Annotated in this window: 108 protein-coding genes, 3 tRNA genes, 1 other RNA gene, 1 pseudogene and 1 riboswitch (1 of these 114 only partly in view); of the genes and pseudogenes, 52 read left to right on the top strand and 61 right to left on the bottom strand. The window is 70.5% G+C overall.

Annotated elements, in window-relative coordinates; translation table 11 throughout:
* The 4 genes from VM938_14015 to VM938_14000 form a co-directional block, all read left to right on the top strand.
* Positions 1-602, top strand: the 3' portion of a protein-coding gene (locus VM938_14015) for a hemolysin family protein (GenBank protein ID HVF76148.1). Its footprint begins 196 nt before the window's first position; 602 of the gene's 798 nt are visible here — the last part of the coding sequence; the start codon falls outside the window, past its left edge; its stop codon occupies positions 600-602.
* Positions 593-667: transfer RNA gene (locus tag VM938_14010), tRNA-Pro, on the top strand. The genes VM938_14015 and VM938_14010 overlap by 10 nt, the downstream gene beginning before the upstream one ends.
* A gap of 652 nt (positions 668-1,319) precedes the next feature.
* Positions 1,320-2,315 (top strand): matrixin family metalloprotease, encoded by a 996-nt coding sequence (locus VM938_14005; GenBank protein ID HVF76147.1) that lies wholly within the window; start codon positions 1,320-1,322, stop codon positions 2,313-2,315.
* A 9-nt stretch (positions 2,316-2,324) separates the two neighbouring features.
* Positions 2,325-3,116 carry a hypothetical protein gene (locus VM938_14000; GenBank protein HVF76146.1) on the top strand — a complete coding sequence of 264 codons (792 nt, stop codon included), beginning with the start codon at positions 2,325-2,327 and terminating at the stop codon, positions 3,114-3,116.
* A gap of 908 nt (positions 3,117-4,024) precedes the next feature.
* Here VM938_14000 and VM938_13995 read toward each other — a convergent pair.
* Positions 4,025-4,411: an ATP-binding protein gene (locus VM938_13995; GenBank protein ID HVF76145.1), complete on the bottom strand. Its 387-nt coding sequence runs from the start codon at positions 4,409-4,411 to the stop codon at positions 4,025-4,027.
* A gap of 81 nt (positions 4,412-4,492) precedes the next feature.
* Here VM938_13995 and VM938_13990 point away from each other — a divergent pair, with 81 nt between their 5' ends.
* The 9 genes from VM938_13990 to VM938_13950 all read left to right on the top strand — a co-directional run bounded on the left by VM938_13990 (position 4,493) and on the right by VM938_13950 (position 13,968).
* Entirely contained in the window at positions 4,493-4,864 is a 372-nt protein-coding gene (locus tag VM938_13990) for a hypothetical protein (GenBank protein HVF76144.1), read from the top strand.
* Positions 4,861-5,205, top strand: a complete 345-nt coding sequence (locus tag VM938_13985) for a DUF1801 domain-containing protein (GenBank protein ID HVF76143.1) — start codon at positions 4,861-4,863, stop codon at positions 5,203-5,205. Before VM938_13990 ends, VM938_13985 begins: the two co-directional genes overlap by 4 nt.
* A gap of 37 nt (positions 5,206-5,242) precedes the next feature.
* Complete coding sequence (locus tag VM938_13980; protein HVF76142.1) at positions 5,243-5,662, top strand: VOC family protein; 420 nt, start codon at positions 5,243-5,245, stop codon at positions 5,660-5,662.
* Between the two features lie 82 nt (positions 5,663-5,744).
* Complete coding sequence (locus tag VM938_13975) at positions 5,745-7,550, top strand: hypothetical protein (GenBank protein HVF76141.1); 1,806 nt, start codon at positions 5,745-5,747, stop codon at positions 7,548-7,550.
* A gap of 150 nt (positions 7,551-7,700) precedes the next feature.
* Positions 7,701-9,386 (top strand): S8 family peptidase, encoded by a 1,686-nt coding sequence (locus tag VM938_13970; GenBank protein HVF76140.1) that lies wholly within the window; start codon positions 7,701-7,703, stop codon positions 9,384-9,386.
* 10 nt (positions 9,387-9,396) lie between these two features.
* Positions 9,397-12,114, top strand: a complete 2,718-nt coding sequence (locus VM938_13965; GenBank protein ID HVF76139.1) for a SpoIIE family protein phosphatase — start codon at positions 9,397-9,399, stop codon at positions 12,112-12,114.
* A 156-nt stretch (positions 12,115-12,270) separates the two neighbouring features.
* Positions 12,271-12,474 carry a helix-turn-helix transcriptional regulator gene (locus VM938_13960; protein ID HVF76138.1) on the top strand — a complete coding sequence of 68 codons (204 nt, stop codon included), beginning with the start codon at positions 12,271-12,273 and terminating at the stop codon, positions 12,472-12,474.
* A 25-nt stretch (positions 12,475-12,499) separates the two neighbouring features.
* The gene (locus VM938_13955; GenBank protein HVF76137.1) at positions 12,500-13,666 is read left to right on the top strand and encodes a hypothetical protein; all 1,167 of its coding nucleotides are present in this window, start codon (positions 12,500-12,502) and stop codon (positions 13,664-13,666) included.
* Complete coding sequence (locus VM938_13950; GenBank protein HVF76136.1) at positions 13,666-13,968, top strand: MazG nucleotide pyrophosphohydrolase domain-containing protein; 303 nt, start codon at positions 13,666-13,668, stop codon at positions 13,966-13,968. Before VM938_13955 ends, VM938_13950 begins: the two co-directional genes overlap by 1 nt.
* Here VM938_13950 and VM938_13945 read toward each other — a convergent pair.
* The 4 genes from VM938_13945 to VM938_13930 all read right to left on the bottom strand — a co-directional run bounded on the left by VM938_13945 (position 13,952) and on the right by VM938_13930 (position 18,585).
* Positions 13,952-14,971: an aspartate-semialdehyde dehydrogenase gene (locus VM938_13945; protein HVF76135.1), complete on the bottom strand. Its 1,020-nt coding sequence runs from the start codon at positions 14,969-14,971 to the stop codon at positions 13,952-13,954. The genes VM938_13950 and VM938_13945 overlap by 17 nt on opposite strands.
* Positions 14,968-17,064, bottom strand: coding sequence for a glycosyltransferase (locus tag VM938_13940; GenBank protein ID HVF76134.1), 2,097 nt, complete (start codon positions 17,062-17,064; stop codon positions 14,968-14,970). Before VM938_13940 ends, VM938_13945 begins: the two co-directional genes overlap by 4 nt.
* A gap of 67 nt (positions 17,065-17,131) precedes the next feature.
* Positions 17,132-17,836 carry a polysaccharide deacetylase family protein gene (locus VM938_13935; protein HVF76133.1) on the bottom strand — a complete coding sequence of 235 codons (705 nt, stop codon included), beginning with the start codon at positions 17,834-17,836 and terminating at the stop codon, positions 17,132-17,134.
* Positions 17,833-18,585, bottom strand: a complete 753-nt coding sequence (locus tag VM938_13930) for a polysaccharide deacetylase family protein (protein HVF76132.1) — start codon at positions 18,583-18,585, stop codon at positions 17,833-17,835. The genes VM938_13935 and VM938_13930 overlap by 4 nt, the downstream gene beginning before the upstream one ends.
* 42 nt (positions 18,586-18,627) lie before the next feature.
* Between VM938_13930 and VM938_13925 the strand changes: the two genes are divergently transcribed.
* Positions 18,628-20,085, top strand: coding sequence for a flippase (locus tag VM938_13925; protein ID HVF76131.1), 1,458 nt, complete (start codon positions 18,628-18,630; stop codon positions 20,083-20,085).
* Here the strand turns inward: VM938_13925 and VM938_13920 are convergent.
* Genes VM938_13920 through VM938_13910 form a run of 3 tightly spaced genes read right to left on the bottom strand, consistent with a single transcriptional unit; the run spans position 20,072 to position 23,644 of the window.
* A complete protein-coding gene (locus VM938_13920) occupies positions 20,072-20,890 on the bottom strand; it encodes a phosphotransferase (GenBank protein ID HVF76130.1) in 819 nt (272 codons plus the stop codon). The two genes, VM938_13925 and VM938_13920, sit on opposite strands and share 14 nt — an antisense overlap.
* Positions 20,887-22,287 carry an O-antigen ligase family protein gene (locus VM938_13915; protein ID HVF76129.1) on the bottom strand — a complete coding sequence of 467 codons (1,401 nt, stop codon included), beginning with the start codon at positions 22,285-22,287 and terminating at the stop codon, positions 20,887-20,889. Before VM938_13915 ends, VM938_13920 begins: the two co-directional genes overlap by 4 nt.
* Before the next feature lie 4 nt (positions 22,288-22,291).
* Positions 22,292-23,644: a polysaccharide biosynthesis tyrosine autokinase gene (locus tag VM938_13910; protein HVF76128.1), complete on the bottom strand. Its 1,353-nt coding sequence runs from the start codon at positions 23,642-23,644 to the stop codon at positions 22,292-22,294.
* Between the two features lie 78 nt (positions 23,645-23,722).
* A riboswitch (cyclic di-GMP riboswitch) is annotated at positions 23,723-23,810 on the top strand.
* 61 nt (positions 23,811-23,871) lie between these two features.
* On the opposite strand from VM938_13910, the gene VM938_13905 reads away from it, so the two are divergent.
* Entirely contained in the window at positions 23,872-25,824 is a 1,953-nt protein-coding gene (locus VM938_13905; protein HVF76127.1) for a cellulase family glycosylhydrolase, read from the top strand.
* Between the two features lie 4 nt (positions 25,825-25,828).
* On the opposite strand, the gene VM938_13900 is transcribed toward VM938_13905, so the two are convergent.
* The 3 genes from VM938_13900 to VM938_13890 are packed head-to-tail and all read right to left on the bottom strand — an operon-like array spanning position 25,829 to position 29,822.
* On the bottom strand, positions 25,829-26,902 hold the full coding sequence (locus tag VM938_13900; GenBank protein HVF76126.1) for a glycosyltransferase: 1,074 nt from the start codon (positions 26,900-26,902) through the stop codon (positions 25,829-25,831).
* Positions 26,902-28,614 (bottom strand): DUF4012 domain-containing protein, encoded by a 1,713-nt coding sequence (locus tag VM938_13895; protein ID HVF76125.1) that lies wholly within the window; start codon positions 28,612-28,614, stop codon positions 26,902-26,904. Before VM938_13895 ends, VM938_13900 begins: the two co-directional genes overlap by 1 nt.
* Positions 28,611-29,822, bottom strand: coding sequence for an aspartate kinase (locus tag VM938_13890; protein HVF76124.1), 1,212 nt, complete (start codon positions 29,820-29,822; stop codon positions 28,611-28,613). The genes VM938_13895 and VM938_13890 overlap by 4 nt, the downstream gene beginning before the upstream one ends.
* A gap of 118 nt (positions 29,823-29,940) precedes the next feature.
* Here VM938_13890 and VM938_13885 point away from each other — a divergent pair, with 118 nt between their 5' ends.
* The 4 genes from VM938_13885 to VM938_13870 are packed head-to-tail and all read left to right on the top strand — an operon-like array spanning position 29,941 to position 33,654.
* The gene (locus VM938_13885; protein ID HVF76123.1) at positions 29,941-30,786 is read left to right on the top strand and encodes a peptidylprolyl isomerase; all 846 of its coding nucleotides are present in this window, start codon (positions 29,941-29,943) and stop codon (positions 30,784-30,786) included.
* Positions 30,787-31,305, top strand: a complete 519-nt coding sequence (locus VM938_13880) for a peptidylprolyl isomerase (protein ID HVF76122.1) — start codon at positions 30,787-30,789, stop codon at positions 31,303-31,305.
* 16 nt (positions 31,306-31,321) lie between these two features.
* Entirely contained in the window at positions 31,322-32,122 is an 801-nt protein-coding gene (locus VM938_13875) for an ABC transporter ATP-binding protein (protein ID HVF76121.1), read from the top strand.
* Positions 32,098-33,654 (top strand): hypothetical protein, encoded by a 1,557-nt coding sequence (locus VM938_13870; GenBank protein ID HVF76120.1) that lies wholly within the window; start codon positions 32,098-32,100, stop codon positions 33,652-33,654. The genes VM938_13875 and VM938_13870 overlap by 25 nt, the downstream gene beginning before the upstream one ends.
* On the opposite strand, the gene VM938_13865 is transcribed toward VM938_13870, so the two are convergent.
* Positions 33,539-34,339 (bottom strand): hypothetical protein, encoded by an 801-nt coding sequence (locus VM938_13865; GenBank protein ID HVF76119.1) that lies wholly within the window; start codon positions 34,337-34,339, stop codon positions 33,539-33,541. The genes VM938_13870 and VM938_13865 overlap by 116 nt on opposite strands.
* Positions 34,336-35,001 carry a Type 1 glutamine amidotransferase-like domain-containing protein gene (locus VM938_13860; GenBank protein ID HVF76118.1) on the bottom strand — a complete coding sequence of 222 codons (666 nt, stop codon included), beginning with the start codon at positions 34,999-35,001 and terminating at the stop codon, positions 34,336-34,338. The genes VM938_13865 and VM938_13860 overlap by 4 nt, the downstream gene beginning before the upstream one ends.
* A gap of 27 nt (positions 35,002-35,028) precedes the next feature.
* Here VM938_13860 and VM938_13855 point away from each other — a divergent pair, with 27 nt between their 5' ends.
* From VM938_13855 to VM938_13845, 3 genes are all read left to right on the top strand, one after another.
* Positions 35,029-35,922, top strand: a complete 894-nt coding sequence (locus VM938_13855; GenBank protein ID HVF76117.1) for a 3-hydroxybutyryl-CoA dehydrogenase — start codon at positions 35,029-35,031, stop codon at positions 35,920-35,922.
* Between the two features lie 10 nt (positions 35,923-35,932).
* Positions 35,933-37,876 carry a protein meaA gene (locus VM938_13850; protein ID HVF76116.1) on the top strand — a complete coding sequence of 648 codons (1,944 nt, stop codon included), beginning with the start codon at positions 35,933-35,935 and terminating at the stop codon, positions 37,874-37,876.
* Positions 37,877-38,042: 166 nt separating this feature from the next.
* Positions 38,043-38,774 carry a diguanylate cyclase gene (locus tag VM938_13845; GenBank protein ID HVF76115.1) on the top strand — a complete coding sequence of 244 codons (732 nt, stop codon included), beginning with the start codon at positions 38,043-38,045 and terminating at the stop codon, positions 38,772-38,774.
* Positions 38,775-38,831: 57 nt separating this feature from the next.
* On the opposite strand, the gene VM938_13840 is transcribed toward VM938_13845, so the two are convergent.
* The 3 genes from VM938_13840 to VM938_13830 are packed head-to-tail and all read right to left on the bottom strand — an operon-like array spanning position 38,832 to position 41,566.
* On the bottom strand, positions 38,832-39,833 hold the full coding sequence (locus VM938_13840; GenBank protein ID HVF76114.1) for a metallophosphoesterase: 1,002 nt from the start codon (positions 39,831-39,833) through the stop codon (positions 38,832-38,834).
* Between the two features lie 10 nt (positions 39,834-39,843).
* Complete coding sequence (locus VM938_13835) at positions 39,844-40,026, bottom strand: hypothetical protein (GenBank protein HVF76113.1); 183 nt, start codon at positions 40,024-40,026, stop codon at positions 39,844-39,846.
* The gene (locus VM938_13830; GenBank protein ID HVF76112.1) at positions 40,013-41,566 is read right to left on the bottom strand and encodes an acyl-CoA carboxylase subunit beta; all 1,554 of its coding nucleotides are present in this window, start codon (positions 41,564-41,566) and stop codon (positions 40,013-40,015) included. Before VM938_13830 ends, VM938_13835 begins: the two co-directional genes overlap by 14 nt.
* Positions 41,567-41,733: 167 nt before the next feature.
* Between VM938_13830 and VM938_13825 the strand changes: the two genes are divergently transcribed.
* Genes VM938_13825 through VM938_13810 form a run of 4 tightly spaced genes read left to right on the top strand, consistent with a single transcriptional unit; the run spans position 41,734 to position 45,831 of the window.
* Positions 41,734-43,371, top strand: a complete 1,638-nt coding sequence (locus tag VM938_13825) for an ABC transporter ATP-binding protein (GenBank protein ID HVF76111.1) — start codon at positions 41,734-41,736, stop codon at positions 43,369-43,371.
* 29 nt (positions 43,372-43,400) lie between these two features.
* Positions 43,401-45,158 (top strand): ABC transporter ATP-binding protein, encoded by a 1,758-nt coding sequence (locus tag VM938_13820; GenBank protein ID HVF76110.1) that lies wholly within the window; start codon positions 43,401-43,403, stop codon positions 45,156-45,158.
* A 12-nt stretch (positions 45,159-45,170) separates the two neighbouring features.
* Positions 45,171-45,623 carry a hypothetical protein gene (locus VM938_13815; GenBank protein HVF76109.1) on the top strand — a complete coding sequence of 151 codons (453 nt, stop codon included), beginning with the start codon at positions 45,171-45,173 and terminating at the stop codon, positions 45,621-45,623.
* On the top strand, positions 45,595-45,831 hold the full coding sequence (locus tag VM938_13810; GenBank protein HVF76108.1) for a hypothetical protein: 237 nt from the start codon (positions 45,595-45,597) through the stop codon (positions 45,829-45,831). The genes VM938_13815 and VM938_13810 overlap by 29 nt, the downstream gene beginning before the upstream one ends.
* Here VM938_13810 and VM938_13805 read toward each other — a convergent pair.
* Entirely contained in the window at positions 45,800-46,690 is an 891-nt protein-coding gene (locus tag VM938_13805; protein HVF76107.1) for a 5'-3' exonuclease H3TH domain-containing protein, read from the bottom strand. The genes VM938_13810 and VM938_13805 overlap by 32 nt on opposite strands.
* Positions 46,691-46,758: 68 nt before the next feature.
* Here VM938_13805 and VM938_13800 point away from each other — a divergent pair, with 68 nt between their 5' ends.
* Complete coding sequence (locus VM938_13800) at positions 46,759-47,886, top strand: Fic family protein (GenBank protein ID HVF76106.1); 1,128 nt, start codon at positions 46,759-46,761, stop codon at positions 47,884-47,886.
* On the opposite strand, the gene VM938_13795 is transcribed toward VM938_13800, so the two are convergent.
* From VM938_13795 to ccrA, 3 genes are read right to left on the bottom strand one after another with little or no spacing between them, the layout of a single operon-like run.
* Positions 47,887-50,658, bottom strand: coding sequence for an ATP-dependent DNA helicase UvrD2 (locus VM938_13795; protein ID HVF76105.1), 2,772 nt, complete (start codon positions 50,656-50,658; stop codon positions 47,887-47,889). It abuts the gene before it with no gap.
* A 57-nt stretch (positions 50,659-50,715) separates the two neighbouring features.
* Complete coding sequence (mce, locus tag VM938_13790; GenBank protein HVF76104.1) at positions 50,716-51,144, bottom strand: methylmalonyl-CoA epimerase; 429 nt, start codon at positions 51,142-51,144, stop codon at positions 50,716-50,718.
* Positions 51,141-52,484: a crotonyl-CoA carboxylase/reductase gene (ccrA, locus tag VM938_13785; protein ID HVF76103.1), complete on the bottom strand. Its 1,344-nt coding sequence runs from the start codon at positions 52,482-52,484 to the stop codon at positions 51,141-51,143. The genes mce and ccrA overlap by 4 nt, the downstream gene beginning before the upstream one ends.
* A gap of 103 nt (positions 52,485-52,587) precedes the next feature.
* Between ccrA and VM938_13780 the strand changes: the two genes are divergently transcribed.
* Together VM938_13780 and VM938_13775 are read left to right on the top strand one after the other, a co-directional pair.
* On the top strand, positions 52,588-53,772 hold the full coding sequence (locus VM938_13780; GenBank protein ID HVF76102.1) for an acetyl-CoA C-acetyltransferase: 1,185 nt from the start codon (positions 52,588-52,590) through the stop codon (positions 53,770-53,772).
* Positions 53,773-53,886: 114 nt separating this feature from the next.
* Entirely contained in the window at positions 53,887-55,296 is a 1,410-nt protein-coding gene (locus VM938_13775) for an ATP-binding protein (GenBank protein ID HVF76101.1), read from the top strand.
* Positions 55,297-55,383: 87 nt separating this feature from the next.
* Here the strand turns inward: VM938_13775 and recR are convergent, their stop codons facing one another.
* The 4 genes from recR to ffs all read right to left on the bottom strand — a co-directional run bounded on the left by recR (position 55,384) and on the right by ffs (position 58,747).
* Positions 55,384-55,983 (bottom strand): recombination mediator RecR, encoded by a 600-nt coding sequence (recR, locus tag VM938_13770; GenBank protein HVF76100.1) that lies wholly within the window; start codon positions 55,981-55,983, stop codon positions 55,384-55,386.
* Positions 55,984-55,990: 7 nt separating this feature from the next.
* Positions 55,991-56,335, bottom strand: coding sequence for a YbaB/EbfC family nucleoid-associated protein (locus VM938_13765; GenBank protein HVF76099.1), 345 nt, complete (start codon positions 56,333-56,335; stop codon positions 55,991-55,993).
* The gene (gene dnaX / locus VM938_13760; GenBank protein HVF76098.1) at positions 56,332-58,116 is read right to left on the bottom strand and encodes a DNA polymerase III subunit gamma/tau; all 1,785 of its coding nucleotides are present in this window, start codon (positions 58,114-58,116) and stop codon (positions 56,332-56,334) included. The genes VM938_13765 and dnaX overlap by 4 nt, the downstream gene beginning before the upstream one ends.
* A gap of 531 nt (positions 58,117-58,647) precedes the next feature.
* Positions 58,648-58,747: signal recognition particle sRNA small type (gene ffs, locus VM938_13755), an RNA gene on the bottom strand.
* Positions 58,748-58,803: 56 nt separating this feature from the next.
* On the opposite strand from ffs, the gene VM938_13750 reads away from it, so the two are divergent.
* A tRNA-Ser gene (locus VM938_13750) sits at positions 58,804-58,888 on the top strand.
* Between the two features lie 55 nt (positions 58,889-58,943).
* Here the strand turns inward: VM938_13750 and VM938_13745 are convergent.
* Both VM938_13745 and VM938_13740 read right to left on the bottom strand, forming a co-directional pair.
* On the bottom strand, positions 58,944-59,711 hold the full coding sequence (locus tag VM938_13745; GenBank protein HVF76097.1) for a CAP domain-containing protein: 768 nt from the start codon (positions 59,709-59,711) through the stop codon (positions 58,944-58,946).
* A gap of 87 nt (positions 59,712-59,798) precedes the next feature.
* Complete coding sequence (locus VM938_13740; protein HVF76096.1) at positions 59,799-60,833, bottom strand: caspase family protein; 1,035 nt, start codon at positions 60,831-60,833, stop codon at positions 59,799-59,801.
* A 195-nt stretch (positions 60,834-61,028) separates the two neighbouring features.
* On the opposite strand from VM938_13740, the gene VM938_13735 reads away from it, so the two are divergent.
* The 3 genes from VM938_13735 to VM938_13725 all read left to right on the top strand — a co-directional run bounded on the left by VM938_13735 (position 61,029) and on the right by VM938_13725 (position 63,534).
* A complete protein-coding gene (locus VM938_13735; GenBank protein HVF76095.1) occupies positions 61,029-61,478 on the top strand; it encodes a nucleoside deaminase in 450 nt (149 codons plus the stop codon).
* A gap of 18 nt (positions 61,479-61,496) precedes the next feature.
* Positions 61,497-61,583, top strand: a tRNA-Ser gene (locus VM938_13730).
* An 85-nt stretch (positions 61,584-61,668) separates the two neighbouring features.
* Positions 61,669-63,534: an ABC transporter ATP-binding protein gene (locus VM938_13725; protein ID HVF76094.1), complete on the top strand. Its 1,866-nt coding sequence runs from the start codon at positions 61,669-61,671 to the stop codon at positions 63,532-63,534.
* On the opposite strand, the gene VM938_13720 is transcribed toward VM938_13725, so the two are convergent.
* The gene (locus VM938_13720; protein HVF76093.1) at positions 63,509-64,366 is read right to left on the bottom strand and encodes an enoyl-CoA hydratase-related protein; all 858 of its coding nucleotides are present in this window, start codon (positions 64,364-64,366) and stop codon (positions 63,509-63,511) included. The two genes, VM938_13725 and VM938_13720, sit on opposite strands and share 26 nt — an antisense overlap.
* Before the next feature lie 10 nt (positions 64,367-64,376).
* Positions 64,377-64,625 (bottom strand): GlsB/YeaQ/YmgE family stress response membrane protein, encoded by a 249-nt coding sequence (locus VM938_13715; GenBank protein HVF76092.1) that lies wholly within the window; start codon positions 64,623-64,625, stop codon positions 64,377-64,379.
* Between the two features lie 80 nt (positions 64,626-64,705).
* On the opposite strand from VM938_13715, the gene VM938_13710 reads away from it, so the two are divergent.
* Positions 64,706-65,290, top strand: coding sequence for a hypothetical protein (locus VM938_13710; GenBank protein HVF76091.1), 585 nt, complete (start codon positions 64,706-64,708; stop codon positions 65,288-65,290).
* Between the two features lie 4 nt (positions 65,291-65,294).
* Here the strand turns inward: VM938_13710 and VM938_13705 are convergent, their stop codons facing one another.
* Positions 65,295-66,008, bottom strand: a complete 714-nt coding sequence (locus VM938_13705) for an HAD family hydrolase (GenBank protein HVF76090.1) — start codon at positions 66,006-66,008, stop codon at positions 65,295-65,297.
* Positions 65,998-66,921: an MBL fold metallo-hydrolase gene (locus tag VM938_13700; GenBank protein ID HVF76089.1), complete on the bottom strand. Its 924-nt coding sequence runs from the start codon at positions 66,919-66,921 to the stop codon at positions 65,998-66,000. The genes VM938_13705 and VM938_13700 overlap by 11 nt, the downstream gene beginning before the upstream one ends.
* 20 nt (positions 66,922-66,941) lie before the next feature.
* Between VM938_13700 and VM938_13695 the strand changes: the two genes are divergently transcribed.
* Together VM938_13695 and VM938_13690 are read left to right on the top strand one after the other, a co-directional pair.
* Positions 66,942-67,400, top strand: coding sequence for a hypothetical protein (locus VM938_13695; protein HVF76088.1), 459 nt, complete (start codon positions 66,942-66,944; stop codon positions 67,398-67,400).
* 59 nt (positions 67,401-67,459) lie between these two features.
* On the top strand, positions 67,460-68,314 hold the full coding sequence (locus VM938_13690; protein HVF76087.1) for a TIGR04086 family membrane protein: 855 nt from the start codon (positions 67,460-67,462) through the stop codon (positions 68,312-68,314).
* Positions 68,315-68,366: 52 nt separating this feature from the next.
* On the opposite strand, the gene VM938_13685 is transcribed toward VM938_13690, so the two are convergent.
* Both VM938_13685 and VM938_13680 read right to left on the bottom strand, forming a co-directional pair.
* Entirely contained in the window at positions 68,367-69,956 is a 1,590-nt protein-coding gene (locus tag VM938_13685; GenBank protein ID HVF76086.1) for an ABC-F family ATP-binding cassette domain-containing protein, read from the bottom strand.
* Positions 69,957-69,975: 19 nt separating this feature from the next.
* Positions 69,976-70,644 carry a hypothetical protein gene (locus tag VM938_13680; GenBank protein ID HVF76085.1) on the bottom strand — a complete coding sequence of 223 codons (669 nt, stop codon included), beginning with the start codon at positions 70,642-70,644 and terminating at the stop codon, positions 69,976-69,978.
* A 122-nt stretch (positions 70,645-70,766) separates the two neighbouring features.
* On the opposite strand from VM938_13680, the gene VM938_13675 reads away from it, so the two are divergent.
* Positions 70,767-71,720 (top strand): ATP-binding protein, encoded by a 954-nt coding sequence (locus VM938_13675; GenBank protein HVF76084.1) that lies wholly within the window; start codon positions 70,767-70,769, stop codon positions 71,718-71,720.
* On the opposite strand, the gene VM938_13670 is transcribed toward VM938_13675, so the two are convergent.
* On the bottom strand, positions 71,717-74,224 hold the full coding sequence (locus VM938_13670) for a bifunctional diguanylate cyclase/phosphodiesterase (GenBank protein HVF76083.1): 2,508 nt from the start codon (positions 74,222-74,224) through the stop codon (positions 71,717-71,719). The two genes, VM938_13675 and VM938_13670, sit on opposite strands and share 4 nt — an antisense overlap.
* Entirely contained in the window at positions 74,221-75,771 is a 1,551-nt protein-coding gene (locus tag VM938_13665; protein HVF76082.1) for a S8 family serine peptidase, read from the bottom strand. The genes VM938_13670 and VM938_13665 overlap by 4 nt, the downstream gene beginning before the upstream one ends.
* Before the next feature lie 116 nt (positions 75,772-75,887).
* Between VM938_13665 and VM938_13660 the strand changes: the two genes are divergently transcribed.
* On the top strand, positions 75,888-76,904 hold the full coding sequence (locus VM938_13660; GenBank protein ID HVF76081.1) for a pirin family protein: 1,017 nt from the start codon (positions 75,888-75,890) through the stop codon (positions 76,902-76,904).
* On the opposite strand, the pseudogene VM938_13655 reads toward VM938_13660, so the two are convergent.
* From VM938_13655 to VM938_13645, 3 genes and pseudogenes are all read right to left on the bottom strand, one after another.
* A pseudogene (locus VM938_13655) lies at positions 76,904-77,251 on the bottom strand (DUF4383 domain-containing protein). The gene VM938_13660 and the pseudogene VM938_13655 sit on opposite strands and share 1 nt — an antisense overlap.
* A 17-nt stretch (positions 77,252-77,268) precedes the next feature.
* Positions 77,269-78,132, bottom strand: a complete 864-nt coding sequence (locus tag VM938_13650; protein HVF76080.1) for a hypothetical protein — start codon at positions 78,130-78,132, stop codon at positions 77,269-77,271.
* A gap of 74 nt (positions 78,133-78,206) precedes the next feature.
* Positions 78,207-79,901 carry an N-6 DNA methylase gene (locus VM938_13645; GenBank protein ID HVF76079.1) on the bottom strand — a complete coding sequence of 565 codons (1,695 nt, stop codon included), beginning with the start codon at positions 79,899-79,901 and terminating at the stop codon, positions 78,207-78,209.
* A 101-nt stretch (positions 79,902-80,002) separates the two neighbouring features.
* On the opposite strand from VM938_13645, the gene VM938_13640 reads away from it, so the two are divergent.
* The 3 genes from VM938_13640 to VM938_13630 all read left to right on the top strand — a co-directional run bounded on the left by VM938_13640 (position 80,003) and on the right by VM938_13630 (position 82,211).
* Positions 80,003-80,416, top strand: a complete 414-nt coding sequence (locus VM938_13640; protein ID HVF76078.1) for a PaaI family thioesterase — start codon at positions 80,003-80,005, stop codon at positions 80,414-80,416.
* 130 nt (positions 80,417-80,546) lie between these two features.
* The gene (locus VM938_13635; protein HVF76077.1) at positions 80,547-81,686 is read left to right on the top strand and encodes a hypothetical protein; all 1,140 of its coding nucleotides are present in this window, start codon (positions 80,547-80,549) and stop codon (positions 81,684-81,686) included.
* A gap of 69 nt (positions 81,687-81,755) precedes the next feature.
* A complete protein-coding gene (locus VM938_13630; protein HVF76076.1) occupies positions 81,756-82,211 on the top strand; it encodes a VOC family protein in 456 nt (151 codons plus the stop codon).
* Here VM938_13630 and VM938_13625 read toward each other — a convergent pair.
* Positions 82,204-83,616, bottom strand: a complete 1,413-nt coding sequence (locus VM938_13625) for a peptide ligase PGM1-related protein (protein HVF76075.1) — start codon at positions 83,614-83,616, stop codon at positions 82,204-82,206. The genes VM938_13630 and VM938_13625 overlap by 8 nt on opposite strands.
* 133 nt (positions 83,617-83,749) lie before the next feature.
* On the opposite strand from VM938_13625, the gene VM938_13620 reads away from it, so the two are divergent.
* Positions 83,750-85,096, top strand: coding sequence for a DUF4041 domain-containing protein (locus tag VM938_13620; GenBank protein HVF76074.1), 1,347 nt, complete (start codon positions 83,750-83,752; stop codon positions 85,094-85,096).
* 259 nt (positions 85,097-85,355) lie between these two features.
* Here VM938_13620 and VM938_13615 read toward each other — a convergent pair whose 3' ends face one another.
* From VM938_13615 to VM938_13590, 6 genes are all read right to left on the bottom strand, one after another.
* Positions 85,356-85,595 carry a helix-turn-helix transcriptional regulator gene (locus VM938_13615; GenBank protein ID HVF76073.1) on the bottom strand — a complete coding sequence of 80 codons (240 nt, stop codon included), beginning with the start codon at positions 85,593-85,595 and terminating at the stop codon, positions 85,356-85,358.
* A 309-nt stretch (positions 85,596-85,904) separates the two neighbouring features.
* On the bottom strand, positions 85,905-86,297 hold the full coding sequence (locus VM938_13610; GenBank protein ID HVF76072.1) for a hypothetical protein: 393 nt from the start codon (positions 86,295-86,297) through the stop codon (positions 85,905-85,907).
* A 365-nt stretch (positions 86,298-86,662) separates the two neighbouring features.
* Positions 86,663-87,115, bottom strand: a complete 453-nt coding sequence (locus tag VM938_13605) for a hypothetical protein (protein ID HVF76071.1) — start codon at positions 87,113-87,115, stop codon at positions 86,663-86,665.
* A 215-nt stretch (positions 87,116-87,330) separates the two neighbouring features.
* Positions 87,331-88,548 (bottom strand): hypothetical protein, encoded by a 1,218-nt coding sequence (locus tag VM938_13600; protein ID HVF76070.1) that lies wholly within the window; start codon positions 88,546-88,548, stop codon positions 87,331-87,333.
* Positions 88,549-88,678: 130 nt separating this feature from the next.
* Positions 88,679-89,878 (bottom strand): helix-turn-helix domain-containing protein, encoded by a 1,200-nt coding sequence (locus tag VM938_13595; GenBank protein ID HVF76069.1) that lies wholly within the window; start codon positions 89,876-89,878, stop codon positions 88,679-88,681.
* Positions 89,879-90,051: 173 nt separating this feature from the next.
* Entirely contained in the window at positions 90,052-90,255 is a 204-nt protein-coding gene (locus VM938_13590; protein ID HVF76068.1) for a helix-turn-helix transcriptional regulator, read from the bottom strand.
* A 101-nt stretch (positions 90,256-90,356) separates the two neighbouring features.
* Here VM938_13590 and VM938_13585 point away from each other — a divergent pair, with 101 nt between their 5' ends.
* Entirely contained in the window at positions 90,357-90,710 is a 354-nt protein-coding gene (locus VM938_13585; protein ID HVF76067.1) for a helix-turn-helix transcriptional regulator, read from the top strand.
* Between the two features lie 120 nt (positions 90,711-90,830).
* Here the strand turns inward: VM938_13585 and VM938_13580 are convergent, their stop codons facing one another.
* Positions 90,831-91,913, bottom strand: a complete 1,083-nt coding sequence (locus tag VM938_13580) for a hypothetical protein (protein HVF76066.1) — start codon at positions 91,911-91,913, stop codon at positions 90,831-90,833.
* A gap of 698 nt (positions 91,914-92,611) precedes the next feature.
* On the opposite strand from VM938_13580, the gene VM938_13575 reads away from it, so the two are divergent.
* From VM938_13575 to VM938_13560, 4 genes are read left to right on the top strand one after another with little or no spacing between them, the layout of a single operon-like run.
* Positions 92,612-93,901, top strand: a complete 1,290-nt coding sequence (locus VM938_13575) for a M20/M25/M40 family metallo-hydrolase (protein ID HVF76065.1) — start codon at positions 92,612-92,614, stop codon at positions 93,899-93,901.
* A gap of 39 nt (positions 93,902-93,940) precedes the next feature.
* Positions 93,941-94,363, top strand: coding sequence for a cyclic nucleotide-binding domain-containing protein (locus VM938_13570; GenBank protein HVF76064.1), 423 nt, complete (start codon positions 93,941-93,943; stop codon positions 94,361-94,363).
* A complete protein-coding gene (locus VM938_13565) occupies positions 94,356-95,861 on the top strand; it encodes an NAD(P)-binding domain-containing protein (GenBank protein HVF76063.1) in 1,506 nt (501 codons plus the stop codon). Before VM938_13570 ends, VM938_13565 begins: the two co-directional genes overlap by 8 nt.
* Positions 95,858-96,562, top strand: a complete 705-nt coding sequence (locus VM938_13560) for a PIG-L deacetylase family protein (protein HVF76062.1) — start codon at positions 95,858-95,860, stop codon at positions 96,560-96,562. The genes VM938_13565 and VM938_13560 overlap by 4 nt, the downstream gene beginning before the upstream one ends.
* On the opposite strand, the gene VM938_13555 is transcribed toward VM938_13560, so the two are convergent.
* The 6 genes from VM938_13555 to VM938_13530 all read right to left on the bottom strand — a co-directional run bounded on the left by VM938_13555 (position 96,548) and on the right by VM938_13530 (position 101,431).
* Positions 96,548-97,132, bottom strand: coding sequence for a pyridoxamine 5'-phosphate oxidase family protein (locus VM938_13555; GenBank protein HVF76061.1), 585 nt, complete (start codon positions 97,130-97,132; stop codon positions 96,548-96,550). The two genes, VM938_13560 and VM938_13555, sit on opposite strands and share 15 nt — an antisense overlap.
* Positions 97,133-97,274: 142 nt before the next feature.
* Entirely contained in the window at positions 97,275-97,910 is a 636-nt protein-coding gene (locus tag VM938_13550) for a YcnI family protein (protein HVF76060.1), read from the bottom strand.
* 19 nt (positions 97,911-97,929) lie between these two features.
* Positions 97,930-99,414: a copper resistance protein CopC gene (locus VM938_13545; protein ID HVF76059.1), complete on the bottom strand. Its 1,485-nt coding sequence runs from the start codon at positions 99,412-99,414 to the stop codon at positions 97,930-97,932.
* Between the two features lie 87 nt (positions 99,415-99,501).
* The gene (locus VM938_13540) at positions 99,502-100,071 is read right to left on the bottom strand and encodes a hypothetical protein (protein HVF76058.1); all 570 of its coding nucleotides are present in this window, start codon (positions 100,069-100,071) and stop codon (positions 99,502-99,504) included.
* Between the two features lie 80 nt (positions 100,072-100,151).
* Entirely contained in the window at positions 100,152-100,856 is a 705-nt protein-coding gene (locus VM938_13535; protein HVF76057.1) for a molybdopterin-dependent oxidoreductase, read from the bottom strand.
* Entirely contained in the window at positions 100,853-101,431 is a 579-nt protein-coding gene (locus VM938_13530; GenBank protein HVF76056.1) for a DUF2867 domain-containing protein, read from the bottom strand. The genes VM938_13535 and VM938_13530 overlap by 4 nt, the downstream gene beginning before the upstream one ends.
* A gap of 80 nt (positions 101,432-101,511) precedes the next feature.
* Here VM938_13530 and VM938_13525 point away from each other — a divergent pair, with 80 nt between their 5' ends.
* Entirely contained in the window at positions 101,512-102,060 is a 549-nt protein-coding gene (locus tag VM938_13525; protein HVF76055.1) for a TetR/AcrR family transcriptional regulator, read from the top strand.
* Positions 102,061-102,064: 4 nt separating this feature from the next.
* On the opposite strand, the gene VM938_13520 is transcribed toward VM938_13525, so the two are convergent.
* The 7 genes from VM938_13520 to VM938_13490 all read right to left on the bottom strand — a co-directional run bounded on the left by VM938_13520 (position 102,065) and on the right by VM938_13490 (position 107,013).
* Positions 102,065-102,556, bottom strand: coding sequence for an SRPBCC domain-containing protein (locus VM938_13520; protein ID HVF76054.1), 492 nt, complete (start codon positions 102,554-102,556; stop codon positions 102,065-102,067).
* On the bottom strand, positions 102,553-102,876 hold the full coding sequence (locus VM938_13515; GenBank protein ID HVF76053.1) for a metalloregulator ArsR/SmtB family transcription factor: 324 nt from the start codon (positions 102,874-102,876) through the stop codon (positions 102,553-102,555). The genes VM938_13520 and VM938_13515 overlap by 4 nt, the downstream gene beginning before the upstream one ends.
* 91 nt (positions 102,877-102,967) lie before the next feature.
* A complete protein-coding gene (locus VM938_13510) occupies positions 102,968-103,696 on the bottom strand; it encodes a maleylpyruvate isomerase N-terminal domain-containing protein (GenBank protein ID HVF76052.1) in 729 nt (242 codons plus the stop codon).
* A gap of 4 nt (positions 103,697-103,700) precedes the next feature.
* Positions 103,701-104,738 (bottom strand): DUF664 domain-containing protein, encoded by a 1,038-nt coding sequence (locus VM938_13505; GenBank protein ID HVF76051.1) that lies wholly within the window; start codon positions 104,736-104,738, stop codon positions 103,701-103,703.
* Positions 104,739-104,786: 48 nt separating this feature from the next.
* Positions 104,787-105,878, bottom strand: a complete 1,092-nt coding sequence (locus tag VM938_13500) for a hypothetical protein (GenBank protein ID HVF76050.1) — start codon at positions 105,876-105,878, stop codon at positions 104,787-104,789.
* Positions 105,878-106,720 carry an RNA polymerase sigma factor gene (locus VM938_13495; protein HVF76049.1) on the bottom strand — a complete coding sequence of 281 codons (843 nt, stop codon included), beginning with the start codon at positions 106,718-106,720 and terminating at the stop codon, positions 105,878-105,880. The genes VM938_13500 and VM938_13495 overlap by 1 nt, the downstream gene beginning before the upstream one ends.
* A complete protein-coding gene (locus VM938_13490; protein ID HVF76048.1) occupies positions 106,717-107,013 on the bottom strand; it encodes a hypothetical protein in 297 nt (98 codons plus the stop codon). The genes VM938_13495 and VM938_13490 overlap by 4 nt, the downstream gene beginning before the upstream one ends.
* Positions 107,014-107,230: 217 nt before the next feature.
* Between VM938_13490 and VM938_13485 the strand changes: the two genes are divergently transcribed.
* The 4 genes from VM938_13485 to VM938_13470 all read left to right on the top strand — a co-directional run bounded on the left by VM938_13485 (position 107,231) and on the right by VM938_13470 (position 110,089).
* Positions 107,231-108,091: an MOSC N-terminal beta barrel domain-containing protein gene (locus VM938_13485; protein ID HVF76047.1), complete on the top strand. Its 861-nt coding sequence runs from the start codon at positions 107,231-107,233 to the stop codon at positions 108,089-108,091.
* Positions 108,092-108,175: 84 nt separating this feature from the next.
* Complete coding sequence (locus VM938_13480) at positions 108,176-108,529, top strand: ANTAR domain-containing protein (GenBank protein HVF76046.1); 354 nt, start codon at positions 108,176-108,178, stop codon at positions 108,527-108,529.
* Positions 108,530-108,574: 45 nt separating this feature from the next.
* On the top strand, positions 108,575-108,808 hold the full coding sequence (locus VM938_13475; protein ID HVF76045.1) for a hypothetical protein: 234 nt from the start codon (positions 108,575-108,577) through the stop codon (positions 108,806-108,808).
* 45 nt (positions 108,809-108,853) lie between these two features.
* Positions 108,854-110,089: a PP2C family protein-serine/threonine phosphatase gene (locus VM938_13470; GenBank protein HVF76044.1), complete on the top strand. Its 1,236-nt coding sequence runs from the start codon at positions 108,854-108,856 to the stop codon at positions 110,087-110,089.
* A gap of 129 nt (positions 110,090-110,218) precedes the next feature.
* Here VM938_13470 and VM938_13465 read toward each other — a convergent pair whose 3' ends face one another.
* The 3 genes from VM938_13465 to VM938_13455 form a co-directional block, all read right to left on the bottom strand.
* Positions 110,219-110,998 (bottom strand): trypsin-like serine protease, encoded by a 780-nt coding sequence (locus VM938_13465; GenBank protein HVF76043.1) that lies wholly within the window; start codon positions 110,996-110,998, stop codon positions 110,219-110,221.
* Positions 110,999-111,145: 147 nt separating this feature from the next.
* Positions 111,146-112,843: a PEP-utilizing enzyme gene (locus tag VM938_13460; GenBank protein ID HVF76042.1), complete on the bottom strand. Its 1,698-nt coding sequence runs from the start codon at positions 112,841-112,843 to the stop codon at positions 111,146-111,148.
* A complete protein-coding gene (locus VM938_13455; GenBank protein HVF76041.1) occupies positions 112,840-113,472 on the bottom strand; it encodes a TetR/AcrR family transcriptional regulator in 633 nt (210 codons plus the stop codon). The genes VM938_13460 and VM938_13455 overlap by 4 nt, the downstream gene beginning before the upstream one ends.
* Positions 113,473-113,515: the final 43 nt, after the last annotated feature.

Raw genomic sequence — 113,515 nt, 5'->3', positions numbered from 1 at the left:
CGGGGCACTCTCGGTTCCCGGTCTACGGCGACGACCTCGACTCGTTGGAGGGGGTGCTGTTCGTGAAGGACCTGTTCCGCATCAACGAGGAGATGACGCCCGCGGTGATCGGACGGCGGCTGCGGGCGCCGTTCGTGGTGCCGGAGCACTCGCGGGTGCTCGACGTGCTGTCGGAGATGCGGCGGCGGCGCAACGCCTTTGCCGTGGTGATCGACGAGCACGGCGGGGTCGAGGGGGTCGTCACCGTCAAAGACTTGGTGTCGGAGCTGGTGGGCGAGCTGCCCGACGAGTTCGACCGGGAGCCCGAGGCCGAGTTGGTGCGGGTCGACGCCCGGCGCTGGCTGGCCGACGGGGGGTGCGCGGTAGACCGGTTGCGGGACGAGCTGGGCGTGCCGGTGCCCGAGGGCGACTACGTGACGGTGGGCGGGTTCCTGTTCGACCGGTTCGGCCGAATCCCCGGCGAAGGCGACACGCTGGAGCACGAGGGCTGGCAGTTCAAGGTCACCGAGATGGACCGCCGCCGGATTGCCCAAGTCGTGCTCCGGGCGCCGTCGGATACCATCGGGCCCGGCCCGGATGGTGAAGGGGCCATCGGGAAGTAGCGCAGCTTGGTTAGCGCGCAGCGTTCGGGACGCTGAGGTCGCGGGTTCGAATCCCGCCTTCCCGACTCAGAAAGGTGCCGTTCAGAGGCGGTCACTCGCCCTTGACGTGGCGGATGACTGCCTCGAGGTCCCGGCGGTCGGTGAGAAGTCTTGGTCCGGGCTCCGCCACGGTCCCCGCAACCCGATCAGCTCGCGCTTGCAGAGAGGCCTCTCGGCCAGCGCGTTGTCGTAGGAGTCGCCGTAACTCCTGCAGCTCTGCCTGAGCCGGGCCGAGCGAGCGTGCGTCATGAGGTGCTCCGCCGAGTCGACGCGCTCGAGCCGAAGGATGCAGCGGCCCATCACGGCGCCATGGCGTGCTCCGTGCAGCACGGGTTCCGCGCGAGGGCCACAGCAAGGGCTACTCTTGCAACCGCGCGGGAACGGGGGGCTTGGGCTTCCGTGGCTGGTGTCGGCAGTGTACGGAGGACCTGGGACCGAACGGGGGGTACGGTTGATGCAGCTTTCGCGCGCCTGCACCTGCCACTAGGCCCGACGCCTCTCTCAACCCTCGCGCCCAGAACCAGCTACGAGGGAGAAGACATGGCAGCACGAAGGGTACGAGCACGGGCCAGGGCACCGACATCAGCGCCCGCGCCACGAAGCCGACATCGGCGCAAGGCGGCAACTTGGGTCGCCCGGACGGTCGCCGCGACCCTGATCGCAGTACTCGGGTCCTTCATGCTGCCTCCGGTGGCGCCGCCAGCGTCGGCACACACAGTCAATGGCAGATGGCCATCGGAGCAGTGGGCATACAACGAGTCAGGCATCGCAAACGTCATTGGCCCGGTGGGCGTCGAAAGTCTCTACACCGCCGACTGGTCATGGGAGACGACAGAACTCTGGAAGTGGGTCAATCCCTATGCCAACAATACGACAAACTCTCGGAATATTTACTTCGATTCGATCGACGGCAGGATGGGCGGTGTATGGGGACGCGCTGCGACGCCGTGCCGCGCTGGGTACACCTGTTACATGTACTTCGACATCGCCGAGCGGTGGAACTCGACCAGCGAACTCCGTGACAATAACTGGATGGACTTCCGCTCGGCGGCGACACACGAGTTCGGCCACTGGATGGGAGGATCCCACTCCTGGGACTATCCATCGACCCAGGAGTTCCCGGGGCAGAAAGCTGCGCTCTATGAGCACGTCAACTACGGCGAGTACCGCAGGGCGATCTTTCAAGATGACATCAATGCCGTAAAGGCAGCGCGCGCCTACCTCGACATCGTCACCGCTAACGACAGCTTCGAGTACGGAACCAGAGGATTTCTGCTCAGGCGTGCCTTTGGCCAAGGCTCGTGGACGCGCTACTGCGACGGCGGTGGTTACGCGGGCACCAGTTGTTACGTCCAGTGGAACGGCACCAGTAACTCGATCTACCAGGACGTCCACCTTCGCGGGACCGGCTACAACCAGAACGGCGCGCGCAACATGTGGGGCCAAGGCCGCTTCCGCAACCGCAGCGGGCTGGCAGGACGGCAGGTGCAGGTCGTCGTCTGGAACATCGACAGCGGCACCATCCTGGCGAATCAGATATGCAACCTTCCGATAGACGCGTCGTGGGTTCACTGCACAACGCCATCCTTCCGGACGGGGCCAGCCGGGCTGAGGGTGGAGTACTACAACAACACCGGGTCGAACACCGACCTCGACATCGCGATTCTCGGTTAGGGGAAAAAGATGAAATCTCGGAAGTTCACTTCATTGTTAATCGCGACGCTCGTGTGCGCGCTCGCAGTCGGCGGATGCTCTCGTTCCGACACCGGCGTTTCAGCCGTTGGGGCCGATCCTTCCGAACGAGCGCCCGGCGACCCGCATGGCCCTGCCCCGGAGACAACCCCGGGACCTGAGTACGACGGAAACCACCCAGACCCTCAACACGTCCACGACGAGCCGGGAGTCGGCGTATACGACTGGGCCCCGCCGCCGAACTTCGCCAAGTTCGTGCAGTGGAGCCACGCCGCGGTCATCGGTCGTGTCACGGCGATTGCACCTCCTCGATGGAACACGACTGACAACCAGCCCGACGAGCACGGCGTCATGTTCCGTGACGCGCAACTCGCCGTCGAGGAGGTCATCTACAACGCACCCGAACTGCCTGCGACAGTCGGGACAACCGTGACTGTCCGGCTGACGGGTGACGGCTCGGAGACCGGCCCCGCCACCCACGGCGCGGAGCCCATCAGGCATCTGAATGCGATCGCAGGCCCGGTTGCAGCCGGCGACAAGGTGCTTTGGGTGCTCGGCATGGACGACTTCCCTTTCAGAGGCGGCACGACGGAGAAGACACCGAGGCTCGTCTATGACTACTTCGGCGCATGGCGCATCACGTCGGAACTTCTCGCACTCAACCCACAGCCGCTGAGGACGGTCCCGCTGGCCCCCTTGGTAGCGAAGCTGAAGGCGGTGCGCGCCGCGCCACCTTCGACCGGGAACACAGGGACGCAGGGGAAGCTGAATCCGATCGAGTAGCTCCTCAAGGAACCAGCACCACATCACGTCCGCCGCCGCCCTCTGCACTGAGGGCGGCGGCGGTGGTCAAAGGGGAAGGACAGCACGATTCCTGCACGGGGAAGACGCATAGCCAGGGCTCGTTACTTCGCGGCCCAATTCGTCGTAGCCGCAATCGGCATCGGATGTACGGGGGATCGCGAGCTGACCGCTCCCGGTCCGCCGCCGAGCGGTGACCGCGGGCTTGGCCCACGTCGGGCGGATGTCCCGAGTCGACCACCCACCCACGAGTACGCGCTTACTGGTGTGGACTGCGGGAACGTGGTCGCTGACCACACGGGAACAGTCCCTCAAGGGCCGGTTGACTGCCTCCTGAACGCTGTCGCGGCCGGCCAGCCGGCATATCTGGTGGTAACCACCTCGACCATCGAAGGCGACCCGGTGTTCTCGGCGTACCAGGTTGTCGGCGCCGGGGAAGTTCAACAGGCCTTGGACGCTCGATGGGACAGTTACGGGTCCGGAGAACTCACACGCCAGCGGTGCTCTGTGGCTGCCAGTGGCGGCACAGAGTTGGTCCGCGGCAGCGATGGCAGGTCGATCTTCCTCGCCGAATGCCGACGGCAGTGACGGCGGAAGGATCGACTCGCCCGGCGCCGTTCCTCCATGGACACGAACGAGGCGTATCACCCTGGGCTCAGATCAGCGCGAGGGAACCCCCCTACGTTCGATACGCCGAAGATGCAGCCCAGCTCGCTCAGCCCTTCCCGACATCGGAACCGCGCCGCCGGGCGCCTGGCCTTGCTGGCCGCCCGATGCCGGTCAGTCTTGAGGCAGGGTGGGGAACCTAGCGCGCCCACCTGTGTGCCGACACACCCAACGGGTGCAGCCAGGGCGGCTCGGAGACGCCCCCCACGTGGGCTCCGTCGCCGTCAGGCCAGTTCGAACCACACGGACTTGCCGAGCACGCCGGGGGTGACGCCCCAGGCTTCGGTCAGGTGGTCGAGGATCAACAGGCCCCGGCCGCCTTCGGCCAGCTCGTCGTCGCCGCGGCGGACGGGACGGCCGACCACGTCGTCGTCACGCACCTCGACGCGGAGGCGGCCGTTCGCCAGGGTCGCCCGCACGAACACCTCCCTCCGGCAGTGGCGCAGCGCGTTGGTGACCAACTCGCTCACGCACAGCTCAGCCGCCTCCACCAACGCCGGGCAGCCCCAGTCGAGCAGGCCGGCGCGCAACCAGCGCCGAGCCGCGGCAGCAGCCATCGCGTCAGCGGCGAAGGTCGTCGCTGCGCTCGTCGTCGATTGCATCACGTTCATCCCTGCCCCTCCAGCATTCGCAACACCTCTTTCGGCAAGGGGGGTTGCGTACTGAGGGAAACGGGGGAAGAGTGTCGGCACATGCCCAAGCCGACGCCCAATGATCCGGTGATGGACGCCCTCGACGCCTTGGTCGAGACCCTCACCACCACCCAGGAGCTCACCAGCAAGGCACTCGCCCGCGCCGAGCAGCTCCGGGAGAACCGGGCGGCCGGGCTCACCTACTCCGAAGCCGTCGTCGGCGGCGACCGCCCCCTTGTGGTCGAGGTCATGCGCCAGGTCATGGCCGACCTCAGCGCGGCGGCGGGGCGCTTCCAACGAGCCGAGGCCAAGGCGCTCTGGGAAGAGGGCCTGACTATGGAACGCATCGCCGCCACCTTCGGCATCACCCGCCAGCGCGTCTCCGGCCTCCTCGGCGCCCCCGGTCGTCGGCCCCGCACGCGACCCGAATGACCGACCCCGCCGTGGCGGCCTACATCGAGGCCGTCCCCGCCGAGCACCGCCCCTTGTTCGACCGGGTGCACAACCTGATCCTCGAGGCCCGCCCCGACGCCGAGGTCGTGCTCTCCTACGGCATCCCCACCTACAAGGCCGGTCGCCGCCGCCTCTACCTCGGGGCCTGGAAGCACGGGGTGTCGATCTACGGCTGGGGCGCAGGCGCGGACGCCGGCTTCACCACCCGCCACCCCCACCTCAAGGCGGGCAAGGGCACCATCCGCCTCCGCGCCGACGACGCCGCCGCCATCGACGACGACGAACTACGGGCACTGGCGCAGGCGGCCCTCGCCGAATGACAGACTGCGGCCGATCAGTCTCATGGGGAGGAATCGAATGGCCTTTCACCCGTACCTGAACTTCGGCGGCAACTGCCGTGAGGCGTTCACCCGCTACCAGGAGATCTTCGGCGGCGAGCTCACACTGCTGCCCATGTCGGACATGCCGTCGGACCAAGCGCCGCCCCCCGAACAAGCCGACCTGATCTTGCACGCCGCCTTGACCTTCGACGGCAACCTCCTGATGGCGTCCGACGACCCCACCGGCGGCTTCCAAGGCGTGCAGGGCATGTTCGTCAACTACTCCTGCGCCGGCGTCGACGAGGCGCAACGCGTCTTCAACGAACTGGCCGACGGCGGCCAGGTGACAATGCCCATCGCACCGACGTTCTGGTCGCCCATGTTCGGCATGTGCGTCGACCGCTTCGGCACGCCGTGGATGGTCAACGCCGAGCCCGAGGGCGGCTACCCCGCCTGACGGCCTTGTAGCGACGGCGACGACCCCGTACCGTTTTGGGTGAGTTGCGCAACACAGCGCACTCGCTCACTGGGGGGAACTCATGCTGCACGCTCGTAGAAAGCTCGCGCTCCTCGGCGCGCTCGCACTGGCGGTGCCGATGGCCGTCACCGACGGGGCCAAGGCCACCGGCCTGTGCGAGGCACCGTCGTACGTCGCCCAAAGCCTGGGCACCACCACGGGCAGCCTCGCCGGGCTCACGCCCATGCTGCGCTTCGTGAACCTGAGCGACTCGCACATCATCGACGACGAGGCGTCGCCCGTCATCACCGGCAACTACCTCGACCCGGCGCTGGAGCCGCCCATCGCCAACAACAGCGCCCAGCGGCTGCAGGAGGAGTACACCGACGAAGTCCTCAACGCCATGGTCAAGACCGTCAACGCCTGTGACAGCGACGACGCCTTGGAACTGATGATCGCCACCGGCGACCTCACCGACAACATGACCCTGAACGAGACCCGTCGCTACATCGACAACCTCGACGGCGTGAAGCACCAGGGCACGGCGTACGAGAAGCACTGCGGCTACACCACCCACGACTCCAACGGGAACCCCAAGCTCGGCGCCCTGCCGTGCACCCCGGCCATGCAGGCGCTCTTCGCCGGCCCCACCGGCAAGCTGGTGGCCGACACCCAGGCCGCCACACCCGACCCCAACGACCCGACCTACCAGCTCATGCCGACCCGCACCCCGCGCCAGATCGCCGAGACCGGCGTGGCCGGTGCCGCGGGCGGATCGCATGTGGCGGCGCCGGGGCTGCCGCCCAGCCTGCGCTGCAACCACCACACACCGAGCTGCGACAACGAGAAGCTGGCCATTCCGCACATGGCCGTGTTCGGCAACCACGACGCCTCCGTGCGCGGCACCGTCACCTTCCAGCAGCCCTTCCAGGCGGGCGCCTTGGCCGACGGCCGCTACTTCCTCGAAAGCCAGCGCGAGTTCATCAACGAGTGGTTCGAGACCAAGCACTCGCCGGGGCCGGTGGGCCACGGCTTCAACTACGCGGGCTCGCGCCTCGACGACGGTGACGACCGCAACGACGGCTACTACGCCTTCTCCGCCAACGGCGTCCGCATGATCGTCATCAACACCATCTACGACGGCGTGCAGGACGCGCTCCACCAGGGCGGCGCCACCAACACCGCCACCGGCGGCGTGGTCACCGGCAACGAGGCCAGCAACCCGGCGGGCGCCGAGATGGGCGTCATGTCGACCTCGCAGTACGGCTGGCTGGCGAACGAGTTGGCCAACGCCAGCGAGCCCGTCCTCGTCTTCAGCCACCATCCCGACCGCTCGTTCAGCGAGCGGCGCCTCGGCTTCGCCGCCGACGGGGGCAAGACGGCCGACCAGCTCAACGAGCTGCTGGGCACCCACGGCAATGTGCTGGCCCACATCGCGGGCCACACCCACGAGAACGTGGTGCGCGCCTGCCGGCCCGGCCCCGGCAACTGCGACATCGGGGGCAGCGGCGGCCAGCCCGACGTGGCCCACGGCTTCTGGCGCATCGAGACGGCGTCGCTGGTCGACTACCCGCAGGAAGGGCGCATCGTCGAGGTGTTCGCGCTGGCAGGCGGCGGCCACGCCCTGCGCCTCACCATGATCGCCCCCGACCCCACAGACCCGGTGGCCACCCTGTCGAAGACACTGTCGGAAGCCGAGGCCACCTGCACCACCTCGGCCATGATGGGCGGCCCCGCCAACAGCGGGCCCTACGACCAGGCCCGCTTGGCCCAGGTCCTGGCCAACGCAGGGGAAGCTGCGGTCATGGGGAACTTCTGCCAAGGCCAGGCCAGCCTGGCCCTCGCAGCAGGGGATCCCACCGACCGCGACACCATCCTGTACCCCTAGGAGAACCAGCCCCTTCGGGTTATTCTGTCCACCACCCGGCGAAGGCGTGTGACCACTCTCCGTCCAGACGACGGGCTCCGCAAGCAGTGCGGAGCCCGTCGGCCTGGCGGCACGCGCTTTCACGAGCGGGCGGCGACCTGGAGGGACAGAGTGGGGCGGACTGCGAAGGCGGCGTTGGCGGGGGCCTTGGTTGCCGCGGCGGCGGTCGTGTCGACGCCGTCGACGGCGGGCGCCACCGAACGGGTCATCGTGCAAGCCGACGCTGGCGGGCTGGCCTCGGCCACCCGGGCAGTCACCGCCGCGGGTGGCCGCGTCACCCTGGCCCTGCCGATCGTCAACGGCTTCGCCGCCGAGGTGCCGGCCGCGGCGGCGGCCCGGCTCCGCAACGCCGAGGGCGTGCGCGCCGTCACGCCCGACGCCGAGGTGACGGTGCAGGCCACCACGTCGAGCACGGTCAACCCCACGAGCATCAACTCCGTCTACGCCCGTGAGACCGGCGCCGACCAACTGTGGGCCGAAGGCATCACCGGCAACGGCGTCACCGTCGCTCTCGTCGACACCGGCGTATCGGCCAGTCCCGACCTGGCGGGCCGCGTCGTCACCGACGTCCCCGATCCCACCAACAGCGCTCGCACCGACGTGTGCGCCAACTTCGCAGGCGACGGCACCTGCGACGACCGGTACGGCCACGGCACCTTCCTGGCCGGCCTCATCGCAGGCAACGGCGCCGGCTCGGCGGGCATGTTCCGCGGCATCGCCCCCGGCGCGCGCATCGTCTCGGTCAAGGTGGCGGGTTACGACGGCTCCTCCGACGTCAGCAAGGTGCTGGCCGCCATCCAGTACGTGGTGTCGTTCCGCGAGCAACTCGGCATCGATGTGCTCAACCTGTCGCTGGGCACCAACAGCACCCAGAGCTACGCCGTCGACCCGCTGAACCACGCGGTCGAGCAGGCCTGGCAGTCGGGCATCACCGTGGTGGTCGCCGCGGGCAACCTCGGCCCGGCACCGGGCACCATCAGCAAGCCGGGCGACGACCCCTTCGTCATCACCGCGGGCTCGGTCGACGACCGCGAGACCCCGGCTCGCGACGACGACCGCGTCCCCAACTTCAGCTCGCGTGGCCCCACCGCGGCCGACGGCCTGGCCAAGCCCGACCTCGTCGCCCCCGGCGCCCGGCTCGTCTCGCTGCGGGCGTCACAGGGCAACTACGTCGACACATTCGTGGGCGGCGGCGTCAACGCCACCTACCGCCGGGGCAGCGGCACCTCGATGTCGGCCGCCGTCGTGTCGGGCATCGCCGCCCTGGTGCTCGACGCCAACGAGACGTGGTCGCCCAACCGGGTCAAGCACGCCCTCACCACCACCGCCTCGCGCACGGGCCTCACCGCGCCCACCGCAGTCGGCGCCGGCCTCGTGCAGGCCTACGCCGCCGCCCGGCGAGCGCCCGCGGGCGAAGCCAACCTCGGCCTGGTGGCGGGCAACGGCACCGGCAGCCTCGACGCCAGCCGCGGCGACGTCGAGGTCAGCGGCCCGTGCCAGCAGCCCTACCGCACGCTCGATCCCACCTGCACCAAGCCCCTCGAAGGCGACGAGACGGCCCAAGGCCGCACCTACGAAGCGGAGCAGTGGGGCACCTCCTGGTACGAAAGCCAGTGGGCCGAGGCGGGACCGCTGGGCACCTCCTGGTACGGCACCTCCTGGTACGGGACCTCGTGGTACGGCACGTCGTGGTACGGGACCTCGTGGTACGGCGCGTCGTGGGAGGGGGGCACCGACACCCAGACCCGCTACGGCAAGCCCGCCGACGGGGGCGCCTGGTACGGCGCCTGGGAATAGTGCGCCGACCATGAACGAGGGGGCGAAGGCGGTCAAGGCCTACGTCGCCGCCTTGGCGGCCGCCGCGGTGGCGGTCACCGTCCTCACCGACGCCACCGCCGGCTCACCCGCGTGGGGGGCGCTGCCTGTGCTCGCCGCCCTGCTGGTGGCGGGCGAGTACCTGTTCGTGCGCTTCCGCTACGGCGGTGAGATCAGCACCATCAACCTGGTGGAGGCGGTGCTCGCCCCCATGCTGTTCGCCTTCTCCGCCCCGGTGGTGGTGGCCACGGTGGCGGCCACGCAGGTGGCGGGCGCCGTGCTGCGGCGCAATGCCGTGGTCAAGAGCGCCTTCAACGTGGCCCAGTGGTCGCTGGCCGCCGCGGTGGGCGCCGCGGTGATGGCCACCGCGGGCGAGCCCGGCGCTTTCACCACCGAACGGGTCGCCGCCCTGATCGTGGCCCTGGCCGTGGTGGGGCTGGTCAACCACGTCGCCTTCGCCGGCGTGCTGGCCATGATCAACCACCGCTCTCCCCTCGCCGTGGCACGCGAACTGGGCACCGTGCTCGTGGTCGGCTGGTTCCTGGGCTGGGCGGTCAACACCTTGATCGGCCTGCTGTTCGCCTTGGCCTATTCCACCCACGCAGCCGCCGTCGTGCTCTTTGCCGTGCCCTTGGCCGTGCTCCACATCGCCTACCGGGGCTACGCAGGCGCCCGCTCCGACCGGCTGCGGCTCACCGGCCTGCACCGGGCGGCGCGCTCGCTGGCCGGGCCGCTCGATCCGGGCCACGCCATCGAGGGGTTCCTGCGCGACGTGGCCGAGGCCTTCGAAGCCACCGCGGCGGCCCTCGTCTTCGACGAACGCCCCGAACGGGTCATCCACCGGGTCGACGCAGGCGGCTACACGGTGGTGACCGAGCCCGCCGAGTCGTCCTCCTTGGAGGGCGTCATGTGCGCCTGCGCGGGCGCCGTGCGCGTCACCGGCAACGGGCACCCGTGGTCGGAGGCGCTGGTGGAGGCCGGCTGGCGCGACTGCCTGACCGCGCCGCTGGTGGAGGACGGCCGCACGCTCGGTGCCCTCGTCGTCTACGACCAAGCGGGCTTGGAGGGTTTCGAAGCGGGCGAGCTCGCCGTGCTCGAAGCCGTCGCCCGCGAGACGGTGGCCACCTTCGCCAAGGGCCGGCTGCTCGCCACCATGTTGGAAGAGCGCCAGAAACTGGCCGAGATCGTGGGCACCACCTCCGACGGCATCCTCACCATCGCCGCCGACGGACGGGTGCGCACGTGGAACCCCGCACTGGAGCGCATCACGGGCATCGCCGCCGCCGATGCCGTCGGCAAGCCCGCCCTGGAGGGGCTCGAGCCCGTCACCGTGAACGGCCAGCCGGTGGGCCTCGACCGGTGGGCCGACGACCTCGTGCTGCCCGCCGAGCTGCGCATCACCGCGGCCGACGGCGAGCAGCGCCGGCTGTCGTGCTCCTACAGCCGGTCGGAGGACGAGACGCTGGTCGTCGTCGCCCGCGACACCACCACCGTGGAGGAGATGGCCCAGCTTCGTGAGGAGTTCGGCCAACTGGTGGCGGCCGAAGAGGCCCAGCGGGAAGTGGTCGAACAGTTGCGCCAGGCGGTCGTGCCGCCCCGTCCCGTCCTGGCCGGCGCCGACCTGGGCGTCGCCTTCCTCGCACCGGACGAGACGGCGCCCACCGGCGGCGACCTGTTCGACTGGCACGTCCTGCCCACCGGTGAACTGCACCTCGCCGTGGTCGACGTGCTGGGCCACGGCGTGGCCGCCACCAAAGACGCCCTCAGCGTGGTGTCGACGTTGCGCATCCTGTCGCTCCAGGGCTGCCCGTTGGAAGACCTGGTGGCCCGGGCCGACGACCTGCTGGCCGCCGACCAGCGCGAGATCGTCGCCACCGTGGTGGTCGCCCGCTTCGACACCCGCACCGGCCGCCTCCTCCTCGTCTCGGGCGGGCACCCGCCCGCGCTGGTCGTCTCCGGCGACGGGTCGGTCCGCCAAGTGGCCGCCACCGGCTCGGCCATCGGGTGGCCGGGAGCAGGCAGCGACGGGGTGGCCGAGGAGTCCCTGCAGCCGTCCGACACGCTCGTGCTCTACACCGACGGCCTGGTCGAGGCCCGCAAGAACATCGTCGAGGGCATCGAGGTGCTCATGCGCCACGCGGCGCTGGCCGCGCACCTCCCGGCCGAGGAACTCGCCACACAGCTCTTGGAGCGGGCCGTGTCGGGCGCCCAGCGGCGCGACGACACCTTGGCCCTCGTCATGCGGGCGACGTCGGTGGGCGAGCACCGGCACGAGCAGGTGTGGCGGGCCTCGCCTGCCGCTGAAGAGGTGGGCGCCGTGCGCAGGCAGGTCACGGAGTGGATGGCCGCTCGCGAGCTCGACGTCGACGACATCGACGACGTGCGCCTGGTGGTGTCGGAGCTGCTGACCAACGCGGTTGTCGCCGCCCGCTCCACCGTCACCGTGCACGTCGCAGTCGACAGCGGCCGCGTGCACGTGTGGGTGTCGGACGACGGCGGCTCGGCCCCCGACCTGTCGACCGCAGGCCACCTCCCGGTGCCGGACAATGCCCAAGCGGGCCGGGGGTTGTTCCTCGTGCGCTCGGTCATGGACGACGTGACGGCGCTGACCAACGAGATCGGCACCACGGTGCGCTGCGTCAAGCGCCTGCGCCGGGTGGCCGTGGACGAGCCGCCGACCGACTCGTTCGCCGCCCACGGACCGGCTTGATCGAAGCCGTTGCTACGAGTGGGCTTCCCTCACCGCTAAGCATCCGCATCAAGACCCAAACTGCTAGTCACTGGCTGTCGACTGGCATGCCCCAGTCCGTCATGAATCGCCGTTGCGGTGCGACGGACGACGCGGGGCCAACCGCATGCCGAGGAATTGGGCCGACGCGTTCGCGCGTCCCGTAAAGCGTCGCGCCTGTCGCAGGAGAAGCTGGGCGAGCTGGCGGGCCTGCACCGCACCTACATCGGGCACCTGGAACGAGGCGAGGTCAACCCCAGCCTCAACAACATCATCCGGGTGGCCGCCGCCCTCGACGTCGACCCCGCCGACTTGGTGAAGGGCCTCCGCCCGAACGAGTAGCGCGCTGTCGGCCAGGATGGAGGCGATGGCGCCCCTCGACACCTCCGTCGGCGCCGTGGTCGCCAACCTGGGCAGCCACGGGGCCTTGGCCGCGGTGCGAACGCTCGGCCGGCTCGGCGTCGCCGTGCACGGCGTGCACCACGAGCGCACCCCGGCGTTCCGGTCGCGGTACCTGGCGGGCACGAGCCTCGTCGCCGTCGACCGGTTGGGCGACGAACTGCTGGCGCTGGGCACGCGGCTGGGAAACCGCCCCGTGCTCTTCTCCGCAGGCGACGCCGAGACGGCGGTGATGATCGACCGCGCCGACGAGTTGAGCGCCGTATACCGGCTGCCGCAGACGCCGCCCGCCGTGTTGCGCGACCTGGTCAACAAGCGGCGGCTTTCGGTCCTGTGTGAGGAGCGCGGCATGCCCGTCGTGCGCAGCCGCTACCCCACGACCCGCGACGAGGCGGCGGCTGTCGCCGACGAGCTCGACTTCCCGTTGCTGGTCAAGGCCGTCGACCCGCAGGTGCTGCGGGCGCAGTCGAACGCCACCGCCGTGGCCATCGTCGACAACGTCGACGAACTGGTGCTGGCGTTCGCGGGCATGGACGGCGACGTGGTCGTGCAGGAGTTCGTGCCCGGCGACGACTGGTTGTTCGACGGCTACTTCCGGCGCGGCGGCGAATGCGTGGCCGCCTTCACCGGCCGCAAGGTGCACCAGTGCCCGCCCCGCATCGGCACCACCAGCCTCGGGGTGCACGAGCCCAACGAGGCGGTGGCGTCGTCGCTGGTGGCCTTCCTGGGTGGCCTGGCCTACGAAGGCGTGGTCGACTGCGACGTGCGCCGCGACGAGCGCGACGGCACGTTCAAGCTGCTCGACGTGAACCCGCGGGTGGGCGAGGCCTTCCGGCTCTTCACCGACGACGGCGACCTCGACGTGGTGCGCATGCAGTACCTCGACCTGACCGGCAACGAGGTGCGCCCCGGCACCGTGCGCGTGGGGCGCAAGTGGGCCGTCGAGCTCAACGAGGCGGTGGCCCTGATGCAGTGGCGGGGCGCCGACGACGCGCCCGCGGCGCGGGCCTACTTGGGCGCGCTGCGGGGGGTCGACGAGGTGGCCTGGTTCGCCACCGACGACCTCGCGCCCGTCGGTGCCGTGGGCGCGGTGGCGGCCCGTCGCCTGGCTCGGTTCGTGCGGAAGGCGTGGTGATGGACCTCGAGCAGTTCCAAGCGCTCATGGAGCACCAGTACGGCGAACGCGACCGCAGCCGCGGGGTGGACGCCACCGTGGCGTGGCTGGCCGAGGAGCTCGGCGAGTTGGCCAAGGCCGTGCGCAAAGGCACGCGGGCCGAACAGCTGCACGAACTGGGCGACGCGCTGGCGTGGCTGGCGTCGCTGGCCAACCAGTTGGGGCTCACGCTCGACGAGGCCGTCGCCCGTTATGCGAACGGCTGCCCCAAGTGCGGGCAGACGCCGTGCGCCTGCGGCGAGGCTGTCAGCGGCCCCGGCTGAGCAGCGCCTCGGCGATCTGCACGGCGTTGAGGGCGGCGCCCTTGCGCAGGTTGTCGCCGGTGACGAAGAGGGCCAGGCCGTTCTCGACGCTGTCGTCGCGGCGCACCCGGCCCACATAGGACGGGTCGGCGCCTGCCGCCAGCAACGGCGTGGGCAGGTCGCTCAGCACCACGGCGGGGCCGGCGGCGGCCAGCAGCTCCCGGGCCCGCTCGGCCGACAGGGGCCGCTCGAACTCCACGTTGAGGCTGACGGAGTGGCCGGTGAAGACAGGCACTCGCACGCACGTGCACGACACGCCGAGGTCGGGGAGGTCGAGGATCTTGCGGCTCTCGTTTCGGAACTTGTGCTCCTCGTCGGTCTCGTCGTCGACCAACGAGCCCGCCAGCGGCAGGACGTTGAAGGCGATGGTGGCGGGGAACTTCGAGGCGGGCGGGAAGTCGACGGCATCGCCGCGCAGGGCCAAGGCCGCGGCCTGTTCGCCCACCTTGCGCACCTGCTCGTCGAGCTCGGCCACGCCCTTCTGCCCGCCGCCGGAGACGGCCTGGTAGGTGGAGGCCACGATGCGGCGCAGGCCGGCCTCGTCGTGCAGCACCTTGAGGGGCGGCATGCACACCATGGTCGTGCAGTTGGGGTTGGCCACGATCCCCTTGGGGATGGCGCCGAGTGCGTCGGCGTTGACCTCGGGCACCACCAGCGGCACGTCGGGGTCCATGCGCCAGGCCGACGAGTTGTCGACCACGATCGCCCCGGCGGCGGCGACCCGAGGGGCCAGCTCGCGGGAGGCGGTGGCGCCCGCCGAGAAGATGGCGATGTCGAGGCCCGAGTAGTCGGCGGTGGCGGAGTCTTCGACCTCGATCTCGCCGCCGCCCCACGGCAGCTTGCGCCCGGCCGAGCGGGCGGAAGCGAAGAAACGGACGGAATCGGCGGGGAAGCGACGCTCGGCGAGGACCGAACGCATCACCTCTCCGACCATCCCGGTGGCGCCGACGATGCCGAGGTTCATGGGCGCGAGTGTAGGAGGAGGCCCTTGAGGCAGCCCACCCCTTTGGCCACGTCCTTGACCGCCATGGCGACGGGCACCGAGGCCAGTGCGGCGGGGCCGAGGCGGCGACGGGCCGCCCGGGCGACCGGCAACGAGACGTAGAAGGCGGCGCCTGCGACGACAGTGGCGCGGGTGGCGCGGCCGCCGCGCAGCAGGGCGACGGGGCCGACGGCGTAGGCGGCCACGCGGGCGAGGTTGCGGCCGATCATGAGGCGATGGCCGGCGGCGGCGTCGCCCAGGCCGTAGCGGTAGTAGGTGCGAGCGGTGCCGCGCAGGTCGGGGCGTTGGTCCCACGTGACGAGGGCGTCGGCCGACAGTTCGCAGCGGCCGCCTGCCCGGTCGACGGCGACGCCGAAGGCCACGTCCTCCGCCGTGCGCAGGTCTTCGGGCATGCCGCCCACCCCCTCCCATGCGGCGCGGTCGAAGGCCATGGACCGGCCGTTGGAGAAGCGGGGGTCGAAGGCCCGGCCGAGCAGCGAGCCGTACAGGCGGGCCAAGGCGCCTGTACGACGGGCTTCTTCCACCACCGGATAGCAGGCCACGGCGGCGGCCTGTTCGAGCGGCGTGGTGGCGGTGACGTCGTAGACGCCGGTGACGAGGGCAGGCGGGCGGGCCTCGTCGAAGGCGGCGCGCAGGGCGTCGAGCCACTGGGGCGCAGGCCTGCACCCGGCGTCGGTGCAGGCCACCACGTCGCACTGGGCCACCGCGGCACCGGCGTTGCGTGCTGCGCCCGGGCCTTGGTTGGGCGACAGGCGCACCAGGCGAGCCCCGGGCGTTCGGGCGGCCAGGGTGGCGAGGCGATCGCCGGTGCCGTCGGTGGAGCAGTCGTCGACGACCACCAATTCGTCGCCGGGCCGCAGCTGCGAGGTGACGGCGGCGAACGACGGCTCGACGTCATCGCCCTCGTTGAAGAAGGGCACGACGACGCTCACCGGGCGGGTGGTGGAAAGGCCCGCGCCGGGACGGCGGGCGGCGGCGGCCAGCACCGACACGAACTCGGCGGCCGACGCCGAAGGATCGGGGCGCGCCGCCACCAAACGCCGGCCCGCCTCCCCCATCGTGCGCCGCAGCATCGGATCGGTGAGCCGGTTCAGGGCGGCGGCGATCTGGCCGGGGGCGCCTTGGTCGACGGGGATGCCTGCGTCGCCCAGCCGTTCGGTGAGGGCGCCGCCGCAGGCAGCGACCACGGGGAGGCCGGCAGCCATGGCTTCGTCGGCCACCATCGACCAGCCCTCGCGGCCGATGCCCGCCTCGTTGGTCTTGGTCGGCACCACCACCACGTCGGCGCCGGCCAGGCGGCGGGCGGCGTCGGGCACGTCGCCCAGGAAGTGCACGCGCTCGGCCACGCTGCATGTCGTGGCCAGCGACTCCAGGCGGGCCCGCTCGCCCGGCTGGGTGGGGTCGTCGCCGCCGATGACCACGAGGTGCCACGGCTCCGCCGCAGGCAGGGCGCGGATCACGTCGTCGACGCCCTTGTAGGCGCTGAGACGGCCGACGAAGGCGGCCACGTGCTCGGCGTCGGCGAGGCGGGGCACGTCGCCGTCGGGCTCGGCGGGCTTGGGTGGGGGGATGACGACCACGTCGGAGCGACCGGTGGCCTCGGCCACCTGCTCGCTGTTGGCGATCACCGCCGTGCAGCGGGCGGCCAGCGGGCGGGCCAGGCGGCGGTCGAAGGAGAAGTCGTGCTTGGCCCACACCACGGGCACGCCGACCAGGCGCGCCGCAGGCACGGCGACCGCCGCGGGCTTCACCCCGTTGGCCCACACCACGTCGACGTTCGAACGTCGCCAGCGCGCCGCCAGGTGCACGGTCGATCGGGCGATGTCGAACGGGCCCTTGCCCGTGGGGACGACGTGCACCGGCCAGCCCCGCTCGCGGGCAGCGTCGGCGAAGGGCGTCTCCCCCAGGGCCACAACGCTGACCTCCAGGCGGTAGGCCTGGTGGTCGAGGACCGACAGCGCCACCCGCTCGGCCCCGCCCAGGCCGCCCACGGCGACCACGACCTCCACCCGCAACGGCGCCGTCGTCATCGGGGCCGCCCCCCGGCGGAACATGCGTCGGAATCGCGCCGTATTACGGCGCGATTCGTACGCAACTTCGGGGCGGTGGGGTGGAGGGGGGTCATCGGGGGCGGCGCACGCCGAGCATCTTCAGGGCCAGCACGGCGGCCCCGTTGCGCGGCGGTGTGGGCAGGCGGGGCACGGCAAAGCGCCGCCACGGGCCTTCGCCCCAGGCGAAGGCGATCTCGTAGCCGGCGGCCGCCACCGCCCGTTCCTCGCGCTCGCCGAATAACCCGTAGGGATAGGCGAACGCGGGGCACGGCCTGCCGGTGAGCGCTTCCACCGCCACCTTGGAACGGGCCAGGTCGTCGGCCAACTCGGCGTCGCCGAGCTTGCGCAGGTCGCGGTGGGCCAGCGAGTGGCTGCCGATCTCGTGGCCGTCGGCCACCAAGGCGGCCACGCCCGCTTCGTCGAGCAGTTGCCCGGCCGCCCCGGCGACCTCGGGGTGCGTGCCGCCGGGCAGCCAGTCGGGGCACACGAAGAACGTGGCCCGCAGCCCGAGCTTGCGCAGGAGGGGCGACACGACGGTGGCGTCGGCCATCCACCCGTCGTCGAACGTGAGGGCAGTGGTGGCCGGCGGCAAGGGCCGGTCGGCGCCCCGCTCGACCAGTTCGGACGCGGTGAGGAACCGGTAACCGGCCCGCTGCAACAAGCGCACCTGTCGCTCGAACAACCCGGCATCGAGCACGAGCTCCTGCGGGTCGTGGCCCGTGCCCACGTCGCCCACGGCGTGGTAGGCGAGCACCGCGGGCGGGCGAACCGTCACCATGCGCGAGCCACCCGTCGGTGCACGGCGCGCACCACGCGCCCCACCGGCTGCTGCACCAGCCGTTCGTAGCGGTCGTCGCGCTTGAGCCGGAGGCCGACCATGGTGGCGCCGTTGGTCATGTCCTGGCGGGGAAGGTGGAGCGGGTCGTCCCAACTGCCGTCGCCGCTGGTGCCGCACGCGGCGCGGTAGCCCGCCTCCCGAGCCAGTTCCTTGACCGCGGGCGCCACCCGTCCGAACGGGTAGGCCAGGGTGTCGACCGCTTGGCCGGTCATGGCCTGGAGGGCCTGGCGCGACTCGGCCAGCTCGCGGGCACAGGCCGTGGCGTCGAGCCCGGTGAGGTCGACGTGGCGCGCGGAGTGCGAACCGATCTCGACGTGGCGAGCCAGTTCCGCCAGCTCCTCGGCGGTGGCGAAGCGGCGGGACGGATGATCGGGATGGGGCTCCCCCAAGCGGTGCGAGACGGCGAAGACGGTGGCCGGTGCAGCAAGGCGTCGGAGCACCGGCACCAGCTCGTGGAGGTTGTCGGCAAAGCCGTCGTCGAAGGTGAGGGCGGCGAGCCCCGAGCCGGCGCCCCGGCCCACGGCGTCGGCCAACTCGCCGAAGGCCACCAGCCGGTAGCCCCATCGCCGCAACCGGGCCACCTGTCGCTCCAACAACACCGGTGCGGTGAACAAGCCGTGAAGGTCGTCGCGCCGGGGCACGCGGCCCACGCCGTGGTAGGCGAGGGCGAGCGGCGGCAGCGACACGACGCCCATTGTCGTCCAAGGCCACCGGTAAGGTGACCCACCGTGCCTCTCTCGGCCTCGCCGACGCCGGAGCCGTCGAGCGGTCGACGGCTGCTCGCCAACACCGGCTTCCGTTCGGTGGCCGAGGTCGGCTCCAAGGTCGCCACCTTCGCCTTGCTCACCGTGCTGGCCCGGGAAGTGGGCGACGACGAGCTCGGCGTGTACCTGTTCGCCGTGTCGTTGGCCATGCTGGCGTCGACTGCGGCGGACTTCGGCCAGGACAAGGTGCTCACCCGCGAGGTGGCCCGCCACCCCGACCAGGCCGAGCACTACTTCGGCAACACGCTGGCCCTGCGCTTGGTGGTGGGGCTGCCCGCCATCGTCGTGCTCCCCCTCGTCGTGAAGCTGTTGGGCTACGGCGGCAAGGCCCCGCTGGTGGCGGCCGTCGTGGGCTTCGCCGTGCTCGCCGAGCTGCTCACCACCACGTGCTTCGCCGTCTACCAGTCGTTCGAGCGGGTGGGGTTCGTGCCCGTCGTGCTGCTGACCGAGCGGTGGTTCATCGCCGTGGGCGGCATCGTGGTGGTGCTGCTCGGCCACTCGATCCTGGCCGTGGCCGTCGTGTTCCTCGTCGGCGCCCTGATCGGCCTCGTGCTCGCCGTCCGCCTGCTGGTCACCCGGGTGGTGCGGGTGCGGCTGCGGGCCGACCGCCGCGCCTGGTGGCCGTTGATGCGGGCGGCACTGCCGCTGGGCATCGCGGGCGTCTTCAGCACGATCCTGTTCCGCGTCGACATGACGATGCTGGCCGCCTACAAAGACGCCGCCGTGGTGGGCAACTACGGCGTGGCCTACCGCCTGTTCGAGACCACGTTGTTCCTGAGCTACTCGGTGGTGGCCGGGGCGTTCCCCGTGTACGCCAAGCTCGACCCCGACGGTGACGAGCCACTGGGCGAGGTGTTCGCCCGCACCCTCAAGCTGGCCACCGGCTTGGTGGTGCCGCTCGCCGTGGGCCTGGCGGTCATGGCGGAGCCGGTGGTGCGCCTGGTGTTCGGCACCGACTTCGACGACACGCCCCGGGCCCTGCTCCTGCTGACGCCCGCCATCGCCGTGTTCCCGGTCGGCTACCTGTCGGGCTACCTGCTCATCGCCAGGAACCGGGAGCGGCGGCTGGTGGTGGTCTACGCCGCCTTGGCCGTCGAGAACATCGCCTCCAACCTCGTGCTGATCCCCCTGTTGTCGTTGCACGGCGCGGCGATCGCCACCTCGATCACCCAGGTCCTGCTGGCCGGGATCCTCCTGCGCATGGCCCGACGAGCGGCGGGCGGCGTCGACTTGGCCGTCGCCTTCGTCACGCCGGTTGCCGCCGCCGCAGCCGCAGGTGCCGTCATGTGGGCCACCCGGTCGTCGCTCGCCGTCGCCGTGGGAGCCGGGGGGATGACGTACGTGGCCGCCTTCTACCTGGTCGACCGCCAGTGGTTCCCCGACGACACGGCATCCCTGCGAGGGCTGCTCAAGCGCGGCTGACGGCCTCGCGCCGGGCGGCCGGCAACAGCGCCGTGAGCCGGTCGGCCAAGGCGGTGTCGCGGTCGAAGGCGGCGCGGTTGGCCCGAGCGCCCGCCAAGGTGCGCACCAGCACGGCGTACCGAAGCTGGAGCAGCGCAGGGCGATGCGCGCGTCCCACCCCCTCCACCAAGCGCTCGAACAACTCCGCCCGGTCGTCGGCATCGGGCATCGAGCACCAGAAGCGCAGGGCATCGACGCCGAGGGGAGCCTGCGTCGCCAACTCCCAGTCGAAGGCCCATACCGAACCTGCGCTCCAGTACACGTTGTTGGGGTGGAAGTCGCCGTGGCTGGTGACCCGCGGCAGGGCCGACGAGCGAAGCAAGCGGCGCATGCGGAGCGCATCGAGCAGGAACGGCGTGAGGAAGACCGAGGGGCGCAACCGCCGGGCATTGCCGCCGGTCGTCGGCGCGTCGGCTCGCGGCGGCAAGACAAGGCCGCTGACTTCGAGCGATGCATCGGCCACCGCCCGCATGGCGGCTGCGCCTTGGCAGGGCTCGCGCTCCACCCACTGCTCCACCATCCAGCCGGGGCCGCGGCGCAGTACGGCGGGCGCTCGCAACAGCCCGTCGCCGCCGATGGCGAGCCGGATACGGGCTTCGAAGTCGAAGCGGGGGTGGTCGGCAAGGTCGTCGCTGTGGCGGAAGAACAAACGTCCGTTCGACCCCACGGCAGCCCCGTAGGCCCGGGAGGCCTCCCGCCATGTTCGCTCCACCGCCACCCCGAGCTCGTCGAGGGTGGCGAGAAGGTCGGGCGGGAGGTCGCTCACGCCGGTGCCGTGCGGGTGATGCGGTCGTAGGCGAACACCGCCCCGACCATGGCGAAGAGCAAGGTGAGCACCACCGCGTTGTGGAGCGTGTAGTCGACGATGCCTTGGCCGAGCACGCCGACGAGGGCGGCGGCCAGGCCGGCCACGACAGCGCGGTCTTCGGCGGCCACCCGCCGGGCCATCCGGCGCATGGCGACGTGGAGGTGGACGGCCAACCCCAGCGCCAGGCCCAGGGCGGGGAGGCCCAGTTCGGCGCCCCACGTCAGCAGCAGGTTGTGGGCGTGCTCGGCCACCACCGTCCGTGCTTTGGAGGTGGCCCGGGCACTCGCCTGGGGAAAGCTGCCCGCGCCGTAGCCGGTCACCGGTTGTTCGACGATCTCGCCTTGCGCCTCGCGCCAGATGGCAGGCCGGTTGTCGTAGGGGTTGCGCTCGCCCGCGATCGACCGCAGCCGCTGTCCGACCACCTCGACCTGCGGGCTGGTGGGGGCGAAGGCGCTCAGCGCAGCGCCCAGCAGGACCACGGGCACGACGGCGAGCATCAACGCACGACGGGCCTCGGGCAGCTTCACCACGAGCACGACGGCGCCGAGCACGAAGCCGATCCAGGAACCACGTGACAGCGACAGCACCAGGCCGAGGACGCCACCCGCCACGCCGATGCCCGCGAACAAACGGCCCCGACGGGTCTGGGCTGCAAAGAACACGCCGATGCCGATGAGGGCGCCGGTGGCGCAGAACGTGCCCAGTTGGTTGGGCTGGGTGAAGATGCCGGTGGCCCGCCCCTGCACCACGGCACCGTCGAAGGCGGCGCGCACCTGCGAGGCGCCGAGCGGCGTCGTCAGGCCCACGGCGGCTACCACGCCGACGACCACGGCGAGTAAGGCGCGCACGTCGCCAGGGCGGCGGGCGACCGCCACCACCGTCGCCGCGAACACCATTCCGATGGCGAACAGCACGATCTCTCGCAGGGCGCGCTGGCGGTTGAGCGCGGTGGGCAAGCCGACGAGCATCCAGGCCACGAAGGCCACGCCCCAGCCCATGCCCCGCACCCACGACAGCGGCGCCAACCCGCTCGCCATGCGGCGGAGGGCGACCAGCGCGGCCACCGCCAGGGTGGCCAGCTGCACCAACTGGAGCTCGATGCCCGGCAGTTCCATGACGCCCACGGGGAAAGCGAGGACCACCAACGCAGGCGCCAGCCGAGGGTCGTTGAGCACGGCCAAGGCGGCCAGCGGGACACCGACCAGAGCGAGGAGGACCAGGGGGCCGTTGTCGCCGCCGAGGCGGGCGGCCACGGCGACGAGGCCGTAGCCGGCCATTAGGGCAGCGACCACCGCCGCGGCGGCAAGCAGCCCGTCGCGCCGGGCCAACGCGCTGCTGCCGGTGGTCAGGGCCACGGCGTCAGACCGCTTCGGCCCCCGGCCGCACGCTCTTGGGCTTCTCGGCCGGGGTGGCGCCGTACGAGCCGTAGGCGCCGTAGGTGCCCATGCCGCTGCGGTCGCGCACGCGGTTGGCGACGGCCCCGAGGATGCGCACGCCCAAGGCGTCGAGGGCGGCGGCGGCCTCGGACAACGACGTGGCCAAGGTGTCGGCGCCGGCCACCAACAAGGTGCCGTCGCACAGGGTGGCCAGGGTGCGGGCGTCGTCGCCGCCGAGGACCGGCGGGGCGTCGACCACGATCACGTCGAAGCGCTCGCGGGCCAGGCGCAACAGGTCGGCGAAGTGGCGGGCCAGCAGGTCGCCCGCGTCGGGGTCGGCAGCGGTGCGCAGGATGAACAGGTTGGGCGCCGGCCCCGGGCGCACGGTCGCCTCCAACTCGGCGGTGCCGTGGAGCAGTTCGGCCACGCCGGGCCGGTCGGGCCCCGGGAACAACCGCACCACGCCGGGCCTGCGCAGGTCGGCGTCGACCAAGAGCACGTTGGCGTCGAGGCGGGCCAACGCCGCGGCCAGCGCGCCCGCCACGGTGGTCTTGCCCTCGCCCGGCAGCGTCGAGGTCACCACGAGGGTGTGTACCGGCTGGTCGCGCGAGCTTCGCTCGAGGTTGGTGCGCAGGGTTCGCACCGCGGCGCCCACGGCCGGGTCGAGCAGGGCTTCGACGGGGGAGTTGCGCAGCGCCCGGGAAGCAGGGATGCGCCCGACCACGGGATAGCCGGTGACGACGGCCACGTCGCGCCACGTGCGCACCCGGGGACGGCCTCGTTCGAGCAGCAGGCCTGCGCCCGCCCCGGCCAGCAGCCCGAGCAGCAGGCCCGCCGCCTGGTAGAGCCGGCGAGGCGGTCCTGACGGCGCGCTGGGCGGCAAGGCCTGGGCGACCACCACGGCGTCGAGCAGGCGGTCGGCGTTGGCGAACGACAGGGTCTCGGCGGCCAAGGCGTTGGCGGCATCGGCCACCCGGCGCGACCCGCCCAGCGTCACCGTGATGGTGAGGTTGGCGCTGTCGGTGGCGACCGTGGCGTCAGTACCGCTGTGCAACGGACCGGGCCGCTCCCCGAGTCGCGGTGCGATGCGTTCGATGGTGGCCCGCGAGGTCACGTAGGCCACGTAGCGCGGCAGCACGACGCGCACGATGTCGGCGCCCGCGTTGCCCTCGGGCTTGGGAGCGAACGAGACCACCACCGAGGCGGTGTACTCGTTGGGCAGCGACTCCGCGTAGGCAGAGGCACCGACGAGGAACGCGACGGTGACCAGCGCAGCCACACGCCAGCGCCGTAACACGTCCTTGAACAGGACCGGGAGCGTGACGTCGTCTGCCACCCCAGCGAGCGTAACCGTCAGAAGACCGCGCAATTGGGACTTCAGCCACGCAGCGCGGTTACCGACACATCTTCAGAACCCACGAAACGGCAACTCCGGGGAAACCCGGGAGACGCAAAGTCACGGGCCTACAGGGAGCAATCCCCAAGGCGGCCGGTCTACCGAATGGGGGCGCAACAACGCCCTCCGTGGGACGGAAGTTTCGTCTTGGAGGAGAGACCAAGTTGTTGCGCAAGCTTGCAGTCACCATCGTCATCGGGCTCGTCGGGACCCTGGGCTTCATGGGCCAGGGCACGGGCTCCGCCGGAGCAGAGACCGCCACCGTGCTCCCCGCTTTCGGCGTGCAGTTCCACGCCACGTGGGGCAGCTACACCGATGCCCAGCGCATCGCCGTGCTCGACAAGCTGGCCGCCGCCAACGTGCGCTGGGTCCGCATCGACATCGGCTGGGCCGCATGGGAAGAGGCGGGCAAGGGCCAGATCAGCCAATGGCAGGCCGACCTTCTCGACCGCGTGGTCGCCGCCGCCGAAGCCCGCAACATCAACGTGCTGGGCACCCTGTGGCGGACCCCGGCGTGGGCCAACGGCGGCAAGGGCGTGTCGACTCCCCCCACCGACCTCAACGAGTACGGCCGTTTCGCCACCTACATCGCCAATCGCTACAAGGGCCGCATCGCCGCCTGGGAAGTGTGGAACGAGCCCAACCTCACCGACTTCTGGGCCAACGCCGACCCGGTGAAGTACGCCGCCCTGGCCCGGGTCGCCTACCCGGCCTTCAAGGCGGGCGACCCCAACACCAAGGTCGTCATCGGCAGCGTCTCGCAGAACGACACCGAGTGGCTGACCCGCATGTACGACGCCGGGGTGAAGGGTGCCTACGACATCCTCTCCACCCACCCGTACCAGGGTCCGTCGGACGCACCGCCCGAGGTCGTCGACAACGGCAACTTCTGGATCATGGACCACATCGGCGCCGTGCGTTCGCTGATGGTCGCCCGGGGCGATTCCGCCAAGCCCATCTGGGCCACCGAGTTCGGCTGGTCGAGCCACGCCAACACCGGCAGCGAGCCTTCGTGGAACCGGGGCGTCAGCGAGTCGGCCCAAGCCGACTACCTGGTGCGGTCGCTCAACTGGTTCGCCACCCGCCACCCCTACGTCACCAACATGTTCTGGTACAACGAGCGCAACAAGGCGACGGGCAACGCCCACCAGGACAACTTCGGGATCCTGCGCAACGACCTCAGCGAGAAGCCCGCCTACGCCTCGGTCAAGAAGCTGCTCGCCACGGTGAGCGCTCCCACGACCACGACGACGGCGCCCGCGCCGACGACGACCAGCACGACGGCCCCGGCGCCCACGACGACGACCACGGCTCCGGCGCTCACCACCAAGACAGCGTCGCCTGCCCCCGCCCCCGCTCCCTCGGTGCTGAGCTACCGGTTGGTGGGACGTGACGGCCGCACCTTCGCCTTCGGCGACACGGGCAGCCTCGGCAACACCGCACCGCTGCCCCTGCAAGCGGGCCGCTCGATCGTCGCTTCGGTGGCCACGCCCAACGGCGGCGCCTGGGCATCGGCCGACGACGGCGCCGTCTACGCCATCGGCAACGCGCCGTTCTTCGGCTCCATGGGCGGCACCCGCCTCAACAAGCCGATCGTGGGCATGGACGGCACGCCCAGCGGCAACGGCTACTGGCTGGTCGCTTCCGACGGCGGCATCTTCTCCTTCGGGGACGCCCGCTTCTTCGGGTCCACCGGCGCCATCAAGCTCAACAAGCCGATCGTGGGCATGGCCGCCACGCCCTCGGGCAACGGCTACTGGCTGGTCGCTTCCGACGGCGGCATCTTCGCCTTCGGCGACGCCCGCTTCTTCGGCTCCACCGGCGGCATCCGCCTGAACCAGCCCATCGTCGGCATGGCGCCCACGGCCAGCGGCAACGGCTACTGGCTGGTTGCCTCCGACGGCGGCATCTTCACCTTCGGCAACGCGGCGTTCCTCGGCTCCACCGGCTCGATCAAGCTGAACAGGCCGATCACCGGCATGGTCCCGACGCCGTCGGGGCTCGGCTACTGGTTCGTGGCCTCCGACGGCGGCGTGTTCTCCTTCGGTGACGCCCGCTTCCTCGGATCGGCCGCCAACTTCGGAGCCACCATCTCCGGCATGGTCGCCCCCGCCCGGTAGTTCGCTAGGGCGTTCGCACCAAGCCGAGCGTCAGCTCGGCCATGCGATCGCCCCACGTACGGAGGTCGTGCGAGTGGGCCGCTCTCTCCCGGCCCGCTCGCCCCTCCGCTGCCGCCAGGTCCGGGTCGCGGAGGCGGTGCACCAACGCCTCGCCCAACGCCCCCACGTCGCCGGGCCGCACGATGGCCCCGCCCCCGCCGATGGCCTCGGCCATGCCCTCCACGTCGGTGGCGACGATGCTGCGGCCCGCGGCCATGGCTTCGAGCACGGTGATGGCCAACCCCTCGTAGCGAGAGGGCTGGGCCACCACGTCGGCGGCGGCCAGCCAGTGCTCCACCGACGGTTGGCGGCCCACGAGCTCGACGCCCTCGCCCGCTCGCGCCGCCAAGGCTTCCCGGTCGGGCCCGTCGCCCACCAGCACCAAGCGGGCCGTCGACACGGCAGCCCGCACCGCGGGCCAGGCGTCGAGCAGCACGTCCTGCCCCTTCTGGTGCGACAGCCTGCCGATGCACGCAACCAGCGGCCCCTCGCCAAGCCCGAGCCGTTCCCGCGCCTCGCGGCGGTCGACCACGGCGAAGCGCTGGAGGTCGACGGCGTTGGGAACCACCCGGTAGCGGCCCCTGATGCCGTGCTCCTCGCCTTGGCGGTACTCCGCCTGGCTGCAGCACACGACCACCTCGGTCCAGCGGATGGCCGCCCGTTCCCACATGACGGCGGCAGCCCGGGTGGCACCGCCCACGGCGAGGAACGACCACGCGTGGGGCTGGAAGATCGTCGGGCGCCTGCCTCGCAGGACGAGGCGGCCCACCAGCCCGGCCTTCGACGAGTGCAGGTGGACGACATCGGGCTGGAAGGCCTCGACGATGCCTGCCAGCCGCCGCGACTCGGCGGGCACGTCGCGGTGCGGCTCGCGCGATGCCGCCCAGGCGATGCGGTCGGCGCCCTCGGGCAGCGGCGCGTCGGCAGGCCCGGCAAAGCCCACCGTCCACCCCCGCTCCACCTGGTCACCCACGAGGTCGAACAGGAAACGGGCCAAGCCGTAGTCAGCCGACTGGGCGACGTGCAGGACGCGGGGCATCACCAGTTGACGCGACGCGACTCGCCCGACTGCCACGACCCGCCCGGCGCCGTCCACGACACCGCAGGCACGCGCCCCGAGGGCTCGACCACGAGGGAGCCCGATGGAGCGCCCATGCGGAAGCGGAAGGTGACTGTCTTGGTCTCGCCCCGCTTCACGGTCATGGGCACCGCGTGCACTCGCGTCGGGCCGTCGGGCCCCGCTGCCGCGGGATCGCCGCCGTCGCTGTCGATGTCGCCTGCGAAGCCGGGCAGGTTCACACTGAGGATGCCGAAGTAGTCGCCCGCGCCGACCGGGCTGCCCGGGTAGGGGCCTGCCACGTAGACGGGTGCGCCGACCGGCGTGGTGTTGGCGACGGTGACGCGCAGCTCCGCTGCAGTGGCGCCCCCGTCGGGCCGCAGCGACAGGTTGGCGTCGACCTCCATAAACCGGTCGAGCTTGTTGGCGCTGCGGTTGAGGAGCGACACCATCAGCGACGCGGACTCCATGCGGCCGTCGATGCCTGCGCTCTCCCACACCCGTTGTTCCTCGGGCCGCGCCGCCCAGGCCATGACGTGACGGCCCCGCGCGGCGCGGGCCAGCGTGGACGCCAACTTGGCCATGTCCCAGCCGCCGCGGTCGACGTTGCCCAGCGCCGACTTGGCCAACAGGCCGAGCAACTCGCGGCGGCCCGCTTGGGCGTTGGCGTCGATGGAGGTGATGCCCGCGTACTGCTCGTAGAGGAGAAAGTCGTCGACGGCCTCGGCTTCCAGCCGGCGGCCCGCCACGTCGACCGGCCCCGTGGCCTCGACGATGGCCTGCACGGTGATGGGGTCGAGGGCGAGCACCCCGTCGACCGGGCGGCCCCACATGCGTGTGGCCAGTTCGGCGGTCACGTCGAAGCGCGGGGAAGCGGCCAGGTTGCGCCACTCCTTGTTGGGGTTGAGCCAGCCCCAGCGGGCGGCGAAGTCGGCGTCGGTGATCGGCGGCGGGTTGTTCCGGTACAGGCCGCCTGCCGGCTGGAACTCGCCGAGCGAGAAGCGTCCGTCGGCGAAGGTCATCTCGCCCACGCTCAGGAACATGCCCGAGCCCGCTCGCATCTCCGAGTTGTTGGCGGCCAGCACGAGGTAGCGGCGGGGGCCTTGGAACAGGTCGGCCAAGCCCGTGGCTGCGGTGCCGCCGTCGCGCAGCGTGCGCCGCAACTCGGCCAACCGCTCGTCGAGCTCGACCCGCTTTTCCGCCAACGTGCCGACGAGGGCCTTCGACGGTCCCAGGTCGATGTCGGTCAGCCGGGCGTCGGCCCGCGACGCGATCTGGCCCAGCTCGCGCAGCACGGCAATGCGTTCGGGGCCCGCCCCGGGCGGACGCTGGAGGACGCCTTGGGCTTCGCCCACTGCGTCGCGGCCCACCTCGGTGATGCGCGCCGACGCTCCCGCCAGGGCGGTGGCCGAGCGCAGTTGGCGGCCGGCCACGGGCAGCAGCTTCAGCGGCGCCACCAAGGGGCTCGACAGGCGGTCGTGGCCGCGGTCGAAGGCGGTGGTGGCGTCGTGCAGGTCAGGGAGCGCTCGGCCCGCCACCAGGTCGGCGGGGGCGGTCAGCTTCTGCGCCCGCTGCACGGAGGCGAGGCCCGCCTCCAGGTCGGAGCGGGCACGCAGGAGCGACGCCCCGGCGGCGGCCGCCCACCCCAGGACGACGAGGACGGCGAGCAGCAGCCACAGCCGCCGTCGCCTCACGACAGCTCGAAGGCCTCGTGGATCGCCTGCACCGCAGGCTCCACCTGGTCGGCGCGGACCACGCAGGTGAGGCGGATGGGCGAGGTGGAGATCATCTCGATGTTCACGCCGACGTCGGCGAGGGTCTCGAACATGCGAGCGCTGACGCCGGGGTTGGTTTTCATGCCCGCCCCCACGATCGAGACCTTGGCGATGTCGCGGTCGGCCAGCACGTCTTGGGCGCCCACGTCGGAGGCGTGGCTGCGGCACACCTCCAAGGCCACGTCGAGGTCGCTCTTGGGCACGGTGAAGGAGATGTCGGTGGTGCCGTGCAACGAGACGTTCTGCACGATCATGTCGACGTTCACGTTCTGGTCGGCCAGGAGCCGGAAGAGTTGGGCGGCGATGCCGGGCTTGTCGGGCACGCCCGCCACCGTCACCTTCGCCTCCGACGTGTCGTGCGTGACGGCAGAGATGATGGGTTGCTCCATCGCGGGATCCTCCTCAGTGACCCAGGTGCCGGGCTCCCAGGTGAAGCTGGAACGGACGTGCATGGGCACGCCGTGGTTGCGGGCGAACTCGACGGCCCGGAAGGCGAGCACGCCGCTGCCCGAGGCGGCGATCTCCAGCATCTCTTCGTAGCTGACGTGCTGGAGGCGCCGGGCGTTCTGCACGATGCGGGGGTCGGCGCTGAACACGCCGGGCACGTCGCTGTACTTCTCCATGGCATCGGCGCCGAGCGCAGCGGCGAGGGCGACAGCGGTGGTGTCGGAACCGCCGCGGCCCAGCGTCGTGACGTCCTTGTCGGTCGACACGCCTTGGAAGCCGGCCACCACGGGCACCTTGCCTGCGCCCAGGCAGCCCTTCAAGCGGTCGGCCTTGACCTCGAGGATCTTGGCCCGCTCGTGGAAGGTGTCGGTGATGATCCCCGCCTGGCTGCCGGTGAAGCTGTCGGCGGGCACGCCGAGGTCGTGCAGGGCCATGCAGAGCAGGGCCATGGCCTTGCGCTCGCCCGCGGTGAGCAGCATGTCCATCTCGCGGCCGGGGCGGGTGCGCGACACCTCGTTGGCCAGGCGGATGAGGTCGTCGGTCTCCTTGCCCATGGCGCTGACGACCACGACGACGTCGTTGCCTTGGCGCCGCGTGCGGGCCACGTGGTCGGCCACGGCGCGGATGCGTTCGGCGTCGGCCACGGAGGTGCCGCCGAACTTCTGGACGAGGAGTGCCACGCCCGCCGAGCGTAGCGGCCACCCCCTCCACCCCCGTTCTGGTCCGGCAATCCCGCGCTGTGGCGCGGGATTCCCGGACCAGAACGGCAGAAAGCGGGCTCGGCTAGGTTCGCGGCCCATGCCGACGCAGAAGCGGGAACGCAAGAGGCAGGGCCGACACGCCCGACAGGAGTACCTGCAGGCGCAGCGCCGGAAGGCCAAGCTGCGCCGCCAGGCCATGATCGTGCTCGTCGTGGTGGGGCTGGTGCTGGGGGCAGCACTGTTCTTCAGCCGCGACGGGGGCGACAACGTGGCCACCAACTCGACCACCACCACGGTGGCGGGCGCCATCCCCAAGGCGGAGCCGGTGGCCAACGACAGCAAGGTCACGGGCGACACGCCGTGCCCGCCTGCCGACGGCAGCGCCAAGCCGACCTACAAGTTCGAGAAGCCGGCGCCCATGTGCATCGACCCGGCCAAGGCCAACGTCGCCGTGATGACGACGAGCGAAGGCGTCATCGAGATCACCCTCGACACCCAGAAGACGCCGAAGACGGCCAACAACTTCGCCGTGCTCTCGCGCTACCACTACTACGACGGCACGGCGCTGTTCCGCACCAACACGGGCATCGACATCATCCAGGGCGGCTCGCCGCACACCCAGTTCAACGACGATCCCGGCCCCGGCTACACCATCGAGGACGAGGGCACAGGGTTCAAGTACGCCGAGGGCGACCTGGTGATGGCCCGTTCGCAGGGCCCGAACTCCGCGAGCGCGCAGTTCTTCTTCGCCTCCGGGCCGAAGACCTCCGCCCTCGACAGCCAAGGCACCTACGTCACCTTCGGCAAGGTCACCAGCGGGCTCGACGTGGTGAAGGCGATCATGGCCCTGCACCGCGACGACCCCACAGCACAGGGCGGCCCGGGCGAAGGCGGCCCCAGCAAGCTCGTCATCATCGAGAAGATCGAGATCGTGGAGAAGTAGATGGCCCAACGTTGGGATGCCCCGCCCGCCATGGAGATCGACCCCTCGCGCCGCTACACGGCCGAGATGGTCACCTCGCACGGCACCATGAAGCTGGCCCTCGACCCGGCCTCTGCACCCAAGACGGTGAACAGCTTCGTCTTCCTGGCCCGCCAAGGCTTTTACGACGGCGTGATCTTCCACCGCATCATCCCGGGCTTCGTGCTCCAGGGTGGCGACCCCACCGGCACCGGCACAGGCGGCCCCGGCTACAAGTTCGAAGACGAACTGCCCGCCCCCGGCCGCTACGAACTGGGCTCGTTGGCCATGGCCAACGCCGGCCCCAACACCAACGGCAGCCAGTTCTTCGTCATCAGCGGCCCCGACGGCATGCGCCTGCCCCCGCAGTACGCACTGTTCGGCAAGGTCGTCTCGGGCATCGACGTGGTGACAACCATCGACGCCCTCGGTACCCGCTCCGGCCAACCCACGGAGCGAGTCGTCATCGAATCGGTGACGATCACCGAGCACGAGGACTGACCGGGGGCGCGGCGGCATGGCCGAGCCACGCCGAAGGCGGCGGCGACCGGTCGGGCCGCCCGCCGTCTCCATCCGGAACCTGCGCAAGGAGTTCGGCGCCAAGGTTGCCGTCGACGACCTGTCGCTCGACGTTCCCACCGGTTCGTTCTTCGGGCTGGTGGGACCGAACGGCGCGGGAAAGAGCACCACGCTCAAGGCCACCACCGGCCTGCTCCGCCCCACCCGTGGCACGGTCGTGGTCGACGGCGTCGACGTGTGGAGCGACCCGCCCGCGGCCAAGGCCCGCATGGGCATCCTGCCCGAAGACCCCAAGCTCTTCGACCGCCTGACCGGCGGCGAGTTGCTGACCTACAACGGCCTGCTGCGGGGCATGCGGCCCGAGGTCGTGGAAGCCCGGGCCGTGGAACTGCTCGAGGTGCTCGGGCTGGCCGATGCCACCCGCACCATGGTCGTCGACTACAGCCAGGGCATGCGCAAGAAGGCCGCCTTGGCCTGTGCGTTGATCCACGCCCCCCGGGTGCTCTTCCTCGACGAGCCCTTCGAGTCGGTCGACCCGGTGTCGGCCCGCACCATCCGCATGGTGCTGCAGCGCTTCACCGACGAAGGCGGCACCGTGGTGTTCTCCAGCCACGTCATGGACACGGTGGAACGCCTGTGCGACCACGTGGCCATCCTCCACCACGGCCGGGTGGTGGCCTCGGGCGCCACCGCCGCAGTGCGAGGAGGACGAGCCCTGGAGGACGTCTTCATCGAGGCAGTGGGCGCGGTCGACGCCCCCGGGGTGGCGCTGTCGTGGCTCGGCACTTCCTCCGACTGAAGCTCGCCCTTCTCCGGGGCGGGCTGGCCAAGTCGGGGATGCAGGGCACCGTCGCCTTCGTCTTCGCCTACCTCCTGGCCGTAGTCACCGGCTTGTTCTTCGGCGGCATGGCCTTGTTCTTCCGCGCTGCCGACGTCGACGAGATGGTGCCGTGGCTGCCCGTGGCCTTCGCCGTCCTGTTCACCTGCTGGGTGCTGTTCCCCGTCATCGGCATGGGGACCGAGGGCACCCTCGACGTCGACCGCCTCGCCCTGTTCCCCCTCGGGCCCCGCCGGCTCATGCCCGGCTTGCTGCTGACGTCGGCCATCGGCTTCGGCGGCGTGATCACCCTGCTGACCCTCGTCGGCACCACCATCGGCCTCATGCCCGTGTCGCCCGCGGCGGTGCTGACGGCGGCGGCGTGCGCGCTGCTCTTTGCCATGTGCGTGGCGTCGTCGCGGCTCGTCGTCACCTTGCTGTCGATGGCGGCGCGCACGCGGCGCTGGCGCGACGTGGCCCTGACGGCAGGGCCGTTGCTGGCCGTCGCCCTGCAGGGCATCCGTTTCGTGGAGTTCGAGGAAGCGCCCACAGTGCCGCAGGCCGTTCGTGTCGTCACCGCGCTCCTCCCCTCAGGGCCACCCGCCTCCGCCGCGGCCGCGGCACGGCAAGGCCGCCCGTTGCTGGCCCTCGCCTTCCTCGTCGTCGGCGTGGCCTATCTGGTCGTCGTCCTGCACCTGTGGTGGGACGTGCTGCAACGGGTGCTGACCACGGCGGAGGGGCGCTCGACGCAGGCGGCCAAGCGGCGCGGCGCCCTGTTCCGCGGCCTGGCTGCGCTGTTCCCCCGCACCAGGGTGGGCGCGGTGGCGGCCAAGGAGTTGCGGGTGGGCTGGCGCGAGCCCCGCCAGCGGGCCGCCCGCCTGGCGCTGGTCTTCCCCATGCTGGCGTCGCTGGTCGTCGTCAGCGGGCCGTCCACGGTGGTGCTGGCCTGCGCCGTGCCCGTCTGGTTCCTGGCCGCAGCGGCCACCAACCAATTCGGCTTCGACGGGGCGCGCCACTGGGCCAACGTGGCCGCGGGCGACGACGTGCGCAGCGACCTCCTGGGCAAGAACCTGGCGGTGGCCACCCAAGCCGTCGTGGTCGTCGTCGTGTTCGGCGCCCTTTCGGCGGCGCTGACCGACGGGTGGGGGCGGCTTCCCGTCGCCGCAGGCTTGGCCGTGGCCGTCGTCGGCCTCTCGCTCGGACTGGGCAACGTCGCCTCCGTGGTGGCCCCCGTCCCCCTGCCCGACGCCGACAGCAACATCTGGTCCCGCGGCAACATGGGCCAAGGCATGGCCGCCTTGGGACCGAACCTGGCCACGCTGGCGGTCAGCGCACTGGTGCTCGGGCCGCTGGCCACGGCGGCCGTCTTGCTCGACCACCCGGCATGGACAGTGAGCCTTACGGTGCTGACGGTCGCCGTCGGCGGGGGGACGTGGCAGTGGGGGCTTCGCTCGGCGGTGCGTCGATCGCAGGACCGACAGCCGGAGTTGTTGGAGGCGCTGGCCGGGGCGTGAACGGCAGCGGTGTGCGCTGGAGCGCCGTCGCCATGCGCCAGGAGACGAGCACGAACAGGGCTTGGGCGGCCAGCAGCAGCGCCACCGGCCGGTCGTCGTCGGCCGTGCCCGTGGCCTCCAAGGGCACCGCTTCCAACGCCGCCCGTTGGGCTTGAGCCACCCCCGCCACCAGTTCGACGGCGGGGAAGGTGACGTGCCCGGCCACCACCACGATGGCCACCACCCGCCCCCGGCGCAGCACGACTTCGCGCTGGCCCGGCGTCGTATATGTCGGTGTGGCCGGGCCGCGCTCGAAGCCCACGGCGTCGGGCAGCCCGGGGACCTCGAAGCGCGTGACGTCCTTGCGGCTCTCGACGATGCGCCGAGTGAAGTCCTCGCCTTGCCCGTCGCTGTGGAACTCGAGCAGCACGTCGAGCAGGACCTCTTGGCTGTCCTTGTTGGTCCATGCCTTGGAGTGGCCGTGGCGGAAGCCCGCGTCGGCCAACAACTGGGGGCTCATCGCACCCGAGCGGTCGAGCACGGCGGCCGCTGCGGGCGTGTCGAGCCGGCCGAGGCGGCCGGGGTCGTCGGGGAGCGGGGCGAACCCCGTGGGCGCGGCGGTGGGGAACAGGGCCGGCAGGTCGAGGGGAGGAGGCGGCGTCACCGGTTGCACCGCGAACACAACCGCCAGCGCCAGGCGGATCACGTCGGAAGCGCGCTGAGGTCGGCCGGGACGCCGTCGAGGTAGACGTCGACGGTCCCCGCGCCGGCGGCGCGCCAGGCGCCGTCGGGGTCGCGGATGAGGGCCGTCTGCTCGTGGATGCCGACGACGGGCAGGCCGCGGGGCGCCAGGTCGAGGGTGCGCTTGGCCTTCTCCGGCGACCAGGCGTCGAAGTGGGGGATCACGGCCAGTTGCTCGACCAGGCCGAGGCCGACGGTGAAGGCGCCGCCCCGTGTGTCGACCATGGGGTCGGTGAGCACCATGGCGCCTGCCGACGACCCGGCGATCACCGCGCCGCCCTGCCACGCTTCCAGCAAGGCCTCCCACACCTTCGACGCCTTGAGCACCGAACGCAGGTGCATGGGCGAGCCGCCCGAGAAGTAGAGGAAGCGGGCGGAGCGCACGACCTCGGCGTTGGCGTCGTCCTCGGCGTCGGGGCGGGTGAGCACGTCAAGCCCTCGCACCTTGGCGCCCAGCGCGGCGAAGTGCTCGGCCGCCGCCTCCGCCGCCCGCTCGGGGTGTTCGTAGGCGGCCGCGGTGGGCAGCACGACGACCTCGGTACCGCCCGACGCCTTCAACAGCTCGGCGTCGAAGGTGCAGCCGTCCTGCCACTCGGCGCCGCCGACCAGTGCGATGGTTCCACTCATTGGCCCGACCGTAGTGGGCCGACGCAAATGGAGCCGTCGTCATACCTGTCGGTAACCTTCGCCCCCATGTCGATCAAGCGGGTGGGAATCGTCGGCTCCGGGATCATGGGTTCCGGCATCGCCGAAGCAGCAGCCAAGCAGGGCCACGAGGTGATCCTGCGGTCGCGCAAGCAGGAGACCGCCGATGCCACCTTGGCCTCGATGGAGAAGTCGCTGAACAAGCAGGTCGAGAAGGGCCGCCTCTCCGAGGAAGACCGCGACGCCACCCTGGGCCGCGTCACCGCCACCTCCGACCTCAGCCTGCTGGCCGAGTGCGACCTGGTGATCGAGTCGGTGGTCGAGGACCTGGCCACCAAAAAGGAGTTGTTCAACGAGCTCGACCGGGTGTGCAAGGAGCACACGATCCTGGCCACCAACACCTCGACCCTCCCCGTCGTGGAGCTGGCCATGGAGACGGGCCGCCCCGACAAGGTGTGCGGCGTCCACTTCTTCAACCCGGCCACCGTCATGTCGCTGGTGGAGATCGTGCGGCCCATCACGGCCAGCGACGAGACCATCGCCGCCGCCCGGGCCTTCGCCGAGGCGTGCGGCAAGAACCCCGTCGAGGTCAAGGACCAGGCGGGCTTCATCGTCAACGCCCTGCTGTTCCCCTACCTCAACAACGCCGTGCGCCTCTTCGAGTCGGGCGTGGCCTCCAAGGAGGACGTCGACGAGGCCATGAAGGGTGGGTGCGGGTTCCCGATGGGCCCCTTCGCCTTGCTCGACCTGGTCGGCCTCGACACCAGCCTGGCCATCCTCGACGCCCTCTACGACGAGTTCCGCGACCCCAACTACGCCGCCGTGCCGCTGCTGCGCCGAATGGTCAGCGCCGAGCTGCTCGGGAGAAAATCGGGTCGAGGCTTCTACGACTACCGGAAGTAGGAGGGGGACGATGCCCGACCGCCCGTGGGTGATGCGGACGTACTCGGGCCACTCCACGGCCCGGGCCTCGAACGCGCTGTACCGCATGAACCTGTCCAAGGGGCAGACGGGGCTGTCGGTCGCCTTCGACCTGCCCACCCAGACCGGCTACGACCCCGATGCCGTCGAGGCCCGGGGCGAGGTCGGCAAGGTCGGCGTGCCGGTGGCCCACCTGGGCCACATGAAGCAGTTGCTCGACGGGATCCCCGTGGGCGACATGAACGCGTCCATGACGATCAACGCCACCGCCATGTGGCTGTTGGGCCTCTACATCGCCAACGCCGAGGACCACGGCGTCGACCCCTCGGTGCTGCAGGGCACCACCCAGAACGACATCGTCAAGGAGTACCTGTCGCGGGGCACCTACATCTTCCCGCCCGCCCCCAGCCGCCGGCTGATCGTCGACATGATCGCCTACACGGTGCGCCACGTCCCCAAGTGGAACCCCATCAACGTGTGCTCGTACCACCTGCAGGAGGCGGGGGCCACGCCGGTGCAGGAGGTGGCCTACGCGCTGGCCACCGCCGTCGGCGTGCTCGACGCCGTGCGGGAGTCGGGGCAGGTGAGCGACGACGAGCTGCCGTCGGTGGTGGGGCGCATCTCGTTCTTCTGCAACGCGGGCATCCGCTTCGTCGAGGAGACGTGCAAGATGCGGGCCTTCACCCGGCTGTGGGACCGCATCTGCGCCGAGCGCTACGGCGTGACCGACCCCAAGCTGCGGCGCTTCCGCTACGGCGTGCAAGTGAACTCGCTGGGCCTGACCGAGTCGCAGCCCGAGAACAACGTGCAGCGCATCGTGCTGGAAGCCCTGGGCGTCACGCTGTCGAAGGACGCCCGGGCCCGGTCGATCCAGTTGCCCGCCTGGAACGAGGCGCTGGGCCTGCCCCGGCCGTGGGACCAGCAGTGGTCGTTGCGCATGCAGCAGGTGCTGGCCTTCGAGACCGACCTGTTGGAGTACGACGACATCTTCGCCGGCTCGCACGTCATCGAGGCCAAGACCACCGAGCTCATGGACGCGGCCATGGCCGAGCTCGACGAGGTGCTCGGCCTGGGCGGCGCCTTCGAGGCCATCGAGGAGCTCAAGGGCAGGCTGGTGCGCTCGCAGGCCGAACGCACCGCTCGCATCGAGGCGGGCGAGCTCAAGGTCGTCGGCGTCAACTGCTTCACCGAGTCGGCCCCGTCGCCGCTCGGCGGCGAGGAGGCCATCCTCAAGGTCGACCCCGCGGTCGAGGCGGAGATGAAGGCCGACGTGGCCGAGTGGCGCGCTGCTCGCGACGGGGCCGCCGTGCAGAAGGCGCTCGACGAGCTGCGCCGGCTGGCCGAGACCTCGGAGAACCTGATGCCGGCCACCATCGCCCTGGCCCATGCGGGCGGCACCACCGGCGAGTGGGCGGGCGCCCTGCGGGAGGTGTTCGGCGAGTACCGGGCGCCCACCGGCGTGGGCACGGCCGTGGGCCAGCGGGGCGGCACCATGGCGGCGGTGGTCGAGAAGGTCAAGGCCATGGCAGGCGGGCCGCCCAAGCTGCTGGTGGCCAAGCCGGGCCTCGACGGCCACTCCAACGGGGCCGAACAGGTGGCCGTGGCCGCCCGCGACGCCGGGTTCGAGGTGGTGTACCAAGGCATCCGGCTGACGCCCGCCCAGATCGCCGCGGCCGCCCGCGACGAGGACGTCGACGTGGTCGGCCTGTCGATCCTGTCGGGCTCGCACCTGGAACTGGTGCCCGAGGTGCTGCGGGAGCTGCGGGAGGCCGGCGTCGAGGCGCCCGTCGTCGTCGGCGGGATCATTCCCGAGGGCGACCAGCCCAAGCTGGCCGAGCTCGGCGTAGCTGCCGTCTACACCCCCAAGGACTTCGAGTTCGTCCGCATCATGGACGACATCGCCGACCTCGTCACCACCACTCGCGCCGCCACCTGAGCCCCTCCTCGGCCGAAGTTGCGTACGTTTCGGTGCGGAAAACGGCGCGATTCGTACGCAACTTCCGGAATGGCCAGTTCTCGCCACGCACAGTCACAAGGAGCCTGGTCCTCCCACCCCGAAAGAACTAGTGAAGGCGCGTACCTCACGCGCCGATGGGACAGGGATGGTTGATCGCCGAGCACTGCTGTGCCTCCTCCCCGGCCTTGCCGGCTTGGCCTTCGGCGTCGGCGCCGCGGTGCTCGACCGGCCCGCCTTGGGCGTGGTTGCCGCCGCTTTTTGCCTGCTCACCATGGTCGCCGGCCTCGTCCTGCTCGACCGGGCGCACGCGGCCGAGCGCCATGCCGCCGGTGCGGCGGCGGCCATCAAGCTGCTCGACATGCCCACTCCCACCCGGGAAGAGGCATCGTCGCTCGTCGACATCGAAACCGGCCTCCCCGACGACCGCTTCTTCGACCTCGCCGTCGAGGGCCGCGTGGCCGCCGCCCGGCGCCACCTGTGGCCCGTCACCGTCGTGCTCTTGGAGATCGGCGTGGCCTCCGACGCCCGCGGCAGCCGCCCGCAAGCCGACGCCGTGGCCGCCTTCAGCGAGTTGGTCAGGGCCACCCTCCGGGAATCCGACATCGCCTGCCGGGTCGGGCCGCTGACATTCGGCCTCGTCCTGGAGGACACCGCCGAAGAGGGCGGGGTGTGGACGGCTGAGCGCCTCCAGATCTCCCTCGCCCAGGACGTGTCGAAGGTGCGACGCCTCGCCGCGGGCGTGGCCAGCTACCCCACCCACGGCCTCACCGCCGACGACGTGCTGGCCCGGGCCCAAGCGGCCCTGACCAGGGCGTGCGCCGCCGAAGCGGGACGGGGCCTCGGCCAGGTCGAGGTCGCCCAGGCCGACTTGGCCTGACGTTTCTCCCCAGGGTTTTCCACACCCGGTGGGTAAGTAGCACTTTCTGGCGGGATGTCAAGCCCCAAATAGGGCAAAGCACCTGTCTTCCAGCCGCCCGAACGAATACTGCGGGTAGTAGCCCCCGAACATGGCCCTGGTGCGGTCGCTCCACCGCAGCGCGTCGGGCGTCGACACCCGGCGCACGACCTGCAGCACGCCACCCTCGAACACCCGGTACTCGGCCCAGGCGCCCGGGAAGTCCTTGACCGAGGAGACCTCGACGAAGGGCACGTCGCCGGTGGCGGCGAAGCGCCGCACCCGGTTGCGGTGGGTGTGCCCTGCGGCGTAGCCGACGATGCGGGGGCGGCGGGCTACCACCTCGATCAGGCGCTCGGAGTCGTCCGGGTTGATCCCGAAGTACGTCTCCTCCCGTGTGCGGCTGGCCGGGTCCCAGCAGTGGTGGTGGCCGAGCACGAGCACCGGCAGGTCGGCTTCCGCGGCCACCGTGTCGAGCCACGCCAACTGGTCGGGCGGCACTCGGCCCGCGGCGCGGCCGGGCACCGCGGTGTCGAGCACGGCCACCGTCAGGCCGGGCAGGTCGACCCGGAACGGCGCCGTGTCGGGCACGGCCGTGCCGTCGTGGTTGCCCCGCACGTAGCGCAGCCGGTCGCCGAAGCGGCCGTAGCAGTCGAGGAACGCCTGGAACTCCTCGGCTCGGGCGTAGGTGGTGAGGTCGCCCTTGGCCACCACCAGGTCGACGTCGGCCGCGGCGATCTCTGCCGCCGCGCCCCGGTTCATGACCTCGGGGTAGGGCTCCTCGCCCGGCTCCACCCGCAGCACCGGGCCGAGCTCCAGTCCGTCGATGTGGCCGCACTCCACCTCGCCGAAGTGGGTGTCGTTGACCGTCGCCACCGTGGCCAGGAGCTCGCCGCCGGGGCGGGGCAGCGTGTGCGCGTCGAGCCCGCCGAATGTGTAGAGCGTGTCGGGCGCCAGCCCCTTGTGGACCACCGCCCGCGGCTCGTGGGGCACGTGCAGGACCACTTCGTCGTCGGCCACCGTGGTGAGCTCGACGACCATGGCGTTGCCCTTACGGCCGACGCCGCTGGGCGGCCACCGGGGTGCCCGACAGCCACCAGCGGCCCGAGAAACGCCACGCCTGCGGGCGTTCCGTGGAGGGCACCGCCACCACGGGGCGGGGCCACGTCATCTCGATGGCCGCCACCACGGCGGCCACCTCCTCGGGCGTGGGCGTCGACTTAGAGGGGCACATTGCCGTGCTTCCGCTTCGGCAGTTCCTCGCGCTTGGAGCGCAGCATGTCGAGCGAGCGCACCAGCACAGCGCGGGTGTCGGCCGGGTCGATCACGTCGTCGACATACCCACGTTCGGCCGCCTGGTACGGGTTGGCGTAGCGCTCGGTGTACTCCTCGACCAGCTCGGCCCGGCGCGCTGCCGGGTCGGCGGCGTCGGCCAGCTCGCGCCGGTAGACGATCTCCACCGCGCCCTGCGGGCCCATGACGGCCAGCTCGGCCGACGGCCAGGCGTAGGCCAGGTCGGCGCCGATCGACTTGGCGTTCATGACCACGTAAGCGCCGCCGTAGGCCTTGCGCGTGATGATCTGCACGCGGGGCACGGTGGCCTCGCAGTAGGCGTAGAGCAGCTTGGCGCCGTGGCGGATGATGCCGCCGTACTCCTGGTCGGTGCCGGGCAGGAAGCCGGGCACGTCGACGAAGGTGACGATGGGGATGTTGAAGGCGTCGCAGGTGCGCACGAAGCGCGCACCCTTCTCCGACGAGTCGATGTCGAGCACGCCGGCCAGGATCTGGGGCTGGTTGCCCATGATGCCGACCACGTGGCCGTTGACCCGGGAGAAGCCGCACACCAGGTTGAGCGCCCAGTGGGGGAAGTACTCGAAGAAGTCGCCGTCGTCGACGACCGAGGTGATGACCTTCTTCATGTCGTAGGGCTGGTTCGACGACGGCGGGATGATGTCGTGCAGCTCGGGGCACTGCCGCGTGGGGTCGTCGGTGGGCACCACGTAGGGCGGGTCCTCCAGGTTGTTGGCCGGGAGGAACGACAGCAGGTAGCGCACGTCGTCGAGGCAGGCCTTCTCGTCGCCCGCCACGAACGTGCACACGCCCGACTTGGTGGCGTGGCTCATGGCGCCGCCCAGTTCTTCGAGGGTCACGTTCTCGCCGGTGACGGTCTTCACCACGTCGGGGCCGGTGATGAACATGTGGCTCGTCTCGCGGACCATGAAGATGAAGTCGGTCATGGCCGGGCTGTAGACGGCGCCGCCCGCGCACGGTCCCATGATCACGCTGATCTGGGGGATGACCCCGGAGGCCCGCACGTTGCGGTGGAAGATCTTGCCGTAGGAGTCGAGGGAGACAACGCCTTCCTGGATGCGGGCGCCTGCGCCGTCGTTGAGGCCGATCATGGGCACGCCCAGCGACGAGGCCAGGTCCATGACCTTGTGGATCTTCTCGGCGAACACCTCGCCCAGGGCGCCGCCGAAGACGGTGAAGTCCTGGCTGAACACGCACACCCGGCGGCCGTCGACGGTGCCGAAGCCGGTGATCACGCCGTCGGTGTAGGGACGGTCGTCGAGGGCGTCGTGGGCCCGGTGGCGGGCAAGCATGTCGAGCTCTTGGAACGAGCCCTCGTCGAGCAGGTACTCGACCCGCTCGCGGGCGGTCATCTTGCCTTTGGCGTGGTGGCGCTCGACGGCCCGCTCGGAGCCGGCGTGCAGCGCCGCTTCCTTGCGCTTGGCCAGCTCTTCGAGGCGTTCCTTCATGGGGTGTTCGGACATCGAGGGTCAGGCTACCGGTGGGCCTCGGCGAAAAACCAAGCCACGTAGGGACCAGAGGCGCGCAATGCTGGACGGCTGTGCCGTCGTCAGCGCCGACCGGACGGCTCCTGCGGCGTGGGCTCACAGTCCTCCGGCGGGAGGTCGCCTACCACCCTCGTTGGTTCGCCATGGGGGTGTTCGGCGCGGTCGTGTATGCCTTCGCCACCGTCGGATCGTCGTGGGTGCTGGGGCGGGTGGTCGACCGGGTCATCCGCCCCCGCTTCGACGTCGGCTCGGTGTCGACGGGCACGGTGGCGCTGGGGGCGGCGGCCATCGTGGCCGTGGGCGTGGTGAAGGCGGCGGGCATCGTGTGCCGCCGGGTCGGAGCGAGTTACGCCAAGTTCGGCACCGAGTCCGACATGCGCACCGAGGTGGTGGAGCGCTACCAGCGGCTGCCGCTGAAGTGGCACCAGGCCCACCCGACGGGGCGGTTGATGGCGCACGTGAACGCCGACGTGGAGGCGGCCACCGAGATCATGTCGCCGCTGCCCTACGCCACCGGCGTGATCACCCTGCTCGCTATCACCGCGGCGTGGATGATCCTCACCGACCCGTTCCTGGCGTTGATCGGGCTGGTGCTGCTGCCCGCTCTGGTGGTGCTGAACCTGCTGTACCAGCGGGTGTTGGAGGAGCCCGCCCGGGGGACGCAGGAGCGCATCGGCGACGTGTCCGCCGTGGCCCACGAGAGCTTCGACGGCGCCATGGTGGTCAAGACGCTGGGCGCCGAGGACGCCGAGACGGCCAGGTTCCGGCGTATGGCCGAGGACTTGCGCGACGCCAAGATCAGAGTGGCGGTGCTGGAATCGCGTTTCGACGCCCTGCTCGACGCCGTGCCCGCGGTGGGCACCATCGCCGTGCTGGTGGTGGGCGCATGGCGGGTGGAGGTGGGGGCCATCTCGGCGGGCACCTTGGTGGCGTTCGTGAACCTGCTGACGCTGCTGGTGTTCCCTTTGCGGCTGATCGGTTACGTGCTGGGCGACCTGCCTCGCACGGTGGCCGGGTGGGACCGGGTGCAGTGGGTGATGGCGCAGTCCGTGCCGCCGCCGGCTGTGCGCGGGTCGTCGGTGTCCGACGGGGTGGCGCTGGACGGCGTGTCGTTCCACTACGGCGACAACCCGCCTGCGCTGGTCGACGTGTCGGTGTCGTTGCGTCCGGGGTCGACGGTGGCGCTGGTGGGGCCGACGGGCTCGGGCAAGTCGACGTTGCTGTTGCTGTTGGCTCGGTTGTTGGAGCCATCGGCCGGGGCGGTGTCGGCGCCCGACGACGTGGCGCTGGCGTTCCAGGAGGCGTTCCTGTTCAGCGAGTCGATCCGGGAGAACATCACCATGGGCCGGCCGCGGTCCGACGACGAGGTGGAGGCCGCGGCGCGCATCGCCCGCATCTCCGACTTCGTCGCTTCGTTGCCCGACGGCTACGACACCGTGGTCGGCGAACGGGGCGCCACCCTGTCAGGCGGGCAGCGCCAGCGGGTGGCGTTGGCCCGGGCGCTGGTGGGGGCGCCCAAGCTGCTCCTGCTCGACGATGCGACCTCGGCCGTCGACCCGTCGACCGAGGCGGTGATCCTGGCCGCGCTGGGCGAACGGTTGCGCGACACGACGACGGTGATGGTGGCCACCCGGCCCAGCACGATCTCGTTGGCCGACGAGGTGCTGTTCCTGGCCGACGGCCACATCGCGGCGCGGGGTTCGCACGAGCAGTTGTTGGCCGAGGCGCCTGCCTACGCCCTCTTGGCCCGCGCCTACGAACAAGCCGGAGTGACTCCGTGAGGGGGCTCCGGCCGCGGGCCGGTTCTGCCATGACTTCGACGGTTGATGTGTTGCGGCGGGGGTGGCGGACGTCGCCTGAGCTGCGGGAGGGCGCGGGGCTCACCGTCCTCCTCGCCCTGGTCGGCGCGGGCGGACGGGTGACGGTGCCGATCCTCGTGCAGCTCACGCTCGACCACGGGCTGAAGGCCGGGGCGGGCAGCCGCACCATGTGGACGCTGACGATCACCGGCTTGGCCATCGTGGTGATCACCGCCTTTGCGGCCCAGGCCACCCGGCGGCGGCTGGCCACCGCGGGCGAGTCGGCGCTGGCGGGCCTGCGGGTGCGGGCCTTCCGCCACATCCACCGGCTGAGCCTGGCCACCCAGACCGACGAGCGCCGGGGCGCCTTGGTCAGCCGGGTCACCTCCGACGTGGAGACCCTGAGCCAGTTCCTGTCGTGGGGCGGCGTGGCGTGGCTGGTGAACGGGGCGGTGATGACGAGCGTGCTGGCGGTGATGTTCGTCTACGACTGGCGGCTGACGCTGGTGACGATCGCCGTGCTGGTCCCCATGGCGCTGGTGCTGCGGGCGGTGCAACGACGGCTGTCCGGCGCGTACGCCTTGGTGCGCGACAAGGTGGGCGCGCTGCTGTCGGCCATCTCCGAGATGCTCATGGGGGCCGCCGCCATACGGGCCTACAAGGCGGAGGACCACGTGACCGCCCGGGTGCGGGGCGCCATCGACGACAGCCGCTCGACGAACATCCGAGCGGCGGTCATCTCGGCCTTCTTGTTCCCGTCGGCCGACGTGTTCTCGGTGCTGACGGTGGCAGGCGTGGTCACCGCCGGCGTCGCCATCGGTCCCGAGGGCGGCCTAACGGCCGGGCGGCTGGTGGCCTTCGTGTTCCTGGTGCTGCTGCTGCTCGAGCCGGTGGCCGAGTTCACCGAGGTGGTCGACCAGACCCAGTTGGCCGTGGCCGGCTGGCGCAAGGTGCTCGACGTGATCGACACGCCCGTCGAGGTGCCCGACCCGGTGCCCGGCCTGGTGCTGCCGCCGGGGCCGCCCGAGGTGGTGGTCACCCGGGTGTCGTTCTCGTACGGCTCGACGCCGGTGCTGCACGACGTCAGTTGCGTCATGCCCGCAGGACGGCGGGTGGCGCTGGTCGGCGCCACGGGCTCGGGCAAGACGACCCTGGCCAAGCTGTTGACCCGGCTGGCCGATCCCACCACGGGCCGCATCCTGGTGTCGGGCATCGACCTGCGCGACATCGCCGCGTCGTCGTTGCGGCACTCGTTCGTGCTGGTGCCCCAGGAGGGTTTCCTGTTCGACACCACGGTGGCGGAGAACGTGCGCTTCGGGCGGCCCGATGCCTCCGACGACGACGTGCGGCTGGGGTTCGTGGAGCTCGGCTTGGAGCCGTGGGTCGACGGGCTGCCGCAGGGCTTGCAGACGCCCGTGGGCCAGCGGGGCGAGCACCTGTCGGTGGGCGAGCGCCAGTTGGTGTCGTTGGCCCGGGCCTACGTGGCCAACCCGACGTGCCTGATCCTCGACGAGGCCACCTCGGCCGTCGACCCCGCCACCGAGGTACGGCTGACGCGGGCCATCGAGAGCCTGGCCCGGGGGCGGACGTCGATCACCATCGCCCACCGGCTGGCGACGGCAGAGCGGGCCGACCTGGTGCTGGTGCTCGACCACGGGCGGCTGGTGGAGGCAGGCACCCACGGGGCGCTGCTGGAGCGAGGCGGGGTGTACGCCCAGTTGCACAGCCGGTGGACGTCGGGCATCGAGGCGGACCCCGTCCGGCGCTGACAGGCTCGGGGGGTGCCGCCCGTCGAGCCGCCGCCCACCCGCTGGGGCTTCCCGTCGTACGACCTCGACAGCGACGACGAGATCGTGGCCGTCGGCGCCGACCTGGGGCCGGGCACGCTGCTGGCCGCCTACCGCACAGGGCTGTTCCCCATGCCGGTGCAGAGCAGGCTGGCGTGGTGGTCGCCTCGGTTGCGGGGCGTGCTGCCGCTCGACGAATTGCGGGTGTCTCGGTCGCTGCGGCGGTCGTGCCGGCGCTTCGAGGTGCGCATCGACACCGCGTTCGACGAGGTGGTGCGGGCGTGTGCGGACCCGGCCCGGCCCTACGGGTGGATCGACGACGACATCGCCGCCGCGTACCAGCGCCTGCACCGGCTGGGGGTGGGCACACTCGGTGGAGACGTGGGCGGGCGACGACTTGGTGGGCGGGTTGTACGGCGTGGCCGTCGGCGGGCTGTTCGCGGGTGAGTCGATGTTCCACCGGCAGACCGACGCCTCCAAGGTGGCGCTGGTGGGCTTGGTCGACGTGTTGCGGGCGGGCGGGGCGTCGTTGGTCGACGTGCAGTGGTCGACGCCGCACCTGGCGTCGCTCGGGGTGATCGAGGTGACGCGGCGGGAGTACCTGCGCCGGCTGGAGGCTGCGCTCAGCCTGCCGCTGCCGCCTGCTTTCGCCTGAGGACGTCGGCGGCACGTTCCACCAGGAATGTGGCGCCGATGCGCTCGCACACCTCGGGGAAGGCGGGCGTCGGGCCGCGCCACAGCCAGTCGTCGACGGTGCCGACGCAGTCGCGGTCGATGCGCAGCGTGGCCAACTCGCGGAAGAGCAAGGCTGTGTCGTACCGGTCGGCCAGCGTGTTGGCGAGGGTGCGGCAGCCCCGCACGTCGAGGTCCCAGCGCTCCCCCAGGCGGGGGATGTCCTCAATGTGGGGGTAGCGGCGTAGGACGGCCGCCGCGGCCTTGGCGCCCCAGCCCTTGAGGCCGGGGAAGCCGTCGGCCGAGTCGCCCACCAGCGCCAGGTAGTCGGGGATCGACGTGGGCAGCACCCCGAACTTGGCGACGATCCCCGCCTCGTCGAACACGACGTTCTTGCGCCGGTCGAGTTGCACGACCCGGTCGCCGACCACGCACTGGCCCAGGTCCTTGTCGGGGGTGCAGATCACCGCTTGCAGCACCCGGTCGTCGGCGGCGGCCACGGCAGCGGCCGACGCCAGGCCGTCGTCGGCTTCGAGCTCGACCATGGGCCACACGGCGACGCCGAGGGCGGCCAGCGCCTCCTCCACGAGGGGGAACTGGACGAGCAGTTCCGGGGGCATGCCCGCGCTGCTCTTGTAGCCCGGCCACAGGTCGTTGCGGAACGACTCGATGACCTGGTCGGTGGCCACGCCGACGTGGGAGGCGCCTTCGGCCAGCAGGGTGAGCACCGAGTTGACGACGCCGCGGGTGGCCGCCGCCGTCGACTTCTCCCGCACTTCAGGCGGGGCGCCGAAGTGGTGGCGGAACAGCTCGTAGGTGCCGTCGATCAAGTGGACACGCATTGCCGCCACGGTAGGCGCCTTCCGAAACTGTGCCATTTACGGAAGACTGTTCTGGTATCCTTCCGTAAATGGGCGGACGCGAAGTGCCGATCCTGTGGAACGGGCGCCGGGCACGAGCTTGGGTCCCCGATCTGTTGGCCGCCCGCGACCTGTCGCTCACCGAGCGCACCACGCGGGGGACCGAACGCGCTGCCGCCCTGGCCCGTCGCAGCAACGACCAGCTCCCGCGCCAGTGGGAGGCGTTAGGACGGCTCCTGCTCCGAACCGAAGGCGTGGCGTCCTCGTTCATCGAAGGCGTCGGGGCGCCGTTGGTCGACGTGGCCGTCGCCGAGCTCGATCCAGCCGTCGGTGAGCACGCCGCCTGGGTGGCCGACAACCTGAAAGCGGTCCAGTCGGCGGTCGGCGAGGCCCAGGAAGGCCCGCTGCGGGTGCGCTCCCTCCATCGCTGGCATGGGCTCATCATGCGGGGCACACGCCACCTGCCCCCCCGCCTGGTGGGGACCCCCCGTAAGGAGCAGGGGTGGATCGGGGGCACGAGCCCACTCGACGCCGCGCTGGTGACGCCGCCGCCCGATGCGGTCGAGCGGTTGCTCACCGACCTGGTCGAGTTCGTGAACCGCACCGATGTGGACCCCGTCACGCAGGCGGCCGTGGCCCATGCGCAGTTCGAGGTGATCCACCCGTACGCCGACGGCAACGGTCGCGTGGGGCGCGTGTTGGTGGGCTGGGTCCTGAGCCGTCGCCTGGGCCTGGTGACCCCGCCGCCCGTGAGCGTCCGCATTGCTACCGACCGAGGGGGGTACCTGGCCGGGCTGACGCACTTCCGCCTCGGGCAGGCGGACCCATGGGTCGCCTGGTTCGCCGATGTCGTCGGAGGCGCGGGCGAGGCGTCGATCAACCTCGTCCACGACGTGCAGGAGCTGCAGGCCCAGTGGACCGATCGACTGACCGACGTGCGCACCGATGCCACCGCCCGGCAGGTGCTTTCCCTTCTCCCACAACATCCTGTGCTGGGGGCGGCGACGGTGGCCGACGCACTGGATGTCAGCGAGCGCGCCGGGCGGGCCGCCCTGGAGACGCTGGCCCGTTATGAGATCGTCGAGCGCTTCGACCGCGTGGCCCAGGGCCGAGGCCGGCCTCGGAAGTGGTGGGTGGCACCCGAATTGATCGCACTGGTCAGTGCGTGGTCTCGCTGATCAGGCGACCACCCCCTCGATGACGGCGAGCAGCTCGTCGCCGTAGCGTTCCAGGCGGGTGGCGCCGATGCCCCGGCAGGCGGCCAGTTCTGCCAGTGAGCGGGGCGCCCGCTCGGCGATGCTCTCGACGTCCTTGTCGCTCAACACGACGTAGGCGGGCACCTTGTCGCGCATCGCCGTCTCCCGCCGCCAGGCCTTGAGCGCCTCGACCAAGCGCTCGTCGCCCGGCCGCACCAGCCGCAGGGCGCGGCCCGCGATGCGCACCTCGCTGCCGTAGGCCGCCGACATGCGGGCGCGTCCCACCGACACCAGCACCCCGGTCTCCCCCACCTCGACGACGACGCCCTCGAAGCCGCCGATCCCGACCTCGAGCCCGACTTCGGCGGCCACGGTCGGCGCCGCTCGGGCCGACGCCGCCGACGCGGCCGTGGCCCGCACCCGCACCGGCCGCACCTCGTCGTGCGACCGGGTGCCCGCCAGCTCGTCGAGGAACGGCGACGGCGCCGCCTGGTCGGCCACCACCACCACCCGGCGGCGCCCCCGGGTGATGGCCACGTGCAGCAAGCGGCGCTCCTCGGCCTCGTCGCTCGCCAGCCGGTGCGGGAGCAAGTCGTCGCGCACCCCGAACACCACCACGTTGTCCCACTCCCGGCCTTTGACCCGATGGATGGTCGACAGCTCCACGCCGGGCTCGTCGGAACGAGGCGTCGACAGCACGCCCCGCAGCCAGCGCTCGAACGTCTCCGGCTCGGGGTGCAGCGCGGCGGCCTGCTCCAAGGCCACCAGGTCGTCGGCGTGGGTGGAGCGGTCGGCCTCGCGGCGCACGCCGTCGAGCACATCCATGGCCGAGCCCAGCCCGATGTCGACGCGGATCGTGCGCAGCACTGCCCGCACGTCGCCCGTCTCCACCGCTCGCACCACCCGGTCGATGTCGGCGGCGTAGGCCTCCAATTTGGCCACGTCGCCCCCCGACAACCGCCCGGCCAGCCGGCGCACGTCGGACACGCTGGTCGTGCGCGACCGGCCGAGCATCTCGACCACCTTGCGGGAGATGCGCCGCGACGGGCGCCGGATGGTCTCGGTCACGTCGGCGATAGCGATGCGACCGGGGTCGAGCCCGATGCGCAGGTAGGCCAATGCCGCCCGGATGCCCGTGCGCGACAGGATGTTGACGTCGATGGGCCGGCGACTGGGGATGGCCCGCTCCACCAAGGTCAGCTGCAGCGGCAACAAGGCCGAGTTCACCCGGGCCAACGCCGCCGTCGACGACCACGGCACCCCCTCGTCGTGCCACCCGCTGAGGACGTCGGCCGTCGTCGCTGCCTCTTCCACGTCGGCCACCCGCTGCACCACCAACTCGCCGTCGACCGGCTCGCGCCCCGGCGCGGGCCGGATCTCCTTGGCGATGCGTCGCGGCGTGTACGACAACAGCGTGGTGGCCGCCCCCACCACCGCAGGCGGGCAGCGGTAGTTGACCTCCAGCGCGTACTTCGAGGCACCAGGGAAGAACCGGTCGAACTCGATGAGGTACTCGGGCGACGCCCCGCTGAAGCCGTAGATGACCTGGTCGTCGTCGCCCACGCCGAACACGTCGTAGGCGGGCGCGGCCAGCAGGCGCAGCAGTAACAGGTGCGCCGGCGTGAGGTCTTGGAACTCGTCGACCAGCAGGTGCTGCGACAGCTTCTGGGCCACCCCCCGAGCGGCGGGGTCGGTGAGCAAGACCCGCAACGCTTCGTACAGCTGGCCGTCGAAGTCGATCAGCGCCTTGTCGTCGAGCAGGCGGCAGTAGCGCTCGAACAGGTCGGCCAAGCCGGGGGCGTCGAGGGCCACCTCGACCTCGGCCGGGTCGCGCAGCCCCATGCGTATGGCCTGCAGCCCTTCCAGGTAGGCCACGTAGGGGTCGGTGTTGGGCGCCCGCCGAAGCTCGATGAGCTGGTCGATCAACTGGCGGACGGCGACCTCTTCGACCACCTCCCGGCGAGCCCGCCCGGCCGGGCGCCGGAAGCCGCCGGTGCCGTTGCACAAGGCCAACCCCAGCGAGTTCAAGGTGCGCACCCGGGCCGGCACGCCGACCACCCGCTCGGCCATCTCGTCGGCCGCCCGCTTGTTGTAGGCCACGGCCGCCACCGTCTCGGGCTCCCACCCGCGGTCGCCAAGGAGGTGGCGCAGGCGCTCGGTCAGCACCCGGGTCTTGCCCGATCCCGCCGGGGCGATGACACGGGCCGGCCCTACCCCGTGCGCCACCGCCGCCTGTTGGTCGGGCGCCAGTTCGGCGGCCGATGCCTGCCACCGGGCGACTGTCAGGCGCCCCAGGTCGACCGACTCCCGATGCACGATGTCGAGCGGCAGGGGCTGGCGAGGCCCGCCGTCAATCCACACCGGGGTGCCGTCGGGCAACACCACGTCGGCAGGCCCGCCCACCGTGGCCCCTAACCGCTCCGCCTTGCGGGCCCACCACCACACCGGCTCGTCGCCCCGGCAGTCCCAGTTGTTCATCCACACCAGGAACTGCAGGCGCTCCCGGCGGAACTCGAAGCCCACGTCGAGCTCCCACGGCTCCCGGTTGTCGACCTCGGGCTCCCGCAGCCACCCGGGGTCGACCGCCAGCACCACGACCACCGGTTCCCGCCGCAGCCAGTGCCCGTGGAGGACGTCGACCGCCTCGACGCCCGCCACCTCGACCACCGGCCACCCCTCGGACCCGGCGGGCGCGGCACGGCTGGGCAGCACGATGGCGCCTCGTCCGAGCTCGGCCGGTGCAGGAAACGGCATGCCCCCGACCCTACAGACGGGGGTGCGACAGCTATGCGGGACCGCCGAAGTTGAGGGTTACTCCTCGACCAGCTCGATCAGCGTCCCGAAGCTTGTCTTGGGGTGGAGGAAGGCCACGGTCGTGCCCCGCGACCCGGTGCGCGGGTGCTCGTCGACCACCCGTGCCCCCTGGGCCTTGACCGACTCCAGCACCTCGTCGCAGTCGTTGACCCGGTAGCCCACGTGGTGGATGCCCTCGCCGTTGCGCTCCATGTACTTGGCCAGCGGCGAGGTGTCGGTATAGGGCTGCAGCAGCTGGATGTAGGAGTCGGCCACCTTGATGAGGGCCTCGTCGACGCCGTCGCTCTCAATGCGCTCGCGGTGGGCGACGGTGGCGCCGAACATCTTCTCGTACCACTCGACGGCGGCGTCGAGGTCGCGCACGGCGATGCCGACGTGGTCGATGTCGGTCAACGACCCCGACGTGTGCGAGTGGTTACCGCTCATGCATGCCTCCGGAACGCAGTGATCTTGTCTTCCCCCACCTTGGCCCGGAACTCCGGGTCGTCGATGCCGAGGCCCTCTTCGGGGGCCAGGCACAGCACGCCGATCTTGCCCTCGTGCAGGTTGTGGTGGATCTGGAAGGCCGCCTCGCCCGTCTGCTCCAAGGGGTACACGGCCGACAGGATCGGCTGGATCATGCCCTTGGCGATGAGCCGGTTGGCCTCCCACGCCTCCTTGTAGTTGGCGAAGTGCGACGACTTGATCGTCTTCAGCTTCATCCAGAGGTGGCGGTTGTCGTACTCGATCATGTAGCCGGAGGTCGCCGCGCAGGTGACGACGGTGCCGCCCCGGGCGCACACGAACACCGAGGCGCCCATGGTCTGGCGGCCCGGGTGCTCGAAGACGATGTGGGGGTCCTCACCGACGAGGGCGCGGATGTCCTTGCCGAGGCGGCGCCACTCCTTCTCGTCCTGGGTGGTGTCGTCCTTCCAGAACCGGTAGCCCTTCTCCTTGCGGTCGATCACGTGCTCGCAGCCCAACTCGTTGAGCAGCTTGACCTTCTCGGGCGACGAGACGATGCCGACGGGGATGCCGCCGCCGTTGAGCACGTACTGCACGGCGTAGCCGCCGAGGCCGCCCGACGCGCCCCAGATGAGGACGACGTCGCCCTGCTTCATGGGGGCGCCGTTCTGGCTGACGATCATGCGGTAGCTGGTCGAGTTGGTCAGTGCGTTGACCGCCGCCTCTTCCCACGTGAGGTGGGCGGGCTTGGGCATGAGCTGGTTGGCCTTGACCAAGCTGATGTCGGCCAGGCCGCCGAAGTTCGTCTCGAAGCCCCAGATGCGCTGGTTGGCGGCGATCATCGAGTCGTCGTGGGCGGTCGGGTCCTGGTCGTCGACGTGGTTGCAGTGGATGGTGACCCGGTCGCCCGGCTTCCAGTTGCGCACGGCCGAGCCCACCCGCAGGACGACGCCCGAGCCGTCGGAACCCAACACGTGGTACGGAAGGTTGTGGCGGGCGCCCCAACTGCTCTCCTTGCCCAGGCGCTCGAGGAACCCGAAGGTCGGCAGGGGCTCGAAGATCGACGTCCACACCGTGTTGAAGTTGATGGCGCTGGCCATGACGGCCACGTAGACCTCGTCGGGCGCCATCTCGGGCAGGGCCACGTCGTCGACGCGGATCGACTTGCGGGGGTCCTTGTCGTTGGAGGCAAGCCCCTCGAACATGCCGACGTCGTCCTTGCGGACGAAGGCGGCGCGGTAGGCGTCGGGCAGGGGGATGGCGGCGATCTCGTCGCCTGACGCTCCCCCGAGAATGGCGTCACGGATGGCCTGGATCGACATGCCCGGAAGCTACCCGCGGGTAGGCAGGGTGCTCCACCCGGGGTGGTCGTTACTCCGGCGGCATCCGTAGACTTGTGCCACTCAGTCCATCGGGAGGGAACACATGGCCGGATCGGTGATCGTCGCAGGGGCTCGCACCCCGATCGGCAAGATGAGCGGTGCACTGGCGTCGTTCTCCGGGGTCGACCTCGGCGGCTTCGCCATCAAGGCGGCGCTGGAGCGGGCGGGCGTGTCGCCGGAGGCGGTCGACTACGTGTTCATGGGCCAGGTGCTCCAGGCCGGGCAGGGCCAGATCACGGCGCGCCAGGCGGCGGTCAAGGCGGGCATCCCCATGACGGTCCCGGCCACCACCGTCAACAAGGTGTGCCTGTCGGGCCTCAACACGATCTTCCTGGCCGACCTGCTCATCAACAGCGGCCAAGCCGACATCGTGGTGGCAGGCGGCATGGAGTCGATGACCAACGCGCCGTACCTGCTGCCGGGCGCCCGGGCGGGCTACCGCATCGGCGACCAGAAGGTCGTCGACGCCATGATGCACGACGGCTTGTTCTGCGCCTTCGACGTGTGCGCCATGGGTGCGGGCACCGAGAAGTACACCAAGGCGGCGGGCACCATCTCCCGTGACCTGCAGGACGCCTTCGCCGCCACCTCCCACGAGCGGGCCTCGGCGGCCATCAAGGAAGGCCGCTTCGCCGACGAGATCGTGCCGGTCGAAGTGCCGCAGCGGAAGGGCGACCCCGTGCTGGTCGACACCGACGAGGGCGTGCGGCCGGGCACGACCACCGATTCGCTGGGTGCGCTGAAGCCCGCGTTCGCAGCCGACGGGTCGATCACCGCGGGCAACGCCTCGCAGATCTCCGACGGCGGGGCCGCCGTTGTGGTGATGTCGAAGGCCAAGGCGGAGTCGCTGGGCGTGCAGCCGCTGGGCGAGGTCGTGTCCTACGGCCAGGTGGCCGGCCCCGACCCGTCGCTGCTCACGCAGCCGTCGCGGTCGACCAAGCAGGCGCTCGACCGGGCGGGCATGTCGGTGGGCGACGTCGACCTGTTCGAGTTCAACGAGGCGTTCGCCGCCGTCGGCATCGCTTCGATGGCCGACCTCGGCGTGTCCGAGGACATCTGCAACGTCAACGGCGGGGCCATCTCGCTGGGCCACCCGATCGGCATGTCGGGCACCCGGCTGGCGCTGACGCTGCTGCACGAACTGCGCCGCCGTGGTGGCGGCACCGGCGCAGCCGCCCTGTGCGGCGGCGGCGGCCAAGGCGACGCCCTCATCCTCCGCACCATCTAGGCCTGACCCGCGCTCCCGAGTACCCGCTGCCTGGTTTCCGGGCAGCGGGTACTCGAGTCAGGAAGCCGGGATCGTCCCTTCTCTAACCTACTATAACAATGTTACAGTAGGTTAGTGTTCAAGTCGACAGCCCTGCACGCCGTCGAACTGCCGCCCGACGAAGTGGGCCTGGCGCTGGTCGCCATAGCGGAAGACCAGTGGTTCGACCGGAAGAGCGCCCGCATCGCGCCGCTCAAGCTCGCCCAGAACCTGGTCGCCTTCGCCAACGCCGAAGGCGGCACGGTCGTCCTCGGCATCGACGACGGCAGGATCGAAGGGACCGACGACTTCCCGGCTCACCGCAACGACCTTGTCCAGGCCGCCATCGACCACTGCGAGCCCCCGGTTCGTTCCCGCCACCGCTTGGTCACGTGCACCAACCATCGGGGCGAGCCCGACCACCTACTGGTGATCGACGTGCCGCCGAGCGACGTCGTGCACTGCACCAAAGCCGACGACTGCTATCTGCGGGTCGGTGACGAGAACAAGCGCCTGCGTTTCCGAGAGCGCCAGGAGCTCACCTTCGACAAGGGGCAGGCGCACTTCGACGGGACACCGGTGGCGGACGCCACGCTGGGCGACCTGAACCCCGATGTCGTGGCCGAGTACCTCAGGCGAGTCGGTGGCACCGACGTGGAGCGGACGCTGCAAGCTCGCATGTTGCTCACGGCCGACGAGCGGCTCTCCGCTGCCGGCTATCTCCTGTTCGGACGCCACCCCCAGGACCACTTCCCCGAGGCCTACGTGCGCGTGCTCCGCTACGAAGGCGTCGAGCGCACGACCGGGCGTCGCCAGAACCTGCAGGTCGACGTGCGCTGCGAAGGCCCCATCCCCGAGGTGATGCGCGACGTCGAACAGGAGGTCGCTCGGCTGGCGCCGTCCCGCCGGGTGCTGGGCCCCGACGGCCGGTTCGTGCGCGAAGGCCTGATCCCGCGCGACGCCTGGCTGGAGGGCGTGGTCAACGCCGTCATCCACCGCTCCTACAGCCTCGGCGGCGACCACATCCGGGTGGAGGTCTACGACAACCGCATCGAGATCGAAAGCCCGGGACGGTTCCCCGGCGTGGTGGAGGACCCCCGGCGCGTGCGCCGCTTCTCCCGAAACCCGCGCATCGCCCGGGTGTGCGCCGACCTCGACTTCGGACAGGAGTTGGGTGAAGGCATCCGGCGCATGTTCGACGAGATGCGCACGGCCGGCCTCGGCGACCCCGTCTACACACAGACGCCTGGCAGCGTGCGGCTCGTGCTGGCAGCCACCCCGTTGAGCCCCGAGTTGGGGGCCCGCCTGCCGAGCCGGTCGCGCGACATCATGGAACTCATCCGCAATGCCGGCGCCATCAGCACGGGTGACATCGCCGACACGATCGGCATGGGACGACCGGCCACGCTGCGACGGCTCTACCAGCTTCGCGACGCCGGGTTGATCGACTGGGTCGGACAGAGCCCGAAGGACCCCCGAGCAGTGTGGCGGCTCCACAGTGAGTAACCCACTGTAACCCGGTGCTGTAACGGTTCGAGAGTCAGGGCATAGCCTCTGACCTGCGGTTTTGTGCACTCTAACGGCGTACTCTAACTATCCCTCGACTTCGCGGCGGCCTTGGAGGGCCCGGCCGAGGGTGAGCTCGTCGGCGTACTCGAGGTCGCCGCCCACGGGGAGGCCGCTGGCGATGCGGGTGGTCTTGAGCCCGAGCGGCGACAGCAGGCGGGCCAGGTACATGGCGGTGGCCTCGCCTTCGATGTTGGGGTTGGTGCACAGGATCACCTCGGTGATGCCCTCCGGCTCCAACCGGGCCAACAGTTCCTTCACCCGCAACTGGTCGGGGCCGATCCCCTCGATCGGCGAGATCGCCCCCTGCAGCACGTGGTAGCGCCCCCGGAACTCCTGGGTCTTCTCGATCGACACGATGTCGCGGGGCTCTTCCACCACGCACAGCACGCCGCTCTCCCGCCGGATGTCGGCGCAGATGCCGCACAGCTCGCCCTCGGCCACGTTCCAGCACCGCCGGCAGAACGAGATGCGCTCCTTCACCTCGCCGATCACCCGGGCCAGCCGCAGGGCATCTTCCTTGGGCAGCTTCAGCAGGTGGAAGGCAATGCGCTGGGCCGACTTGGGGCCGACGCCGGGCAGCCGCCCCAGCTCGTCGATGAGGTCCTGAACCGGGCCTGCGTACACCTCGTGCCTAGTAGGGCGTGGTGCCGGGCAGGCCGAGCCCGCCGAGGTCGAGGCCCCCGAGCGCCTGGGAGGTGGCCGCTTGCGTCGCCTCCTGGGCCTTGGCCACGGCGTCGTTCACCGCCGCCAGCACCAGGTCTTCGAGCATGCCGACGTCGTCGGGATCGACGGCCGACGGGTCGATTGTGACGGCTTCGAACTCCATGCCGCCGGTCATGCGCACCTTGACGACCCCGCCGCCGGACTGCCCCTCCACGACCTGCTCGGCCGCCTGCGCCTGGGCTTCCATGAGCTGCTGCTGCATGGCCTGGGCCTGCTGCAGGAGGGCTCCCATGTCGAACTGCTCGTTGCTCACGGATCGACCTCCAGGGCCCCGGGGAACGCCTGCTTCAGCCGCTCCTCAGGCGAGGTTACCGCCGCCGGTGCGTCACGCAGGTCGTCGATGTCGACCACCTCCTCGACCGGTTCAGGCGCCTCGGGGACGGGCGCCGCGCCTGCCGCTTCCTCGACCACCAGCTTGAGGCGGACAGGCATGCCGAAGTGGGCGCCGAGGACCGCCTCCACCTCGGGGCGGACCTCCTCGCACCGGTCGCGGTGCATCTTGTTGGGCAGGGCGAACACGGCCGCGCCGCCCTCTACCGACACGAACCGGCCGCCCGAGAAGCGGGCCTTGGCCCGCTGCGGCAGCGAGGCGAGGACGGTGTCGCCCCACGCCTTGGTGAGGTCGTCGCGGCTGGGCATGGGGCCGTCGCTCGACGCCGGTGCCGTGGCCGGGGCGGGCGCCGCAGCACGGGGAGTCGGCGGGGGCGGGGCGGGCGCCGACGGTGCCGGAGCTGCGGCCGGACGTTGCCGCAGAGCGCCGAGCGTGGCCCGGGCCGCAGCGGCGGGGCCGGCCGCCGCAGGACTCGCCGGCGTCGCAGCAGGAGCGGCCGGCGTCGCAGCAGGAGCGGCCGGCGTTGCCGCAGGCGCCGGCGGCGCCGCGGGCACAGCCTCCCGGGCCGCCGCCCGTGACGGCTCCGTCACATGGCCTGACAAGCCCCGCTCCAGCCGTTCGATCCGGTCGAGCAGGGCGGCAGGCGACACGTCGGCGTCGGGCCGGGCCACACGCACCAGTGCCACCTCCAACGAGATGCGGGCGTCGAGCGCCTCCTTCATCTCGGCGATGGCCTGGCCCACTTCCTCCATGGCCCGCACCAACCCGGCCGGCCCCAGCCGGCGGGCCTGGTCCTCCACCCGGGCCTTGGCCTCGTCGGGTAGGTCGACCAACCCGGGCGCCATCGTCACCAGGAAGGCGTTGCGCAGGTGCTCGATGAGGTCTTCGGCCAGCCGCCGCGGGTCGCGCCCCGCCGCGCACCCTTCGGCCACCGCCACCAGCGCCCGCCCGGCGTCGCGGTCGCACAGCGCCTCGGCCAAGGCGTCGCTGGTCGACACCTCCTCTTCCACCGAGCCCGCGGCGGCCACCTGGTCGAGCACCGACAGGGCGTCACGGGCCGACCCCCGCCCCCGCCGCACCACCAGGTCGATGGCCTCGGTTGCTACACCCAGGCCCGCGTCGGCGTTCACGTCGCGCAGCAGCGAGGCCAGCACGTCGCCCGCCAGCAGCCGGAACTCGTAGTGCTGGGTGCGCGACCTGATGGTCGGCAGCACCTTCTGCGGGTCGGTGGTGGCGAGCACGAACACCACGTGGGCGGGCGGTTCCTCCAGCGTCTTCAGCAGCGCGTTCGACGCCGCCGTCGTGAGCATGTGGACCTCGTCGACGATGTAGACCTTCCACCGTCCCGGCGTGCCCAGCGCTGCTCGCGACACCAGGTCCTTCATGGCGTCGACGCCGTTGTTGGAGGCGGCGTCGAGCTCGTGGACGTCGAGCGAATGCCCCTGCTGCACGGCCACGCACGAGTCGCACACGCCGCACGGCTCGCCCTCCACCGAAGCGGTGCAGTTGAGCGCCTTAGCCAGAATGCGGGCCGTCGACGTCTTGCCCGTGCCCCGCGGCCCGCTGAAGAGGTAGGCGTGGCTGACCTTGGCGTCGCGAACGGCGTTGCGCAGGGCCAGGGTGACGTGGTCCTGCCCCCGCACCTCGTCGAAGCGCTGGGGCCGGTAGCGACGGTAGAGCGACTGGAAGGTGGGCTCGGCCATCGGCTCGGAGCCTACGGGAACCGGAGCCGCCGCACGCTCGTCGCACCGGCATGAGACGCGTCGCCGTGGTCGCCGGCATGTGGCTGGCCCTGACGGTCGCCTCAACCATGGCGGCCTGGGCCTGCACGTGCGTCGTGGTCGACCCCCGCAAGGGGCTGCGCAACGCCGACGCCGCCTTCGTCGGCGCCCTCCTATCGCAGGACGAGACGGCGCCCGACGCCAACGGCGTGCTCAACGGCGGCCAGCTCGTGGCCTTCCGCTTCACCGTCGAGCGCTCGGTGAAGGGCGACCTCGCAACGGCCGTGACCGTCTACTCGGCCGCTTCGGGCGCAGCATGCGGACTCGAAGTGCAGCCGGGCCGGAGCATCGGGCTGTTGCTGCGCCGCGACGACGACGGGCGCTGGCGCTCCGGGTTGTGCAACCAAGTCGAGCCGAAGCGCCTGCTGGAAGCCGACCGCCCCTTCGCCGCCCCGGCCGCAGTGGCCACGGGCCTCCTGGCCGCAGTCGCGACAGCGGCCCGGCGCTCGGTGCGACGGTCAGGCTGGCCTGCGGCACACGGTGCAATCCGCTGAGAGCTGCTGCCTTCCGGCCCTGACTCGGTTCACGGTGCGCCGTTGCGCAGGACCCGACCGCCGCACGGAACGACGGGCCACGCCTCCGAGGATACCGGATAGCCTCGGGCTGCTCGGAGGGATGCGAGAGCGGCCGAATCGGCACGATTGGAAGTCGTGTGAGGGGCAACCCTCCGTGGGTTCAAATCCCACTCCCTCCGCTCTGCCTCGGCATGCGCCCCACCGGCCGAGATGGCCGGTGGGGACGCCAAGCGTCTAGCGCCGGCCCTTGGCGTTGGCGTTGGCTGAACCCGCACCACGGGGCACGTCGTCGCACCGTCCGTAGGCATGGCCCTGGCCCCGCGCCTGTTCAGGCAGGCAGTCGCCTGCCGCGGGCCGCACCGCTGCTGCTCGCCGCGGCGCCGGGCGGGCGGCCGCCCGCACCTTGGCCGGGCGGGCCTTGGGGGTCGGTGCCGGGGCCACAGCGGCCGGAGTCACCACGGTGGTGTCGACCGGAGCCAGGACGGGCTCGGGCACGAGGGTAGGAGCAGGCTCGACCACGACCGTGGCGGTCTTGGCGAACAGCTCGGTCACCCACAGCCGGCCGTCGGCGCTGCGCACCACGCCGACGCCGAGCACGTTGTAGTCGCCCAGGATGTTGGCCCGGTGCGAACCGGACGCCATGAGGGCGGCGTGCACCTCGGCCACGGTTGCACCCACGCCGACGTTCTCACCGACGGACGTCCAGTTGGGGACGGCGGTGCCGACCGTGCTGCCGAGCGCACCGGAGTGGTAGATGTCGCCGGCCGCAGCCATCGAGGCCGAATGCGACCGAGCGACGTCGGACAGCCCCCCGCTGACGGCGAGGGCGGGCAACCCGGCGGCGGCCCGGGCGCCGTTGACCAATGAGGCGAGGGCGGCCTCGTCGTTGGTCACGGCAGTCCCGGGGGCGGAGAGGGCGAACAGAGAGCCCACCAGAGCGGCGGCGATCACCAATGGAGCAAGGAAGCGGCGGCGGACGGGGGGACGAACGGAAAACGACATGCGGAGAGGAACCTCCCTGATCGTGGAAGCCCACGGACGTGCACACGTGGACCGGAAAACCCTAGCCGGGCAAATGGGACAACTGGTTCAGCAGCCGAAGAGGGTGCCCAACCCGGTGCATTTCTTCTCGTCGTCGCCACCGTCGTCGCCGCTCTTCGGAGGCGCAGCCGTGGTCGGCGTCGTCCGCGTCGACGGCTGTTGGGGGGCAGGCGAAGGCTTGCGCTGCGGCGCAGGCATGCCCGGCTGGCGCAGGTCGAGCGCACCGCCGCCGTGGTCGAACTGCACGGGCTGGCGGTTCGGGTACTTCTGGGCCAGCGCGTCGCGGGCATAGGCAAAAGCCGACTGCACGGTCTCGGGTGCCCGTCCTTCGATCATGGCTTGGCGCACCATGAATTCGACCATGTACGAGCGGGAGAACTCCGAGTTCTCGTAGGCGGGCTCGTCGGCAGGGGCGGCACCGGTGAGCACCCGCCCCGGGGCCAGGACTTCGGTGAAACCGCCGCCGTAACACGCGGCAATGCCGACCCAGGCCCGGCGGGCAGCCAACGGCCGCAGCGACGCGGCCAGTTCGGCGTCGGAGACGGCCCGTCCGTCGGCGCCGATCATGGCTTCGGTGGTCGCTGACAACTTGCGCACGTGGCCGGCGAAGAAGAACACGGCCACCGCGTCGGGACCGGCCCGGGCGGTCAGCCACTCGACGGCGTTGCGGATCGTGCCTCGGGTCACTTGGCCGTCGGTCAGCACCAGGCGGTTCTCGCCGGGCACGCCCATGCCCGCCAGCGCCCGGTCCATGTCGTGGGCGTCGTTGACGGCCGAGCGCAGGTCGTACTTCACGCCCGGGTAGTCGTCGACGCCGATGATGACCGCCCACGTGCCTGCAGCGGTGCCCTGGGGGCGGGCGGCGAGCTTGGCGGGCGGGGGGCGCAGCGCCGTCTCGCCCTCCATGGCCTCGGGGGGCGGCGCAATGGCCACGTCGGCAGGCGCAGCAGGGGCGGCGGCCTCGAGGGTGGCCATCTGGGTGACAGCAGCATCGAGCGGCCCGGCCGCCGAGGCGAGGTCGTCGGGACCCGGCCCACTGGTCAGCGACGCCGTCGCGCAGGAGGTCGAGACCACGGCCGCCATGGCCACGGCAAGACGCCACCTACGACGGACGCTCGAGTTCAGCTTGACCCCCAACTCGGTTCCGCCGACGGAATCGGGTCCACCCGGACGGCCCCAGCGCCGCCCGAACGGTCCCATTGGGGGGTCAAGTTCTTCACTGGTCGTGCGGATACCTTCCTGGGGAGGGCCGAACTTTCCGCGCCTAGCGTCACCCGGGTGACCGACGAAGAAGCCATGGCGCTGGCGCTGGCCGAGGCCGAAGCGGCCGTGGCCCACGGCGACGTGCCGGTAGGGGCGGTGGCCCTGGTCGACGGCCAGGTGGTGGCCGCCCGCCACAACGAACGGGAGCTGCGGGCCGACCCCTTGGCCCACGCCGAATTGCTGGTGCTGGCCGACGTGGCCGCCGGGCGCCCCGACTGGCGCCTGTCCGACGTGACCTTGGTGGTGACGCTGGAGCCGTGCCCCATGTGCGCAGGCGCGCTGGTGGCGGCCCGGGTGGGGCGCTTGGTGTTCGGTGCCGCCGACCCCAAGGCGGGCGCCTGCGGGTCGGTCTACAACGTGTGCGCCGACCCCCGGCTGAACCACGAGGTGCCGATCACCCCCGGCGTGCGGGCGCCCGAGTGCGGAGCGGTTCTGGCGGCCTTCTTCGCCGGTCGTCGCCGCTAGAGTCGCGGGGCCGGTCTTGGAGGGGTGCGAGAGCGGCCGAATCGGACGGTCTCGAAAACCGTTGTGGGGGCAACCTCACCGTGGGTTCAAATCCCACCCCCTCCGCAGCAAGCGGGGCCTCCTCCGGGAGGCCCCGTGCCGCGTCCACTCCCGGAATGTCGTCGCCGCGCCCTAGGTTTGCCTCATCAAGATGCGCTATCTCCGAGGTGCCGACATCGACGTGGACAACGCCCGGCTCGACCGGGCCGTCGTGCGTCGAGCGTGGGCGTTCGTGCGGCCCTACCGGGCCATGTTGTTCGTCTACCTCGGCGTCATCGTGCTGGCCTCGGTGCTGGGCGTGGTGCCGCCGCTGATCTTCAAGCACCTCATCGACCACGCCATCCCCGAGCGCGACATGGGCCTGGTCAACCTGCTGGCCTTCGCCGCCGTGGGCTTGGCCGTGGTCACCACCGGGCTCAGCCTGCTCAACCGGTGGTTCGGCGCCCGCATCGGCGAGGGCGTGATCTACGACCTGCGGGTGGCGCTCTACCACCACGTGCAGTCGATGCCGATCGCCTTCTTCACCCGCACCCAGACGGGCGCCCTGCTGTCGCGGCTGAGCAACGACGTGGTCGGCGCCCAGCAGACCGTGGGCACCGTCGCCACCGTCACCTCCAACGTGCTGCAACTGGTCACCACGCTGGCCGCCATGGTCGTGCTCAGTTGGCAGATCACCGGGTTGGCGCTGATGGTGCTGCCCGCCTTCGTGGTGCTCGACCGGCGCTTGGGCCGGCGGCTCAAGGAACTGGCCCGCCAACGCATGCACCTCAACGCGGGCATGCACACGACGATGACCGAGCGGTTCAACGTGGCGGGCGCCATGCTCGTGAAGCTGTTCGGACGGCCGCAGCAGGAGGGCGACGAGTTCGCCAAGCGAGCGGCCGACGTGCGCGACACCGGGGTGACGCAGGCCTTCACCGGACGCATCCTCTTCGCCGCCTTGGGGCTCGTCGGCGCCGTGGGCACTGCGGGCGTGTACTGGCTGGGCGCCCGGTCCGTCATCCGGGGCACCTTGGAACTGGGGACCGTGGTGGCCCTGGCCGCCTACGTGCAACGGCTGTACTCACCGCTCACCGACTTGGCGGGCGCCCGGGTCGAGCTGTTGACCGCCATGGTGTCGTTCGAGCGGGTCTTCGAGGTGCTCGATGCGCCGCGGGCCATCGAGGAGGCGCCCGACGCCGCGGCCCTGGTGCGGCCGCAGGGGCTCGTGGAAGTCGACGACGTGTGGTTCCGCTACCCGGCGGCGGCCACCGTGTCGATCGCGTCGCTGGAGTCGGAGGGCGCGGCACCGGCCAGCGCCGACGCCACTGCCTGGGTGCTGCGGGGCGTGTCGTTCCGGGCCGAGCCCGGCACCCTGACCGCGCTGGTGGGGCCGTCGGGCGCAGGCAAGACCACCTTGTCGCACCTCGTCCCCCGGCTCTACGACGTGGTCGCCGGCGCCGTGCGCATCGACGGCCACGACGTGCGCACACTCACGTTGCAGAGCATCACCGACGCCATCGGCGTGGTCACCCAGGACGCCCACCTCTTCCACGACTCGGTGGCGGCCAACCTGCGCTACGCCAAGCCCGGCGCCACCGACGAGGAACTGGTGGCGGCGTGCCGGGCGGCGCGCATCCACGACGTCATCGCCGCCCTGCCCGAGGGCTACGACACCTTGGTGGGCGAGCGGGGCTACCGGGTGTCGGGCGGGGAGAAGCAGCGGCTGGCCATCGCCCGGGTGCTGCTCAAGGACCCGGCCATCGTCATCCTCGACGAGGCCACCGCCCACCTCGACTCCGAGACCGAGGTGCTGGTGCAGCAGGCGCTGGCCTCGGCGCTGCAGGGCCGCACCTCGATCGTCATCGCCCACCGGCTGTCGACCATCCAGGCCGCCGACCAGATCCTCGTGGTCGACGGCGGGCGCCTCGTCGAGCGGGGCACGCACGACGAACTGGTAGGGCGCGGCGGGCTGTACGCCGACCTGTACGAGACGCAGTACCTGCGGGGCGTCAGCCCTGGCGCGGCAGAGGCGTGAAGGCGGGCGGGCGCTTCTCCCGGTAGGCGCGCACGCCTTCTTTGAAGTCGTCCTCGGCCAGCATCTTGAGCAGCAGGGCCTCGGCGTCGGAGGCGGCCGAGTCGAGCGAGTCGAGCAGGCCGGTCCACAGCTGGCGCTTCATGGTGAGGAGCGAGGCGGGGGAGCACTCGGCGGCCATCGCCTTGGCGTAGGCCATGGTCTCGTCGAGCAGCGTCTCGGCAGGGAACACCCGGTTCACCAGGCCCATGGTGAAGGCCTCTTCGGCTCGCACGACGCGGGCCGACAGCAACAAGTCGGCGGCGCGGCCCGCGCCCACCAGCCTCGACAGGAGCCACGAGACGGCGTGTTCGGCGGGTAGGCCGAGGCGGGCGAAGGAGGTGGTGAGCTTGGCGCCCTCGGCGGCGAAGCGGATGTCGGTGTGGCACATGAGGACGAAGCCGACGCCCGCCACCGCCCCGTTCACCGCGGCGATCACCGGCTTGCGCAGGCCCAGCAGCCATGAGTAGCCGTGCTCGAAGTCGGGGCGCACGCCTGCGCCCGGCGACACCTCGGGGACCTCGCTGCCTTCGCCGCCGTCGCGTCCGAGGACCTCGCCGTAGCGGGCGCCGTCCTCCAGCCGCTTCAGCGCCGCCATGTCGGCGCCTGCGCAGAATCCGCGGCCTGCACCCGTGAGCACGATGACCCGGACGTCGGGGTCGTTGTCGGCCTCGGAGAAGGACCACCGCACCTCTTGTTCCATGCGGCTGGTCCAGGCGTTGAGCCGGTCGGGGCGATCGAGGGTGACGACGGCCACGCCGTCACCGGTTTCGTAGCGAGTCGCTTTCAGGTCCACTCGCGGGACGTTAGACCGGGCGCCGCTGTGTCACTGCTCGGTAGAGGAGGAGCATCACCACCGAGCCGATCACCGCACTCAGCAGGCCGAGCCCGTCGTTGTCCTCGGAGATCACTGTGGCGGCGACCGCTCCCAGGCAGGCGCCGAGCAGCCCGAGGGCGAGGGTGGCGAAGATGCCCATGGGGTCGGGCCCCGGCACCAAGAAGCGAGCCAGTGCACCCGCGGCCAGCCCGACCAGCAACACCGAGACGATCAACATGGCCACCACATTGCCCCACGAGGGACGGAGAGGCGTACCAAGTGGGGCGAACGGGCAGGCATTGGTGCAGGAATCTCACCATGGCCACCTCCGACCTCCGCGACGGCAAGGCAGCGTTCAAGCGACTGTCGAAGAGCGACCAGAGTTGGGTCTACTGGGCGGTGGAAACAGGGGTGCCGGTGCCGAACCCGGAGTTGGCTGACGTGACCGTCGCCTACGCCCGGTACCGCCTGCGCATCGGCTTGGTACGCGACCTTCCCTTCTACGGCGGGTCCGCCGTGGCGGGCGGGTTCATCGCCTACCTGGTGAGCGACGGGTCGTCGGGTGCGTCCGCCTTCACCTTCGTGCTCGGGCTTGCCGGCTTCGTCGGGCACCTGTGGTGGTGGTCGACGTTCCGTCCCCGGCAACGGGGCCTGGCCGCCAACCTGGCCCTTCTGCAGGGCGAGAAGCCGGCGGCGAAGCCGCGGCCGGCCGAGTCGTCGTGGGGCATCGCCGTGTCCCTCGCCTTGGCCACCACGTGGGCCATCAGCGCCGTCGTGCACGTCGTCTTCGACGTCGGCAACTGGGTGGGCCTGCCCGTGTTCGTGGGCGCCCTCGTGCTCTACCGCCGGCTCGTCCGCCGCACCAACGAGAGCATCGACGACTGGTCGAAGCGCGCCACCTGACCGGTCAGCCGGCTGCCGACCACCCGTCGACCAGCGGAAGGAGCTCGGTCAGCGTGTCGACCACGCCCGCCGGTTCCACGTCGTAGGCGGGCACCAGGTCGTTGCGGCGCCACACGCCGCGCATGCCGATCGACTGGGCGCCCCACACGTCGTCGTAACGGCGGTCGCCCACGAAGACGGCGCAGTCGGGACGGCCCACGCCGAGCGCGTCGAGCACGGCCCGGAAAGCCTCGGGGTGGGGCTTGGTGAACGTCATCTCGCTCGTGTAGCAGCGCACGTCGATGAGTTCGGCCAGCCCGTCGCGTTCGAGGAAGTGCTCGTGGAACGCGGGCGGCCAGTGGGTGTTCGACAGCAGCCCGATGCGCAGCCCCCGCTCCCGCAGCGCGGCCAGCACGGGGGCGGCGTCGGGGTCGTGCTGGATGTGCGGCGTCCACGAGTCGAGGTGATGCGTGGCCGCCTCCTCCAGCACCGCCTCGGTCACGTCGAGGCCCAGCTCGCCCGACGCCAGCGTCAACAGCGACGTCAGCGTGGTGGCCCGCTGGTCGACCTCGATGCGGGCCCACGAGGCCGCTTCGACCGCCACCAGCCGGGCGCACATCTCGTCCTCCTGATCGGGCGCCAGGTGGCGCGCCGCCAGCCGCCACATGTCCTCCATGTCGATCTCGGCAAAACGCGAGAGGGTGCCGCCCCAGTCGAAGACGACGGCCTCAATGGGCATGGGCGGCGGTGCCCTCCCGTGTCTCCAGCCACCGGCGCAGGCCCGCGGCGTTGGAGTGCACGCCGTTGAGGGTCTCCAGCTTCTCCCGATGTTCCTCGCCCACCGCCACCAGGTCGTCGGCAAAGGCCGACTCCAGCGCGGCGGCGATGTCGCGCCCTTCACGCCACGCCTGCTCGGCCACGTTCGCCCACCGGTTCAGGGTGTCGGCCGCCTCGTCGAGCACGGTGGTGTGGTCGGGCACCAACCCGTAGTGCGCCAGCGCGATGCCGGCAGGCGAGCGGGCGGCGAACTTCTGCAACGAGTGCAGCGCCTGGTCGAGGTCGAAGTCGGGCGGGGGTGACGAGGGCCGCAGCACGCCAGCGTCGGGCAGCCGCACGCCCACGGCGTCGCCCACGAAGAGGATGCCGCTTTCCGAGTCGTGCAGCCCCAAGTGGTGCTTGGCGTGGCCCGGCGAATCGACGGTGGTGAGCGCTCGCCCAGGGCCGACCTCGATCTCTTCGCCGTCGTCGAGCACGTGGATGCGCTCGGCGGGCGTGGGGTCGAGGCGGCCGTACAAGGTGTCGAGCAGGTCGCCGTAGACCATGGCGGCCGAGTCGACCAGCCGCGACGGATCGGCGAGGTGGCGGGCGCCTTTCTCGTGCACGTAGACGGTCGCCTTGGGGAAGGCCCGGGCCACGTCGCCCACGCCTCCCGCGTGGTCGAGGTGGATGTGGGTGACCACCACGCCGGCCAAGTCGGACGGCCCCAGCCCGAGCTCGGCCAACTCGGCCAGCAACGTCGGCACCGAGCTCTGGCTCCCCGTCTCCACCAGCACCGGCGCCGGCCCTTCCACCAGGTAACCGGCCGTCACCCGGTCCCAGCCACCGAGCAAGGTGTCGATCTCCACTACGCCCGGTCCGATGCGCGTCGCCATGGTCGGTACCGTACGCGGTGATGACTTGCCCGACATGCGGGTTCGACCCGCGCACCGTCTCCCCGTCCGACGCCGCCGTGGCTGCCCGTTCGTTCCCTCGCCGCTACCGCGCCGTGCTCGTCCGCCCTGAGGACCAGCAGGACCGGGTGACCCGGCGCCCGGCGCCCGACCGGTGGTCGGCGGCGGAGCACGGTGCCTTCGTGGCCGCGGCCCTGTCCGCGGCGGCCGATGCGGTCGACCGCTACGCGGTGAACGACAACCCCATGGTCGGCCTCGACCCCGGCGAACCACCGAGCGAGCCGTCGGTCGAAGCCACCCTCACCCGCTTGGAGAACGCCGCCACCAAGCTGGCCACCGCCGTCGAGCGCTACCCCGCCGACCGGTGGTCGAACGGGGGCCTCGACGCCGCCCGCGAAGGCGTGCACCTCGCCTCGCACCACCTCCGAGAAGCGCAGCGCGCCGTCGACGACGCCCGCTGACGGTTTCCCGTCTCCCTTCCTCGGGCACGGTACGGGCAACCACGAAGGAGGAGTATCCAATGCGCCGAAACCACGTGGAGACGCGATCCGATCGCGCTGAACTAGCCCATGACGCGGGCAAGCGGAAGATCTCGTTCCCCAGCGTGCTGGCCGGGACGTTGGTCGCCTTCGGGGCGTTTGCCGTGCTGCTCGCCATTGCCGCAGCCGTCGCCAACGCCGTCGATGCCGACATCGACCTGACCTCGAACAACTGGGAAGAGATGGGCACGGCGGGCGGCATCGCCGCCGGTGTCGTGCTGCTGCTGTCGTACTTCTACGGCGGGTATGTGGCCGGCCGCATGTCACGCCGCTCGGGCATGTGGAACGGGTTCATGGTCTTCGTGCTCGGCGTGCTCATCGCCGTGGGCGTCGGCGGCTTGGTGAACGCCTTGGCCGACACCGACGAGATCGCCCGCAACCTGCGCAACGTCGGCATCCCCACCACCGCTGACGAATGGGAGCAGGTCGGCACGGTGGCAGGCATCGCCGCACTGGCCGGCATGTTGCTCGGCTCGTTGTGGGGCGGCGCCGTGGGCGAGCGCTACCACGGCCGCTACCTGACCCGGGCCCTCGACCCCGACGTGGGTGCGGGCGTGCCGGAGACGTCGGCCGCGACAGGCCGCTCGCAGGTGGTCGACGACGGCACCTCGGTGCTCGACCGCAGCGACCGGGACCGCGACCGCAGCGACCGGGACCGCGACCGCGACCGCGACGTTCGGGACCGCAACGACCGCGACGTTGACGACCGCGATCGCGACCGCGACGTTGCCGATCGCGATCGGGACGGCGACCGCACAGACCGGGTGGACCGAACCGACACCACGCTCGACGAGGACCGCGAGGCTCGTGAGCGCCGGGAGCGCGCCGAGCACTGACGAGCAGGACACCGGCAGGACGACGAGAGGGTGGGCCGCAAGGCGCACCCTCTTACGCGAGCGAGACCAAGTCGAGGAGGTCGTCGCTCCAGTAGTCGAGCTGGCCCTCGGGCAGCAGCAGGACCCGCTCCGGGGCCAACGCCTCCACGAACCCGGTGTCGTGGCTGACGATCACCATGGTGCCGCCCCACGACCCCAGCGCCTCGGCCACGGCGTCACGCGACGGCGGGTCGAGGTTGTTGGTGGGTTCGTCGAGCAGCAGCAGGTTGTGGCGCCCGGCCACCAACTGCGACAGCGCCAGCTTGGTCTTCTCCCCGCCCGACAAGGTCGAGGCGTCCTGGAAGGAGATCTCCCCCGACAGCCCCATCATGCCGAGGATCGACCGCAGCTCCTGCTCCGGCGCGGGAACCATCTCGCGCATGTGGCCGAGCACGTCGAGCCCGGGGCGGATGCCTTCGTGCTCCTGGGCGTAGTAGCCCACCGATACGCCGACGCCGAAGCCGACCGTGCCCGCGTCCGCAGTGGTGACGCCCGCCAGGATGCGCAGCAGGCTGGTCTTGCCCGCGCCGTTGAGGCCCATGATCAACAGCCGCTCGCCCCGCTCCACCCCGAAGGTCAGGTCGTCGAACACGGGCGGGCCGCCGTAGCCCTTGCGCAAGCCGTTGACGTCGAGCACCAGCCGCCCCGAGTGCGGCGGCTGCGGCAGGCGCATGGCGTAGCGCCGTTCCTTGCGCGGGCCGGTCACCGCGGTGGACGCCAGCCGCTCCACCCGCTTGTCGATCGTCTTGGCCGTGCGAGCGCGTTTCTCGGTCTGGCCCCGCATGGAGTCGGCCAGCGTCGACAGCCGGGCGATCTCGGCCCGCTGGCGTTCGGCCAGCTTGGCCAAGCGCTCCTCGTCGCGCTTCCGCGCCGCCCGGTACTGCGAGTAGGTGCCCTTGTATTCGACGACCTCGCCCTCGTCGAGGTGGAGCACGCGGGTGATGGCCTCGTCGAGCAGGTCGAGGTCGTGGCTGATGACGAGCAGGGCGCCGCGGTAGTTGCGCAGGAAGCCCATGAGCCACGACTTGGCGTCGGTGTCGAGGTGGTTGGTGGGCTCGTCGAGCAGCAACAGGTCGCTGCCCGCGAACAGGATGCGGGCCAACTCCACCCGGCGCCGCTCGCCACCGCTCAACACCGAGATCGGCGCGTCGACCCGGTCGGGCGACAAGCCCAGGCCCGCCACGATGCGGCGCACGTCGGACTCGGCCACGTAGCCGCCCGCTTCCCGGAAGGCGTCTTCGGCCCGGGAGAAGCGGGTGACGTTGCGCTCGGAGGGATCTTCCTCCACGGCGATGCGGAGCTTCTCCACCCGCCGCTGCGCTTCGTCGAGGCCGCGGCCGCTGAGGATGTGCGACAACGCGTTGGCATCGACGCCGACCCCGTGCTTGCGGGGGTCTTGGATCAGGTAGCCGACGGCTCCCCGCCGCAGCGCGGTGCCGCCCGCAGGCTGCACCTCGCCGGCCAGCACCTTGAGCATGCTGGTCTTGCCCGCCCCGTTGCGCCCCACCAGGCCGACCTTGTCGCCGGCGCGCACGGTGAAGGTGGCGCCGTCGACGACGAGCCGCCCGCCCACCTCCACACTGAGATCACGCGCTTGGAGCACCGACCCATCATGACGGGTCTCAGCCTGTGGCTCGAAGCAGGATTTCCTCGTAGACGCCGGGATCGTTGCGCACGACGACCGGGAACCCGCCCTGGCCGGGCTTGCCGTGCCACTCCGCTTCCAGGCCCGGATTGTGAAAGCCGGTGCCGTCGGGGAGGAACACGTGCGGGCTGCCTTTGATGGTGTCGTCGGCCTGGGCTCGCTCGAAGTCGTCCATCACCAGGCGGCGGGCGCGGCCGTCGTCGACCGCCTTGGCCAACGAGGGCACGTCGACGGCCGGGCAACCGGCGGCCACATCCAGGATCACCGAGCGCAGGGCAATGCACCGGCTCTCCCCGAACAGGGCGTTGCGCAAAGCCCGGTCGAGCTGTTCACTCGCCTCCAGGCTCTGCTCCTTGGCGGCCTGCACAGCCTCCAAGGCGGGCATCGTCGTGACCGGCCAGTGCCAGTCCGGCGACCGCCACATCTGCCACCCGGCCTCGGGCTCGACCGCGCCCAGCACCGGTGCCTCGGCGTCGAGCATGAGCTTCGACACGGGGGCCTCGTTGAACAGTTCCAGCGGGAAGGCGTGGTGGTCGATGCGCACCTCACCGTCGAGGCCCATGGCGTGCCTGGTGCGCAAGAGCCGGGAGACGGCGACATGCGCCCACTCGCACCCGATGTCGGACCAGACCGTGATTGTCGGCATGGCCACTTCCTACCCCACCCGACCCCAACGAGGTTGTGGAGGGATCGCGCCGGAAAACGCGCCGTTTCCTACGCAACCTCCGGAGGCGGGCAGCGCACAGGGGCCGCCGGTACCCTGGCTTGGTGGACTGGTACGCGGACACCACCGACACGCAGGCAGTCCGACGCCTCCGCCACTCCGTCGTCGCCCACCTGGAACGGCACGCCGAACCTGAGGCCGACCTCTCCGGCGCCGAGCTGGCGGTGGCCGAACTGCTGGGCAACGCCGCCCGCCACGCCACCGGCCCCGTGTGGGTCTCGTTGTCGTGGGCGGCCAAGCACCCCACCCTCACGGTCTACGACCTCGGCCCTGGCTTCGACGGCGTGCCCGAGCCCGCCGACGACCTCGCCGAAGCGGGACGCGGCCTGCAGATCGTGGGCCACGTGGTGGACGACCTGCGCATTGCGGCGCGCCGGTCGGGCGGGGCCAAGGTGCAAGCGGTGTTGCCCGTGCCCCGCGCCGTCTCCCCCAGCTACGACCCGCCCCGCCACCACGACCACGCCCTGCCCGGCCTCGACGAGGCGGCGCCCGGCGGCGGGTTCGGCAAGGAGTCGTTCCTGCGGGCGCTCGTGGTGCAGATGGCCCAAGCGGTCGAGGAACAGCACGGCCCCTCGGCGGCCGAAGCAGCCGTGGCCCAAGTGGGCATCGACGTGGGCGGCCGCATGGAGGAGGAGTTCCGCGCCGCCACCGACGTGGTCGAGCGCATGACGCCCACACAGTTGGGCGAGTGCTTCGTGCGCCTCAAGCACGCCATCGACGGCGAGTTCGACGTGGTCGAGGCCACCGCCGAGCGCATCGTGCTCGTCAACACCGCCTGCCCGTTCGGCGACGTCGTGCGCATGGCGCCTGCCCTGTGCCGCATGACGTCGAGCGTGTTCGGGGGGATCGCCGCGGCCCAGACGGCCGACGGCGAGGCCTCCGTGCTGCTCGAGGAGCGCATTGCCGTGGGCGACCCCGGTTGCCGCATCGTGGTGTACCTGACGGAGCCGCCCGAAGAGGTGCGCGACGCCGCCCACCGCTACCGCAGCGCGTCCTAGCCGACCACCCGCAGCTCGCCGACGCCGGGCCGCTTGCGCCACTCCTCGACCCAGGCCACGAACGACTCGGCGGGCAGCGCCTTGCTGAACCCGAAGCCCTGGGCGAAGCCGCACCCGGCCCCGCGCAAGCGAGCGGCCAGCGCCATGCTCTCCACGCCTTCGGCCACCACCGGCAGGTCGAGGTTGGCGGCCAGTTGGATGATCGAGCAGACGATGGCTTCGTCGGCCCGGTCCTCCTCCATTGTCATGACGAACGACTTGTCGATCTTGATCTCGCCCACCGGCAACTGCTTGAGGTAGGCGAGTGACGACTGGCCGGTGCCGAAGTCGTCGATGGCGATGGTGATGCCCGTCTGGGCCAGCTGCTGCAGCACGGGCACGGTGCGGCGGGGCTCGACGAGGATGCTGGTCTCGGTCAGCTCCAAGCACAGCGCCTCGGCGGGCACTCCCGTGTCGCGCAACAGGGTGCGCACGTCGTCGGGGAAGGTGGGCTGCAGGAGGCTGCGGGCCGACAGGTTCACCGAGATGCGCTCGGGGCCGTCGCCCTCGCGCCAGCGGGCACACTCTCGCAACGCCGTCTCCAACACGAACGACGTCAACGGGCGCACCAGGCCGGTGCGCTCGGCCACGGCCACGAACTCGTCGGGCGGCAGCCAACCCCGGGTGGGGTGCTGCCAGCGGACCAGCGCTTCGGCGCCCACGACGTCACCCGTGGCCAGCGACATCTGCGGCTGGTAGTGCACCTCGAGGTGGCCTTCGGCAATGGCGTGGCGCAGCTCGCCCACCAAGGCCAGGCGTTCGGGGGTGTGGCCGTCGCGTTCGGCGTCGTAGACCTCGACCCCGGTGTGGTTGGCCTTGGCCAGGTACATGGCGATGTCGGCCCGTTGCAGCAGCCCGTCGGCCTCCATGCCGTGCAATGGCGACAGGGCCACACCCACCGAGCCGCCGATCTCGACGCTGACGTCGGACACGTCGAAGGGCCGCTCCAACGCCGCCACCAAGCCGCGCGCCACGCTCACGGCGGCCTGGCTGCCGACCACGTCGGGCAACAACACGGCGAACTCGTCGCCGCCGAGGCGGGCCAAGGTGTCGCCGTGGCGCAACGCCGTGCGCAACCGCTTGGCCACCTGCTGCAGTAGCAGGTCGCCGTGCTGGTGGCCCAGGGTGTCGTTGACGTCCTTGAAGCCGTCGAGGTCGAGCAGGAGCACGCCGAGCGCGCTGCCCGCCGCCAGCCGTTCTTCCAACCGGCGGGAGAAGTGGGCCCGGTTGGGCAGGTCGGTCAGCGAATCGTGCAGCGACTGGTACTCGCTCTCGTCCGCGTTCATGCGCAGCCGGTCCACGAGCTGGCTGTTGGCCAGGGCCATGCCCGCGTGGTTGGCGAGCATGGCGAACAGGCGCAGGTCTTCGTCGTCGAAGGCACGGACCTCGCCGCTGCGGTCGGCCACCACCAGGGTGCCCACCGCCGTGGTGCCGCTGCGCAGTTCGGCGGCCAGGGCCTCCGCCACCCCGAGGGCAGCCAGCGCGGGCGTGGCCGTCGCCGTGATCAACTCGGGCCGCGACCGGCCCCGCACGCCTTCTTCCACCAGCGCGTCGGGAGAACCCGGGGCCACCTCGGCCAGCGTGAGGGCGCCTTCCACCGTGGTGCCCACGCGATGGGTCTTGCCGCCCCGCTCCACGTACACCCAGGCGGCGTCGGAGTGGAGGAGGTCGCATGCCTGCCGCAGCAGCGCCTCGACGGTGCGCTCGGCCAGCACAGCGTCGCCCATGACTTGGGTGAAGTCGTAGAGGTGCTCGAGCTGGCGGTGCTGGACGCGCAGCGCGGTGTGCGCCCGGTACGACCACACCAAGGCGAAGCCCGCCAGGCCCAGGAGGGCGACGGCCGCCGGTTCGGCCCGCAGCACGCTGACCACGACGAGGGCGACGGCGGTGTCGACCAGGCGGGCGGCGGTGCCCAGCGCCATGGTCTCGGTGAGCGCACCTTCCCACCGGCGTTGGTACAGGCTGATGGCCGTCACCAGCACGGCGCTCTGCACCAGGTCGCTGGCCAGCGCGGCGGCCACGGCTGCGGGCCACGAGGCAGGGCCGAGCTCGCCACCGGGCGCCAAGGCCCGGAACACCAGGATGGCGACGACTGCTTCGAGGCCCATGTGGCCGAGGTTGACGGCCAGCTTGAGCGGCGCCTGCCTGCGGTGCACGACGAGGGCGATGCCCGAGCCGATGACCCGGGCGGCCACCAAGGCGACGGGGTCGACGGTGTAGAGGCCGACGACGAGCGGGATGGTCGAGAGCGACAACGACACCGCCTCGCGGCGGTGCTCGATGTGGATGAGGAAGACCTCACAGGCGGCGAAGGCCACCAGGAGGGCGAGCCACGGCACCGACAACGCGCCGAACGGGCCCATCGAAGAGACGGGCCCGAAGGTTAGCGCCGCCGTCGCCGCCAGCACGGCGAAGGCGAGAATCGCGACCCGTCGCCACGGCGCGGCGGCGGGTGCAGCGGTCACGACGACGTGGCGCTGGTCCAGGACTTGCCCGTCCAGCTCTTGCCCGTCCAGGACTTGCCGGTCCAGCTCTTGCCGGTCCACGACTTGCCCGTCCAGCTCTTGCCCGACCACTCGTCTGCGGTCCACGACTTGCCGGTCCACGACTTGCCGGTCCAGCTCTTGCCTTCCCACGTGGTGGCCGTCCAGCTTTCGCCGCACCAGCAGGTGCCGGCCCACTCAGCGCCGTTCCAGGTGCCGGCCGTCCACGCCGTGCCGGCGGTGGAGGTGGGTGCCCAGGCCGAGCCGTTCCAGGGGTTGCCCATGATGTCGCGCTCGCCGGTGAGCTCGATCCCGTCGGAGGCCACGTGGCTGGTGCCGCGGGCCGCTTCGAGCGAGCCGGTGCCGGTAGAGGGCGCCACGGTCACGCTGGTGGTGGTGGGAACGGCTGCGAGGGCGGCAGCTTCGATGTTGAGGCGACCGCTGCCCTGGCCCGCCAGGTCGCCCTTGACCAACGGGGTGGCGGTGGTGCGCAGGAGCGCCTTCACCATGTCGGGCGACAGCGACGGACGGGCCTGCAGGAGCAGGGCGACCGAGCCGGCGGTGACGGCCGCGGCCTGCGAGGTGCCGCTGCCCCGGAAGAAACGCTCGTTGACCACGGCGTCGGGGTGGGCGTCGTCGATGGTCGAACCGGGGTTGCGGAGGCCGAGCACGGAGACGCCGGGCGCCACCAGGTCGACCCGCCGGGAGCTGTTGCCCCGGCTGGAGAAGGCGGCGACGGTGTCGTCAAGGGCGGACACGGTGCCCTTGAGGTCGCTGGCGCCGACGGCCAGGACCCGGGGGTCGTAGGCGGGGTTGGTCAAGGCGGCACGGCTGGTGCCGTCGTTGCCGCCGGAGGCGACCACCACGATGCCGTTGCGCCACGCCGACTCGACGGCGTGGGTCAGCGGGTCGAGCTGGTAGCTCTGCAGCCCGTCGGTCCCGTAGGCCAACGACAGCACTCGGACGTTGAGGCCCGAATCGTTGCGATGCTGCACAACCCAGTCAATTGCCGCGATCACCTGAGTTACATCGACAGCTCCTTGGTAGTTCCCAACCTTTATGTTGACGATTCGGGCGCCGGGGGCCAGGCCCTTGAAGCCGGCGCTGTCGTGGCCGGCCACGATCGAGGCCATGTGGGTGCCATGGCCGAAGGTGTCGAAGTGCCGGTACTCGGCGGCCTGCGACTCGAACGAGAGGTCGGGGCCGTTGACGACCTTGCCTGCGCCGTCGAGGCCGGCGACGGGGGCGATGCCCGTGTCGATGACGGCCACGTCGATGCCGGTGCCGTCGATGCCCCGCTTCCACAGCTCGTCGGCGCCCACCGCATCGGCCACCGTCGACAGCGACACGGGCGCCGTGGTGGCCCCGTCGTCCCAGCCCGAGGTGACGATGCCGAGCGTGCTGTCCACCAGTCCGACGGTGGAGCTGAGCAGCCCCGCCTCGGCGGGGGCTGCGCTGCCAACGGCCACGGCGACCATCAGCGAGCAGCCGGACAGGAGGCGACGAACGGGGAGGCGGTAACTACGCATGGTGATACAAGACCACGGAGCGTGACGGATGAATAGGCACATTCGGGACGGACTAGTCGCCAATAGTCATTTGCGCGCGTTGGAACATCGGCTGCGAACAGGGCGTTGAACCGGTCGTGCCTGCCATCACCGCCGATACTTTTGCCCTTCCCCGCTTGGCCGAACCGGCGCTCAGCGCCGTCGATCGGCCCGTGCGCTCCGTCTCCACCGCCCCCACCGGCTACGAGGGCGAAGGCTTCCCGGTACGCCGGGCTTTTGCGGGCGTCGACCTGTCCGACCTCGACCCCTTCATCCACATGGACCAGATGGGCTCGGTGGACTACGGGCCGGGCGAGCCCCGGGGCACGTCGTGGCATCCGCACCGGGGCTTCGAGACCGTGACCTACATGCTCGACGGGGTGATGCAGCACCAGGACTCGCACGGCGGTGGGGGCGTGATCGCCGACGGCGCCACCCAGTGGATGACGGCGGGCGGCGGCATCCTCCACATCGAGACCCCGCCCGAGGAGCTGGTGGTGAAGGGCGGGCTGTTCCACGGCGTGCAGCTGTGGGTCAACCTGCCGGCGAAGGACAAGCTGGCGGCGCCCCGCTACCAGAGCCTCGACAGCGGCGACGTGGTGCTGCTCTCGTCGTCCGACGGCGGGGCGTTGGTGCGGTTGATCGCGGGCGATCTCGGTGACCATCGCGGCCCCGGCGCCACCCACACGCCGATCACGGTCGTCCACGCCTCGGTGGCGGCGGGCGCCCGGCTGACGCTGCCGTGGCGGCGCGACTTCAATGCGCTGGCCTACCTGCTCGAGGGCAGCGGCACTGCGGGCGTCGAGCAGCGTCCCGTGCACAGCGGCCAGTTGGCAGTGTTCGGAGCAGGCGACTCGCTCACGGTCACCGGCACCGGTCCGCGGGGCGCCGAGGTGTTCCTGCTGGGTGGCCGCCCGTTGCGGGAGCCGATCGCCGCCTACGGCCCCTTCGTGATGAACACGCGGGCCGAGCTGATCCAGGCGGTGGAGGACTTCCAGTCCGGGCGCTTCGGCGTCATCCCGCCTGACGCGCTGATGCCGCATACCGCATACCGCATAGCCACGGCGAGGCCGAGCAGGCCCGGCACGAGGTGGAGCAGCACAGCGTCGACGTAGTCGACGGGGATGAGCCCGAGGGCGACGTTGCCGTCGCCTGCGAGGAACATGGCGATGGCGGGGAGCACGCCGCCGACGCCGCCGACCAGTGCGGCGACCGTGGGAGCCCAGCGGTCGGAACGGGCGAAGGCAAGCGCGACGAGGCCCGATGTCAGCCCGGCCACGCCGTGCCAGCCGTTGACCTCGAACACACCGAAGAGGTGCTCGTCGGTGACAGCGTCGCCCACTGCGAAGTCGGGGTGGAGCAGCAGGCTCCCCGCTCCGAGCACGACCAAGATGGCGCCCCACACCCAGAGGTAGAGCTGGTCGCCTCGCCACGAAACGCCGGTGCGCACTGCGGTGTCCATAAGTCCCCTGGCCTCCCTCATCCCTCGTCGGCTTCAGCAGTGAGTTCGCCTGCACGTGCACCGGCGCTCGGGGGTACGTCATGTGGGATTGGCGGTGGCGGATCCTCTCTCAGCGCCTGCAACTCCGTGCAGGCTCGGTAAAGCACGCGTTCGAGTTCGTACGCAGTCGGCACGCCCGAGCGCCGCCGGTACGAGGTGAAGGATCCGTCCGCAGGTTCGTAGCAGTACAGGCCCACGGCATCGACGACCTGCGCCGCCGTCTCCGCCCAACGGACAACCGCAGCAAAGTCGGCATCACCGAGCACCCGCACAGCCATGAAGAAGAAGATCCTCGGACGAGTCGCGTGCAGCCATGCCGACAGGTCGCCCCCACCCGCACCTCCAGTCGTCGGCGGCCGGCCAACCATGGTCAGGCGCCGGGCTGCCTCACCCTTGAGGTCGATGGACTTGAACGCGAGTTCTTTCACTCGCTTGCCGGTGTCCGCCGAGCCTGATCGGCCCGCTGGTTTCTCACCCGGGCTGAGGGCGTGCTTCGGCGTGCCCATCATCTTCGCTTCCAGCATGAAGTCGATCTCGCGTGTCGGATCCCCGGGATAGACGCCATCCAGGTTGTGTTCGGGGATGATCAATCCGAGGACGCGTCGACGGACGTACAGCGTCTCGATGCCGGAGCACTTCTCGAGCACTGAGGCGATGACGTTGTTGAACCAGTCACCCTTGCCGTTTTGAAGGGCCGCACTCAGCAGGCTGCTCTGCCCGCCGCTGCCATCGTCCGAGAACGCCGTCGGGAGCCCACTGTCGAAGTCCGACATAGCCTTCAGAAACGCTTCTTCGACCTGGTTCCAGCTTGCCGCTGGGGATGCGACAAGGCGTTCGTACATTGCCCGGAGAGGTTCGCAGTACGGGTTTGTCTGGAGAACGTCCTTGGGCCTGCGGGGTGCAGGGTGCGGAAGCGCTACTTCGGACACCCGTGAAGTATGTCCGACGGCAGTTCGTCGATGCCGTACACGCGGTTCGCAATCGCTGTCGCTGCGTCGACGTCTCGTTCGCGGAAGACGCGAGCCAACTCTCGGCGGTCAGCCGGCGCCACCGATCCCGGGTCTGGAACCCTGATCTTGCGCAAGTACTGCGCCTGGAAGCGGTAACACCCCCCGCGCATCTTCACGCAGTAGGCGCCCACGAACAGATTGGCGATGTCCGACAGCAGGAGCCCTCCCAGCACCTCGAGATCCCAGGTGTCCGAGACCACGTAGTAAAGGTTGTGGTGCGGATAGAAGGCGCCCACGTCGAAGACCGGATGGGCTGCCGCTTTCAGGTCGGGAAGTAACAGCTTCTGCCGTCGAAGCAGCCGTGGATCGACACGGTCGATGGTGCGATACCACTGGGCCGGATTTTTGCGCGCCACATGACGGCGCTCCAAACGAGCACGGTGCGACTCCAGATAGTCCCTGAGGCGTGGGTACGCGTCCAACTGCACCAAGCCTTCCTCGTCCCACGGGTTGACCAGGTAGGCGCCAGAGGACACGGCTGCTCCGGAGGTCGTGTCGGAAGCGAGCAGGAGCGGCAACAGTCGGTCTTCTTCGACCAGCGCCGCGTCCCTCGTGATGAAGACCTCGTCGCAGCCCGTGGCCACCCCGATGCCCACACGCGTCGTCTTGTCGGCGTCCTGTAGCGGGTCGTAGCGGCGTTCCAAGTCGGCAACGAGCGCCAACGTGGTAGGCGACGCCATGGGCCAAAGCTCCCCGCCTTTGAACCAACCTGTCGTGCGAGAGGCCTCGAACGTAGGACCGCAGGCTGCTTGGGAGACGCTCGAGGCCCACGCTGCCAATGCCGGGGCGTCCGCCTCTCCGAAGCTGCGTTTGGCTTCGACGACTGCCACGTCTGCTTGGTCGGCGTTGCGAATCACCACTATGGCGGGATACGCAGACACCTCGTCCTCGAATGCCGGAACGTCGTGCATGGTGACGACCGTTTCAACGGCGTAGTCGGCAGTCACGAGCTCACGGAGCTGTGCGCCGTATTGGTTGTGCATCCAGCGATCGGCACAGATGAAGCCGAGTGCGCCTCCAGGCTTGAGAAGCGACAAGCCAACTTCGACGAAGCCTACGTAGAGGTCACTGCGTCCGCGCATAGCGGTGCAGCGATCTCGATACGCGGCCATGACAGCACGGGGGACGCTCTCCAGCCGGACGTAGGGAGGGTTGCCCACGACGTAGTCGGCGCTACGCAGATCGTGGTCGCGCAGGAGAAAGTCGTCGGCAATGACCCATGCCTGTGCGACTGCTTCGGCATCCTCGGACATGAGCCCGCCGTCGCGGAGCCGTTCGACGACCATCTTCCGTGCTCTATCGGCGTTGGCGTCCAGAACGTCGCAAGCGCGAACTGCACCCGTCAGGGTTGCGGGGTTGCGACCGTGGACCACGCACGATTCGAGAAGACGGTCGACAATCGGGCCCAGGAACGCCCCAGTACCACATGACGGCTCGACGACGACGCACGCGCCGAGGTCGCGAGCAGGCGTGTAGCCGATGAGGTCGAGGATGAACTCAACCACCCACCGACGCGTGAACACTTCGCCGTAGTCGACGCCAGGGTCGGGGTCGCCCTCGGGGGAGAGCCTCGCTGTGCTGACCTCCTCTATATCGAACATGTGTTCGAGTCTACGGAGCAGGCCGCCACACCGCCACGGTATTGGGGCTGACCTACGAAGTGGTGGAAGGCTGGATGCCGGTGATCGCGTACGGTGCCGCGATGACGCCGGACGAGTTGGAGCAGTTCCTTCGCGACGCCTTCCCCGCCAACCCGCCGCCCCTCAAGGTCGAGGCGATCACCGAGGCGGGGGTCCTCCTGCGGCGCACGGTCAGCAGCGCCGAGGAACGGCCCGGGGGCACGGTGTCGGGGCCTGCGCTCATGGGGCTGGCCGACACCGCCGCATGGTTGTCGGTCTTGTCGCGGATCGGCTTGGTGGCGCTCGCCGTCACCACCAGCTTGCACATCGACTTCTTGCGCAAGCCTGCGTTGGTCGACGTCTTCGCCGACGGGCGCGTCCTCAAGCTCGGCAGCAGGCTGGCGGTGGTCGACGTGTCGATGTGGTCAGCCGACGGCAGCCCTGACGAGCTGGTGGCCAAGGCGCAAGTGACCTACTCGATCCCGCCCCGGCGCTGAGCGCCTCTGTCACAAACCGCACATTTCCGGTGTCGCCTGCGAGACGGACGGATGCCCGTCGCGAGGCGCACGATCAACTCACCGCTTGGGCCGCTGGGGCCCCAACGGCGGAACCGGAGGAGATCGGGAAATGAACACCACCAAGGCACGAAGCATTCGGCGGATCGGCATGGCGGCGGCATCGGTCGTCGCCGCCGTCACCATGATCGGCATCAGCAGCGGCTCGGCCCTCGCGGCCCCGCGGGCCGAGGACCGAGGGCGAGGCGCACCACCGTCGAAGGCGGTGTCGCAGGCGGAACAGGCCCGAGGCCGCGAGGTCCCCAACGAGCGGGTCGAGCGGGAGGCCAAGCCCCTGCCCACCCCGGCGCAGCACGCGCAGGCTCGGCGCGACGCCGCTCCCCAGGAGCAGGCCGGTCCGACCGAGCGGGTCGAAGGAGCGGCGCCCGCCAAGGCGCCCAGCGGCAACACGCTGTCGGGCACGGCGTCGGCGGGCAACGACCAGCCCACAAGCTCGAGCGGCGCCTCGCAAAACTCGGCATGGGGCGGCGCCTACTGGACCAACCCCAACCTGCAGGTGGGCCGGTTGTTCTTCGACACCCAGCCGGGCGCAGGCGAGCGCTGGAGCTGGTGCTCGGCCACCGCGGTCAACAGCGAGAACAAGTCGCTGGTGCTCACCGCAGGCCACTGCGTGTTCCGGCCCGACCCCGACGGCGACGGGCGCATCACCGGCAACGGCTTCTGGTACGAGCACTTCCGCTTCTGCCCGGGCTACGAGTACGGCTGCCGCATGGGCACCTGGCACTACCGGCAGGTGTCGACCACGTGGTCGTGGCACGGCGGCGTGGGCGGCTCCTACGACTTCCGTGACGACGTAGCCGTCCTGCTGGTCAGCCCCAACGCCAGCGGCAACCTGGTGAACTACGTCGGCGGCCACGGCATCTCGTTCAACGAGCCGACCAACCTGTACCGCCACAGCTTCGGCTACCCGGCCACCGACTCCCGCTGGCCCGCCTACAGCTACAGCGGCGAGGACCTCATCCACTGCCCGAACTACTCCTACAACGACGGCACCTACGCGGGGACGATGTGGATGTCGTGCACCATGACCGGCGGCTCGAGCGGCGGCCCTTGGCTCACCTACGTCGGGTCGAACTGGCTGGGCTACGTGAACTCGGTCAACAGCCACAAGCCCTACGGCGGCTCGTGGATGAGCGGCCCGTACTTCGACAGCCAAGAGAGCTCGCTCTTCAACTACTGGCGCAACCGCTAGTCACCACGCACGACGGCAAGGAAGCCCCGCTTCGGCGGGGCTTCCTTCGCGCCCGGGCACAATGGCGTCGTGCTGCTCGACGGTTTCAACCACGTGGCCATCCTGACCAACGACACCGACCGGCTGGTGGGCTTCTATCGAGACGTGTTCGAGGCCACCGTCGACGGCGAGCTTCGGCCGGAAGACGGCATGCGCCTGACGTTCCTGAAGGTCGGCCCCACCGCGGAGTTCAACGTGTTCGAGGTGGCGGGCAACCTCGAGGCCACCCGCCAGACGCCGATGTTCGGGCGGGGCCGCCTCGACCACCTGGCCCTGCAAGCCGCCTCGCTCGACGCCTTCACCGAGGTGCGCCGCCGGTTGGTCGAGCGGGGCGCCAGCGACGGTTTCGTGACCGACTTCGGCCCGGTGCTGAGCCTGTTCTTCCGCGACCCCGACGGCCTCGAAGCCGAGGTGTGCGTCCCCAACCCGGACGCCACGCCGGGGGTGACAAACCCTCCGGGCACGCCGGCGGCTCGTTTCAGCTGACGGCGGCGATGAAGCGTTCCTCCAACTCGGCCACCTGGGCCGGGCTGTCACCGAGCGCCGTGTAGCCCATGCGGCCGTCGACCTTGAGGCAGTCGAGCAGGTGGGGGACGACCCCTGTGCCGCTGTCGCGGTCGTAACAGAGGCCGGAGTCGACGGTGATGCGCAGGACCTCCCCGGGGGTACGGCCCACCCAGCTCTCGTCGACCAGGTTGTCGGTGGCGGCGTAGAACTTCGGGCGGCCGTCGCGGTCGACGTAGGTAGCCGCCGCCGGGTCGTAGTGGCCACCGACGAGCAGGCGGGTGACGCCGTAGGGGTGGGTGGTGCCGCCCTTGCGCAGGTTGATCTCGATGCCGAACAGGTCCCAGTCGCCCGAGGGCAGGCGCCGGGCCACGAAGTCGAGGGCGAAGCGGCCGACGGCACCGAGGTCGGCCAAGCGCTCGCCGACCTGCACGGCGTAGCGGCCCAGCAGCGGCGCGTAGACGGGATCGGCGGGGAAGGAGCAGCCTTCGTACACCTGCCCGTCGAGGCGCTGCTCGTGGGTGGCCAGCACTGTCACCTCGCCCAACGGGGTGATGGTGGCCTGGGCGCTGGGGCTGCGGAACTCCACGCCGTCGATGCGTTCTTCGACAACGCCGCCGGAGATCAGCGTCTCCCGGTACCACGGGGGCAACAGCGTCTCCATGGGGGCGCGGTTGTCGACGTCGACCACGATGTTGCCGTCGCCCGCCCCGCTGTCGTCGAGCTTGACCACCACCTCGCGGAGGTCAGGGCAGTGGGCGCTGATGGCGGCCACTGCCGCCGCCACGTCGGCGGGGCTGCGCACGTCCTCGATGCCGTAGGGCACGGGCACGTCCGCGTCGCGGAGCAGCCGCCGCCCGTTGCTCTTGGTGGCCACCTCGCGGTGGCGGGGGTCCGTGCCGTAGATCGGTGCGCCGATGGCAACGGCCAGGTCGGCTTCGGCCTCGGTCACGTTCCACGCCTCGATCAGCGTCAGCTCGTCGGCCACGAACCGCCGCAGCGCATCGACGAGTTCGCCCCGGTCGAGCACCTTCTCGGCCAACGACCGGCTGGTGGTGTCGTCGGGCGAAAGGAGGAGCGTGCGCTGCAGGATCGTGGGCCGGTCGGCGGGCTCGGCCAAGGCCAGGTAGCCGTCGAGCACGTCTTGGCGCACCGGCAACGACGACAGGTACACGACCCGCTTGCCCGGCTGGCGGGCCGACAGGACGCTGTAGAGGTAACGGTTCTCCAGCGCGGGCACGCGGTCGCCGTAGTGGTCCAACAAGCTGCGGTCGACCGAGTACGACGGCAGCCCGATCATCACATGCGGCGTCGTGGAACCAGGCAGGTCGGCGCGCCACGCCGCTTCGAGCTTGTCGCGCTGCAACTGTTCGAACGCCGTACCCACGCCGAGCATCGTCGCGCGCCGTTCGGCGTGCATGTGCCGGCGCCCGAAAAACCGGCGAGACCGCTACATCTCGTCGTCATGCTGCCGATCATGGATCGCAGCGAGCACGCCGGTGCCGCGGGGGGAGAGCGGCATGGAAGACGCAAAGCAGGTACTGGCCCGGCCGGTGCCACAGCCGCCGGTGGGCGGGGGCGGCGGCTTGTTCGGCGGGAAGCGAGCGCTCGAAGCCGAGGTGCGCGAGTTGCGCAGCTTCATCGACGGGTTCGGCTTCCCGGAGTTGGAGGCGCTTCGTAACCAGGTCGACGCCTTGGCCGCCCGCCGAAAGGAGCTCGACGACGAGGTCGGCCTGCTCGGCGCCGAACGCGAGGCGGCCGATGCCGCCCTGGTGAAGGTGCGCGAGGTGCTCATCCTCCAAGAGGTGGGTGTGTACGACTACCACCACCGGCTTGAGGACTCGGTCGCCTACAAGGAGCCGCTCGCCGATGTGCAGAGCCGCATCAAGGCGATGGCCATGAAGGACGGCGGAGCCGTCACCGCAACCAACGACTGGACGGTGAACGGCTCGCAGGCCGAAGGCCGCAAGATGGTGCGCGAGCTGTCGAAGCTGATGCTGCGGGCGTACAACGCCGAAGCCGACCGCCTCGTGCAGACGATGCGCCCGTACAAGCTCGACGCCGCCGTCGACCGCCTGACCAAGGCCCGCGAGACGATCTCGCGGCTGGGCCGGACGATGAACATCAACGTGTCGTCGCGCTACCACCGCCTTCGCATCGACGAGATGCGCCTTACGGCCGACTACCTCGCCAAGGTCGAGGAAGAGAAGGAAGCCGAACGCGAGGAGAAGGCGCGGCTCCGCGAAGAGGCCAAAGCCCGGAAGGAGTTCGAGGCAGAAAAGGCCCGGCTGCTCAAGGAGCAGGCCCACTACCTCAACGCAGTCGCACAAATGCGGGCGAACGGCGACGACGTCGCCGCCGGCGCCGCAGAGGTGAAGCTGGCCGAGATCAACGACGCCATCCACGGCGTGGAAGCGCGCGAAGCCAACATCCGTGCCGGCTACGTCTACGTCATCTCCAACGTGGGCGCCTTCGGCGAGCGCATGGTCAAGATCGGCATGACCCGGCGGCTGGAGCCGATGGACAGGGTTCGTGAGCTCGGTGACGCCTCGGTGCCGTTCCGCTACGACGTGCACGCCATCGTTTTCAGCGACGACGCCGTGGGACTGGAGGCACGGCTGCACGACGCGCTCGCGGCCCGACGCGTCAACCGGGTGAACCTACGACGGGAGTTCTTCTACGCAACCCCCGGCGAAGTGGAGGCCCTGTTGACCTCGTTCGACGGCTCGTTGCTGTCGTTCGTAGAGCACCCCGAGGCCGAGGAGTGGCACCAGTCGGAGAACGTGCGTCGGGCGGCCGAGGATCTCGTTGTGGCCGAGCCGGTGGCCGGACCCCGGCGCACCCGTCAGCGCAGCGCAGCCTCGTAGGCGGGATCGCGCCCTGCGGCCCAGTCAGGCCGACGACAGAAGACTGACGCTGGCGGTCTACGCGCAGGCTACGACCGAGGGCGACGACGCCGCCGCCGACACGCTCGGCAACGTGTTCAGGACCCGCACCGGACCTCCTCACCGTCGTCACCGACAGTGCAATGGCAAACGCGGGCACGAGCCCAACTGTGGCAACGGCGACGCCGGAAGTTAGGACACGCATGGCAGCCCGCTTGCAAGGGGCGCCGTGCGTCCTCGATCATTCGCGATCGGCGTCGTCGGGACGGATGCCCGTCACGAGCGCTCCGGGGTCTACGCCGAGCGCACCTGCGAGCCTCACAAGAACAAACAGCGTCGGCTCCTTCTCGCCCCGCTCCAGTGCACCGATGTACGTGCGATGAACACCGCTCAGTCTTGCGAGCGCGTCCTGCGTGAGCCCAGCGACTTGGCGCGCCGCTCGAAGCCGTTGACCGAGTTTGGTCCTGGGTTCCTTGCTCATTCGTGACCTGTTTTTCCAGGTGAGCACGGTTTTTCTGTTGGCGTCCCGGCCCGAGTCCGGCGGGTAGCTGTGGGCGCACGCAGAGCAATCGAGGCGCTGACCTCCAGACGGCCTGCGTTTGAGCGAGAGCTAGTGGGAGACGCGAGGGAGCGCGCTGCGCCGTCTAGCGCTGCCCACACCACGACGCCACCTGAGACATCCCAACGAGTGGGGTAACGATCAGAGTCCTCGCTGGACTCCAGCACCCACTGCAGACGCGCCCGGGTGTCGCGCGTCGTCGACTGGATCTTCGCCTCTGCGGAGGCTCACTTAACCAGTCGTGTTCAGACGCGACACATCGCGGTAATTCGCGACGACTTCGCCCCGAGCCCCCAGCGCCACGACCCGTTTAAAGGGAGTCGGCCGGACTTCCCCGGCGTAAAACCGTCCCTCGAAGTCGGGCGTCGATTCCGCCCGCAGCACGTCCTTGGCTCCATCCGTATGTTCGAGATGGATCTCCACTGCCTCCGCTGTGACCACCCCGTATGCGAAGCGGCCCGAGACGTTGCGAAAGAGCGACACATCGAGCGGTGGTTTCTGCTCGCAGGTACCGCTGCCGCCGCTTTGCCTTAGATTCCCGTCTCGCACATGGAAGGCAAGGCAGGTGCCGCGCTCGCGCGACAAGTACAGTCGCCATTCCACGGCGTCGCGGTTGCCTTTCACCGCTAGCGTTCCACCGTTCGCCTTTGTCGCCCAGTATTCATCCGTCTCCTCGGAGCCTGACGCTGGCTGCCCTGCCGGTCCCCCCTCAGGCCGCGACCCCGGTGCATTTTTTCCCGGAGTTCCTCCCTCGAGACCCGACGGCCGACCGCTGCCCGACGTCGGTGGAGAAGAAGGGGCTCGCCCCTCAGGAGGCGAGCCCTCCTCCCCGCTGCCAGACGGCAGCTCCAAACCTTCCGTTGAGTGCGGGCTCTCGGACGTCGAGGGCCCGCTACAAGCCCCGAGGCTCAGGATAAGGAGCAGCAATACCGACCCGGTTTTCATTGCTCGAGGCCCCCTCACAGAAAGGACAGTGTAGCTAAGCTGTGTTAGGGCTTGATCTCTCTCAGGAGGTATCCGCAGTCCTCGAACTGGCGGGTCGCGCTCGGCGCGGCCGTCTCGCGCTGACTGGCCCCGAACCCGTACAGAGCGATTGAGTCGCCGCGGGTACGCGTCCACGGCTCTCCATAGCCCTGGCAGTTCCACCAGGCGTCTGCATAGGCCCACGTCACCTGGTGAGCCTCACTTTTGCCTTCGCTGCCCTCGAGCCACATACCGTGGGTTGCGCTCCACACCTCCGCTGTCGAGTTGATTTGGATGAATGTCATGATGTTGTTGCACTCGACGACGGTCGCCGCGCCGACCGTCTTCAGTTTCCAGTCCCACTTGTAAGGCGTCTTCGCCACGGTGTTGCACGGCGTTGCCGCCGACGCAGGTTGCGCAGGAACGACCGCAACCAGGAACGACGCGACGCACGCGATCATCAGTCCGAATCTCTTCATTTAATTCCTTCCACGGAGGATGCTTCGCAACATTCCCCCCAGCGTTGGCTTTTGGACGAGGGGACGTGCTGCGTATCCTCGACGGATGACGTGCTCCCGGCTCCCCTGAGTAGGTTTTAAAGGAGTTCTGAAGCTGAGTCACTGGTCAGAGCTATCCAATTTGGTGGTCAACTCGTACAGCCCATCAAGGAGGGCGTGGGCAGATTCCGGCGTTGTTACGTCTCGAGTTCGTGTAGCAGACGAGCAAGGGCGAGGACGGCTTGGTGCTCCTGCTCGGCGAGGGACATCCCCAGCAAGAGTTCGAGCTGATCGCGTGTCATGTAAACCGTCTTGCGGTTCCTTCCGGTCGCCGACATGACGGCCGTGATGTTGAACTTATGACGAACGAAACACGCCAGCGCTTCCTGCGCCGCGGCGGCCTTAGTTGGCGGCAGCGCATCGAGCCCTCGTAGAACCTCTTGCCGCAGTGCCCTTCGGGTTGCGCCGGGTATCGCTGCAGCGAAACGATGGAGCACGACGTCGCCGGACCGCACCAGTCCGGTCCCACGGGCGATCCGTGGCAGATGGGGAACCAGTTCGACCGCTCCGAGATAGGAAGCGTGCGCGTCTCTGGGACGTTGGAACGTTCCGAGATAGAGGACTGTGGTCGCAGCGTTCGCGGCAGAGTCCTGCACCGCGGCAATGAGCACCTCGGTCGCTGCGGGTATCGGCACCGCCGCGACGACGACCCCATGTGCCAGCGGCGTAGATCGCCCGACGACGTGACAGGCGGCGTCGCTCACTCGCAACTGGTCTGCCAACCGGTTGAGGTCGACGTCTCCTGCACTGAGGAATACGGCCCGCGCGACAGCTGCGTCGCAACCCGCCGCTCTGCTCCGTTCTGCAAACGGCGCCTCGTCAACAAGAGCTCCGTCAAGCACGTCGTGGACGAGCTGGGCGACCGTTAATCCCCCCCTCGCGTTTCGCTCGTTCCGGCGATCCCGGTAGCCTTCGTCGAGGAGATCTTGAACCGCGCTGGAGAACCGATCCAGGAGGTTGAGCACCGCGGTCATTGCGCCGCGGTCCTCGTCGGTGGTGGGGTCGTACTCCTCGATAATCCGATCCCGCGCTACCCGGACGGCGATGCGTACGCTCAACCGTGTAGCCGCTGGCGAGAACCCCTGATCAGCTCGCTGGGCGCCGATGGCACGGATGCCGTGCGTCTCCGCCGGAGTCAACCAACGGTCCTCCGTCGAGAGAGTCAGAAAGAGGTCGAGCAACGATGCCAGTCCTTCGGCCCACTCGGCTTCGTCATCAGGCGATTGAAAGATGCGGTACTCGATCACCTCGTCCTGAATTGCCTCACCCATCGCATAGACGGTGGCATCTCGCCGGTCGAGTAGCGGCCGAAGGTGACGGCCAACCAGCCCGCCACGGCCGCCCTCGGCGCTCACGTCGCCTCCCAACGGTCGAGGGAGCCCCCGAATCTCTGTCGCGCTCGATCGCGGACTACGGGGGCGAGCCTCAGCCGGTGGGGCGTCCCACAAGCCAGCCGCGCTGGTGAACGGAAGCGGATCGGCGCCATCATTGGTCGTGTAGGGCGTGAAGCATTACTGCGAGCTCCAGTAGCAGTCGGCTGTCGTGTTCGAGGATGCTGAGCCCCGTGTGCCGCTCTACATCGCGTAGCCGGAGGGTCACGGTCTTACCGTGAACCCCGATTCGGGCACCAGCGTCAGTCCGCCTGCCCTCACTCCAGAGCGTCGCCGTCAGCGCCTGCAACAGTCGCTCGCGGCGGTTTCGACTCAGAACGAGCACTGGGCCCAGGATTTCGTCGACGAAGTCCCGGGCGGTCTGAGGGTCGATAAGAGTTATCAGACGAGCACTTGCAAGGGACCGCCAAGGGACTAAACCGGGTTCAAAGCCGAGGCGCAGCGCCAGCGAGAGGGTCGCACGCGCGTCGAGATACGCCTGGCGCAGGCCAGCCAGGCTGTCGACAGCGGGAGGCACAGCAACGAGTACTCCCGCCGAGTGAGCGACCGCCGCAGCGTGCTCGACCAAGTTCGGGTCGTGGGCATCGAGCACAATGGTCATGTGAAGGATCGGGTTGCCTCGGAGCGACACCGAAAGGGGCTGCGGACTCGCGGCTAACAATGCTTCACTGGCACTGCGGAGTGGCGCGACTCTGTCGCTCGCGAGCTGCAAGAACAGGTGAGAAGCTTCGAAGTCGAGCCGGAGGGCGGCTCCGAGGCGAACGACGGAATCGTGGTCAACGGATGAGGCGAAGAGCACGTGCTCGATGAGTTCCCCTCTCGCACGCTGCTCTGCATCTAGCCTGTCGATCGCCTCTCCGGACGCGCCTGTGAGTAAGGCGGCGCTGGCCATTTGCGTGTAATCAAAGGCCAAGGGCCCAAGCCACTCAAGGGTTTTCAGCGCGCAAGGACTTGTCGCTAGACCGGTCTCGAAAAGCAGATAGGCCCATCCCCAACGAAGCCCCGCCCTGGTGGCAGCCGCAATGCCGTCGAGAGGGATGCCTTGAGCTCCCCGCACCACGCCAATGGCGGCGATGTCGTCGAACTCGTCCGAGCTGGGGCGCCGCCGCTCCGCAAGCAGCTCGACGAACTTGCGCACCGCGTACGTCACGCCACGCGAGACAACGTCCCACTCGTCCGGGCTCAACGAGCGGTATGCCGGCACCTCGCCCGAGATCCCACTCAGCACCGCATGGACCAACGGGTCCGGCTCGGCCAGTAGGTGGGCTGTCAGCTCGTCGAGCACCGCCGTCACCTCTGGGTCCGTCGGCCATTCCCCCCGCGCGACAGTCGGCGGTACTCCGCTGGCGATGAGCGACCTTTCGACCGAGTCCACGGCACCGGGGTTCCTGCTTCGGCCCACGAGGCCGCGAAGGTCCACACCGTGGAGAGTCGGCCCTTCTGGATGCCCGGGGGAATCACGGCGGCTCATCGGCTTTCGTCCGTGCATTGCGTGGCGTCTGGCCAACCGAAGAGCTCCCCGACGGGACTTTGGAGCGCGGCTGCGATCTTCACCTTCACGTCGTCGCTGACACTCACGAGCCCTCGTTCGATGCGTGAGATCGTCGCCTGGTCGAGGCCGGTGCGAGAGGCCAGTTCGCGCTGCGTCACCGGTCCCCGCTTCTCGCGCACGCGACGCCCCCAGAGTTGTCTCGCCTCTGTCAACATGCGTAACTCACATATGCGTAACAAACATAGGAACTCGCCGCTAGGCGTATGCGTAGCCTGCATACGTGGAACACCGATCCGGCGGCGCGAAGCGGCGGTTGCGCCTCGGAGACGCCATCCGCGAGGCGCGTGGCGCCATGACCCAGGAGACGCTCGCCGACGCCATCGGCGTGGACCAGCCGTCTGTCTCCCGGTGGGAGCGAGACGAGCAGCGTCCCTCCCTGGAACAGATAATCGCCGTCGAAGAGGCAACCGGCCACCGGCGGGGTTTCGTCCTGCTGGTAGCGGGGGTGGTCCACGACGTCCCCTCGGTGGAGGCCGCTGTCGCTCGTGATCCGGCCTTGGATGCCGAACAACGGCGCTTCGTGCTCAACGCCTACCGCGCCGCGATGGCGCAGAGCGCGCAGAAGAGGCGCTGACGTCCGCGCCCACCCGCACCGCCGTCGATCCTCCAAGACGCTTCCCCCCACGCGAGTCTTCGTCGGGTATGAACTACGCCACCTTTACGGGAAATCCTGCGCCGAGGTGAAAGTTGTTCACTAATCGCGCGTAGGCAGAGTAGCGGGCGGTAATCGCCGTAGTGGGTGTTCGATACATTGCGGCTCGATGAGCGGCAGGTTGCCGTGGCACATCAGTTCCCCGCCCCGTCGTGGCGGTTCCCCTACGACGGCCCGTGGTTGGCCGTCGGCTGCGAGTACGACGAGCGTTCGGGTACCGCCGGTGTCTGCACCGGCACGCGAGGCCGCGGGCTCGGCGCTCCGTCGTGCTTGCGGCACGGGACCAAGCTGCACACGCCGCACGTGTGGTGCGCCAACACCTGGGTCGGAAGGCAGCCCCTCTCGCTCGACAAAAGCGTTTGTCGCCGCCAGCTCGTTCGCCGGCTGCGAAGAGACGACAGCGCCACCCACAGCCACGGTGACGGCCACGACGGCACACGCGCCGACCCAGCGTGTGGTCCCTTGGATGACCTCCTGGCTCTGGCGACTAGGCAGCCATGAAATCGGCAGGCCGGCCAGCCAACCGCGCAGGCGGCGAAGGAGACGCCGGCGGGCGCGAAGCACGCGCAGCGAGACGGCATCGCGTTCGCGTCGCGTGCTGCCTCGTGGAGTCGCGTTGGCGGCTGTCACGAGGGCCGTTCGGTCGCTGTCGGACAGGGATCGGAAGGCGTCGAGTAACGCCGGTAGCTGGGACCGAAGCTCCACGCGCTCGGCTACATCGGGCAGGACTTCCTGACCCTCGGCGAAAACCTCGCGCAATCGACGGACCCGGCGACGCTCCTTGCGGGTGGTCTGCACCGCCAGGCGATAGGAGACGAGCGAGAGCCACTTTGCGGTTTCCGCCGCCGTACCAAGGGCGGGGCCGCGCTTAAACAGCCTCAACCATGCTTCTTGGGCGATGTCGTTGACCGACTCGGGCGCTAGCCCTTGTCTCCTCAGTGTCGCTCGCACCTCGCCGTCGACTTTGTGGAAGAAGGACGCGAGCGCCTCGGGATCGCGATAGACCGGAAGGACAACGCCAGAGGGACCGGTGATATGACGAGACGAACGGTCATGCGACGAAGTTGCATCCTCGTTGTGCCCGTCGGCGCCCTGGTCGGCGCCCTCAGCTTCTCGACGATCCATCCGCACTCCATTGCAAACGCCGACACCACGATTCCCGAGTGCGTGGGCGCAACTGTCTACGTCACCCAACCGCCGCCCTACGTTTACGTCTGTCCATTGCCGCCGCCCTAGCCATAGGCACCGCTGCACTTTCCGACTCTCTTGCACAAGGTTCGCCGTGAGGCGGGCTCCTACCTGTCGGTCAGGACGATGCTGCCGACCGCACCCTTTGCGAGCGCGTCGCCGATGGAGTCGACGTGAAGGCCGCCCAGGTTTGGCTCGGGCACGCCGACGTTCGCACCACAGCATCTACGCCAAGGCCTACCGAAGGAAACCGCAACGCCGCCACCAAGCTCGGTACGTCGGTGGTTCATGCAGACCAAGGTCTCCCCCGAATCTGGGTACCTGGGATGACCGAGTTGTGTTCTGAGCCTGTGATGCGCTCCGACCCTCTGATCAGCTTCTGAGCGGGAACGGGAATTCGAACCCGCGGCCTCAGCGTCCCGAATGTGAAACGAGGACAGCGGCGGACGTCCCGGACAGAAAGTCCAGGTCAGCGGCCTGACGACCACCCACCCGACGGCTACGGACAGTATGACGAACGCGCTCTCCGGTGGGGTAAGCGACGGCATTGCCGTCGTCACCGAAAAGGGCTTGGAACCCTACGCTCGGCCGGTCGCCCGCGCTCGGCAGACGGTCGCCTCCTAGGCTCCCGGGCCGTGACCGACTTGGCCGACGAGGCCGTCGCCCTGTGCGCCCGACTGATCGCCCTCGACACCACCAACCCGGGCAAGCCCGAGCGCCCGGCGGCCGAGCTCGTGGCCGAGCAGTTGTCGAACGTCGGCATCGACGGGCGCATCTACGAGTTGGAGGAAGGCCGGTCCAACTACGTGGTGCGCATCGAAGGCGACGGCACCTCCGACGATGCCCTGCTGCTCCACGGCCATCTCGACGTGGTGCCCGCCGACCCGACGGCGTGGCGCTATCCGCCGTTCTCGGGAGAGGTGGCCGAGGGCTGCATCTGGGGCCGCGGGGCCGTCGACATGAAGCACATGGTGGCCATGCTGGTGGCGTCGCTGCGGCGCATGGCCGCCGACGGCACCCGCCCGCGCCGCGACCTCGTGCTGTGCCTCTTCGCCGACGAAGAGGGCGGGTTCCGACGCGGCTCGAAGTACATGGTCGAACAGCACCGCGAGGTCTTCGACGGCGTGACCGCCGCGGTGGGCGAGCTCGGCGGCTTCTCCGTCACCACCCCGGCGGGCGCCCGCATCTATCCCATCCAGGTGGCGGAGAAAGGGTCGGTGTCACTGCGCCTGCGCGCCCGCGGCCGGGCCGGGCACGCGTCGATGCCGCACGCCGACAACCCGGTCATGGCGCTGGCCGCGTCGATCGCCGCGCTGCGCGACCTCGACGGCGGCCACCGCTTGACCCCCACGACCGCGGCGTTCCTCGAACATGTGGGCGCGGTCCTCGGCCACCCGATCGACCCGGCCGATCCCGCTCCCGCCTTCGCCGGCCTCGGCTCGTTGTGGACCTTCGTGGAGCCGACGCTGCACAACACCGTCACCCCCACGATCCTCCTCGGCGGCGACAAGCCCAACGTCATCCCCGCCGAGGCCAAGGCCATCTTCGACTGCCGCTTCCTGCCCGGCCACGAAGACGACATGTTGCGCGCCATCGAGGCCCGGCTCGAACCCAACGTGGCCGCCGAAGTGCTGGCCCGCTTCCCTGCCGTCGAGTCGCCGTGGGCGCACCCCTTGGTCGACGCCATGCGTGCCGCGCTGGTGGCCGAAGACCCCGACGCCCACCCGGTGCCGTTCATGATCCCCGCGGGCACCGACGCCAAGTGGCTCACCGCGCTGGGCATCCCGTGTTACGGGTTTGCGCCGCTGCTGCTGCCGCCCGACCTCGATTTTCCGGCCCTGTTCCACGGGGTCGACGAACGGGTGCCGGTCGCCGCCGTCGGCTTCGGGGCCCGCGTGCTGCACCGTCTCCTGACCACGTTCTGAACCTGGGGAATAGGGTTGGCCTTTTCGAGGAGGCAGGCCATGCAATCCACTGACGACGTGGTCGACATCCTGGCCCGGATGACGCTGTTCGCCGACATCTCCCGGAGCCAGCTTGAAGGCTTGAGCCACTACTTCGACGAGGTGTCGGTAGAAGCCGGCCAACGCCTGTTGCGCAAGGGCTTCGCGGGCGGGGGCTTCTCGGTGATCCTCTCCGGCGAGGCCGCCGTCCACGTCGACGGCGAGCAGCGCATGGCGTTGGCGCCCGGCGACTTCTTCGGCGAGATCTCGGTGTTGCTCGACGAGGCACCCACCGCCGACGTGGTAGCGGTCACCCCGATGCGCTGCCTGGTGCTGAGCGGGCAGGACCTAAAGCGTTTCCTGCTCCAGTACCCCAAGGTGATGTTCCGCCTCCTGCAGGCCATGGCCCAACGGCTTTCCCGGCCGTTCCAGTGGCATGGCTGAGACGGCGAAGCCGTTCCCGCCGGGCGACTACCCGGCGGTCGTCGTGGGCACCGGTCCCGGCGGAATCCAGATGAGCTACGACCTCCGGCGGCTCGGCATCGACCACGCGCTGCTCAGCGCCGATGCGGGACCGGGGGGGATGTTCCGCCGCTTCCCCCTCCACGACCGCCTCATCACGTGCTCCCGGCCGCACGCCCCCGTCGACCCCGCCGACTACGCCTATTACAAGTACGACTGGAACTGCATGGTGACCCGGCAGGCCGAGCATCGAGCGCACGTCTCGGAGTTCACCGACGGCACCAACTACTTCCCCTCGCGTACAGAGCTCGTGCAGAGCATGGGCACGTTCACCGAGCGGGCGCAGGTGGTGGCCCGCTACGACTGCCCCTGGCAAGCGACGCGCCGAGACGACGACGGCCGCTTCGTCCTCACCACGCCCGACGGCGAGTACCGCTGCAAGGTGGCCGTGTTCGCCATCGGCATGACCGAGCCGTGGCGGCCCGCAGTGCCGGGCATGGAGGACGTGCCCCACTACGTCGACTTGGCCGAGCGGGGCCACGAGCCCTACCGGGGCAAGCGGGTCTTCATCATCGGCAAGCGCAACTCCGGCTTCGAACTGGCCGACGCCCTGCTACCGGTGGCCAGCCAGCTCTTCCTCGGCTCGCCGCACGGGTCGCGGCCGTCGATCACCACGGGCACGCCGACGCCGCCACGAGCCCGGTACGTGCAGCCGTTGGAGGACAGCCTCCTGGCCGGTGGCACCTTCGTCCTCAACTGCGGCATCGAACGGGTGGAACGCACGGCGACCGGCTACGTCGTGCACACCGAGGCGACCGGCGGCAGCGGCGAGCGCCGGGCCTACGAGGTCGACGAGGTGATCGCAGCCACCGGCTTCGGCACCCCGCTGCTCGACCTGCCTGCCCTCGGCGTGTCGACCTTCTTCAAGGCCCGCCTGCCCAGCCAGACCCACTTCTGGGAGAGCACGACGGTGCCCGGCGTCTACTTCGCGGGCAGCGTGACCCAAGGCCAAGCGGGACTGCGCAAGTACGGCATCCCCAGCCGCTCGGCGTCGATCGGCGGGTTCCGCTTCAACTGCGCAGTGCAGGCCCGCCACATCGCCCGCACCCACTTCGGGGTCGACCCCGAGCCGCCGCGGCCGATGGCGGCCGACGACGTGGTGCCGTACCTCTTGGCCCAGGTAACGGACGGGCCCGAGTTGTGGCACCAGCCGTCGCACCTGGCCCGGGTGGTGAGCCTCGACGACGACAAGGGGCCGCACGACGAGGGCGTGCTGCCGCTGGCCGCCTTCGTCGACTCGCCCGGCTCCGACGGCGTGGCCGTGGCCGTCGAGACCGACAGCGAGGGCGACATCCACCCCGCCGTCTACGTGGCCCGCGGCGGCGAGGTGACGGAGCACCTGCTGCCCAGCCACCCGATGCACCGCTTCGACGGTGCCGAGTACCACCAGGAGCTGGCCGTCCTGCTGAAGCCCCGATGACGGACACGGGCGCCGTCTTGGCTGTCTTCGCCCACCCCGACGACGCCGAGATCGCCGCCGGGGGCACGCTGGCGCGCATGGCCGCCGAAGGCCGTCCCGTACACCTGTTGGTGCTGACCAACGGCGACCGCGGCTCGCAGGACCCGACCCTCGACCGCGCCGAGCTGGCCACCGTTCGCCGTCGCGAACAGGAGGCGGCGGCGCACGTGTTGGGCCTGACGAGTTGGCGCATCCTCAACGTCCACGACGGCGAGTTGGAGAACACCACCGCGATCCGGGCCGAGGTCGTGCGCGTGATGCGCGAGCTGCGCCCCCACACGGTGGTGACGTGCGACCCCTCGGCCGTGATCCTCGGCACCACCCGCTGCTACTACAACCACCCCGATCACCGGGCGGCGGGCACCATCGCCCTCGACTGCTGCGTCTACGCGTCGGGCAACCCGCACTTCTTCCCCGAGCAACTGGGCGAGGGCTTGGAGCCGTGGGACGTGCCCGAGGCGTTGCTCGGCTGGTCGGTGGAGATCAACCACCACGAGGACGTGACCGGCTACCTCGACACCAAGGTGGCCGCCTTGGCCGAGCACCGCAGCCAGGTGTCGGAGGGCAACTTCGAGGAGTGGCTGCCCAAGGTGGCGGCCAACAGCGGCAAGGTCATCGGCGTGACCCACGCCGAGCCGTTCCGCCGCCTACGGCTCCGCTGAGGGCAGCACGTCGCGCGCCCAGGGCAGGTCCTTCCACTCCGGCGTGGGCGTCTCGTGCTCGACCCGGGGCACGTACGACGAGCGCTCCACCAGTTCGTAGTGGTGGATGTAGCGCGGGCAGTTGGGGAACACCGCCGTCACCGCTACCCGCACCACGAACTGGGCTTCGGGGTAGTCGGCCAGCAACGGGTCGTCGAGGTCGACGCTCGCCGTGCCGTGCACGCGCACCCGGCTCTGCCGTGTGAAGTCGACGAAGAGCAAGCCGACGCCGTGCGTGTCGAGCACGTTGCCGAACGACAGGTACATGCCGTTGCCGTCGTAGTTGGGGAAGGCCAGCGTGTGCTCGTCGAGCACCCGGACGAAGCCGGGGTCGCCGCCCTTGTACGAGCACGACGGCTGGCCGTCGGCGTCGACGGTGGCCACGAACATCATGTCCTGGCGCTCGATGAACGCCTTCTCCCGCGGGCCGACGGCATCCGAGAGCGTGACCTCCACCAAGCGGTCGGCCAGGCGCCGCGTGTCGAATGTGTCCTGCAACCGACGGTTGCCGTCGTGGTAGAGGCTCGCCATGCGCGGACGCTACCGCTGCCGCTCCTCTCGTGCCGGTCCGCAGGTGCATTCCAGCGTCAGCCGGTCGCAGGCGAGGCAGATGACGCCGCGTGTCGGGCCCGCGCAGGCCGGGCACTTCTTGGGCGGACGAGGAGGCGCCACCTCACGCCCCCCGTCGTCGCAGCGACAAGCCGACGGCGACCACGGCAAGCGCCAGCGCGGCCGCCGACATGGCGGCATCCCCGCTGTCGTCGTCGGCGTCGGGTCGCTCCGCTGCCAGTCGAGACAGCGTGGCCAGGTCGCCTTCGGGCAGGACGAACGTCTTGACCTCGCCCGCGGGCTCCTCGGAACCGGCGGGTCCGATCCAACGCACCGCCTCGCCGTTGTCGTAGGTCTGCACAGCGGGGAAACGCAGCGTGGTAGCCGCCTGTGGCGTGCGGGCGGAGAAACCGAACTCCTCGAAATCGCCGGTGCCTATGCGACCGCCTTCCCACGTCACGGTGGCGACGTAGTCCGTGACCTGCTCGCCGAACACCTCGACCGGGGCGGGCAACGGCTTGCGCTCCACCCGGCGCGTCCAGCCGGGCTTGGGCTCGAACGACACCGCCACCAACGAGTCAGGCAGCTGGAGCTCGACCTTCACCGTGGCGGCGTTGTCGCGTTCGTTGGGCACCCGCACGACGAAGCGGGAGAACGAGTTGGTGCGGGCTTCCGTGGGCTGCACGGTGACGTGGGCGGCGGCGGGAACCGCCGTCAGCGCCATTGCCGCTAAAAGAACGGGCACGAGGAACTTCTTCACTGTCTCTCTCCTGATTCGGTCAATCGACGTCGACCGTCGCCCGGGCACGCGCCTCTTCGAAGCGGCCCGTGCGGGCGACGATCTCCAACTCCCAGCGGCCTGCCACCGACAGGTGGCGGCCGTGGACCACGAACCGGCCGGGCGCCACTCGGTGCGCCTCGGCCACCAACGGGCCGATGTTGCGTTCGGCCATGCGGAACAACACGCGGACCTCCTGCACGGACGGGCTGCCGAAAGCCAGCTCCACTGCGTTGTCGCCCACCCGCCCGGGCTCGACCACCACGTGCACGAAGTCGGCCCCGACGGCGACGTGGACTTCCTTCGTGGCGCCCTCGGCGGCAGCCACTCGGGCCGGCGCGGTGTTGACGAGGGCGGCGGTGACCGCCAGGACCAAGGCGCCCAAGGCGACCTCCGCCGTCGCCTTGCGTCGCACCGATCCCCGTCGCCCGCGGTTGAGGAGGCCCAGCCCCACCATGGGCAAGAAGGCCGCCACCTTGGCCAGCAGCAAGACGCCGTACGGCTCGTCGAAGTTCGACAGGCCACCGACCTCGACCACCGAGCGGAACACGCCGGTGGCCACGAGGACGGCAACCGCCACGGTGGCCAGTCGCGAGAAACGCTCGACGGTGTCGTCGGCGAGCGGGCGGAGCCGCACGAGCAGTACGAGCCCACCGAGCCATGCCGCGGCGGCCGCCATGTGGAGGGTGTCGGCCACGACGTTGGCGACCACCGGCGAAGTGGTCCCCGCATGCGACGCCAGTCCCGGCGTGGCCAGCAGGGCCACCGTCACGACGATGCGAACGGCTTGCAGGCGGGCGACGAGCGGCAGCGCCAAGAGCAGCGCCAACCGCAGCCCGGCCACCCGGCCGAAGCGGGTGCCGGCCACGTCGCCGAGCACATCAGGCGACAACGCCTCGGCGAACGAGAGCTCACCGGCCACCGCCCCGTGCAACACGAAGGCCGCCGCCGTCGCCACCAGCGCGACCACCCACGCCACCACGAGCACGCCGCCGCGCCCCACCGGTCCGACCACGAGGCCGAAGGCCACGGCGCCACCGAGCATGAGCAAGGCGGCGAACGTCGACCAGCGCACCACGCCGGCGGCAACGCCGATCGGCCCGCGGTGCGGCACGTCCCCCAGGGTGTCGGCGATGCCTTGGGGGCGGGCACCAGGCGCACCCACGTGGAAGACGAAGGCTTCTTCGATGGGGTGCCCGTCGGACGACACCACCCGCCACGTCACCGTGTAGGTGCCGTCGGGCATGTCGTCGGTGAGGTCGACCTGCACGCCGGTGCGACCGCCCACATGGCGGGGCTCGCCCCGGTCGACGCGCGTGCCGTTGCTGTCGTAGACGCGGACGGCGCCGAACGACAGCTCCACCGGTTCGTTGAAGCGCATGACGACGTCGGCGGGGGCGTCGGCCACCGTTGCTTCGGCCGCGGGCTGCGCCTCACGCACGATGGCATGGGCGTCCGCGGGCGCGACGAAGCCGGTCAGGGACAAGCAGGCGAACGCGAGCGCGAGAGCGCCGCGGCGTAGAGACGACACGACAACCTCCGGGCGGTGCCGGGTGGGCGAGCGGGGAGTGGGTTAGGCCGTGCTCGCCCGCGGCGGTCCGCGGAGACCGATGCCGCCGGCCGAGGGCCGGGAGGCAGCGGGGACGTCGATGCGACGAAGGGGTCGTGCGTCGGCGGCGCGCAACCGTGCCGCCGGTCGGCGGCCGCACAGGGCAACGAGCACGCGCGCCGCCACGCGGCACAACGCGGCGCCCACCACCGCCAGCACGAGCTGTACGGCGAGGCCGAGGGCGACCACGTGCCAGTGGCCGTCGCCGTGGCCGAACAGGACGCGCTCACTGGCTTCGAGCGCCAGCCACCCGGCGCCTTGCAGCACGGCGAGGCGGGCGGCCGTGGCGCGGAACGACGGCGTCGCCCCACCTCGGAGGCCGGTGCGTACGAAGCGGGCAGCCCACGCGGCGAAGGCGCCGAGGGCGAGGGCGACGACGTAGGGCCATGCCTTGTGCCCGGTGCTGTGCAGCATGGCGTGTCGGGCGTCGGGGCCCGGAGCGGCGGCGACGTAGGTGAGCCAGTGCGCAGCCACGATGCCGACGGCGGCGGGGCCGCCGACTCGGGCGCGGTAGCTCACCTCGGTCGACGTCACCGCCGGATCGTACCGACCTGCGAGCAGGGCGGGGTAGGCGTGCGTTCAGTCGGCGGCGCTCGGCGCGGGCGCCACAGGCCTCAGGGCGTTGGGGATCGGCGGCCGCGTGCGCTCAGGAGGGCGATCGGTGCGATGAGGGCGCGGTAGACCGGCCGCAGGAACCAGTTGGGGAAGGTGGGGTTGCGTTCTTCCTCCCACACCCGGGCACGGGGATGGCGGGCCACCAGGCCCGACCGCAGGCCGAGGCCGGCGATCGTCGTGGCCGCCTTGGGGCGGCGCTGCGGCTCGCTGGTGTGCACCTCGATGCGGCACAGGTGCTTGGTGCTCATGTAGCCGTACTGGCTGGGGCTCACCAAGCGGACGGGCGCGCCGTGGTCGCTGTCGAGGGGCCGGCCGTCGAGGTGGTCGGCGATGAGCACGTCGTCGGCCATGGCGTCCTCCAGCAGCACCACCGCCTCGAAGCGGTCGAGGCCCCGGAAGACGACGTGGGTGACCGTCGACCCCGGCGCCAGGGCGGGCTCGACGACCGCCCGGTAGAAGGTGGCGAACGCCACGCCTTCCCACCGCAGGCCGGTGGCCGACCACCCGGCCACGCAGTGGAAGTCGGCAGTGCGTTCGGTGCGCGGGAGGCCGGCCAACTCGGCCACGGGGAACGTGACCCGCTCCGTCACCGCGCCGGCTACGTCGATCACCGGGTCGCCGGGGACGGCCGGCGCCGGGTGGTGCAGGTGGGTGCCGAAGCGGGGAAAGCCGTCGACCCGTCGTTGCCCTGGCGGCAGGGTCATGTGCGCGCCCCTTGCCGCCACGTGCGCTCGAGTTGGCGCATCATCATCGGGTAGACGAGCAGATGGCGGAACGGCTTGATGGCGGCCATGTACGCAGAGCCGAACAAGCCGTTGCGTTTCACCAGGACGGCCAACTGGCCCCGGTAGCCGCCATTGCCGTCGGGCACCCAGCCGAGGTGCAGGATGCCGTGCATGGTGCGATTGGCGAGCTCGGCGGCGAACTCGTCGTCGAGCAGGTACAGCGGTTCGAACGGCAGCGAGTCGAAGGCCGGGCCGGTGGCCTCTCGCAGGTCGGCGGGCAGCCGGTCGCGCAGCGTGGGCCGCGGCGCGTCGGGCTTGTCCCAGCCCAGCAACTCGCCCGCCTTCCACCGGATGGCGAAGAGCGTGCGCACCACGACGGAATGCCTGTTGCCGCTGGGATTTCCCGAGGCCATGGCCCGCACCAGGTGCCCGAAGTCGTCGGGGCCACCGGGCGTCGGCAGCGCCCACACGTCTTCCACCTGGAAGTCGGGGGCCACCTCGTGGATGCGCCAGGGACGGTCGGTGTGGTCCGCGTTCGGAAGCCTCGTCGTCATCGTTGCCCTCGATCCATACGGTAGCGTATGGATCGAGGGTAGACACCTGCCGCAACCCGGCGCAAGAGGAGAGGCACCCGTTGGCCCGTAGCCGCACCCCCCGCACCATGTGGATTACCGAGGGCTTGCGCGCCTTGGCCGCGGGCGGTCCTGACGCCGTGCGGGTGGAGACGCTGGCGCGGGCCATCGGGGTGACCAAGGGCGGGTTCTACTGGCACTTCGAGGACCGCCAAGCCCTGCTCGACGAGATGCTCGACACCTGGGAGCGGGTCAGCATCGACGAGGTCATCGCCCGCATCGAGGAGGAGGGCGGCGACGAACGGGCCCGGCTGCGGCTGCTGTTCGAACTGGCCACGTCGAGCAGCGGGTTGCTGCGGGTCGACCTGGCCGTGCGCGACTGGGCCCGGCGCGACCCGGCGGTCGCCGCCCGCTTGCGCAGGGTCGACAACCGCCGGATGGAGTACATGCGCTCGTTGTTCCGGGCTTTCACGTCCGACGAGGACGACGTCGAGGCTCGGTGCGTGCTCGCCCTCTCGCTCTACGTCGGCAGCCACTTCGTGGCCGGCGACCACGGGGGCCGCAGCCGGGCCGACGTGTTGGCCATGGCCCTGAAACGCCTGCAGGCGTAACGGTTTACGCGGCGGCCAGGATGCCGTCCATCTGGTTCATGGCCGCGGTGATGCCCTCTTCGACGCCCATGGCGATCATCTGCTCCATGGCCTCCAACGACGGGAACTGCGACTCGACCGTCATGCGCGTGCCGCCGCCCTCGCGCTCGGCCAAGGTGACCGTGGTGATGGTGGTGGGCATGTCGTCGTTGGGCGTGCCGGCTTCGTCGGCGAAGCCGTCCTTCAGTTGCAGGCGGGTGGGCGGCTCGACGACCTGCACCTCCCACCAACCGGCGTGCTTGTCGCCCTCGGGCCCGGTCATGAAGTAGGTCACGCGCCCCCCGGGGGTGAGCTCGTGGACCTCGACGGTGGCCGGGTAGGTGGGCGGCCCCCACCAGCGCTCGAGCTGCCGGGGGTCGGCCCACAGCTGCCAGGCCCGCTCGACGGTGGCGTCGAGGTCGGCGGTGATGATCATCGTCAGTGCCTCGGGGTCCTTGTGGACGTTCGTGACGGTCATCGTTCGGTTCCTCCAGTGCGTTCGTCGGCGAGCAGTTCGCCGATCCGGTCGATGCGGGCTCGCCAGACGGCTTCCAACTGCTCGAGAAGCTCGTAGGCCTTGCGGATGGTGTCGACGTTGCCGCGGACAAGCTGCTCTCGGCCGTTGCGCCGCTTGGTCACGAGCCCCGCCTCCTCCAGCACGGCCACGTGCTTCTGCACGGCGGCGAAGCTCATGGGGTAGTGCCGCGCCAGGGCCGAGACGTTGTGCTCGCCTTCCAGCGCCCGCAGCACGATGTTGCGCCGGGTGCCGTCGGCCAGGGCACGGAACACCCGGTCCACTGCGTCATCCGTCAGAGCATTTACAACCATCTGGTTGTAGATAAGCAGGTCTCACTCACGGACGCAACCGCCTGCCTGTGCCGGCGGGGATTCAGTCGGTGTTGAGGCGGGCCACGAGCTCGTGGGCCACGGCGGCGTCACCGATGACGTCGAGGCCGTTGAGCGGCACCCGGGTGTAGAGCGCCAGCAGGAGGTCCGAGGCCGTCCCCCTGATGGCGACGTCGCCCTTGGCGTGGGCGCGCTCGACCTGCCCTTCGGGGTGGACGAACCACTCCCCCTCCACGTCGGTGCAGTGAAGGTGCACGCTCCCCGACAGCGGCTTTTCCGGCCGCACCCCCCACGGCAGCGTGATGGCCAGGACCTCGTCCACCGCGTCAGCCGCGGCGTCGGGCTCGACCGGCTGCGGTCGGCCGGTGGCGGCGTTCTCCATGTCCCATCGGTGCACGGCCGCTTCCTGCACCTGATGGCGGCGCACAAAGCCGACGTTGTGGCCCGACTCGTCCATCGCCCACGTCCACACGGCCACGTCGTCGGGCGTTGTGTCGAGGATGCCGAGCATTCGCTCGGCTTGGGCCCGGCCCCACGTGACCACTTCGGCATGGGTGGCGGGCCGGTCGGGCTTGGCCGCCTCCACCTCGTCGGGTGCGCCTGCCCGGGTCTCGACGTCGGTGCCCCAGAACCAATGCACCTCACCGAGGTGCCAGGCGAGGTCGGCGACGGTCCACGCCGGGCAACTGGGCACCGGCCGGGTGGGGTCGGCCCCCTCGGCCACGTCGTAGAAGCGCTCGGCGTCCGTGCGGATGGCAGCCAGGAAGTCCATACGGCTACGTGTTAGCACCCGGCGCCGCGTGCTGCGCCGCCCGTTCCACCCGTTCCCGGTAGGCCGCCCACCAGGCCTCGTCGGCGCCGGGCGGCAGGTTGTCGTTGTCGGGCCGCAGCCCGGCACGGCCGTCGATCAGTTCCCGCACCACGTCGGCGTGGCCCGCGTGGCGGTTGGTCTCGGCGATCATGTGCACGAGGATGCGATGCAGCGTCACCTGCCTGCGCTCCTCGGGCCACCAGGCGACGCTGCCCACGGCGTCGATCGGCAGGGCCTCGATGGTGGCGTCGGCGTGCGCCCAGGCCCGGTGGTAGAGGCCGACGACGTCGTCGCGCGATTCGCCGGGCGTGGCCCACATGTCGGCGTTGTCCTCGGCGCCCTCGTCGAACCACGGCAGCGGCTCGTCGGACGGACGGCCGAAGGTTGCACCGAAGTACCCGAGCTCGACGCTGGCCACGTGCTTGACGATGCCGAGCAGGTTGGTGCCCGTGGGGGTCAGCGGGCGGCGCACGTCGTAGTCGGACAACCCGTCGAGCTTCCAGAGCAAGGCGTCGCGGCCGATCTGCAAGTACCGGTGCAGGTCGGCCTTCAAGTCACCGTGTGCAGACGACACAGGGAAGTACACGTCGAGGCCGATGGAAAGCTGCAGCCTCGCCAGGCGTTCCGTCTGACGCGGGGAGAGTTCCGGGCCGCCGTGCCCAGAGTGCGAGAGCCAGAAGCAGAACAGGTCGGCCGCCGCCCCGTTGTCGACGACCTCGTGAAGATACGCAGCGTGGGGCTCCACGACGTCGAGCAGCCAATCCACGTGGCGCCGAAGGTCGCGAGAGTCGACGACGCCGTCCGTCGAGAGGATCCAGGCGTTGGTCTTGCGCCTGGTGCCTGTGCGCCCGACCGGGTCGCCTATGCGATAGCTGGTGGACGGGTCGACGCCGAGCACGCCGGTGACGGCATCGGGATCGACGTCGGTTCCGAACAGCCGGAACGAGGCATTGGCCTCGTCGCACGTGGGCCAGTCGTCCTGGTAGTCCTCGGTGTCGGGCACCCGACCATGGTGGGCCTGCCCGGGCAGCGCCTGCTGGCTATTACGTGCTCAGCGCTCGACGTCGACGGAGGTCGAGCCCAGCACGCGCCCGTTGACCTGCACGTCGATCTGGTGGCGGCCGGGGTGGATGTGCCGGATCGACACGTCGTCGAAACGGTGGCGCCGGGTGATCGTCAGCGGTTCCCCGGGCACGAGGGTGCGGCGGGTGAGCTTGAACACCTTGGGCGCCTTGGCGCCGCGCGCCCCGACGTAGTGCACGCGGTAGTCGACCACGGCGTCGACCGGTTCTCCGTCGGTGCGGTCGAGCGAGAGCGTGAAGGTGAGGGTCACGGTGTCGCCGACGCGGATGCGGGGGTGGTCCGGTTCGAAGGCGACCAGGCGCACGTCTTCGTCGACCGACGCACCCAGCAGCCGCAGGGCACGCGGGTCGCCTCGTTTCACCAAGGTGCGCAGGCCGTGGCGGGCCGTCCACGCTGCGTTCGCGCTCCGGTCGCTCCATTGCTCGGCCAGTTCGAGGGCGAGGTCCGGGTGGTCCTTGGCGATGTCGTTGAGGTGGTTGGCCACCGACCGCCGCACGTAGGGCGAGGGGTCGTCGGCCAAGGCGTCGAGCAGGGCGACGTTCGGCATGGGGTCGGCGATCAGCGACCGCAGCAGGCGGGCCCACGGCAGCCGGGGCCGGGTGCCTTCCGACACCAGCCGTCGCACGTGCTCGTCGGGGTCGAGCGCCCACCGGTGCAGGTACTCGTAGGTGAGCGTGGGGTGGCGTTCGATGAACGGGCGCACGGCAAACTCGCTCGACCCCCGTGGCGTCAGCGCGGCGAGCAGCGGCAGCGCCACGTCGGGCTCGTCGAGGCCGGCGCGGGCCACGAACCCGCCGCACGGCAACACGATCCAGCCGGTGAAGGTGGGCGACGCCGCGACCCAGTGCAGCACGGCCGCGGCATCGGCGAACGCGGGCGGCAGGGTCTGTTGGAGGCGCGCTGCGAGCTCGTCGCCCCGGGCCAGGAGCTCCAGCGGCTCCAGGGCGTCGGCCAAGCCACGGGTGAAGCGGCGCGCTGGGAACGCCGACCACGCCCGCGCCATCTCGGCAGCCAACCGGCGACCGGCGTCGACGCCGAGCTCGTCCTTGAACGGCGGCATCAGCCCGCGTCGAGCAGTTCGGGGAAGCGGCCTTGCAGCTCCTGCCACAACGCCGCGGGCGCCGTGAACCGGTCGAAGCGGTAGAGGTCGCCGATGGCCACCACGTCGTCGAGCTGCTTGGCCACCGGCTCGATCCACGTGCGCACCTCCTCGCGAGGGTGCTCGGCCAGTGGCAGGTGGCCGGGGTCGAGGATGCCCGCCCGCAGGCTCGCATTGATCTGCCGACCGCAGCGGCACGGGTTGGCGGGGTCGACCAGCCCGCAGCGGTTGTCGATCACATAACGCAGCGTGCGTCGGGCTCGCGACACCCGCTGACGGAACGCCTCTCGGCTGCACTCGAGGATCTCGGCGCCCTCGACGTGGGTGAGGCCGATGACGTCGGCCAACAGGTAGGCCGCTCGTTGGTCGCGGGGGATGCACAACAACATGCCGTAGGTGCAGCTGACCCGCACCTCCTCGCACAGCAGGCGGTACTCGGCCTCGTCGCTGGTGGGGTCGCCGTCGTCCATGCCTGCGTCGAGGAACGCGGCGAACTGCTCCGGCCCCTGCACCGACGACTCCACGAAGCGCTTGCTGGTGCGCAGCAGGCTGCGGGTGGCGACGGTGTAGGCCCACGTCGTGAACCGTGACCGCCCTTCGAAGCTGCCGAGGTGGGTGACGATGCGGACCAGGATCTCCTGGGTGGCGTCCTGGGCGTCGTGGGGGTGGCCGAGGAATCGCAGGGCCATCCGGTACATGGGGTCTTGGAGGCGGCGGACGAGGGCCGACAGCGCCTCCCGGTCGCCGTCGGCCGCCCGCCGCGCCAGGTCCTCGACGTCGAGGTCGGCGTCGCCGTTGCTCATGCGCTCGCCACCACCTCGCCCCGGCCCACCGGCTCGGCGTCGGCCAGGAAGCTGTGCATGCGGTTGAGGGCATCGAACTCGTCGGCTCGCGCCATCAGCTGCTCCTCGCCGTCGGGGGCGTTCCACGCCAGCACGTCGAGCCACGTCCCGTCGTGGGCCCGCACCAACGTCGCCTGCACCAAGGCCGGGCACAGCCGCTTGGCCTCGGCCACCGCCTCGGCCCGCACCGCCAACAACTGCTCCACGTCGCCCTCGGCCACCTTCGCCTTCCACACCTGCACGTACTCGCTCATGTTCCTCCCGTCTCCGTCGGACGGCGACCGTCGCCGTCGACAAGATGAGAGACACGGTCGACCCCGAGTGTGACAGCGCCTTCGCAACTATGTGTCGCCGGGGCGGTCGGGACAGTACGTCCCTTATCGTGGAGCCGATGGCCGATGAGTCGATGCAGTTGCACGCGGCCCATGCCAAGGCCGAGACGCCGTGCAACCGGGTGTTCGAGGCTCGCCCGTGAGCGACGTGGTGGGGGCGGTGTCGGCGCTGATGCGCTACCCGGTCAAGTCGATGCTCGGGGAGGAGGTCGACGCCGTCGAGGTGGCGGCCGCGGGCGTGGTCGGCGACCGGGCGTACGCGTTGGTCGACGAAGAGACGGGCAAGGTCGTAAGCGTGAAGCGGCCGCGCCGGTGGGGCCGCATCTTCGAGTTCGCGGCGGCGTCGGGAGGCGACGGGGTGACCGTCGCCTTCCCCGACGGGACCCGGGTGGCGATCGACGACCGTGGCCTGCCGCGGATGCTGAGTGACTTCTTCGGGCGCGACGTGTCGGTGGCCGACGTCCCGCCGGCGGGCGCGACGTTCGACGAGGCCTGGGTGCGCGACCTGAAGAACGACGCGGGCCCGTACTTCGACATCCCGTCGAGGGTCGAGGAGGGCGACGAGCTGGTCGACGCCGGGGCATTCATGAGCGCCGGAAGCAACTTCTTCAACTTCGGAGCGGTACACATCGTGACGACGAGCACGCTCCGGCGGCTGTCGGAGTCGGCGCCCGACAGCCGCATCGACGCCCGCCGGTTCCGCCCGAACATCGTGGTGAAGACCGACGAAGAGGGCTTTGTGGAGACGGCGTGGCAGGGGCGGGAACTGACCATCGGAGCGGTGCGCCTGTCGGTCACCTTCACCGTGCCGCGATGCGTCATGACCACACTGCCGCAGGGCGACCTGCCCGCCGACCCCGACGTCCTGCGCGCCATCACCGAGCACAACGCCGTCGACACCTTCGCCACCGGCGTTCTTTACCCCTGCGTCGGCGTCTATGCCGACGTCAAAGTCCCCGGCCGAGTTGCGCGCGGCGACCAGGTGACCGTCGAGGGGTGACCTTCGACGGGCCTCGTAAGCCGGCCGACGTCGCTCCGGATTTCTGTCGTGTGCATCTCCGCATTCCTGGGGTAAACCATCGGGGTGTCCGACAACGAGGCCCAAATCTCGAAGCTCGAGGCCGACGCACAACAGGCCAATGCCCACATCCGGCGCCTGGACGCCGAAGCCGTGGCACGAGAGCAGCACATCGGCGAACTCGACGCGCGAGCGCTGGCGCGCGACCAGCGGATCATCGAGTTGGTCAAAGAGGTCGAGGGACTGCACACGGCGACGGAGTCGCGCTCGGTTATCGAGCGGGCCAAGGGCGTGATCATGTCCACGATGCACTGCGGTCCGGACGCAGCATTTGCGGTCTTGGTGGCGCAGTCCCAGGCGGAGAACCGGAAGTTGCGCGACATCGCTGCCGACCTCGCGGGGCAGCAGGACCGTTCGTAGCCTGCAGGCCCGTCGCCCTGCTACGCGTTGATTAACCCTCGGCGCATGGCGGCGAGCGAACTCCCGGAGCAGGCGGGCCTGGCCTTCGGCGTCGGCTTCACCGTCGAGTGCTTGAACGGCCATCCACAACGCCTCGGAGAGCTTGAGGTCGGCGGACTCGGTGAGCTCCCGGCCGTCAACCCGGTGGCCGAGCTGACATTCGTACGTCGGAGCCGGTTTGTGAACGGGAACCCCACTAGGCAGAAGGGGGATTATCGTTTCCGGCGGCGGAGCTGGTGACGCCGAACGGCGTCTCGTATCGCGAGCCGCGACGGAGCCAACGACATGAGTGACGCCGAACGCCAGCGCCTCGACCTGCGCACCCTGCTCGCTGCGGTCGAGGCCGCACCACCCGTCGCCGCCGTGGACGTCCTGGCCCGCGAGTTGGCGACGATGCTCGACGCAACCGCAGTCAGTCTCCTCATCACGAACTTCAGCGGAGACGCGGTCGTCCGGATGGCGCACGTGGCCGACACGAGAAAGACGCGAGAGGGGCGCAACGAGCGGACCGAGTCGCTCCCCCTCGCGGGCTCGGCCCACGAGGAGGTGCTCCACAGCCAGGAGCTCGACGTACGGCAGCTTTCCGACGGCTGGCAGCTGCTCGTGCCCGTGACCGAGCGAGGCGACGCCATCGGGATACTCGAGCTCTCGCTGCCGCATGCTCCTGACGAGGACGTCCTCGAGTACGTCGAGTCGGCCGCTCATGCGCTCGCCTACGTGCTCATCGCGTCCCGACGCCACACGGACTTGTTCGAGTGGGCCCAGCGCGACATGCCGTTCTCGCTCGCCGCCGAGATCCAACGACGACTCCTCCCGTCCGCGTACACCATCGAGGGCGGTCCCTTCACCGTCGCGGGGTGGCTGGAGCCCGCTGCACATGTAGGCGGTGACACCTTCGACTACGCCATCGACCGCGAGTACCTCTATGCGTCCCTCACCGACGCGATGGGCCACTCCACCACCGCGGCGATGCTCGCGACCCTCACGGTCGGCAGTCTTCGCAACACGCGGCGCTCCATCGCCTCGCCCGCCGAGCAGGCCGGCGCAGCCAACCGGGAGCTGCTCGAATCGGCCGACGCCGACCAGTTCGTCACCGGCCTCCTGCTCCGGATACGGCTCGCGGACGGCACGGCCGAGATCGTCAACGCCGGACACCCTCCGCCGTTCCTGCTCCGCCAGGGGCGAGCGGCAGAGATGGACCTGCCCTCTGACCCGGCGCTCGGCGTTCTGGACATCCAGCACCGCACCCATCGCATCGGCCTCGAACCCGGTGATCGGCTCCTGCTCGTCACCGACGGGTTTCTCGAACGGAACGCCGCCCGCGTCGACATCCCCGCGACGCTTCAGCAGCACGCCCAGCGCCATCCCCGCGAGATCGTCCGAGAGCTCGCGAAAAACGTCCTTGCCGCCACCGCCGGACGACTTCGCGACGACGCCACCGTCCTGTGCATCGACTGGCACGGGCCTGGGGAGTCACGAGACGCCACCGCCGGCGCCACCCGGACCCGCGCTACCACCTGAGCGTGGCGGCCAACCCCGTCTGCGTGTGGCGGGCGAGCGGGTGGCCCGGTGACCGTTTCGGTGAAGGGCTCGCAAATGCAGGCCGAGGGCCCGCCGGTGGTGTGGCCGACCGTTACGGCAGGGCGACCGTTACGGCAGGGCGACGAAGCGCCCCAGGAAACGCCGGGCCGAGGGGGTGTCGAGCCGGTAGGCGACGTTGGTCGCCTTGCAGTACGTGTCGCCCGTGACGGTGGTGGCGGCCAGCAGGTTGGAGCTGCCGAGGAAGTTCGGGCCGCCCGAGTCGCCCTTGCACGTCCCGCCCCAGCCCTGCGCCTCGTTCTGCGACATCTTCAGCCACGTCGCCGTCGAGGTGGTCAGCGACGCCGTTGCCTGCTCCCGCACCAGCGGGGCGGCCTGGGTCGGCCGGCCGGCCCCGTCCTTGGTCGCCTCGTGCTTGCCGTAGCCCACGGCCGTGAACGTCCGGCCCCGCAGGTCGGCGCCGTCGAACGCTCCTGCCTCCGGCAGCTCGGCGGGCGTCACGCCGCGCACCTCGCGATCGAGCACCACGACAGCGAGGTCGTGGGGATCGCCCTGGCTGCGGCGGTACTCGGGGTCGGTGTGCAGGGTGCCGCCGACGAGCACCGATGACGAGTCGAAGGCGCTGTCGAAGGTGACCCACGCCCGGCTCATCCCGAGCGACTCCAGGTACGACGTGCAGTGGCCCGCGGTCAGGAAAACCCGCGGGGCGACGAGCGTCCCCGAGCAGAGCACCTCCTTGACCCCCGGCGAACGCCACTCGGCCACGAGGGCACCGACGTTCGGGTGCTCCTGGCCGTCGGGGTTTCCGTTGGCGATGGCACCGCCGGGGGCGGCCGGCCCCAAGAGGGCCAGCGAGGCGACAGCGAGGGCGATGACGATCCGAGGGGACAACCTGCGGCTCCGTGTTCGTATAAGGCGGCGGGTGATCGACGGAATAGTCCGTTCGGACTAGTCCTTCGGCCCGAGGCAGGCCTCCCTTGAGCCCGAAGTGGGCGAGCACGGGAACGGTCCAGGGTCACGCCCTTGGACGGGGTTGGGTCAGCGGGCCGCGTGCCGGACGGCGGTCGCCTCCTTCGGAGCGGTGCTGTCGATGCTGACGTGGCCGACGGTGGGGTCGACGGTCACGGTGGCACCGTCGGGGATGTGGGACGTGGCGGCGGTAACCCCGACTACAGCGGCGATGCCGTGTTCGCGGCAGACGAGGGCGGCGTGGCTCATGAGGCCGCCGTGGTCGGTGACCAAGGCGCCGGCGACGGCCATGATCGCTTCGAAGGCTGGGGTGGTGTGCGCGGTAATGAGGACGTCGCCGGGCTGGAGGCGATCGAGGGCCTCCTCTGCGGATGCTGCGACGCATGCACGGCCGGTGTAGGGAGCGGTGCCGACGCCGGCGCCGGTGCCGGTCCAGCCGGCGGTCTCGACCCGCTCGGTCTTGAACGCCTGCTCGAGCTCGAACTCCATGAGGATGGCGGCGAGCAGCTCGGCGATCGCCGCCGGGAAGAGGTTCGGGTCCGGCGGGGGTCCTTCGTCGGCGCCGAGCTGCGCGGGTGCGCCGTCCGCCTCGGCGGCGGCGATATGCGCGGTGCGAGAGGCGGCTTCGTCCCCGAGGCTCGTGTCACCCGCGAGTGCGGCGGCGATCTCGGCCTGGCCAAGGGCGAACACGTGGGCGTCCTCGCGCAGGACCCCGCGGTCGGCGAGCCGTCGGCCGGCTTCGAGAAGGGCGCGCCGGACGAGTCCGCTCGGCCACATGAAGGTGAGTGCGACGTTGTCGTCGCGCACGCCATAACAGGCCCGGGCGTCGCCGAGCAGCTCGTCGAACCGATCCCGTTCGGCGGCGGGGACTCGGTCGCGCACCACGTTGACGTCCACTGCGGGCGGCGGGTCAGCGCTCTCGGCCGCCACGGCGATCGCCCGCAGGAGGACATCGGGAAGCTCGACGAGGGCGAGCCCCCGGGGTGAGTACTGCGTGACAACCCGCCAGCCGAAGTCCGCCAGGTACGCGTCGAGCGCGGCGGCGGCTTCGAGGCTGGCGGCGCGGATGTCGTCGAGCGTGTGGGGCTCCACACCGGCTTGGTCGAGGGCTCGCGCGATCGTCGCCAGGTGTTCGGCCGACGCCGTCGAGGCCGGTGAGGTTCCGGCGAAGAGCGGGAACACGTCGCCGGGGTCGATACCCCAGCCGCGTGACGCCAGCAGCATGCGCCCGACGGGGACGTTGTGGATCGGGAGCAGCTCGAAGTGCGTGCCGATACCCCGTTCGAGGTGGTCGGCGGCCCGGCGCAAATGGTCGACGAGTGCCGCATCGTCGAGCTCCTCGATTGCCTCGGACTGCAGGGCGCGAGCGGCGTCGAGCAGCCTTGCCCGCCCGTGCTGCTCCCATTGCCGCCGATCGACGTTCCACAGCTGCTCGTCGATGGCCCGCCGGGCGGCCCTGGCCCGCCGCCGCAGCTCCGGATGCACTCGAGCCAACACCTTGAGCACGAAGGCCGGAGGGGCCTTGCTCGGCTTTCCGGGCTTCGGCTCGGGGGCGCCGATCGGACGCATCCGGGCGTAGCAGTGGTCGTTCACGAACCGGACCTCGACGTAGTCGACCGGCAACCCGTAGCGGGCTGCGGTCTCCCGGAAGCAGTCGCGGAACGCGGTCGGTGCCAGCTCCTGGAACACTCGGGGCTGGCCGCCCCGGACGTGGGTGCTCTCCAGCTCCCACAACCCGCCCGCGGGCGCCTTCCACTCGATCCTCATTCGGCCTCCTTCGGCTCCAGTCGGTGTCGCATCTCGGGATCGCGGACGGCGGCGATCAGAGCCGCCACCGCCCACGACACCGTCGCCGCTGCCGCGTCGCGGTCCAGCCCGGCGTAGTCCTTGAGGAACAGCACGCCGCTCGACGAGGTCACCAGATGGATGAGCGCCGTGAACCGTTGGGTTTGCTCGTCGCTCAAGCCGGCAATCTCGTCGGCGAACGCCGCCTCGACGAACGCGCGCCGTTCCCCGGCCGAGCGCCGGTGCGATTCGCGGCCCGCCGCCGTCGCGAACAGCGCGCGGTACAGCGGCTCCAGCTCGTACACCGCCCGCACGGCGGGTCCCGTCACGCTATGGAGCTCCTCCGCGGTCGTGGGCGGCAAACCGACAGACGCCTCGAACCGTTCCTTGATTGCGGCGAGCACCCCCGCCAGCAGATCGTCCTTCGTCGGAAACGCCCGATAGACGGTCCGCACCGCCACCCCGGCGCACTCGGCAACGTCCTGCATTCCGAACCCGGTGTCGTCGCTTTGCAGGAGCGCCACGGCTGCGTCGACGATCCGGTTCCGCGTCGCCGCCGCCTGCTCGGCGCGAAGTGGGCTCGAGTAGGGCTTGCCCGTCTTCGACTTCATGACAGACAGTCAGCCTTCAATGCATGCGCTCTGTCAACGCTCC

The organism is Acidimicrobiales bacterium, from assembly GCA_035536915.1.
Classification (GTDB): Bacteria; Actinomycetota; Acidimicrobiia; order Acidimicrobiales; family JAHWLA01; genus JAHWLA01.
Note: the sequence above shows the minus strand (reverse complement) of the source record. Positions and strands in the feature narration are given on the sequence as shown.

What these genes read in the sequence shown, in the direction of transcription:
- VM938_13830 (HVF76112.1), bottom strand. Translation starts at nt 41,566, where the DNA reads ATGTCCGAACACCCCATGAAGGAACGCCTCGAAGAGCTGGCCAAGCGC.
- VM938_13845 (HVF76115.1), top strand. Translation starts at nt 38,043, where the DNA reads ATGGTTGATCGCCGAGCACTGCTGTGCCTCCTCCCCGGCCTTGCCGGC.
- VM938_13690 (HVF76087.1), top strand. Translation starts at nt 67,460, where the DNA reads ATGCGCCGAAACCACGTGGAGACGCGATCCGATCGCGCTGAACTAGCC.
- VM938_13470 (HVF76044.1), top strand. Translation starts at nt 108,854, where the DNA reads ATGAGTGACGCCGAACGCCAGCGCCTCGACCTGCGCACCCTGCTCGCT.
- VM938_13940 (HVF76134.1), bottom strand. Translation starts at nt 17,064, where the DNA reads ATGTTCCGCCGGGGGGCGGCCCCGATGACGACGGCGCCGTTGCGGGTG.
- dnaX (HVF76098.1), bottom strand. Translation starts at nt 58,116, where the DNA reads ATGGCCGAGCCCACCTTCCAGTCGCTCTACCGTCGCTACCGGCCCCAG.
- VM938_13855 (HVF76117.1), top strand. Translation starts at nt 35,029, where the DNA reads ATGGAGCCGTCGTCATACCTGTCGGTAACCTTCGCCCCCATGTCGATC.
- VM938_13985 (HVF76143.1), top strand. Translation starts at nt 4,861, where the DNA reads ATGACCGACCCCGCCGTGGCGGCCTACATCGAGGCCGTCCCCGCCGAG.
- VM938_13510 (HVF76052.1), bottom strand. Translation starts at nt 103,696, where the DNA reads ATGGACTTCCTGGCTGCCATCCGCACGGACGCCGAGCGCTTCTACGAC.
- VM938_14005 (HVF76147.1), top strand. Translation starts at nt 1,320, where the DNA reads ATGCTGCCTCCGGTGGCGCCGCCAGCGTCGGCACACACAGTCAATGGC.
- VM938_13820 (HVF76110.1), top strand. Translation starts at nt 43,401, where the DNA reads ATGACTTCGACGGTTGATGTGTTGCGGCGGGGGTGGCGGACGTCGCCT.
- VM938_13580 (HVF76066.1), bottom strand. Translation starts at nt 91,913, where the DNA reads ATGGATCGTCGAGAAGCTGAGGGCGCCGACCAGGGCGCCGACGGGCAC.
- VM938_13990 (HVF76144.1), top strand. Translation starts at nt 4,493, where the DNA reads ATGCCCAAGCCGACGCCCAATGATCCGGTGATGGACGCCCTCGACGCC.
- VM938_13710 (HVF76091.1), top strand. Translation starts at nt 64,706, where the DNA reads ATGGCCACCTCCGACCTCCGCGACGGCAAGGCAGCGTTCAAGCGACTG.
- mce (HVF76104.1), bottom strand. Translation starts at nt 51,144, where the DNA reads ATGAGCGGTAACCACTCGCACACGTCGGGGTCGTTGACCGACATCGAC.
- VM938_13560 (HVF76062.1), top strand. Translation starts at nt 95,858, where the DNA reads ATGACGGACACGGGCGCCGTCTTGGCTGTCTTCGCCCACCCCGACGAC.
- VM938_13850 (HVF76116.1), top strand. Translation starts at nt 35,933, where the DNA reads ATGCCCGACCGCCCGTGGGTGATGCGGACGTACTCGGGCCACTCCACG.
- VM938_13945 (HVF76135.1), bottom strand. Translation starts at nt 14,971, where the DNA reads ATGAACCTCGGCATCGTCGGCGCCACCGGGATGGTCGGAGAGGTGATG.
- VM938_13535 (HVF76057.1), bottom strand. Translation starts at nt 100,856, where the DNA reads ATGACCCTGCCGCCAGGGCAACGACGGGTCGACGGCTTTCCCCGCTTC.
- VM938_13700 (HVF76089.1), bottom strand. Translation starts at nt 66,921, where the DNA reads ATGGCGACGCGCATCGGACCGGGCGTAGTGGAGATCGACACCTTGCTC.
- VM938_13605 (HVF76071.1), bottom strand. Translation starts at nt 87,115, where the DNA reads ATGAAGAGATTCGGACTGATGATCGCGTGCGTCGCGTCGTTCCTGGTT.
- VM938_13500 (HVF76050.1), bottom strand. Translation starts at nt 105,878, where the DNA reads ATGCCGCCGTTCAAGGACGAGCTCGGCGTCGACGCCGGTCGCCGGTTG.
- VM938_13885 (HVF76123.1), top strand. Translation starts at nt 29,941, where the DNA reads ATGCCGACGCAGAAGCGGGAACGCAAGAGGCAGGGCCGACACGCCCGA.
- ccrA (HVF76103.1), bottom strand. Translation starts at nt 52,484, where the DNA reads ATGTCGATCCAGGCCATCCGTGACGCCATTCTCGGGGGAGCGTCAGGC.
- VM938_13955 (HVF76137.1), top strand. Translation starts at nt 12,500, where the DNA reads ATGGCGCCCCTCGACACCTCCGTCGGCGCCGTGGTCGCCAACCTGGGC.
- VM938_13640 (HVF76078.1), top strand. Translation starts at nt 80,003, where the DNA reads ATGACGCCGGACGAGTTGGAGCAGTTCCTTCGCGACGCCTTCCCCGCC.
- VM938_13520 (HVF76054.1), bottom strand. Translation starts at nt 102,556, where the DNA reads ATGACCGTCACGAACGTCCACAAGGACCCCGAGGCACTGACGATGATC.
- VM938_13965 (HVF76139.1), top strand. Translation starts at nt 9,397, where the DNA reads ATGAACGAGGGGGCGAAGGCGGTCAAGGCCTACGTCGCCGCCTTGGCG.
- VM938_13705 (HVF76090.1), bottom strand. Translation starts at nt 66,008, where the DNA reads ATGCCCATTGAGGCCGTCGTCTTCGACTGGGGCGGCACCCTCTCGCGT.
- VM938_13875 (HVF76121.1), top strand. Translation starts at nt 31,322, where the DNA reads ATGGCCGAGCCACGCCGAAGGCGGCGGCGACCGGTCGGGCCGCCCGCC.
- VM938_13645 (HVF76079.1), bottom strand. Translation starts at nt 79,901, where the DNA reads ATGTTCGATATAGAGGAGGTCAGCACAGCGAGGCTCTCCCCCGAGGGC.
- VM938_13565 (HVF76063.1), top strand. Translation starts at nt 94,356, where the DNA reads ATGGCTGAGACGGCGAAGCCGTTCCCGCCGGGCGACTACCCGGCGGTC.
- VM938_13740 (HVF76096.1), bottom strand. Translation starts at nt 60,833, where the DNA reads ATGGCGGCCGTGGTCTCGACCTCCTGCGCGACGGCGTCGCTGACCAGT.
- VM938_13650 (HVF76080.1), bottom strand. Translation starts at nt 78,132, where the DNA reads ATGTACGAACGCCTTGTCGCATCCCCAGCGGCAAGCTGGAACCAGGTC.
- VM938_13665 (HVF76082.1), bottom strand. Translation starts at nt 75,771, where the DNA reads ATGCGTAGTTACCGCCTCCCCGTTCGTCGCCTCCTGTCCGGCTGCTCG.
- VM938_13745 (HVF76097.1), bottom strand. Translation starts at nt 59,711, where the DNA reads ATGTCGTTTTCCGTTCGTCCCCCCGTCCGCCGCCGCTTCCTTGCTCCA.
- VM938_13950 (HVF76136.1), top strand. Translation starts at nt 13,666, where the DNA reads ATGGACCTCGAGCAGTTCCAAGCGCTCATGGAGCACCAGTACGGCGAA.
- VM938_13620 (HVF76074.1), top strand. Translation starts at nt 83,750, where the DNA reads ATGGAAGACGCAAAGCAGGTACTGGCCCGGCCGGTGCCACAGCCGCCG.
- VM938_13980 (HVF76142.1), top strand. Translation starts at nt 5,243, where the DNA reads ATGGCCTTTCACCCGTACCTGAACTTCGGCGGCAACTGCCGTGAGGCG.
- VM938_13495 (HVF76049.1), bottom strand. Translation starts at nt 106,720, where the DNA reads ATGAGCAACGGCGACGCCGACCTCGACGTCGAGGACCTGGCGCGGCGG.
- VM938_13900 (HVF76126.1), bottom strand. Translation starts at nt 26,902, where the DNA reads ATGCCCCGCGTCCTGCACGTCGCCCAGTCGGCTGACTACGGCTTGGCC.
- VM938_13490 (HVF76048.1), bottom strand. Translation starts at nt 107,013, where the DNA reads ATGAGCGAGTACGTGCAGGTGTGGAAGGCGAAGGTGGCCGAGGGCGAC.
- VM938_13840 (HVF76114.1), bottom strand. Translation starts at nt 39,833, where the DNA reads ATGGTCGTCGAGCTCACCACGGTGGCCGACGACGAAGTGGTCCTGCAC.
- VM938_13780 (HVF76102.1), top strand. Translation starts at nt 52,588, where the DNA reads ATGGCCGGATCGGTGATCGTCGCAGGGGCTCGCACCCCGATCGGCAAG.
- VM938_13455 (HVF76041.1), bottom strand. Translation starts at nt 113,472, where the DNA reads ATGAAGTCGAAGACGGGCAAGCCCTACTCGAGCCCACTTCGCGCCGAG.
- VM938_13475 (HVF76045.1), top strand. Translation starts at nt 108,575, where the DNA reads ATGGCGGCGAGCGAACTCCCGGAGCAGGCGGGCCTGGCCTTCGGCGTC.
- VM938_13825 (HVF76111.1), top strand. Translation starts at nt 41,734, where the DNA reads ATGGGGGTGTTCGGCGCGGTCGTGTATGCCTTCGCCACCGTCGGATCG.
- VM938_13555 (HVF76061.1), bottom strand. Translation starts at nt 97,132, where the DNA reads ATGGCGAGCCTCTACCACGACGGCAACCGTCGGTTGCAGGACACATTC.
- VM938_13805 (HVF76107.1), bottom strand. Translation starts at nt 46,690, where the DNA reads ATGCGTGTCCACTTGATCGACGGCACCTACGAGCTGTTCCGCCACCAC.
- VM938_13860 (HVF76118.1), bottom strand. Translation starts at nt 35,001, where the DNA reads ATGAGTGGAACCATCGCACTGGTCGGCGGCGCCGAGTGGCAGGACGGC.
- VM938_13880 (HVF76122.1), top strand. Translation starts at nt 30,787, where the DNA reads ATGGCCCAACGTTGGGATGCCCCGCCCGCCATGGAGATCGACCCCTCG.
- VM938_14000 (HVF76146.1), top strand. Translation starts at nt 2,325, where the DNA reads ATGAAATCTCGGAAGTTCACTTCATTGTTAATCGCGACGCTCGTGTGC.
- VM938_13795 (HVF76105.1), bottom strand. Translation starts at nt 50,658, where the DNA reads ATGCCGTTTCCTGCACCGGCCGAGCTCGGACGAGGCGCCATCGTGCTG.
- VM938_13530 (HVF76056.1), bottom strand. Translation starts at nt 101,431, where the DNA reads ATGACGACGAGGCTTCCGAACGCGGACCACACCGACCGTCCCTGGCGC.
- VM938_13570 (HVF76064.1), top strand. Translation starts at nt 93,941, where the DNA reads ATGCAATCCACTGACGACGTGGTCGACATCCTGGCCCGGATGACGCTG.
- VM938_13835 (HVF76113.1), bottom strand. Translation starts at nt 40,026, where the DNA reads ATGTGCCCCTCTAAGTCGACGCCCACGCCCGAGGAGGTGGCCGCCGTG.
- VM938_13995 (HVF76145.1), bottom strand. Translation starts at nt 4,411, where the DNA reads ATGAACGTGATGCAATCGACGACGAGCGCAGCGACGACCTTCGCCGCT.
- VM938_13615 (HVF76073.1), bottom strand. Translation starts at nt 85,595, where the DNA reads ATGAGCAAGGAACCCAGGACCAAACTCGGTCAACGGCTTCGAGCGGCG.
- VM938_13460 (HVF76042.1), bottom strand. Translation starts at nt 112,843, where the DNA reads ATGAGGATCGAGTGGAAGGCGCCCGCGGGCGGGTTGTGGGAGCTGGAG.
- VM938_13800 (HVF76106.1), top strand. Translation starts at nt 46,759, where the DNA reads ATGGGCGGACGCGAAGTGCCGATCCTGTGGAACGGGCGCCGGGCACGA.
- VM938_13715 (HVF76092.1), bottom strand. Translation starts at nt 64,625, where the DNA reads ATGTTGATCGTCTCGGTGTTGCTGGTCGGGCTGGCCGCGGGTGCACTG.
- VM938_13680 (HVF76085.1), bottom strand. Translation starts at nt 70,644, where the DNA reads ATGCCGACAATCACGGTCTGGTCCGACATCGGGTGCGAGTGGGCGCAT.
- VM938_13725 (HVF76094.1), top strand. Translation starts at nt 61,669, where the DNA reads ATGCGCTATCTCCGAGGTGCCGACATCGACGTGGACAACGCCCGGCTC.
- VM938_13635 (HVF76077.1), top strand. Translation starts at nt 80,547, where the DNA reads ATGAACACCACCAAGGCACGAAGCATTCGGCGGATCGGCATGGCGGCG.
- VM938_13975 (HVF76141.1), top strand. Translation starts at nt 5,745, where the DNA reads ATGCTGCACGCTCGTAGAAAGCTCGCGCTCCTCGGCGCGCTCGCACTG.
- VM938_13695 (HVF76088.1), top strand. Translation starts at nt 66,942, where the DNA reads ATGACTTGCCCGACATGCGGGTTCGACCCGCGCACCGTCTCCCCGTCC.